The following is a 114609-nucleotide window of genomic DNA, read 5'->3' as shown; positions in this document are numbered from 1 at the left end:
GATATTGCTGTAGCCATCGACCAGCCGGCCGGTGACGACGGAGCTTGCTTCCGCGGTCTCCGCCGCAGCCCGGCGCACGCGCGGCAGGAAATAGCGGGCGATCAGGCTGAACACCGCGAGCCAGACGACGACGATCGTCGCCAGCCGCCAGTCAAGGTCGCCGATCAGCGCGATGGTGGTGATGCTGTAGACGATGCAGATCCAGATGGCCTGCAGAAGCGTCATCATGAAATCGCCAACCGCCTGCCCCGTCGCCCAGACCTTGGTGACGATGCGGCCGGAAAAGTCATTCTGGAAGAAGGCAAGGCTCTGGCGATAGGTGTGCAGATGCGCCTGCCAGCGCACCAGATTGAAGAAACCAGGTACAACCGTCTGTTCCTCGACCAGCGCCGACAGCGTCAGGATGATCGTCCGGGCGATGAGGACACCCGCCAGCATCAGAAGAAGCGGCGTGCCGTGATCCTGCATCAGGCCTTGCCAGCCCTTTGCCGGGTTGACCGATGCCAGGATATCGACGAGCCCGCCGAGAAACCAGAACAGGCCCGCTTCCGTCAGCGCCACCAGCCCGCCCAGCACCAGCACCGCGAAAAACGCGGCCTTGGCCTGCCGGACATAGAACCAGATGAACGGAAACGGCCGCGACGGGACATGATCCGCCGGCGGTGCAGCGTAGGGATCGATCCAGCTTTCGAACAGACGGAAGAGATTTCTCATGCGGTGCAGAAGCCTTTCTGGGTCAGACGTGCAGCGCGCGACTGAAAAGATACTTTTGAGTGAGTCCTCCTGCCCGTCAAATTAAAGTTCGTTCAGATATTCTCCGGCAAAGAAAACGCCCCCCGGCCGAACCGGGAGGCGCCATGTCTGAAACAGGGTAAAAGCCGGTTATTCCGCCGCTTCCTGCTCGTCATCCAGCCCGAGGAAGCCGCCGGATTGCCGCGCCCAGAGGTTGGCGTAGATGCCGTCGGCGGCAATCAGTTCCTCATGGCTGCCGCTTTCCACGATCCTGCCCTTGTCCATCACGACGAGACGGTCAAGCGCCGCAATGGTGGACAGGCGGTGTGCGATGGCAATGACCGTCTTTCCCTGCATCAGCCGGTAAAGATTGTCCTGGATCGCCGCTTCCACTTCCGAATCAAGCGCGGAGGTCGCCTCATCCATGATGAGAATCGGCGCATCCTTGAGCATGACCCGGGCAATGGCGATACGCTGGCGCTGGCCGCCCGAGAGCTTGACGCCCCGTTCGCCCACATGCGCGTCGAACCCGCGCCGTCCCTTGGGATCGGATGCCGCTTCGATGAACGCCTCCGCCTGTGCATTCTGCACGGCCTGGCGCATCAGCTCTTCCGAGGCATCGGGCTTGCCGTACAGCACGTTGTCGCGGATAGAGCGGTGCAGCAGCGAAGTATCCTGCGTGATCATGCCGATATGTTCGCGCAGCGAGTCCTGCTTCACCTTGGCGATGTCCTGGCCATCGATGGTGATGCGGCCGCTCTCCAGATCGTAGAACCGCAGCAGCAGGTTGACGAGCGTCGACTTGCCCGCCCCTGACCGTCCGACCAGCCCGATCTTTTCGCCCGGCCGGATATCGAGGGACAGCTTGTCGATGACGCCCGCACCCTTGCCATAGTGGAAACCGATGGCTTCGAAGCGGATGGCACCGGCGCTGACGGCCAGTTCCGGCGCGTGGGGAACATCGGTGACAAGGCGCGGCAGCGAGATGGAGGTAATGCCGTCTTCCACTGTTCCGATATTCTCGAACAGCGCCGACATTTCCCACATGATCCACTGCGACATGCCGTTGAGACGCAGCACAAGGCCGATGCCCACGGCCACCGCGCCAACGGAGATGGCCGAACCCAGCCACAGCCAGATCGCAATGCTGCTCACCGAGAACAGCAGAAGGCAGTTCATCGCATAGAGCATGACATGGAATCCCGTCACCATGCGCATCTGCGTATAGGCTGTGGACAGGAACTCCTCCATTCCCTCGCGGGCATAGTTTTCTTCCCGCTTGGAATGGGAGAAAAGCTTGACCGTGGCAATGTTGGTGTAGCTGTCGACGATGCGGCCGGTCATGGATGAGCGCGAATCCGCCTGCGCCTTGGATGCCACCTGCAGCTTCGGAATGAAGTACCACATCAACCCGATATAAGCGGCAAGCCAGATGAGGAACGGCACCATGAGACGCAAATCCGCAGCGGCGGCGATGATGAGCGTGCCGCTGAAATAGACAATCACATAGTTCAAGACGTCGAGCAGCTTCATCACCGCCTCGCGCACGGCGAGCGATGTCTGCATCAGCTTGGTGGAAATCCGCCCGGCAAACTCGTCCTGGAAGAACGTCATGGACTGGCGGACGACATAGCGATGCACCATCCAGCGGATACGCATGGGGTAGTTGCTCAAAAGGGTCTGGTGAATGACCAGCGAATCGAGCAGCACGATGCCGGGCATGACGATCAGCACGACGCCTGCCAGCAGTGCGAGCTTCCAGCCCTCCTGCGCGATGAAGGTTTCACGCGACTGGTTGGACAGCCAGTCGACGACATTGCCCATGAAGGCATACATCGATACTTCAAGGACGGCGATCGACGCCGTGCACACCGCCATAACAGCGAGCCACGGCCAGACGCCGCGCGTATAGTGCATGCAGAATGCAACGAGTGTCTTGGGTGGCTCACTGGGCTCGGCGGATGGAAACGCCTCAAGCCTTTTTTCAAACCAGCGAAACATTATCTAACCTCTTTCGGGCGACGGTCTCGGCATGACATGCGAGACGAGAATGATTCCGGCGCAGAGTGGCGGTTACTGCGCTTAGGTTGCCGGAGCATGATGGAAACAGAAGGAAACAAACATGCAAACGCCAACCATGGGACGATTGCGACTTGTGTCAGGGAAGAAAAACTACGCGGAAAAAACAGACACAAGACCGCCAACGACACCGGCCACGGCTTCTTCAGGAGAAGCCATCCGGTTTGGAAGAAGTCGGAAAAATTCAGTCATCGACACCTCCAAAGTTAGCGTTGCGGTCGAAACCCTATACCTATTATGAACGGAAAAAGCGAGAGCCTATTCTCATGAAATACGCCTGCATGAGTAAAATATTGCCAATGGAGCATGCCGCCTGTGACTGAAGTCAAAACCGACCTGCGCATCGCGCTTTATCAGCCGGATATTCCGGGCAATACCGGTACGATCCTGCGCATGGCTGCCTGTTTTGGAATCGGCGTCGACCTCATCGAGCCCGCGGGCTTTGATGTTTCCGACCGCTCGCTTAAACGCGCCGGGATGGATTATCTCGAGCAGGCCGCACTCACCCGCCATGCCGACTGGCAGCACTTCCAGAACTGGCGGCAGGGCGAACGGCGCCGCCTGCTGCTGTTTTCGACCAAGGCAGCCGTGCCCTACACGCAGTTTGCCTTCCTGCGAGGCGATATCCTGCTGCTTGGACGCGAATCATCAGGCGTACCGGATGAGGTGCACCAGTCGGCCGATGCCAGGCTGATCATTCCCATGGTGCCGGGCGCGCGGTCGCTCAATCTGGCGCTGTCGGCGGCCATCGCAACCGGTGAAGCCTTGCGGCAGTTCTCGCTGCCCGCATGAAAAACGCCGGCCATGTCTGACCGGCGTCCTCATTCAACTGACAGGAAGCTTACTTGACTTCAGCTGCCTTGCCGTCTTCCCACTTGTAGAGAACGAAGGTCGGCGTCGTCAGGTCGCCTGTTTTCGCGTAGGTCAGGTCGCCGACAACGGTAGAAACGGCCGCACCGGAGTGCAGGGCCGCAGCCACGGCTGCCGGATCGGCGGAACCAGCCTTTTCAATGCCGGCCTTGATGACCTGCAGCGCCGCATAGGCATTGAGCGTGAAAGCTTCAGCCGGAATGTTCTTGGCCTTCAGCGCTTCCATGATCTTTGCGGCAGACGGGTTCTTTGTCGGATCGGCGCTGTTGGTGAACAGCGTACCGGCAGCTGCAGCGCCGCCAATGGCCCAATATTCCGTGTTCGACAGGCCTTCGGCACCGATGATCTGGGCCTTGATGCCCTGGTCAGCCAGCTGGCGGGCAATCAGGCCGCCTTCCGGATGATAGCCGCCGAAATAGATGACTTCGGCCTTTTCGGACTTCAGGCGGGTAATGAGCGCGCTGTAATCCTTTTCACCGGCATTGATGCCCTGATCGACAACTTCCTTGACGCCGCCCTTGTTGAGCGTTGCCTTCAGATTGTTGGCAAGGCCCGTGCCATAGGTGTTCTTGTCATAGACAACCGCGACGCGCTTGTCCTTGTAATGCTTGAGAATGTACTGGGCAGCAACCTCGGCCTGCTGGTCATCGCGGCCGCAGGTGCGGAACACGGTGTCCAGGCCGCGTGTCGTCAGATCAGGAGTGGTGGAGGTTGGGGTGATCATCAGGATGCCGTTTTCAGCCAGCACGTCGGAAACCGGCATCGAAACGCCTGACGTGACCGGGCCAACCACAAACTTGATGCCTTCGCCGACCACCTGGTTGGCAACCGATACACCCTGCTTCGGCTCGCCGGCATCATCGAAAAGCTTGATGACGATCTTCTCGCCCTTGATGCCGCCTTCGGCATTGATGGCTTCCGCAGCCGCTGCAACACCGTTCTTCACCTGCATGCCATAGGCAGCCACAGGGCCGGTTACAGGCGCGATGTTGCCGATGACGATGTCAGCACGGGCGAATGAAGTCATCGCCATGACAGCCGTCAACGCCACGCCAGAGATCAACGATAAGCGCATAGTGTCCTCCTTGAATTTTTTATTGCGCGGCCGGAAGATTCTCCGGCGCTGAAAAAAGTTCTACTGTCTTTATGGCAGGCTGTCAGCCACGATTCATGACAATCCTGAATCCATCATTGAAATAATTTGATGCCATTTATGAAGAAAAGTGTTCGATTGCTGACAATTCGCGTCAATTTTTCCTGCAATTCTGAAAATTTCACACTTTCAGCAGTCTTTCCAGTCGACTTTAGTCGGCATTGGGCAAACGGCGCATAGTGAATTCGATGATATCGCCAGGCCGTTCGTACCAGCTTTCGATTTCCGTCCAGTAGGCCGCTTTCGGGTATTGCTCGAACCACTCCTTCGCCTTCTCGCGGGCGGCAAGACGCGGCAGGCGAAAGCTCTCGCGGATGAATGCGCCGCGCTGCCGGGTGGCTTCGCCCCGGCTTTCCTTCAACTGCTTTCGCAAGCCGTCGAGCGGCGGCTTGGGAAAGTGTGTCCTGGGTACTTTGGAGACCATTTTGCATCCCTGCCTGAACCCTGTATGGGGCAGAGTAGATCAAACCCCGCCCCGAAAACGAGTCATTTTTTTGGGATAGCCCAAAGACCACCTTCCTTTGCCGCGCCCCGGATGTGATAAAGTGCACAGCAAGAAGGAATCGCTCATATGGACCGCCCGGATATTCCCGCCATCCTGCCTGAGGCACTTGAAGACAAGAAGACAGCCGCCACTGCGTGGTTTGCCGAATTGCGCGACAAGATCTGCGCCAGTTTCGAGCAGCTCGAGGATGATCTGGAAGGCCCCCTCTCCGACCGGCCGGCGGGCCGCTTCGTCCAGACGCCCTGGCAGCGCGAGGAAGGCAAAGGCGGCGGCGGGATCATGTCGATCATGCATGGCCGGGTCTTCGAGAAGGTCGGGGTTCACACATCCACCGTCTATGGCGAATTTTCACCGGAATTCCGCAAGCAGATACCCGGTGCGGATGAAGATCCGCGCTTCTGGGCCTCGGGTATTTCGCTGATTGCCCATCCGCAGAACCCGTTCGTCCCGGCAGTGCACATGAACACGCGCATGGTTGTCACCACCCGCCAGTGGTTTGGCGGCGGCGCCGACCTGACGCCGGTTCTCGACCGCAAGCGGACGCAGGAAGACGCGGACACCGCCGCCTTCCACAAGGCGATGAAATTCGTCTGCGACAAGCATGCGGCAGTCGCCAGCCACCAGAAGTTCAAGGACTGGTGCGACGAGTATTTTTATCTGCCGCACCGCAAGGAGCCGCGCGGTACGGGCGGCATTTTCTATGACTGGCTGCATTCCTCCGACGAGAATGGCGGCTGGGATGCCGACTTCGCCTTCACCCGCGACGTCGGCCGGGCCTTTTCGGTGGTCTACCCCTATCTCGTCCGGCAGAATTTCAACCGGGACTGGAGTTCCGAAGACCGGCAGGAACAACTGGTCCGGCGCGGACGTTACGTCGAATTCAACCTGCTCTATGATCGCGGCACCATCTTCGGCCTGAAGACCGGCGGCAACGTGGATTCGATCCTGTCGTCCATGCCGCCAACGGTCAAATGGCCGTGAACTGATTTTTTCAGGGATCAATCCGGGCTTTCATGCGTTATGGTGCTGCCGGTACGGTATCTAGCCGTATCTCGATGGAGAGGGCTCGCGTCACACCGGGCCCACAACAGGGAGAAAAGGCCATGAAAGAACTTCATTGCATCGTTCCCGGTTGCCAGTGGCATACCCGTCACGACACCGAAGCCGAGATCATCCGCCGCGCCACCGAGCACCTTCGCGAAACCCACGGCGAAACAGCCATTCGCGAAGCCATGCTCGAAACGATCAAGGCCAATATCCAGCCTGAAAAGGGCAAGGCAGCCTAGGCTTTCCCGATAAATTCGGGAATTGTGGCGAGCAGCGCATCGCGGTCGAGCGTGAAGCCCGAGTCAATCCAGGCATCCTCGAGCGCGCGTTGCAGCTTGCCCACATCGGGGCCCTTTTCCAGACCGGCCGCAATGAGATCGCCGCCGGTAACGGGGAATTTGGGTTTCTCGTACGTCCCGGCAAATTCCAGAAGTTTTGACAGATGGCCGGCACGCATCATGGCGGCATTGTCATTGAGCGCCTCCATGCGCGCTGAAACCAGCGCAAGGCGCAGGCGGTCCATCATGCCCTGCTTCTCGCTGCGGTAAAGCCGCTTGGCAAACCCGCCCTCGGAAATTTCGGCATTGGGCAACACGGCACGAGCCCATGCCTCCAGCCGCTCGCGTTCCTGATTGGAAAGCTTGAGGCGCACCGCCATGGCGTGAATGCGCTCGGCATTGGGCGGGATCATGCTGGCAAGGCGCAGCAGTGGATCAGCAGGCCAGCCCAGCTCGTTCCCGGTCTTGACGAGACCATGGATCGCATCGATGCCCCATTTCTCGCTCTCAGGCAAAACGGCCGTCAGCACGCCCGCCTGACGCATCCACAACAGCGCGCGCGAAGGATCCGGCGCCGCCAGCATTTTCTTCAGCTCCGACCAGATACGCTCCGCCGACAGCTGCGCCAGCCCATCCTTCAGGCGGGCGCAGGCCTTCAGGCCTTCGCTCTCGGGACGGCCATGGCCATACCAGGCAAAAAACCGGAAGAAGCGCAGGATGCGCAGATAGTCCTCGCGGATGCGCTGCTCCGCATCGCCGATGAAGCGCAGGGTCCGGCTTTCAATATCGGCAAGACCGCCGACCAGATCGACGATCGTGCCATCCGCCTCGACATAGAGCGCGTTGATGGTGAAATCGCGCCGGTTCGCATCGACCTGCCAGTCCCGGCCAAAGGCCACGGCGGCATGGCGCCCGTCGGTCTCGACATCGGCGCGCAACGTCGTCACCTCGAATGGCCGTTTGCCGGCGACAACGGTCACCGTGCCGTGGCTGATACCGGTCGGCACGGCCTTGAACCCCGCCGCCTGTGCCCGGTGAATCGTTTCATCCGGCACACAGGTGGTCGCGATATCGAGATCGGACACCTCCTGCCCGAGAAGCGCATTGCGCACTGCACCGCCAACGACGCGTGCGCCCTCGCCATTGGCGGAAAGGGCAGCAAGCAATCTTTGCAGGGCCTCGTCCTTCAACCATGGGGCCTTGCCGGCAATCGAAACTGTCATGCTCAAGAATAGAGCCTTTCATAAAGTGTACGGATGATGCCCGCCGTGACGCCCCAGATGAAGCGGTCGCCAAACGGCATCGTATAATAGAAACGTTCCTTGTCCTGCCATATCCGGCTTTCCCTGCGGTGGTTGGCAGGATTCATCAGAAAGGACAATGGCACTTCGAAGACATCGGCCACTTCATCCGGGTTGGGCGTCAGGTCGAATGGCGGATGGACGAGCCCGAGCACCGGGGTAATGGAATAACCCGTCGTGGTGAGATAGCGCGGCAGGCGGCCGAGAAGTTCGACATGCCGCCCTTCCAGCCCGATCTCCTCATGCGCCTCGCGCAGCGCCGCCTTTTCCGGCTGGAAATCATCTTCCGGATCGATGGCGCCGCCGGGAAAGGCCACCTGGCCCGAATGCTTGCGCATGTTGGCATTGCGCAGGGTGAGAATGACACCCGCTTCATCCCCGTGATCGACGATGGGGATCAGCACCGCCGCCTCACGCAGTTTTGTCGCCGCGATCAGGGCATCGAGGTCCGGATTGAGCAGGTGGTCGCCATGATCGACACTCAGCGTCTCATGGCCCTTCGCCGCAACGCGCTGCGCAAAGGCCCGGGCGGAAAAGCCGTCATCCCTCAATATTGTCTGGTTCATAGACTTTGCTCTTCCAGTTCGCCCGACGGCATGATCGGGAAGACCGTACCGCCGGAACGCACGGCAAACATGGATTTGCCGCCAACGACGATATCTTCGCCATGGCTGACCAGTTCATACATGACCGGGCGGGCCAGCAGCGCTTCCAGCCGTCCGCGCACCAGCACATAGGGCTTGAGGCCGCCATTGGCCGGGTCGATGACAAAGCGCAGGGGATTGCCGGCATTTGCCTCGACAATATCGCCGACATTGGTGCGGAAGGTCATGACCTGATCGCCGCCCTCGCCCGATACATTAAGCTCAACGCCAAGGAAGGGCGCATCCTCGACGCGGATGCCGACTTTCTCGACGGGCGTGACCAGATAGGTCTTGCCATCGGCATCCCGGCGTAGAACCGTGGAGAACAGCCGGACCAGCGGTGCGCGGCCGATAGGTGTTCCCATGTAGAACCAGGTGCCATCCGCCTTGATCTCCATATCGAGATCACCGCAGAAATCCGGGTTCCACTTTTCCACCGGCGGCAGGCCCTTGCCTTGTGCCGCGGCGCGCGAAATCAGCGCTTCAAGCCCTGCCGCATCGCGCAACGTGCCTTCTGACTGTGCCATACCAAGACCTTTTTGTTCATTCGTCACGAAATAGTCACCGTTAAACCGCTTGTCTGCATGTCATAGTGATTTAGACTCATTTAAGTGTGAAGCTGACCATAAACCAGCTCCGCAGGCCAGAGACGAGGTAAACCATGACAATCATCAAAACCGGGGAACCATCGGATCCGAAGGCCATGATAGCAGAGGCGGAAAAGGCTCTGGCCGATATCTCCAGGGTACGCGCTGCCGTTGGCACTGTCATCTTCGGCCAGGAAAGCGTGATCGAACGCACGCTCGTCGCGCTACTGGCAGGCGGCCATGCCCTTCTCGTCGGCGTTCCCGGCCTTGCCAAGACCAAGCTCGTTGAAACCCTCGGTACCGTGCTTGGCCTCGATGAGCGCCGTGTGCAGTTCACGCCCGACCTGATGCCGTCGGACATTATCGGCTCGGAAGTCATGGAGCAGGACGACCATGGCAAGCGCTCGTTCCGCTATGTCAAAGGCCCGATCTTCGCCCAGCTGCTGATGGCTGACGAAATCAACCGCGCCTCGCCGCGCACCCAGTCAGCCCTGCTGCAATCCATGCAGGAATATCATGTGACCGTTGCCGGTGAACGGCACGACCTGCCGGCGCCGTTCCATGTGCTGGCGACGCAAAACCCGCTGGAACAGGAAGGCACCTATCCCCTGCCCGAGGCGCAGCTTGACCGCTTCCTCATGCAGATCGACATCCTTTATCCGGAACTCGACGCAGAGCGCCGCGTCCTTCTCGAAACCACCGGCACGTCCGAAGCCCGCGCGGCCAAGACCATCACTGCCGAGCGTCTGCGCGACATGCAGCAGCTGATCCGCCGGATTCCCGTGGCGGAAGGCGTTGTCGAAGCCATCCTCAAGCTCGTGCGTTCGGCCCGCCCCGGTGCGGATAACGATATCGCGCAAAAATTCATCGCCTGGGGCCCCGGCCCGCGCGCCAGCCAGGCGCTGATGCTGTGCGCGCGCGCCCGCGCGCTCTATGACGGGCGTCTCGCGCCGTCGATTGACGATGTCAGAGCGCTGGCCGAACCAGTTCTGCAGCACCGCATGGCACTGACCTTCGCAGCCCGCGCCGACGGCATGAATGTGCGTGAGGTCATCGCCAATCTGACCAAGGCCGCACTCTGATGGCAGCCATCGGCGCGCAGGTCGAGAAGACCGCGACACGCGAGGCGCTGGCGCGTGCACGCCAGCGCGCCGCGCTGTTGCCCGATCTTCTGGTCGAAGCCCGCCGCATCGCCAACACCACGAATACCGGCTGGCATGGCCGCCGCAAGAGCGGCGTCGGCGAGACGTTCTGGCAGTTCCGGCCCTACACGGACGGCGAAGCCATCGCGCGCATCGACTGGCGCCGGTCGGCGCGCGATGACCGCACCTATGTCCGGGATCAGGAATGGGAAGCCGCCCATACGGTCTGGCTGTGGGCTGATTCCTCGGCCTCCATGCTCTACAAATCGGATATGGCGCAGGTATCGAAGGAATCGCGCGCGCTCGTGCTCATCCTGGCGCTGGCCGAGCTTTTGTCGCGCAGCGGCGAGCGCATCGCCTTTCCCGGCGTCACCGATCCGGCCTCCGCCGCCAATGGCGCGGAGCGGTTGGCGGTTGCATTGTCGCATGTCATCGATCTGCCGAAGCAACCGGATTTCAGCAAGGTCCGGCGCTTTTCCGATGTGGTGCTGGTCAGCGATTTTCTCGAGCCGGTCAGCGAAACGCTTGCCCTGCTCGAGCAGATTGCGCAGCGCGGCGCTCGCGCGCATCTGGTCGAAATCTACGATCCGGCCGAAGCGGATTTCCCCTACAAGCGGCGCACGGAATTCGTCGATCCGGAATCCGGCGCTGTTCTGACCGTCGGACGGGCGCAGGACTATGCCGAGGAATACAAACGCCTGTTCCTTGCCCGGCGTGAAACGCTCAGCGCCTATTGCCGCCGCATCGGCTGGAGCTACACCGCCAACCGCACCGACCGCCTCGCCTCCGAAGCACTGGTTTCCGTGCATCTGAACATGACCGCCGATGCCGGCTATCAGAGGACGGGCCTATGATGGGTGCCTTTCCTCTTGCCCTCGGTGCACCGGCAATCCTTTTCGGTCTTCTGGCCCTGCCTGTCATCTGGTGGCTGCTGCGGGCAACGCCGCCGCGGCCGGTCCGGGAATCCTTCCCCCCGCTGAAAATTCTGGCCCAGATCCTCAAGAAGGAGGAAACGCCGGACCGCAGCCCCTGGTGGCTAACGCTGCTGCGGCTTGTGCTCGCCGCGCTCGTCATTCTGGCGCTCGCCGAACCCGTATGGAATCCGCGCGCCGAGACTTTGAGCGGCAAGGAACCGGTTGCCATCGTGCTCGACAATGGCTGGTCGTCCAATGAGGAATGGGCCGCGCGCAAGGAAACGGCGGAACGGCTCATTGCCGATGCCAATGCCTCCGGCGCGCTGATCTACATCCTGGGTACGGCCGAGAAGCTGAATGCCGACGTCGGCCCGTTCGATGCCGCAACCGCGCTTGAGCGGCTACGCGCGCTGAATGTCCGGCCGATTCCCGTCAACCGCAGCGCAGCCTTCGACCGGCTGAAGGCCGCCCTTGCCAATGTCAATGGCGTGCGCGTTGCCTATCTCAACGACGGGGTCGATACCCCGCAGGCGGCGACAGCCGTCAAATCCATGGAGGGGAGCGGGATCGCCTCGGTGATCTGGTATCAGCCGTCGATCGCAGCTCTTTCTGCCATCCGGCAGGTGGAGAACAATGCAAATGGACTGACCGTCCACGCCGTGCGTTCCGATGACAGCCGCGCCTCGGGCGGCATCACCATCGGCGCCTATGATGAAAAGGGCCGCCGCATCGCCGAAACCGGACTGGTTTTCCGGGCCAATGAAGCGGCCGGGGAGGCCGTCATCACCGCGCCCTATGAACTGCGCAACGACTTTCACAGCCTGCGCATCGACAACGCCCCGCATGCGGGCGCCACCTTCCTTGTCGACGACAACAACAAGCGCCGCCGCGTCGCCCTGCTGTCCGGTTCTGAAGCCGACCTGTCACAGCCGCTGCTGTCGCCGCTCTATTACATCTCGCGCGCGCTTGAGCCCTTCGCCGATCTCCTGCGGCCACGCAATGCGGAACTGATCAAGGCCATCCCCGAACTCCTGGAGCAGAAGCCGTCCGTCATCATCATGGCTGATATCGGCAAGCTGCCCGGCGAGACCGAACAGGCCATGGTGGACTGGGTGGCCAAGGGCGGGACACTCATCCGCTTTGCCGGTCCGCGCCTTGCGGGCAACAGCGAACACGACCCGCTTCTGCCGGTCAATTTGCGCAAGGGGGAACGTTCCCTGGGCGGTGCCCTGTCGTGGAAGGAATCCCAGCCGGTTGCCGCGTTCCCGGATACGGGTCCGTTTGCCGGGCTGCCGACGCCGCAGGACGTCACGGTCAATCGCCAGGTTCTGGCAGAGCCCGCCATCGACCTTTTCGAGAAGAGCTGGGCCAATCTTGCCGACGGCACGCCGCTGGTGACGGGCGAGACCCGCGGGCGCGGTCAGATCGTTCTCTTCCACGTCACGCCGGAAGCCACGTGGTCGAACCTGCCGATCAGCGGCAGTTTTGTCGACATGCTGCACCGCATCGTCACCCTGTCGCGCAACACTGGACCATCGCCGCAGGAAAATGGCGCGGGGGCTTCCCGCGCCTTTCCGCCCTATCTGACATTGAACGCCGAAGGGGCTTTGACCCCTCCCGGCGCGGATGCCAAGCCGCTTATCCTCAAGCCGGGCGAAACCGGCACGGTGAGCTTTGACAATCCGCCCGGCTTTTACGGCGTCGAGGATTCCATGAGCGCCCTCAACCTCTTCAAGCCGGACAGCGGCATCAAGCCTCTGGTCCGTCCCGAGCTTGCCATTCCCGTGACCACGGCACGCTATGCCGTCGATGAATCGGTGCCGCTGCGCGGTCCGCTCTTCGGGCTCGCCGCCCTGCTGCTGGCGCTCGATGCGCTTGCCATTCTCTGGCTCGGCGGGCATTTGCGCCGCCGCTTCAAGACAGCCGCAGCCGCCTCCTTCGCAATCCTCATCATTCCCGCCATCCTGGCATTCGGACCCTCTCCGGCCCATGCCCAGCAGAACGACAGCAAACCGGGCGACCAGACCATACTGGACGCGGTCAATGCCACGCATCTCGCCTATATCATCACCGGGGACCGTGCCATTGACGACATCAGCAAGGCAGGCCTTTTCGGGCTTTCCAGGGCGCTTGCCGACAGCACGGCTCTGGAGCCCGGCGATCCCATAGGCGTCAACCCCGAAACCGACGAACTTGCCTTCTTTCCGCTCATCTACTGGCCCGTCGACGCCGCGGCCAAAATGCCGTCGCGGGACGCCATTGCCAAGATCGACGCCTATATGCAGCAGGGCGGAACCGTTCTGTTCGACACACGCGATCAGGATGCCGCCGCCATCAGCTTCGACAACAGTTCGACCCCGGCCAATGCGCGCCTGCGCGACATTCTTTCCGGCATGAACATACCGGCGCTGGAACCGGTTCCAAACGACCATGTGCTGACCAAGGCCTTCTATATCCTGCAGGATTTTCCCGGCCGGTTCCGCGGCAGCCAGCTATGGGTACAGGCCTCGCAGGCACCCGAAGCCAACAAGGACCGTCCCGTGCGGGTCGGCGACGGCGTTTCCCCTATCATGATAACCGGCAATGATCTCGCCGGCGCCTGGGCTGTCAATGCCAGCGGTGCTCCCCTGCTCCCGACGATCCCGAACGATCCGGATCAGCGGGTTCTCGCCTATCGTGCGGGCATCAACATCGTCATGTACATGCTGACCGGCAACTACAAATCCGATCAGGTGCACGTGCCCGATCTCCTGAAGCGGCTGGCGAACTGACATGTATCTCTCCCTCGATTTCCAGCCCCTGCTGTCGACCCCACTGCTGGCATTGCTGCTCCTGCCTTTGCTGGCGCTTGCATTGGCGGGCCTGTACCTGCGCCAGCGCGGCGGCGTGATCCGCCTGCTCGCCGTGGCCGCGCTCGCCATGGCCCTGTTCAATCCCGTTGTCATCAACGAGGAACGCGAGCCGCTCAAAAGCGTCGTCGCCGTGATCGCCGACCGCAGCCAGAGCCAGGATATCGGCGAGCGCACCGCCGATACAACCGAGGCGCTCAAGCAGGTCCAGGCCGCGCTGGCGCGCCTGCCGCAATTCGAGGTGCGGACCGTGGAAACCAACCGCGCCAGCGAAACCGACGATGCCACGGCCACGCGGCTGTTCCAGGCCATGAACGGCGCATTCCGCGATGTTCCGCCTTCGCGCATCGGCGGCGCCATTATGATCACCGACGGACAAATCCACGATATCCCGAACAATGTCGCGGCGCTTGGTTTCAATGCACCGGTCCACGGGCTGATCACCGGCCGTCCGGGCGAGATCGACCGGCGTATCCAGTTTGTGCGGGCGCCGCGCTTTGGTATTACCGGCAAGCCGCAGCAGATGACCTACAAGGTCACGGCCGCCGGTGAACCCCAAGGCGGCCGGGCACGCGTCACCGTGCGGGTGAACGGCAATGAAGTTACGTCCCAGGATGCCATCATCGGCCAGGAAATGCCGCTTGAAGTGACGCTGCCGCGCGCCGGCGTCAACATTGTCGAGCTGGCAGTCGACGCCGTTCCCAACGAGCTGACCGAAATCAACAACCGCGCTGTCGCCATGGTCGACGGCATCCGCGAAAACCTGAAGGTGCTGCTGGTTTCCGGTGAGCCGCACAATGGCGAGCGCACCTGGCGCAACCTGCTGAAATCCGATGCGTCGGTGGATCTGGTTCATTTCACCATTCTGCGCCCGCCGGAAAAGCAGGACAGCACGCCGATCAATGAACTGTCGCTGATCGCCTTCCCGACAACCGAATTGTTCGTCAACAAGATCGATCAGTTCGATCTGATCATTTTCGATCGGTATCAGCACCGCGACGTGCTGCCGCTGCTCTATTACGATTACATCAACGACTACGTGCAGAAGGGCGGCGCATTGCTGATTGCCGCCGGTCCTGAATATGCGGGCAACGTCTCCATCGCCAACACGCCGCTCCTGACCATCCTGCCGGCAACGCCGACAGGCGATGTCACCGAGAAAGCTTTCTATCCGCGCCTGAGCGACGACGGCAAACGCCATCCCGTGACGCGCGGGCTTGAAGGCAGCACACAGGAGCCGCCGCAGTGGAGCCGCTGGTTCCGCGTCATCGATGTCAACAAGCCGGAAGGCACGGTCGTGATGAATGCCGGCGACAAGCCGTTGCTCGTGCTCAACCGTATCGGCGAAGGCAGGGTCGGCATGTTCCTGTCCGATCAGGGCTGGCTGTGGGCGCGTGGCTTTGAAGGCGGCGGCCCGCATGCGGCGCTCTACCGCCGCATTGCCCATTGGCTGATGAAGGAACCGGAACTGGAAGAGGAAGCCCTGACAGCGACCGGCAGCGGCCGCAACCTCGAAATCCGCCGCCAGACGATGAAGAAGACCGCCCAGCAGGCCAGCATCATCACGCCATCGGGCAAGAAGCAGGACATCCCGCTCACCGAGACCGAACCCGGCGTGTTCACTGCCTCGGTGCCGACAACGGAAATCGGCCTGTTTCAGGTTGCCAATGGCGATCTGACGACGCTTGCCCATGTCGGGCCGGTCGATGCACCAGAATTTGCGGACTATATATCGACGACAGCCAAGCTCGACGGTTTTGCCCGCGAAACCGGCGGCGGTGCCCGCCGCCTGCGGGCAACCGCAGACCAGGCATCGATCGAAGTGCCCAGCATCGTCGCTTCGCGCAGCTTCGCCAGCGCCAGCGGCGACAACTGGATCGGGTTGCGGCCGACGAGTGAAACCGTATTGAAGAGCGTCAACCGCCTGCCACTGTTCTCCGGCTTCCTCGGACTTGCCGCGATGATCCTTGTCCTTGGCAGCATGTGGTACCGCGAAGGCCGGTGATTACCGGCCTACTGACCGTCAATCCCCGCATGCCGTACCCGGCCCTGCACATCTTTCAGGGCGCGCGGCGTGAGTTCGCAGGCAAGGAACCGCGATGGTTCGACCGGCGCAGGCATCTCGATCTGATGCCCGACAATGGGGCGGAAGCCGAATGGCGCATAATAGGGCTCGTCCCCCACCAGAATGACCAGCTTGTGCCCGGCAAGCCGGGCGGCTTCCATGGACATGCGCATGAGCGCCGCGCCGATGCCCTGCTTCTTCCAGGCGGGCCGGACTGCCAGCGGACCGAGCAGCATCGCGGATGTCTTGCCGATCAGGATGGGCGTCAGCCGCACCGACCCCACCACATGCTCGCCGTTCAGCGCGACAAAGGACAGGGCACGGTCATGCGGACCGCCCTCGCGGATGCGGTAGGCGGCACGGGTGAAACGGCCGGGGCCGAAAGCTTCCTTGTTGATGTCTTCGATGGCAGCGTCATGCACCGGTTCTTCCGGCGCGTAGGTCACGACATGGGTCAGCATGCTGGGTATCTTCATAAAGGAGTAGACAATGGCCTTTGGCCAACACAGGAACGTCCGCCGCGCTGTTCAAGCGCCGGTTCGGGTTTCATCGTCGGATGAAGAGGAATCCTGTCACAAAATGTCTCCTTTTTTCCCGCGTAGCATCTCAGCCGCCCGCCGTAAACCGATTTTCGTGCGCCCATGGCAAAAAGTGACACTCTGTTCACCTGAGCCGGGGTGGTTTGAACGGCATTTGTGTCTAGGGTCAGGACCCATTAATCTGGTCGAAATGGTACGCGGCCATTTGTTTGGATACAAGGAGCGAAGGCGATGGGAATGTTTATCCATTCTCAAGTCCTTTGCGACGATGTAGCCGGGCAAATGGACCGTATCCTACGGACGCCGAAACGGCTGCAAGCTGCAGCGTCGAGCTGCTCGGTCGGGGGGAAGACCCCGCCCTTCGCATCTCTCCTCGCATCTTCTTGCCGTTTCAGGCGCCATTTCGATCATATTAATGGGTCCTGACCCTAGGTATAGGCAATCGGCAATAAGCGCAGTTACCGTTGCACGCAGGTTTGCGCGCCAAGGAGTATGAAATGGGTCTTCTGATTGACGGCAAGTGGCACGACCAGTGGTACGACACCAAGGACAGCGGCGGGCGCTTCATCCGTTCGGAATCGCAGTTCCGCAACTGGGTGACGGCGGATGGCTCTGCCGGCCCTTCCGGCAAGGGCGGCTTCAAGGCCGAGGCCGGACGCTATCACCTCTATGTTTCCTATGCCTGTCCCTGGGCGCACCGCACGCTGATCTTTCGCGCATTGAAGAAGCTCGAGGATGTCATTTCCGTATCGGTGGTCGATCATTTCATGGGTGCGGAAGGCTGGACCTTCCATGCCGTGGACGGTGCCACGCCGGATCACCTCTTCGGTTCGAAACGGCTCCACGAAATCTACACGCGCGCTGATCCTTCCTATTCCGGCCGCGTGACGGTGCCTGTTCTGTGGGACAAGCAGCAGAACACCATTGTTTCGAACGAGTCCTCCGAAATCATCCGCATGCTCAACACGGCGTTCGATGCCTTTGGCGATGCATCGCAGGATTTCTACCCCGACGCCCTGCGCAGCGAGATCGACGCCGTCAATGCCCTCGTCTATCCCAATATCAACAATGGCGTATACCGCGCAGGCTTTGCCACCACGCAGGAAGCCTACGGGGAAGCGTTCGACCAGCTGTTTGCCACACTCGATCAGCTGGAGGAGCGTCTCGGCAGGCAGCGCTATCTCGCGGGCAATCGGGTTACCGAGGCGGACTGGCGGCTGTTCACCACCCTGCTGCGCTTCGATCCGGTTTATGTCGGGCATTTCAAATGCAACCGCCAGCGCATCGCCGACTATCCGAACCTGTCCAATTACACCCGCGATCTCTACCAGGTGCCTGATGTGGCCGGGACCGTGAACATGCTGCACATCAAGGCGCATTATTACGGTAGCCACAAAACCATCAACCCGACAGGTATCATCCCCAAAGGGCCGCAGGTGGATTTTGCCGCGCCGCATGACCGGAACCGGTTCTGAAACTCACCAGGTGAGCGATATCTCGGCGCCATCGAGAATTTCGGCAAGCCGCCGCCGCGTCGCGGCGGTGGTGCCTTCCGGCAGGGCATCGAGCCGGAAAAATCCGGCTTCGGCGATTTCGCGGTCCGGCAGCCGTGGTGCGGTCTGCCGGAACGAACGGCAGACATAGAGCGCGACATGATCGCGCTTCGAGGCATGCGCATTGTGATAGATGGCAAAAAGCTGCGGCCTGGCCGTCAACTCGATATTGCCTTCTTCCATCAACTCCTTTGCCAGCGTGTGTTCGACCGTATGGCCGGTTTCCACGCCGCCGCCGGGAAACTGCCAGCCGGGCACATAGGTATGCCTGATGAGAAAGACCGACCGGGCCGCTTCGTCAAGGATCACGCCGCGCGCGCCCAATGTCATCGGGCGCCGCAGGAGAAAGTAGGTGTGAAACAGGCGATGCCGCCATTTCACGTTTTTGTCAGCCATTTCACCGGTCCTAAATGGGAACCCTGCTGCAGAGCAAAGGTTCTAACACTGGATTCCTACACCAGAGTCTCTTAAAGCTGGCATAATGTTTCGTCTCGCACATATCTCCGACATCCACCTGTCGCCCCTGCCCGCGCCAAGTCTGCGCGAGCTCGTGTCAAAACGCATCACCGGCTATATCAACTGGCGGTCCAACCGCAAGGGCTCGATGACCGGCGGTACGCTCGATACCCTGATTGCCGATCTGAAGACGCAGGCGCCGGACCATCTGGCGGTGACGGGCGATCTCGTCAACCTTGCGCTGGACGAGGAACTGGAGACCGCCGAGCGCTGGCTCAAAACCCTGGGCAATCCGCATGACGTGTCGGTTGTCCCCGGCAATCACGATGCCTATGTGCCCGGTGCTTTGAAAAAGACCCGGCGTTACTGGGCGCCATGGATGCTGGGCGACCGCGAGGCCGCCGAACACCGTCCGGTTGAGTTCCCTTACCTGCGGGTCCGCGGCGACGTCGCCCTGATCGGTGTGTCATCGGCCCGTGCCACCGCACCGTTCATGGCAACCGGCGATCTGCGCGACCGGCAGGCACGCCGCCTCGGCGAAATCCTTGAGGAGACCGGCAAACGCGGCCTGTTCCGGGTGATCATGATCCATCACCCGCCGGTGCGCGGCGCGGCGCCGTCGCACAAGCGGCTGCTCGGCATCGGCCTGTTCCAGCGGACCGTGCGGCGGCACGGGGCGGAACTTGTCCTGCATGGCCATACGCATCTGGCGACACGCTACGAGATCGACGGCCCCGGCTGGAAGATACCCGTCGTTTGCGTCCCTTCCGCCAGCCAAAGCTTCGGCGGCCACAAGCCCCCGGCGCGCTTCAATATCTTTGCCATCGCGAAGACGGCGTCCGGCTGGTCATGCCGCATGACCGAGCGCGGCATCGTCGATGCGGCCATGACCATCGAGACGATAGCCGAGCACGAGCTTCACGTTGGCGTTGTATCTGCGCCCGCCTGAGCGTCAGAAATAGGGTGAAAGCCGGTCCCAGAAAAAGGCGAGCAGCGCACCAGCGCCGGCGAAAGCGCCGATCAGCAGCCAGATGACCGCATTGACGAAATCATGCGCCATCGAGCGGTGCTGCCGCAGCTGAACCGCCGGCGCCACCGCCGGTTGCGGTGCGGGCGCAGCCGGGCCTGGCGGCACGGCATCGGCCTCCGGACGCAGGCTGATGCGCTCGCCCTCCATCATGCGCTGCCGTTCGACGATCCGCTCGGCAATGTAGGTGGTGACCGCGTCGGAAACCGGTTTCACCTCGGGCGACTCCGCCAGAACAGTCCGGCCAAGCCTTGTATCCCTGACAAAGCGATAGGTGCGCCTGTCCCGTCCCATCATCACATGCGCGGTGGCATCGATCCACAGGCGCGGTTGCAAGCCGGTGGAAATGGCAAAATCCCACTGCTCGTCATCGGCGGGGACGTCGTCGAAGACCGGCTGCAGATCCTGTGCCAGGATTTCGATGCGGGCGAGATCGGCTTCCTTCATGTCGATGACGACATCGCCGCGGTCGGCCGCTGCCACCTGCGCGCCGCGAATGGCATCGCCAAGCCTGCGTCTGGCATCCATCGGGCTGATCTTGTCGTGCATCTCACTCATAGGCGTTTCCGGCAAGGTGGGGTTAAGGCATCATTAACAATATGCGTCCGTCGTTGCATCACAAACTTGTCGGAATTCAGCCTGTGCGCACAGTTGTCGAAATGAGACGGATGACCTCGCCCGGAATCTCCTCGACCAGCATGTGACCGGCCCCGTCAAAACGATGTATCGAGAAACGCGGCGGCAGCCCTTCCGATTGATACACCGGCAGGACATTGTCCAGCCGGCCCCATGCAACGGTGACAGGCATGGTAAAAGCCTCGATGAACGCCCTGGGAATAGTTCCCTGCAATCCGTCCTTCATCATTCGGGCGAGAATGGCACCGAGCCGTTCGATCTGTCCCGGTTTGCGGCGCAGGTCCACGTCGCGCCGGATCATCTCTTCAGGAACAGGATTGCGCCAGCCGAACATGCCCTCTAAGGCCACCTGAAGCGCGTCATATGTTCGGGCCGCCGCATAATGCTGGAGCAGCCGTCCATTGATATCCGCGCCGAAACCGCCGGGAGCCAGCAAGGTCAAAGACGCCACCTTCTCCGGGGCGAAGGCGGCAACCAGCGCGGCGGTTGCACCGCCCATGGAGTGGCCGACCAGATGAACCCTTGGAATATCGCGCCCGTTGAGGTCCTCGACAACCGCCTGCGCGAAATGGCGGGCGGTCACCGCATCGGGGTAGTCCAGCGATGCACCATGACCGGGCAGATCGAATGCAAGGGTTGGATGATCAGTGGAAATCGCCGTTTGCACGGCATGCCAGCCGGCAGCCGTTCCGCCAAACCCATGCAGGAAGACGATGGGCGTTGCCTTCCCCTCACCCATCCCGATTGCGTGCAACTGGTGCATGAAACGCTCCCAACAGAAAAAGGCCGCTTCACAGCGGCCTTTTTGAGGTGTGCGGCTTATTTGCCGATGATGCGGTTGGCCGCCGAGACAATGCCCTCAAGCGAGGCGGCAACAATGCTCTTGTTGATGCCTGCACCGAAAATCTTGCCGTTCGGATGCTCGATTTCCATGTAGCTGATAGCCGCCGCATCGGAACCATGCTGGAGCGAGTGCTCCGAATAATTGACGACCGAGAGCCTGAAACCGAGATAGTGCGACAGGGCATCAATGAAGCCGTCGACCGGACCTGTTCCCCTGCCCTCGATCCGCTTCGTCTCACCGCGGTCGGTAATCTCCGCCGAGAGGATGCGCATGCCCTTGTGCTCCGTATCGGGATAGGTGTGGTGATCCACGAATTTCAGGCGGGCATCCGGCTGATCGACATAAAGCTCGAGGAACCGCTGATAAATCTGCTTGGATGGCATCTCTTTGCCTTCCTCGTCGGTGATCTGCTGGATGTCATCGCGGAACTCCACCTGCATGCCGCGTGGCAGATTGATGCCATAGTCAGCCTGCAGGATATAGGCGAGTCCGCCCTTGCCCGACTGGGAGTTGATGCGGATGATCGCCTCGTAGCTGCGGCCGACATCCTGCGGATCGATGGGCAGGTAAGGCACTTCCCACAGGGTCTTGTTGGCCTGCTTGATCGCCTTCATGCCCTTGTTGATCGCATCCTGATGCGAGCCGGAGAACGCCGTATAAACCAGTTCGCCGACATAGGGATGGCGCTCCGGAATCACCAGCTGGTTGGAATATTCGTAGACTTCCTTCATCCGGTTGATATCGGAACAATCGATTTCCGGGTCGACGCCCTGCGTGAACATGTTCAATGCGAGCGTGACGATATCGACATTGCCCGTCCGTTCGCCATTGCCGAACAGGGTGCCTTCCACCCGGTCGGCACCGGCCATCAGGCCGAGTTCCGTCGTGGCGATGCCCGTTCCGCGGTCATTGTGCGGATGCAGGGAAATGATCAGGTTTTCGCGATTGTCGAGCTGGCGGCACATCCACTCGATGCGGTCGGCATAGACATTCGGTGTCGACATCTCGACCGTCGACGGCAGGTTGATGATCAGCTTGTTGTCTGGCGTCGGCTTGACGATTTCCGTGACGGCATTGCAGATCTCCAGCGCCACATCGAGTTCGGTGCCGGTAAAGCTTTCCGGCGAATATTCGAAACGGAAGCCGCCGCCGGCCTTGGCCGCCATGTCGGTGATCATCTTGGCCGCATCGGTGGCAATGGATTTGATGCCGCCGACATCCTTGTTGAACACAACCCGGCGCTGCAATTCACTGGTCGAGTTGTAGAAATGGATGATCGGCTTGGTGGCGCCCTGCAAGGACTCGAAGGTGCGGGTGATCAATTCCGGGCGGCACTGCACCAAGACCTGCAGGGATACGTCGTCGGAAATATTGCCAGCCTCGACACACCAGCGGGCAAAGTCGAAATCCGTCTGCGATGCCGATGGAAAGCCGATTTCGATTTCCTTGAAGCCCATGTCGAGCAACAGGGCGAACATCCGCACCTTGCGGTCATGGCCCATTGGATCGATCAATGCCTGGTTGCCATCGCGCAAGTCGACGGAACACCAGATCGGCGCCTTTTCGATACGCTTGGACGGCCATTGCCGGTCCTTCAGATCAACCAGCGGATACGGCTCATATTTCTTGCGGGCATCGGGCATGCCCATGGTGCGGGGAGCGGTCATATCGGTCATTTGCTTCTCGTTTCCGGCCGTCTGCGCATCTCTGGCGCTGATGCGGCACTTTTTCAAGCGTTGGAATGGTCTTGTAAAGGGGTAAGGAGCAAAAAGCCTGGCGGCACTTTCGACCGCCGGACGCTCCTCTCAACGAGCCCGGCGATCGCCGATAAGGTCGAGAAGAAGCGGAAGGAGATAGGCGCGGCTGGTCAAACCCGCAAAAGCGGATTTGGCAAAAGACGACATATGTGTCTGGCGCGTTTCCATGGGCCAGACAATTAACCGACTGTCCGGCCGGATGCAAGAGGCGATCGCAGGGAACTCAGTTCTTCTTTAACTGGGCGCTCGTTCCCGAAAGCCACTCGCTGACAACTTTGACATCGTCATTGCCAAGGCCATGATCTGATTTGATCGAACGCGCCTCGACCGCCGCCCCGTGCGAACGCAGCAAGGTCGCAAGCGCTGGCGCGAATGGCGCATAGGTCTGGTCGGCGACACCGGAAACCGTCAGGACCCGGGCACCGGCGAGATTGGCATCGGTATTTTCGGTCAGCACCGGCATGGAGCGCAGCAGCACCGCCTGCTTGACCATGTCGGGATAGAGCATCATCACTGCGCCAACCAGGTTGGCGCCGTTTGAATAGCCGAGGAATGTCGTGCGATTGAGATCGATCTTGTACTTCTCGGTCGCCTGCTTCAGGAAACCGGCGAAGGCCTTGGCCTCGACATGAATATCCTTCTGGTCGAAGCTGACCGGCGTCAGGCGGCGATACCACCGGCTGGTGCCATCCTGTACAACCCGGCCGCGCACGGCTAGCAGCAGGGCGTGCGGCGCGATCTTGGTGGCAAGGGAGACGAGACTTGTTTCGTCCTGACCCGAGCCATGCAGAAGAACCATCGCATCGCCATTGGGCTCATCCGGCCGGTAGAGGCGGTACTTGAACGCAAGGTCGTCGCGCAGCGCGCTCTCCCCCTGTGGAACAATCTCGCCCTTCACTGCCTTTTTCAACATGCCCGCACCGCCTGTTGCAACGATATTGATGGGCTGCACCTTCTCCGGCGCCGCCACTGCAGCCAGCGGCTTCTGCCCGCAGGCTGCAGCGCTAGTTTTAGCGGGAACCGCAAGCGGATCAACCGTGTTCGCAGGGACCTGTGTCTTCGCCGCCGCTGGCTTCTCACAGTCAATGATGATCCGCGCACTGGCGGGATAGGCCGCAGCGATCAGTGAAAGCCCGGTGAGAAGTGCGTAGAGGGTCGGTTTACCCATAAGTTAATCCTGACAGTTAAAGGTTAACCAGTCTTGTAAACAGCCGCGGTTATCCGCTCGGCGCTGCCATGCGTTCTTGGCGCTCGATTCCCTGAAGAATGGATGCTTGCCGCCAAATCCTGTGTCCCCTGACAGACGCCCCCGGCGCTGCATCATCGATGGAGAAAATGTACCGACTGACAATGGTGTCATTCAGCGGCTCTGCTATGTCAATACAATTGTAACAAAATCATGACAGCCCGAAACATTGCGTGACAAATGTTGCCACGATGCACCATTTTCATTGCGCTCCAACCCAGATTCATCAGTTCCAGAGATGAGAGACCGGCACGGCAAACATGTTGGAACCGAATGGAACAACCTTATCGCCATCATAGATGAGCATACCCGCGATAAAGCGGCCTTTTGTGGCCTCTGCGAGCTTACGCATTCCACGAAAATCCGCCGATAGCACGGTAGCGGACGCCTTGACTTCAAGCCCCACGATCCCGCCCCGATTGTCTTCAAGAACAAAATCAACCTCTTCCTGGGTCCGGGTCGTCGTCCTGAAATGATGAATGGACATTCCTCGCGCCTGCATCCATCCCACCTGTTTAACAAGCTCGCCAAAAACAAAACTTTCCAGCAAATATCCGAACACATTCCGGTCCGACTTGATTCCATCCATTGAGGCGCCGAGTACGGCAGCAAGCAGCCCGCTATCCAGAAAGTGAAGTTTTGGCGACTTGGCCAGCCGCGATATCTGATTGTTGTGCCATGGTTCCACAGAGTAAGTGATGTATAAGGCCGTGAAGATATCGAGATAGCGTTGGACGGTCTTGCGATCCATTGCCAGAGCAGCACCGATTTCACTGAAATTGACGAGTTTGGCCGAATAGTTTGCAAAGAGACGGATCAGCCGCGGCATGTCCCCAATACGAGCGATATCTGCGATGTCGCGCACGTCCCGCTGAATAATGGCGTTTATATAGTCGAGATACCATTTGGTGCGGCGCTCCGGCGTTGAGCGTGCGATTGCTTCGGGATAGCCGCCTGCCAGGACAATCTCAATCAACTCGGAGCCTGAAACGGATGTTCCTTTAACCGGTGCCACCTGGCCTTGAAACGCCAGATCAAGAAAGGCTGGCTTGTGCCCGCTGATTTCACCCCGCGCCAACGGCATCAAAGTAATCACTTCCATCCGGCCCGCCAGGGAATCGGCGACTGTTGGCAGTGTCATGATGTTGGCCGAACCAGTCAGCAGGAAGCGTCCCGGGCGCGGATCTTCGTCAACACTTTCCTTGATAGCGAGCAATAAACCAGGCGCTCGTTGAATCTCGTCAATCGTCACGCGATCCAGGTCCCTTATGAAACCTTTGGGATCAGATTTGGCAGCATTCAATATCGTTGCATCGTCGAGCGTAAAATAGCTCCTCGACACGTCTGACACAGACTTTGCCAAAGTCGATTTTCCTGCCTGACGTGGCCCTGCAATCAGCACCACTCTGCTGTCCGTCAGAGCAGACCTTACATCCTGTGCAGAAAATCTCGGATACATTTTCCAACTGCGTGAACGGTTTGCAAATCGACCCTAAGACACAAAATGGGATTCTACAAGACACAAAACGGGATTTCACCCGATACAAAATGGGAATCAAAATGACGCAAAAGAGGATGTAAATCACCAAGCTGCCCCCAACCAAGAGCCTATAGGTTGGATCGCTCAGGCAAAGGGAACAGCAGCCGTGCCGATCGGCAGCTTGGCCTCTTCCTCCGGCTCGACATGAATGACGACACTCGAATCGGGAATCTGTTCCATGAGCGCATTTTCCATCCGGTCGCAAATGACATGCGCGTCGCCAACGCTCATGCTGGCATGAACGACCAGATGAAACTCGATGAACGTCACCCGCCCGGCAATGCGCGTCTTCAGGTCATGCACCTCCAGCGCACCGCCGGCATTGGCCGAGATGATGTCGCGGATGCGCATGGTTTCCTCGGTGGGAACACCGACATCCATCAGGCCCTGCACCGAAGAGCCGATCACCGTCCAGCCCTGCCAGAGGATGTTGAGCGCCACGATCACCGCAAGCAGCGGATCAAGGAACGTCCAGCCGGTAATCACGGCGCCGACAAGACCGATGAACACGCCGGCGGATGTGACCACATCGGTCATGATATGCTTGCCGTCCGCCAGCAGGGCCGGCGATTTGTGCCGCCGGGCACGGCTGATCAGCAGCGTGGCCCACAGGGCATTCACCAGCGACGCACCGCCATTGATCGCCAGACCCAGCCATGGTTCCTCCATGACTTTGGGCGTCTCCCAGGCCGACCAGACTTCCCGCAGGATCAAGAGCGCCGCCACCACGATCAGCACGCCCTCGAGCACCGCCGAAAAATACTCGGCCTTGTGGTGCCCGAAGGGGTGATTCTGGTCGGCGGGCTTGTGGCTGACACGGATCGCCCACCAGGCGGCAAGCGCCGCCACGACATTCACGATCGATTCCAGCGCGTCGGAATACAGCGCAACCGAACCCGTGACGTGATAGGCGGCATATTTCAGTGCCAGCACGCCCATGCCGACGAAAATCGACCAGAATGCCAGTCGCTGGACGACGTTTTCACCTTCCATCAGGCAGCTCGCTCCTTGGCCTTGCGCGGCAGATGCGCCACGATGTTTTCAATCATGCGCATGCCCGCATTGTGCCCGAGCGTCATAATCGATTCCGGATGGAATTGCACCGCCGCAATCGGTTCGCTCTTATGCTCGAAGGCCATGATGACCCCATCTTCGGTCTCGGCCGTCACGACAAACTCATCCGGCAACCGCACCGGATCGGCAAAAATCGAATGATAGCGGCCAACCGTGACCTCCTTGGGCAGCCCGGAAAAAATCCTGCCCTGCTTTGTAATCCGGATACGTGACGGTTTTCCGTGCATTGGAACATGCAGTTGCCGCAGCGTGCCGCCATAGGCTTCCGCCAGCGCCTGCAAGCCGAGGCAGACACCGAAGATCGGCAGGTCGCGCTTGCGTGCGTTCTTGATCGTTGCCTTACAGTCAAAATCCTCCGGTGTGCCCGGCCCCGGCGAAAGCACCACCAGATCGGGCTTCAACCGGTCGAAGATTTCATCGGGCACCGGCGTGCGGACGGTAGTCACAGTTGCGCCCGTCTGCCGGAAATAATTGGCGAGCGTATGGACGAACGAATCCTCATGATCGACAAGGAGGATCGACAGTCCCTCGCCGACCCGCGCAACGGCGCGTTCTTCCACGGGGATATTGCTCTTGTGTGCCTCGCGCACCGCCGCGATCATTGCCGAAGCCTTGAGTTCTGTTTCCGCCTCTTCCTCTTCCGGAATGGAATCGAACAGCAGCGTGGCCCCCGCCCGTACCTGCGCGATGCCGTCCTTGATGCGGATGGTGCGCAGGGTCAGGCCGGTGTTCATGTCGCCATTGAAATTGACCATGCCGATGGCGCCGCCGTACCAGGCGCGCGGGCTGCGCTCGTTCTCTTCGATGAAGCGCATGGCCCAGAGCTTTGGCGCCCCGGTCACCGTCACGGCCCATGCATGCGACAGGAAACCGTCAAAGGCGTCCATATCCTCGCGCAGACGGCCCTCGATATGATCCACCGTGTGGATGAGGCGCGAATACATTTCGATCTGGCGGCGGCCAATCACGCGCACGGAACCCGGCTCGCACACCCGGCTCTTGTCGTTGCGGTCGACGTCCGAGCACATGGTGAGTTCGGACTCGTCCTTCTTGGAATTGAGCAGCTTGATGATCTGCTCGGCATCGGCAATCGCATCCTCGCCGCGCTTGATCGTTCCCGAAATCGGGCAGGTTTCGATGCGGCGGCCAACCAAGCGCACGAACATCTCCGGCGAAGCCCCGACGAGATATTCATTGTCGCCGAGGTTGATGTAGAAGGAATAGGGCGACGGGTTGATGGCTTTCAGACGGCGCGAAATGACCGAGGGCTTGGTCTCGCAGCGCTCGTAGAATGTCTGGCCCGGCACAACCTCGAAGAGATCGCCGCGCTTGAAGCTTTCCTTGGCTTTCTTGACAAGTTCCGCATAATCCCCGGGATTATGGTCGCCGCGCCCCGGAATCGTATCCGTCGGCTTGAATGCCCTGGCTTCGGTTTCGCGTGTCAGGCCTTCCGTGGAAGCACCTTCAAACGTGTATTCGTAACGGTCGAGCCATGCCTTGGCCGCGTGGTGATCGACGACCAGAATTTCGTCCGGGAGATAGAGCACGATATCGCGCTGGTCATCCGGCCGCTTCAGCTTGTACTGGATCGGATCGAACTGGAAAGCGAGATCATAGCCGAATGCGCCGTAAAGACCGAGATTGGCGTCCTCCTCGCTGAAGAACAGGGCGACGATGCCGCGCAACACCGTGAAAACTGAAGGAATGCGCGAGCGTTCTTCTTCGGTGAAGGCGCGGCTCGGCAGGGCGATTTCAAGATCGAGCCTGGTCGCACCTGCGGCGGATACCGACACGTCGGCGAGGGCCGAAACCGCTTTGTGGATCGGGCGCAGCAAGATTTCGCCGCGCTTGTTCAGCGCCTCGATCGTCATATGGCGGCCATTGGAGGTGATAGCGACCGGCGGATCGATGATGGCCGTATCCCAGCGTGTATAGCGGCCCGGATACTCGTAATTGGACGAGAAGACTGCCCCGCGCCGTTCATCCAGCCCGTCGACATAGCTGTCGATCGCGCTGGCATAGGCGGTCGCAATGCGTGACCGGGAAATGGTAACACCGCCCGCGGTATCGAATATTTCCACATCGCCCTCAATTTTATGCATCATCATTTCCACTCCGTTGCATTTGGCTTTGCGGGCTTCTGGCGGTCAAACAAAAAGGCCGCCCGGAAAACCCGTTGCGGCCCTGATCCCTTTACGTGCGTGCAAAAGGCTGCGTGGCCGCTATCAGCGAGCCCACCACCAGCCATTTGCAATAACAACGCACGTGTTCATGGCGGTGATTGTTAGCGTTACGCGGCGATGCTTGCAACAGCAAAAATCACCGGCCTGAAAAACGCTTCAGAACAGCCCCTCGATCAAGCCCTGTGCGTTGAGATGAATGCGTTCGGCGGAAGGCGACTTCGGCAGACCCGGCATGGTCATGATCTCACCGCAGATCGCCACGACAAAACCCGCGCCGGCCGAAAGCCGTACTTCGCGTACATGCACCACATGATTGACCGGTGCGCCGCGCAAATGCGGATCCGTCGAGAACGAATATTGCGTCTTGGCCATGCAGACGGGAAGATGGCCGTATCCTGCGGCCTCCCACTGCCGGAGCTGCTCGCGCACGCTGGCATCGGCATCCGCTTCCGCCCCGCGATAGATGCGCTTGACCACCGTCTCGATCTTGTCGAACAGGGACAATTCATCCTCGTAGAGCGGCGAGAACTGGGCCGAACCGCTCTCGGCGAGAGACACCACCTTGTGTGCCAGTTCCTCGATCCCGGCCGATCCAAGCGCCCAGTGCTTGCACAGGATGGCTTCGGCGCCGTGGGCCGCAACGAAATTTTTCACCGTTTCGATCTCGGCATCCGTATCGGCGCTGAAATGATTGATCGCCACGACCACCGGCACACCGAACTGGCGGACATTTTCCATGTGGCGGCCAAGATTGGCGCAGCCCGCCTTCACTGCCGCAACGTTCTCAAGACCGAGATCGTCCTTGGCGACACCGCCATGCATCTTCATGGCGCGCACCGTGGCGACAATGACGGCGGCGGCAGGTTGCAATCCGGCCTTGCGGCATTTGATGTTGAAGAATTTCTCTGCGCCGAGATCCGCACCGAAACCGGCTTCGGTCACCACATAATCAGCAAGCTTCAGCGCGGTTGTCGTGGCAACGACCGAATTGCAGCCATGGGCAATATTGGCAAAAGGACCGCCATGCACGAAGGCCGGGTTGTTTTCCAGCGTCTGCACCAGATTGGGCTGCATGGCATCCTTCAACAGGACAGCCATGGCCTTGTCAGCTTTAAGGTCCCTTGCATAGACCGCGGTCTTGTCAAAACGGTAGCCGATGATGATATCACCCAGCCGCCGCTCCAGATCCTGCAAATCCGTGGCAAGGCAGAGAATGGCCATGACTTCCGACGCCACCGTGATGTCAAAACCCGATTCACGCGGAAAGCCATTGGCCACGCCGCCCAGCGACGATGCGATGTCGCGCAGCGCGCGGTCGTTCATGTCCATCACCCGCCGCCAGGTCACCCGGCGCGTATCGAGATTGAGTGCGTTCCCCCAGTAAACGTGATTGTCGATCAGGGCTGCTAGCAGGTTGTGCGCCGCCGTGATGGCATGAAAATCACCGGTAAAATGCAGGTTGATGTCCTCCATCGGGATGACCTGCGCATAGCCGCCGCCGGCGGCACCGCCCTTCACGCCGAAACAGGGCCCCAGCGATGCCTCGCGGATACAGACAATCGCCTTCTTGCCGATGCGATTGAGACCATCGCCCAGACCGACGGTGGTCGTCGTCTTGCCTTCGCCGGCCGGTGTCGGGCTGACCGCCGTCACCAGAACGAGCTTGCCATCCCTTGCGCCGCGCTTTGAGCGAATGAATTGCGCCGAGAGTTTTGCCTTGTCGTGCCCATAGGGAACGAGGTGCTCCGGCGCAATGCCAATCTTTGCACCGATCTCGAAAACCGGTTTCTTGGTTGCAGCGCGGGCGATCTCAATATCGGACTTCACGACAGCCATCGGCATATCCTCCCCATTTTAGGGTTGCGCCCTATTTATCGGTTACCATTCTGAATACGCCAAATAGCATCGTAGAAGCGAATTGGGGATAGTGAGTGCCCCACTATCCCCAATCGCGCATCTGATTTCAGCCGTTTTCCCGCTTATTCGCCCATAGCGATGAGGCTGGCATTGCCCCCGGCTGCGGCGGTGTTGACCGAAACCACCTGCTCCAGCGCAAACCGGGTCAGATAGGACGGACCGCCCGCCTTGGGTCCGGTGCCGGAAAGTCCCGACCCGCCGAACGGTTGTGTCCCGACAACCGCGCCGATCGTGTTGCGGTTGACATAGACATTGCCGATGTCGAGCCGGTCGATGACCTTGGCGACCGTTGCCTCGATGCGCGTGTGCAGACCGAAGGTCAGGCCGTAACCGGTCGAGGCGATCTGGTCGAGCACGGCGTCCAAATCCTTGGCCTTCCAGCGCACCACATGCAGAACCGGCCCGAACACCTCTTTCTCCAGTGCTGCCGCACTGTTGAGTTCAACGATATGCGGCGCAAAGAACAGGCCTTCGCCCGGGGCCGTACCGGCATAGCGAACCTTCTGGCTCGTGCGCATCGCGGCAATATGGGCCGCGAGCATATCGCGCTGCGCCTGATCGATGATCGGACCGACATCAGTGGAGGCCAGCGAGGGATCGCCAAGTGTCAACTCACGTGCCGCACCCTCGATCATTTCGAGCATGTTGTCGGCGATATCTTCCTGCAGGTAGAGGATTCGCAACGCAGAACAGCGCTGACCTGCCGAACGGAACGCCGACATGACCACATCGTCGGCAACCTGTTCGGAGAGCGCGGTTGCATCGACAATCATGGCATTGAGACCGCCGGTTTCGGCAATCAGCGGTACGATCGGGCCTTTCTTGGCTGCCAGTGCGCGGTTGATGGCCCAGGCCGTATCGGTCGAGCCGGTGAAGGCAACGCCGGCAATATCCGCATGGGACGTCAGCGCCGCACCGACCGAGCCATCACCCGGGACATAGAGCACGGCATCTTTCGGCACGCCCGCCTCATGCAGAAGCCGGATGGCTTCATAGGCGATCAGCGGTGTCTGTTCCGCGGGCTTCGCCACAACGGTGTTTCCAGCAGCCAGTGCCGCGGTGACCTGCCCCAGGAAAATCGCCAGCGGGAAATTCCAGGGGCTGATGCAGACGAAGGCACCGCGTCCGCGATGGCGCAGCTTGTTGTCTTCGCCCGTCGGGCCGGGCATGGCTTTGTCGGAGGCAAACTGGCGGCGTGCCTCGGCGGCGTAGTAGCGGCAGAAATCCACCGCTTCACGAATTTCGGCAATGCCGTCATCCAGAGTCTTGCCCGCTTCACGGGAGAGAAGGTCCATCAGCAGATCGCGGTGGCTCTCGAGGAGATCCCCGGCCTTTTCCAGGGCCTTGGCGCGGGTTTCCACGGGAACGCGCGACCATGACACGAAAGCTTTTTTGGCAATGCCGACCGCCTTTGCCGCTTCGTCGGCTGTCGCAAACACAACCGTTCCGACGGTTGCGCCATTGACCGGCGAAATCACATTCTGGGCCTTGCCCGCAGCCTTCACGCCGTCGATCAGCGGAACAGCATTGACCGTTCGGGATGCCTTGGCGATGCCGCCCAAAAGGGCCGCCAGTTCCTTGCGGTCACCCAGTTCCACACCGGCCGAATTGGCACGCTTGCCGTAGATTTTGGCAGGCAGCGGGATATGCGGGTGGCGGTAACCCTTGCCGTCATTGAGTTTTTCCGCCGGGCGTACCAGCAGGTCCGCTATCGGCACATTGCTGTCACCGACAACCGACACGAAAGATGAGTTGGCACCGTTTTCAAGCAGACGGCGAACCAGATAGGCCAGAAGGTCGCGATAGCCGCCAACCGGCGCATAGATGCGGCAGGCGATTTTCTCGTCCTTTTCCGTGATCTGCTTGTACAGGCTTTCGCCCATGCCATGCAGCCGCTGGAACTCAAAGCCGGTTTTATCGTCGCCAGCCATTTCCAGGATCATGGCGACCGTCAGCGCATTGTGGGTGGCAAACTGCGGGAATATGCGCGGACGGGCGTCAAGCATGCGCTTGGCACAGGCCATATAGGACGCATCGGTTGCCGGCTTGCGGGTGAACACGGGATAATCAGGCAGACCGCGCTCCTGTGTCCGCTTCACTTCCGTGTCCCAATAGGCTCCCTTGACCAGACGCACCATCATCTTGCGGTTGTGGCGCGCCGCCAGCCGGTCAATATGGTCGATCACCTCAAGCGCACGCTTCTGATAGGCCTGAATGGCCAGGCCGAACCCGTCCCATCCATCCAGCGACGGATCGGCAAAAACCCGGTCGATCACATCCAGCGATAACTCAAGCCGGTCGGCTTCTTCAGCATCGACCGTGAAATTGAGATCGTAGGATTTTGCCTTCTGCGCCAGTGCCAGGAGATCCGGCACCAGTTCAGCCATGACCTGATCATGATGCGTGGCGAGATAACGCGGATGCAGGGCGGAGAGCTTGACGGAGATGCCCATGCGATCCGGCAGCTTCTTGTTGCCCGTGGCACGGCCGATCGCGTCGATGGCATCGGAATAGGATTTGAAATAGCCGCGCGCGTCCTTGCGCGTACGGGCTCCCTCGCCCAGCATATCAAAGGAATGGCGGTAGCCCTTGGCCTCGTTGGAGGCAGCACGTTTCAGCGCATCCTTGATGGTTTCGCCAAGAACGAAGTGGTGGCCGAGATAACGCATGGCCTGCTTGGTGGCGGTGCGGACCGTGGGAAGACCAATACGCTTGACCAGCGAGGAAATCACCCCTTCCGGCGTCTCACCCGGCTTGATCACCTTGGCGGAAAGGCCGAGCGCCCAGGCTGACGCCGATACAAACCATGTATCGCCGCTTGGCTCGTGCTCCGACCATTTGCCCTGCTTCAGCTTGTCTTCAATCAGCTTGTCCTGCGTTGCCGCATCCGGCACGCGCAGAAGGGCTTCGGCAAGAACCATCAGCGCCAGCCCTTCACGGGTGGACAAGCCATATTCGCGCAGGAAATCCTCCACACCGCCGATACCGCTCGCTTCCTTGCGAATCGTCGCAATGTATTTGCTGGCACGTGCATCGATGCGGCGGTTGACGTCTTCGGGCAGGGCGATGGTTTTCAGCAAAGATGCAACCAGTTGCTGGTCATCGACAGCATATGGCGCAGTAAAATCGTTTGAAGACGGCAGTGGTCTGGTCATCAGGCTTCCCCTTATTGATTTTTTCCATATAATCTATTCCACTTGGTTCTTCTCACCAATGAACGCTTGAGAAACAGCGTAAAAAACTAAAAATACGGGGTATTTTAGAGATGAAAAACCTGGACAGTCTTGACCGGCGCATTTTGCGCGAGCTGCAGAAGGACGGGCGGCTCTCCAACACCGAGTTATCCGAGCGTATCAGCCTCTCGCAAACAGCGACCACGGAACGGGTCAAGCGCCTGACAAGAGACGGCTATATCCTTGGCTACACGGCCAGACTGTCGCCGAAAAAGCTCGACCGCGCAATGCTGGTCTTCGTCGAAATCAAGCTGGACCGCACCACCCCGGATGTTTTTGCCACCTTTGCCGCGGCGACCCGGCGCAACCCCGACGTGATGGAATGCCACATGGTTGCCGGCGGTTTCGATTACCTGATCAAGGCGCGCGTCGCCGACATGGAACATTATCGCCGTTTTCTCTCCGATGCCCTGCTGTCATTGCCGGGCGTGCGCGAGACGCATACCTATGCCGTCATGGAAGAAGTCAAGGAAACCACGCACCTGCCGGTTTGATCGACCTGCAACCGGATACCTATTGCCACACAACTCCCCGTTCGTTGCCGAACCGGTTGAACTTCATCATCAATGGACGGGTTGAGAACAAAAGCAACAGCACCGGGCCAGCGGTGTATCGGAGGAGATAGGCTGCTCCGGCTGCGGCATCAGCCATGCTTTCAAACTTGGAGGTGGAGCGATGTGGTTTAAACCCTTCAGCATCACCCTGGAAATGAAAAAAACCCGGACTGGCTGGCAAGTCACTATCCGGGTTCTTTTCAAGTAGCCAGGAAAGAGGGTGGGCGAAAGCTCGCCCTCACTCCAAGACCAAATATAGCATTTTACCCGCCCAAGTCCACTTATTGCTGCAGAACCCGCTTGATGTCGCTCCAGTTTGATCGACCTGCAACCGGATACCTATTGCCACACAACTCCCCGTTCGTTGCCGAACCGGTCGCACTTCGTCATCAATGGACGTGTTGAAGGCAAAAGCAACAGCACCGGGCCAGCGGTGTATCGGAGGAGATGGGCTGCTCCGGCTGCGGCATCAGCCATGCTTTCAAACTTGGAGGTGGAGCGATGTGGTTTAAACCCTTCAGCATCACCCTGGAAATGAAAAGGATCCGGAATCGCTGGCAAGTGATCCTCCGGATCCGATTCATGTAACCAGGAAAGAGGGTGGGCGAAAGCTCGCCCTCACTCCAAGGCTAAATATAGCATTTTACCCGCCCAAGTCCACTTATTGCTGCAGAACCTGCTTGATATCAATCAAATTGGAACGCACGCGCAGGATATAGAAACCCATGGTTGTCAGATGGTTGGGCAACAACCAACCGCCCTCGCTGCCATTGGCGATGATCCATGGCGTTATGTTGAGCGCCGAACGGAGCTGTCCGTCCATGCCATCCCACAGGGGAGCCAGATTCTTCTGCTGCACGACCTGCTTGAAGTCGACCTTCGCCGCATTCATCAGACCGTAATAGGCGTAGAGCTGGCCATAGGCGAACCAGAACCGGTCATCCGCACGGGTATCGAACCAGCCATAATTGTTCTTCTCCGAGCGATCCTTCAGGATGGCGGAGGTAGAGCCGATATCATTGGCGATACGGTCGATGAATTGCATGAGATTGTCGGCACGAGCATCGAATACGGCACTGCAGGTTTCAAGTTTCGAATTGAACGTCCTGAGGTCTTTGACCGCCGAGCGGTAGTAGCTCGGGGTTGGGGTCTTGGGGCCAAACGGGTTGAGGCCAAAATACCATGCATCCTCGGTGAACTGCAGATTGCCGCGCGCTTTCTGCAGATCATTATCGATCTGCGATGTACCGCGGACGCGGCCAAGCGTGTCAACAAGCTCGACAGCTGTCCGCCGCACGGCGGAGTTGATACCGCGCTGGAACGCCGCCTTGTTGTCGAGGAAGGGCGTATCGTCCCACGACATGCCGAAGAAACCGAGCTTGAACAGCAGCATGGAGGAAATCCAGGCATTCTGGTTCACGTTGAAATCGGTAAGGTCAGCCGTGACTTCCACAATGGCCGACCGGGCGCAGCTCTTGGGCGCCGTCCCGACGGCTTGTGCAGCAACCGGTTCGCCGGCAGCAACGTCACGTTTGTCGAAATTATAGGCGGCGACGTAGTCCGGATTGAAATTCGTCCAGACCTGCGTGACCCAGAAGAAATAACCGTAAAGCCCGACCCAGAGAATGAGTATTGCACCCACGACTGCCTTCAGGATCCAGCCGCGCTGGGTGTACCAGCGCCCTGCCCACAGGAACGGCCACAGGAGGATACCGACCGCATAGCCGATGCCGCGTCCGATCAGATAGAAAATCCGGCTGAAGAAGTTGATGACGGGATCGAGCATTGTGCATCCTTGCTAGGAGGTGAGACCGTAGAGCCGCCTGCGCAGCCCTTCCTTGTCCTTCAAATAGGTGGTTTTGAGTATATCGACAACGTGTTCCTGATAGGCGGGGTTCCAGCGGCCGTAATCGGCGTAGAAGCCCTGCTTGTTGAAGATGTAGCGCGACAGGAAATCCCACGGGACAAAATCACTGATCAGCTGATTGACCAGCCAGGCATCGGGATGGCTTGGGAGCGCCCGCACCACCAGAAAACGGCGCGCCGGATCGATCTCGGAGAGGTTGATCTGCCCTGTCTGGGCAATTTCACGTTTCGCGGCGTTCAGGAACGGCCATGTCCCGTCATGATTGATCAGGCTGGCATTGGCGTGAATCCAGGTCTGCAGCCAGATGCGGTCAATGCCGCTCAGATTGCGTTCCGGTTCAAGCGTCTGGATGAGATGGCGGATGATCATCTCGCCGCGGTTTTCCAGATAGCCCGACTGCTCGATCCACGAGCCGCGCGGCAACTCGATACGCCCCGTCGCGGCAAGAAACTGGAACACCTGGTCGGCATCCTTGATCGAGATGTAATTGACCTGCCAGGGGCGCGAGCGGCGGAAACCGGGAGCAGCGGAATCGCCGATGACCGTTGTCGTATTGTCATCGACAAAGATATAGATGCCGCCGAAATGGCTGGTCCAGAAGGCGCTGTGGCGGAACACCACCTTGTCGGGCACCAGTGAATTCTCGCGGATATCGCCGGTGACCTTGGCAAGGTCGACCATGCGGTTGATGAGATCGTCGTCGCGCCAGGTGTTCGGCTCGTTCTGCAGCCGGTCCACCAAGAGACGCAGTTCCGCCGCCTGCCCCATGACGTTTTCAGCGGAAAGGACGCGGAACTCGACCTGATTGATCGACAGCAGATCCTCGATGTCGTTGACAATGGAAACACTGTCCTCGATCTCGCCGAAGATCACATCCTTGATGGTCAGCGCGTTGATCGCCCGCGCATTGCTGCTGAAAAACTCGTACATCAGCTGGGACGTGTTGGAGAACTGCGTGTGAACCACCGGCAGCGTCGCCTGATCCGGCGTCAGAATGATGAAGCGGCGGTTGACGCCATTGGGATCGAGATAGGACGGGTCCTTCAGCTCAGCGGCGATTTCCGGCGAGAATCCCGTCCGGTCAATATTGAACCGCGCAAGTTCGGTTGCCTTGAAGCCAAAAGCCGTCAGCGCCCGGTTGTAGCGTTCAATCAGATGCGGCTGGTCGATCGTCAGCAGACGCCCGTAGATCAGTTCGTTTTCATAGAGGAGGTCCATCAGGCGTCCCACTGCCCCCTGGCTTTCAGGGCTTCCACTTCCCTGATCGCCCGTTCGCGCAGGCGCGCATCGCGAACGATTTTCTCCACGGCGGCATCGTCGGACTTGTCGGCATAACGGAATTCCGAATCCGCATACCGGTTGGTTTCCTGCAGCACCATCTCCATGGTGAAGGGCTTGCGCAGTTCCTCAACCATTGCCTTCTTGTCGTCGTAGGGTTTGTGCATGAAGGTCTCGGGCTTTTCGAACCACTCATCCGGCAGTTCGATGTCCATGGCGCGCATCTTGATCGCATCCGTCACATTCTTGATGGCGCGGCCGGTGAAACGCGGCTCGCGCTCCTTGATCATGTGCAGATAGGTGCCGATATCGGCAAGCGTTTCCGGTTCGCCGTTCTCGGAAATGAAGCGCTCATACACCGCTTTCAGCCCGTCTTCCTGCGGCTTCGACAATTGTTCATAGGCGGCATCCACGGCGCGTTCGATCTGCTGGTCTTCGAACAGCTTGTGTTCACCCAGCGGAATCCTGTGGTTCTTGCCGGCGAGCAGCGCAAAGATATCGATGTAATCGTTGCGCGTCTGCGGCCCGTCCACCAGCCAGCGCGCCCCGGCGCGCTGGCGCAGTGCATCGTCGACATTCTCCGGATAGTTGGAGAACATGCCGAACGCGCAATTGCCGCGCACCACCGTCGATGCCCCGGCAAAAGCTTCCATCAGCACGCCGGTAATTTCCTGCTGGCCGGCAGACGCCCGGTCGTCGGAACGCCGCGCCGCAACCTGATCGATATCGTCGATGGTACCGAAGCCGATCACGCGCGGATTGAGCACGTTGTTGACGAATTGTCGGCAGTTCTGCCCGGATTTTCCCTGATAGGAGGAAATCTGGTCGACGCCGAAATTCTCGTAGTGGAAGGCATAGCCCGCCACCTGGCAGTAATCGTTGACGAGACCGGCAATCATCTGGATCAGCGTCGTCTTGCCCGTGCCGGGTGCGCCGTCGCCGATGAAGGTGAACAGAAAGCCGCCCAGCTCGACGAACGGGTTGAGCTGCCGGTCGAAATCATAGGCCATCAGCATCTTTGACAGCTTCAGCGCCTGATATTTGGCAATGTGATTACCGATGACTTCATCCGGCTTTTTGAAGGTCATCACCAAGGGCGTGCGCTTCTTGCCCGGCGCTACATCGAAACCGTCAAGCGTGAAATCGTCGCTGTCGAGACGCAGATGCGTGTCTTCAAAACTGCCAAGCCCGTCAAAACGCCCCTTGCGCTGCAGCAGGCCTTCAATGGCCGCAGCAGCATAGGCCTTCGCCCGCGCCAGCATGGTCTGTTCATCGGCGGCACCGGCAATCGCCCGGTCCAAACCGCCGACGATGGATTTCAGTGCATCCTGCGCCGTGTCGAAATTGAATTCCGCAACCGTCACATCATTGGCGGCCTGGCTATCCGCTTCGATCAGCTGGCCGAGATAGGCAGCCAGCGCAAAGGCCGAGACGTAGGCAGCGGCGGACAAGAGCTTCTTGAAATGGCTGGCATCTTCTCCCTGCAGGGGTGCCGAGGCATTGCGCGCCAAAAGGTTCTCCAGATCGCTCTGCCGGCCGAAAACATCGGCAACAGCCAATGCCACCGCCACGCCACGGCGCACCCGGAACAACAGCGTGTGCTGGGCGATGGACAGCATCTGGTCATCAGGACGGACGGCCTGGATTGTCCTGGTCAGATCCACCTCGCGCGTTGACCGCAAACCGCCGGTCGAAACGGTTGAGACAAACCGCCGCCCGGTACCGGCAAGCTCGGTCCCGGATTTCGCATCGCCCGATTCCAGCACGACAAAGCGCGTGACCATGGCCTGCGCCACCGGCAGATGCTTGGTGATGTCCTTCTCGTCGATGGTGGTCAAACCGACATCCATGATCGTGCTCCCCTAAATGTCGCTGATGACCTGGCCATTGGACAGGATATGGGTTTTGAACCCGCTGAAAATGCGGCTGGCCTCGCCCGAGGCATAGAGCGCCTGATAGGCTTCGTGCGGCACCAGCGCGTGCTGTTCGTAACTGCTGACGCCCTGCCGGGCCGCCTCCAGATCATCCGTATTGATATAGAACTCCTCGCGCGCCGGCTCCGACGACCACAGCCCCCGCTTTCCCGGCCGTTCCGCCTTGGAGAAAACCTCCTGCATGGTCCATGTCAGAAGCCAGGCATCCTCCGGCTTGCGCACGCGTTCCAGAACGTCGGCAACCGTCTGGTTATGCTCGGTAATACCCGTCGTATAGAACGGCCCGAGAACCACGCGCCGCAACTGCTTGGGGTGAAGCTCCGGAAAATCCGTATCGAGGCTTGTCGCAATCGTGACCGGCGACAGCGAATAGGCCGAATTCTTGGCGGCGAAATCGTCAAAACGCCGCGCCAGTTCCGGATTGAGCAGGCCGCCGACAGGCAGCGGAATCCGCACGCCGGGATTGAGCTTGCCATCCCTGCCCACGAGGGTTTCCACGAGGCCGTCCGACGAATCCTCGATGATCGCCATATAGATCAGCGGCAGGTTGGAAGCGCCGTCAAAGGCGCCCCAGTGCACCACGTAGAGCGGCCGCATGGTCTTTGGATTGACTGAAACGCGGATGGTCACCGGCAGGATGAAGGGCGAGAAAACCTCGCCCTGCTCGACCGCTTCCAGATAAATCCGCTCCGCCATCGATTTCTGCAGATCGCGCGGAAAGGCGCGGTGCCGCAGGATGAAATCCGCCATTTCATGGCGCAGCGCTGCCGCTGGCGGAATGGCCGCCAGCCGGGCCCTGGTGTCCCGCTTGTCATTTTCCAGTTCCAGCACATTCTGGAAAACCGGAAAGCCGCTTTCGGCGCGCGAAATCTGGAACCGGTCGGTAAAGCCGATCCGGTTGCGCCAGCATTCGAAGGAGGCTTCCAGCCGCCGCAAATATTCCGATACGGTCTGGGCGACGAGATCGTGCTTGTAGAGCGGCGACTGCTGGTTGTTGAGAAAAATATCCAGCCCGTCCAGCGCAGCGCGGATCGCACCGAAATAGCGTTCGGCGGCGGTCAGATCAGCATTCCCAGCCATTAATTCTGCACGTAGTCAGCGGAATTGTGTTTCTTCAGGACTTCCGAGAAACGGCGTGAGAATGCATCGTCGGCGAGCTTCTTGCGCCGCTGGATATCCTGGGTGCTGACCATGTTCTTCTCGTGCATCTCCAGAAGGTCGCCAATGTGTTTCTGCGCTGCGGCGCCAACACCAGCCATGGTCTCTTCCGCCGCCGTATCGACGCGGCTGCCAAGGGTATTGATCTTGTGGGCAACGTCCTGCTGGGCGGCCGTCTTCAAGGAATCTTCCAGCGCCTTGTAGAGAACGATGCGCTGTTCGGTATCGATCGACAATTTGTTGATCAGCGTGCTCTGCGCGGCGATCTGGTTGTTGAGCGAATCGACGAATGTCTGGAACATGGAGGTGTAGCGTTCCAGCGTCTGGCTTTCCGCCAGAAGCTCCTGCTCTTTCGCCTGACGCTCATTGTATTCCGTCGCCAGTTTCGAGCGGTCGCCTTCCAGCGTGGCGCGGGTGCCCTGATCGGTGGAGGCGGCAATCCGGTTTTCAATATCGAGCAGCAGCGGGTTCAGCTCTTCGATGCGCTTCTGCGTGGCTTCGAGCGTCGCCACTGTTGTCTTGCGGCGCTCGATCACATTGGCAAGGCTGGCTTCCGACGTCTTGTAGCGCGCATCGAGAATGGTCTTCTGCTCTTTGAGAATGCCAACAATGCGGTCGGACTTCGACAGCAGTTCCTGCAGATTGCCGGCCAGCGACATGTTGCGCACGCGATCCGTGCGCAGACGCTGCATCTTGTCCTTGGAGAAAACGCCGACCAGCTTTTCCCAGCCGGAATAACTTTTCATGCTTTCAAATTCGGAACCGAAGACATTGGTCGCATCTTCCAGTCCGATGATCAGGTCGGCAATATTGCCTTCCATCACTTTCTGCTGGCGCAGGACATCGTCGATGCGGGCATTTTCAATGTCGAAGTCAGGATTTCCAATCGCGGTATCCGCCTTGGCGAACTTGTCGAGCACGACGCTGGACTGGTCTATTTTCGTCCGCATCTCATTGACCATGTTCCGGGTCTTTTCGATCTCGGTATCAAAGCTCTGCAAGCTCGCCATTGGTGTCTCCCCTAGATGCCCAAGATAAAATCATAAATTTATCTGCCGCCCGAATATAGACACGGCATTTAACGAAAAAAAGCCTGTAGAAAAATGACAGGCGATATTGGGCCGGAGCCGGCTCTAAGGGTCCAAAGCAATCCGCCCGGTTTCTTCTTCCCAATGCTTGCGGCAAAGCGAGACATACACGGATTTTTCGATGGATACCTGGTCTCCTTCAGTGATCGCCTTGCCCGTCGAATCGTGCCGGACCACCATGGTCGCCTTCGAGCCGCAATGGCAGATGGTCCTGATCTCCCGCAGCGTATCGGCGATGGCCAGCAATTCGGCCGAACCGGGAAAGAGCTTGCCCTGAAAGTCTGTGCGAAGCCCGAAACACATCACGGGCAGATGCAGCCGGTCGGCAACGCGTGCCAGTTGCCAGACCTGGTCCCGGGTGAGGAACTGCGCCTCATCAACGAAAACGCAGCTCAATGCATTCTCGCCATGCGCCGATGCAATCCGGTCGAAAAGATTGTCCTCCTCGCGGTAAAGCTCGGCCGCAGCGGTCACGCCAAGACGGGAGGAAATGACGCCGGCGCCATTTTCCGCATAGTGCGCAGCCGTGAACATCATCGTCCGCATGCCGCGTTCCTGATAATTGTAGGACGCCTGCAGGAGCATGGTGGACTTGCCGGCGTTCATTGTGGAGTAGCTGAAATAGAGTTTTGCCATAGGGGCGTTTAATCAGACTCGTGGCCGCGCTTGAAGCCTCTCCGGCGCAGAGGGTGCAACTTTTGCCGGAATATCAACAACTGTCGCGAATTGACCGGATTTATGCGCGGCTATGCTTGAACCCCTGCGAAATTGGTGCTTGGTTCATGCCCTTAACAGCCGGTAGAAAACCGGAGAGGGAGAACAATCGATGAAAATGTTGACCAAACTGACCATTTCACTGGCTCTCACGCTGACCGCCGGCACCGCCTTCGCCGCGGAACCCGCGAGTTGCAAGGCCGTTCGATTCGCCGATGTCGGCTGGACCGACATTACCTCGACCACGGCAGCGGCAAGCGCCGTGCTCAAGGGGCTGGGATATTCCACCGATACGAAAGTCCTGTCGGTTCCCGTGACCTATGCGTCCCTCGGCAAGAAAGACATCGACGTATTCCTGGGCAACTGGACGCCCAGCATGGCCGCCGATCTCAAACCCTATCTCGACAACAAGACGGTTGAGGATCTCGGTGTGAATCTCACCGGCGCAAAATATACGCTGGCAGTACCGCAGTACCTTTATGACAAGGGTTTGAAAGACTTCAAGGATATCGTCACGTTCAAGGACGAGCTCGGCGGCAAGATCTATGGCATCGAGCCGGGCAATGACGGCAACCGCCTGATCCTCGACATGATCTCCAAGAATGCTTTCGGCCTAAAGGGCTTCGAGGTTGCCGAATCATCCGAGCAGGGAATGCTGGCGCAGGTTGCCAAGCAGACGAAAACCAAGGGGCCCATCGTCTTCCTCGGCTGGGCGCCGCATCCGATGAACACCAACTTCAAGATTCAGTACCTTTCCGGCGGCGATGATTTCTTCGGCCCCGACTTTGGCGGTGCAACCGTTCACACCAATGTTCGCGCCGGCTATACGACCGAATGCCCGAATGTTGGCAAACTTCTGGCCAATCTCAAATTCGACCTGAAAATGGAAAACGAGATCATGGGCAAGATTCTGGATGACGGCGAAGACGGCCCGAAGGCCGCCTCCGAATGGCTGAAGGCCAATCCTGCCATTCTCGACACCTGGCTTGCCGGTGTGACCACGGTTGACGGCAAGGACGGTCTGCCAGCCGTCAAAAAGTCTCTCGGTCTTTAAGGCCTGCCGATATTGTCGCCCGGCGCCTGCGCCGGGCGATTCTTTCGCCTGATACTGCAACCGACAGAGGAATTTTCGCTTGGACTGGCTGACACAAGACAAGATTCCGGTAGGCAAGACGGCCAAGGCCGTCGTCGACTGGCTCACGAACAATTTCGCCGGGTTTTTCGATGGGCTCGCCTTCGTCATGCAGTCGTTCATCGACGGCCTCATGTTCGTCCTGAAATATCCGCATCCGCTGATCATGGTCGCCATCTTTTCAGCGGTTGCCTATGCGCTGCGCCGTTCGATTGCGGTCACCCTGCTCACTCTCTTCGGCTTCCTGTTCATTCTCAATCAGGGCTACTGGAAGGAAACGATGGAGACACTGACGCTGGTGCTCTCCTCCTGCATCCTGTGCATGGGCATCGGTGTCCCCGTCGGCATCATCGCCGCCCACCGCCCCCGCTTCTACGCGGCCATCCGGCCCGTGCTTGATCTAATGCAGACATTGCCGACCTTCGTCTATCTCATCCCGGCCATCGTCTTCTTCGGCATCGGCATGGTGCCCGGCCTGATCGCAACGGCGATCTTCGTTCTGCCTGCTCCGATCCGGCTGACGCATCTGGGCGTGTCCTCCACCCCGCAGCATCTGGTTGAGGCAGGTGAAGCCTTTGGCGCATCGTCGCGCCAGCTTCTGTGGAAGATCGAACTGCCCTATGCCATGCCGCAAATTCTGGCGGGCCTGACCCAGACCATCATGCTGTCCCTGTCCATGGTGGTCATTGCCGCCCTGGTCGGTGCCGATGGGCTCGGCGTTCCGGTTGTCCGCGCGCTCAATTCGGTCAACACGGCATTGGGCTTCGAGGCAGGCCTTGTCATCGTGGTCGTCGCCATCGTGCTTGACCGTATCTTCCGTCCCGGCAAGGAGCCTGGTGAATGACCGCGATCACCCTTGAAAACGTCTGTATCATTTTCGGCAAGAAGACAGACGGCGCGCTGGCGCTTGCCGACCAGGGCAAGAGCCGGTCGGACATCCAGGCGGAAACCGGCCATGTGCTCGGCGTCCACAATTGCTCAATCACCATTGCCGAAGGTGAAATCCTCGTGCTCATGGGCCTGTCCGGCTCGGGCAAATCCACGCTCCTGCGCGCCATCAACCGCCTCAACCCGATTTCGCGCGGCTCCGTCGTCGTGCATCATGGCGGCCGCTCGGTCGATGTCGGCAAGGCGGACAAGAATACGCTGCGCGATTTGCGCAAGCATCTTGTCTCCATGGTCTTCCAGCAGTTCGGCCTTTTGCCCTGGCGCACGGTCGAAGAAAATGTCGGCTTCGGCCTCGAATTGTCGGGGGTGTCCAAGGAAGACCGGGCGGAAGCCGTGGAACAGCAATTGGCGCTGGTCAATCTCAAGGACTGGGCCAAGCGCAAGGTCGGCGAACTCTCCGGCGGCATGCAGCAGCGTGTCGGTCTTGCCCGCGCCTTTGCCACCGGCGCACCGATCCTGCTGATGGACGAGCCGTTTTCGGCGCTCGATCCGCTCATTCGCACCCGCCTTCAGGACGAACTGCTCAGCCTGCAGGAACGGCTGAAGAAGACCATCGTTTTCGTCAGCCACGATCTCGACGAAGCAATGAAGATCGGCAACCGCATCGCCATCATGGAGGGCGGCCGCATCATCCAGTGCGGCACGGCGCAGGATATCCTGCTCAACCCGGCCAATGATTATGTCGCTGACTTCGTGGCCAACATGAATCCGCTGGGTGTGCTGACGGCCGGCGACATCATGGTGCCGCTTGACCGCAGCCGGTCCGCCAACCGTCCCTTCGCCGCAACGGCACGGCTGGCCACCCCCGTGCGCCAGATCATGCAGGCGGTGTCGAAAAATGGCGGCGATGTCGGCATTGTCGAGAACGGCGCCATTCTCGGCATGATCTCGGCCGACGACATCGTGCGGGGACTACTAAAGCATCAGAGAAACCAGCCGTGAACATCCCTATCATGCGACGGTTCACCCCATGTTGATGGTGTGATTTACATCGTTTTTTGATGATGGTACAGTCATGGCGCAGGCAGAAAGCCTTGTTTCCCGGCGGGTCTTCGTGGGCCAGAACATATTCACGGAGATTGTGGTCTGGCGTATTCCGGCGCCATTGAAAGGCAGCAGCCACACGTACAAATATCGTTTTGCTTTGGTTGCCAACAATGTCTGCGTGTTACGGTACGACAATGAAGCTGGCAAGGGCGATCACAGGCATATTGGAGAAGCGGAAATTCCCTATGCGTTTTCGACGATAGAAGCGCTTCTGGCGGATTTCAAAGGCGATGTTGAAAGATGGCTCCATGAAAACAATCACCTTTAAGGTTCAGACACTGGCGTCCGCTCTCGATGATGTTGAGATCGCCTGGAAAACAGGTGAGGCCGAGACGACACCCCAGTTCAGTTTTGTCACCTGGGAGGTCATGCACAAAATTCTGTCGCCCAAGCGATTGGAGATCGTGACCGCAATGGCCGGAGCAGGCCCTCTGAGCATCCGCGAAATCGCACGCCGGGTCGAGCGCGATTTCAAGGGCGTTCATGCGGATGTTACGCTGCTTCTGAATGCGGGGGTGATCACCAAAACCGGGACTGGCAAGATGATCTTCCCTTACGACAAAATCCACGTCGATTTCGAGATTTCAGCGGCGGCTTGAAGCGCGGACAGGTCTACTTGTCGTCGCCGTCCTCATCGTCGTCGCCGCTTTTACCGGCCGGTTGCCATGCATGCGGCGTGACTTTCTTCTGCGTGTTTGAATCGGTGAATATCCACCAGCCCGCGTCGGTTTCATCCCACTGGCCGCCAGTTGCCTTCAGGCGGTCCAGCGACCGGTATTGCGCCAGGGATTCGTTCTCCTGCCCGTCCTCGTCCGTCCAGAAGACCTGGACCTTGCTGCCGTCCTTCGGGGCAGTTGCAATCGGCTGACGTCCGCTCATAACAGTTCCTCCTGCAAATCGTGCTGTGCGTGGTTAACCACGCACAACGGGTCTGCCATTAACGGACGAACCGCGCGCTAAAATCAAGCGGCAGCTTTTTTCTTCTCCAGACGGGCACGGATGCTGGCGACATCGGATTTCGGCGTCGCCGCAAACAAGGTCTTTGTATAGCTGTGCTGCGGGTTCGAAAATACCTCGTCCCGCGTTCCGTACTCAACCACTTCGCCGTAATACATCACCATCACCTCATCGGCGATGTAGCGCACGACCGACAGGTCATGGCTGATGAACACATAGGTCAGGTTGAATTCATCCTGAAGGTCGGCCAGCAGATTGAGGACCTGTGCCTGCACCGAAAGATCAAGCGCGGAGACCGGCTCGTCAAGGACAAGCAGGCTTGGGCTCATCATCAATGCACGGGCAATGGCGATACGCTGGCGCTGCCCGCCGGAGAACATGTGCGGATAGCGGTTGTAATGCTCTGGACCGAGGCCAACTTTCACCAGCATCTGCATGGCAAGGTCCCGCCGCTCGGCGGCGGACTTGTTGGTGTTGAGCAGCAGCGGTTCGCCGAGAACCTCGCCGATCTTCTGGCGCGGGTTGAGCGAGCCATAGGGATTCTGGAAAATGATCTGCACCTTGCGGCGCATTTCCGGCGTCACCCTATCCCTGGCAATATTGATGGGTTTGCCGTCAATCAGCAGCTCGCCTTCCGACTGCGGATCAATCAGCGTCAGGATGCGGCCGAGCGTCGACTTTCCGCATCCGCTTTCGCCGACAATGGCAAGGGTCTTGCCTTTCTCCAGCGTGAAACTGACACCCTTGACCGCACGCACTGTCTTCGGCTTGCCGAACAGGCCGCCGCTGACGTGGTAATCGCGGACGATATTGCGCCCTTCAAGAACGATCTCGCTCATGTTGCTGCTCCTGCATTGGCGGCTTCGTTCTTCATGAAGTCTGCGACAGTGGACAGGCGGTCACCCGTCGCATTTTCCGGCAAGGCCGAAAGAAGGGCACGCGTATAGGGACTCTTCGGCGTTTCAAACAGAGACAGCACGTCGGCTTCCTCCATCTTGCGGCCTTTGTACTGGACAATCACGCGATCAGCCGTTTCCGCGACGACGCCCATGTCATGGGTAATCATGATCAACCCCATGCCATGCTTGGCCTGCAGGCTGACCAGCAGATCGAGAATCTGCTTCTGAATAGTCACGTCGAGCGCCGTCGTCGGTTCGTCGGCAATCAGCAGCTTGGGATTGCAGGCAATGGCGATGGCAATCATGACGCGCTGGCACTGGCCGCCCGACATCTGGTGCGGGAACGAGTTAAGCCGTTCCTCCGGCGTGGGAATACCGACCTGCTGCAGCAATTCGATTGCCCGCGTGCGCCGGGTCCTGGCATCCATTTTCATATGGAAGCGCAAAACTTCTTCCAGCTGGAAGCCAACCGTAAAGCACGGATTGAGGCTTGCCATCGGCTCCTGAAAGATCATCGCCACGTCGCGGCCGACGATCTCCCGCCGCTGTTTGGTCGTCATCGTCAGCATGTCATGGCCATTGAAGGTCATGGTGTCGGCGGTGACGGTGGCCGTCTTCGGCAAAAGCCCCATCACTGCAAGCATGGCAACCGATTTGCCGGAGCCGGACTCACCGACAATGGCCAGCACTTCGCGCGCATCGACATGCAGGTCGATCCCCTGCACGGCCATGAACTGGCCAGAGCTCGTGTCAAATCCGACCGAGAGATTCTTGATTTCAAGCAGCGCCATGATCTCAGCTCCTCTTCAGCTTGGGATCGAGGGCATCGCGCAGACCGTCGCCGACGAGATTGATCGCAAGCACGGTAATCAGGATGGCCAGACCGGGGAAAGTCACAACCCACCAGGCACGCAGGATGAATTCGCGCGCTTCGGCAAGCATGGTGCCCCATTCCGGTGTGGGCGGCTGCGCACCCATGCCGAGGAAGCCCAGAGCCGCCGCTTCAAGAATCGCGTTCGAGAAGGACAGCGTGCCCTGAACGATCAGCGGTGCCAGACAGTTCGGCAGGATCGTCTTGAACATCAGCCGTATGTGACCCGCGCCGGCAAGCTTGGCGGCAGTCACATATTCACGGTTCTTTTCGCTCATGACCGCTGCGCGTGTCAGACGGGCGAAGTGCGGCTGCAGAACCAGCGCAATGGCGATCATCGCATTGAACAGCCCAGGTCCCAGAATGGCGACGAGCACCAGCGCCAGCAACAGCGGCGGAAAGGCGAGAATGATGTCCATGATGCGCATGATCAGCGCATCGACCCAACCGCGGAAATAGCCGGCGAGAACACCGAGAATGACGCCCGTGACCATGGAAATAGCAACGACAATCAAACCGATGAACAGCGAGAAGCGCGCGCCATAGATCAGGCGGGACAGCAGATCGCGGCCGACGGCATCCGTTCCCAGCAGGAACGACGAATTGCCGCCCTCCTGCCAGGCTGGCGGCGTCAACAGCGCTTCACGATATTGCTCATAGGGCGCATGCGGCGCAATGAACGGTCCGAGAATGGCAACAAGTACCAGAAAAATCAGAGTGGCAAGCCCGATGACAGCGCCCTTGTTGACGCTGAAATAGAACCAGAATTCCGTGAACCTGCCCATGCGGCCCGTTGACGGGGCGGCGGCGAGCGGTGCGGGAGGGGAAACTTCGTTAGTCACGGTTCCTCACTTTACGCGGATACGCGGGTTGACGACCGCATAGAGCAGATCGACAATCAAATTGACGGTCATGACGATCAGCGCGACCAGCATCAGGCCGCCTTGAACGACGACATAATCGCGCTTGGCGATGGCGTCGATCATCCACTTGCCGATGCCTGGCCAGGAGAAAATCGTCTCCGTGAGGATGGCGCCTGCCATCAGCAGGCCCATCTGCAGGCCAATGGTCGTGATGACAGGGATCATGGCATTGCGCAGGGCATGGATGCCGATGACCCGCTTGGGCGCAAGACCCTTGGCACGCGCCGTGCGCACATAATCCTCACCCAGCACTTCCAGCATGGCTGAACGTGTCTGGCGGGCGATGACCGCGAGCGGAATGGTTCCAAGCACAATCGTCGGCAGGATCAGGTGCGAGAATGCGGATTTGAACGCACCTTTCGGCCCGGAAATGAGACTGTCAATCAGCATGAAGCCGGTTGTGGGCTTGAAGAAATAGATCAGATCCATGCGGCCCGAGACCGGCGTCCAGTGCAGAATACCGGCGAACAGGATGATCAGCAGGATACCCCACCAGAAAATCGGCATGGAATAACCAACCAATGCAATTCCCATGCTCAGCTGGTCGAAGATCGAACCGCGCTTGACCGCGGCAAAAATGCCGGCGGGAATGCCAATGATGACGGCAAACAGCATGGCGCAGAGACTGAGCTCAAGCGTAGCTGGGAACAGGGAGAGGAAATCCGCAAGGACCGCGCGTTTGCTGGCGATCGACGTCCCAAAATCCCCATGGAAAATATTCCAAAGGAACGAGAAGTACTGCTCCCAGATCGGTCTGTTGAAGCCGAACTGCTCAAGCAGCATCTGGTGACGCTCCGGCGTCATGCCGCGCTCGCCTGCGAGCGCAATGACAGGATCGCCCGGCAGCAGGCGGATAAACATAAAAGCCACAAAGCTGATGCCGATAAAGGTCGGAATCAGCAGCAGCACTCGTGAAGCGATGTATCGGAACATGGTAACCCAATAAAAGGCGGTACCGGCCGAAGCCGGTACCGCGAGGAGTCAATTACTCGGTGATGTCAACATCGGCGAAGTTGTGAACACCGAACGCGCTTTGCACGTAACCGGTCACATTCTTCGTCGTCACATCGGTTACCAACGAGTGCGCCAAAGTGGCCCATGGTGCTTCACGCTTGAAGATGACCTGAGCCTGTTCGTAAAGCTTGGTGCGTTCGGCCTGATCGGCAGTCACAGCAGCCTTGTCGATGAGCGCAGTGAACTCCTTGTTGCACCATGCGGTACGGTTGGCCTGGCCAACGGCCTGACACGACAGCAGCACGGCAAGGAAGTTGTCCGGATCACCATTGTCACCGGTCCAGCCGAGGATGACCGCACCGTCATGCTTCGGATCGGAAGCGCGCTTCAGGTATTCCTGCCAGTCATAGCTGACGATCTCGACCTTCACGCCGACCTTGGCAAAGTCGGACTGCAGCAGTTCAGCCGTACGGCGGCCGTTCGGCATGTAGGGGCGCGCAACCGGCATCGCCCAGATCTTCATCGACAGATTCTTGACGCCAGCCTTTTCGAGAGCCTTCTTGGCTGCTTCAGGATTGTATTCGTCATCCTTGATTGCCTTGTCATAGGACCACATTGTCGGCGGGATCGGGTTGACCGCCGGTGTGCCCTGACCGAGATAGACGGCATCAACGATTGCCTTCTTGTCGATGGCCATATTGAGCGCCTTGCGCACTTCCGGCTTGTCGAAGGGGGCCTGGGTCGTGTTGTAACCAAGATAAGCAATATTCAGGCCTGGCTTCTGAATAACCTTCAGATTGGTATCAGCCTTGAGGCCCGCCACGTCAGCCGGATCAGGATAGATGGTGATATTGCATTCGCCCGCCTTGATCTTCTGTACGCGTACAGCAGCATCGGTCGTTATAGCGAAAATCAGGTTGTCGATCTTTACCTTGCCCTTCCAATAGCCGGGGTTGGCTTCATAACGGATGGCAGTGTTCAGCTGGTAATCAACGAACTGATATGGGCCTGATCCGACGGGCTGCTCGTTGAACTTCTGCGGTGTGCCGTCAGCCTGAAGCTTATCGGCATATTCCTTCGAGACGATCGAGGAAAAGTCCATTGCAAGACCGGCAAGCATCGGGGCGCTTGGCTTGTTCAGCACGATCTTGACCGTCAGGTCATCGACCTTCTTGACTTCCTTGATCAGCTTGGGGAAGTCCATGCTTTCAAAATATTCGTAGGTCGCGCCTTCGACATACTTGGCCCACTTGCTGCCTTCCTTCTGACGTTCGAAGGAGAAAACAACGTCATCGGCATTCAGATCGCGCGTTGGCGTGAAATAGCTGGTTGTCTGGAACTTGACGCCCGGACGAAGCTTGAATGTGTATTCAAGGCCGTCATCGGAAATCGTCCAGCTTGTTGCCAGGCTCGGCTCGACTTCGGATGTACCAAGCTTGAATTCAACAAGCTTGTTGAAAACAGCCTGTCCGGTCGCGTCAAGCGTTTCACCGCCGGTATAGAGCGCAGGGTCGAAACCGCCGGGAGCAGCTTCAGAGCAGAACACGAGAGATTTAGCCGAGGCTCCACCTGCCATCAGCCCACCCGTCAACATTGCAAGCGCTGTCGCCGCAAGGAGTTTCTTGTAGGTCTTCATTTTTCCACCTTCAGAGGTTTTTTGTGTTGCCGGCCCCCATGCCCGCAACCGAGGTTGCATGGAAGCCTTTGCAATGTCGCAATGCAAGCAGATTTATTCGCAGTCAACCTACCACCTCATGAAGAAACGAAGATTCTGGGGAAACTTTTTAACAAAGCCGTAAAAATAGCGAAATTCACTAAATGAGACGCCTCGAACTTTTGCTAAGCAGCGTTTTTAAATCGGCATAATCCGGGCCTGGACATGCTTTTCACCATCTGCGCCCGCAAATAACGACTGGATCAGCACCCAAACTCGTGCCAGAACCCATGAAAATCAACGAGGAGATGCATTGTGAACGTTCAGGGCCAAACAGCGATTGTTACGGGCGGCGGATCGGGCCTGGGCGCGGCGACGGCGCGCGCGCTGGCAGAGAAAGGCGCAAAAGTCGCCCTTTTCGACATCAATGCCGATGCGGCGCAAAAAGTTGCCGATGACATAGGCGGCCTGGCCGTCGCCTGCAACGTATCGAGCGCGGACGACGCCGAGCGGGCAGTCGCCCATGTCGCAAACAAGCTTGGCACCGCACGAATCCTGGTGAACTGCGCCGGTATCGCCAATGCCGGGCGGATTGTCGGCCGAGACGGCCCGCATGATCTGGAACTGTACCGCCGGGTCATCGAGGTCAATCTCATCGGTTCGTTCAACATGCTGCGGCTGGTCAGCGATGCGGCCGCCAAACTCGAGCCGCTGGACACGGGTGAGCGCGGCGTGATCATTTCAACCGCCTCGGTTGCCGCCTTCGATGGCCAGATCGGCCAGGCGGCCTATGCTTCATCGAAGGCAGGCATTGCCGGTCTGACACTGCCCGCCGCCCGCGAACTCGCGCGTTTCGGCATCAGGGTCATGGCCATTGCACCCGGCATATTCGGCACGCCCATGCTTCTGGCCATGCCGCAGGAGGTTCAGGATTCTCTGGCGGCCTCCATTCCGTTCCCTTCCCGCCTCGGCAAACCCGAGGAATATGCAGCCTTGGCCCTGCACATCATCGACAACCCCATGTTGAACGGCGAAACGATTCGTCTTGACGGCGCGATACGCATGGCGCCTAAATAATAACGATTGGACAGGTTTGGGCTGAAAGGCGGATACGCCAAAAGGCTGCGATGGCACCAACCATTGCAACTCTTTGCCTTTGACGACGTTCTGTTAACGTCGGTCATCTAAATTCCTTTTTGGCTCGATTCAGCTGAGAGCGCTGACACCGTCGCAATCGGAACCTGGAAAGGTGGCAGATGTCCGTTATCAATCGCCTGGTTGTTCTCTTGCCAGGCTTTGAACATATGCCGGTCGAGGCCCATCATCGGCGCTTCCTGCGGGAAGCAACCAAGACAGCGCCTGTTTACGACATGTCGTTGCAGGAAGATGGCGCGTTGAAAGTATCGTCCGCCGAGGGCGGCGTCGGCGTGGGGGAGTTTACGCTTGTAACCGCCGGTGCGAACTGGTCCGCCAGGACCGATTTTGTCCTCTATGGCCTCGGTGACATCAACCATTTCTATGCCGCACGCAATCCTGCCGTCCGCATCCTCAGCGGCATCGTTGCTCTGGTCGATTTCATCGTCAGCGGCACGTTCTTCCGCTTCTTGTCGACAAGCTGGCGCTATGCGCTTTTCTTCCTTTATCCTCTCGTCATCATGGGTGCCGTTGCCGTGCTGTCCATCGGTGCCGGACGCCTCGCCTTGGCGATGACGCAGCAGGCGGCGGTTGCCGTTGCCGTCGGCCTGGGGGCGGCCCTGGCCCTGCTTGCCGTGGCAGCGCGGAAAATGCACTTTCTCCTGATCATGGACGACTGGACATTCGCGCGCGACATGGCACGCGACAACCGTCCCGACATCACGGCGAAACTGCACCATGTCATCAGCGATGCCGCAGCCCGGATCAGCCAAGCGGCGCCCGCGACCGAGGTCGTCGTTGCCGCGCACAGCATGGGCGCGATCTGCGCCCTGCACATTCTCGATGCCGCCCTGCAGCAGAATGATTCCCGGCGCTATGGCCTGCTCACCGTGGGTTCGAGCCTGCTCAAGCTGGCATTGCATCCCGCCGCCAAAGCCCTGCGGGCAAGCGTCGAAGCCGTCGCGCGCAGCCGCGCCATTTGGATCGACGCCCAATCGCTGACCGACCCGATGAATTTCTACAAATCCAATCCCGTCCGTGATCTGAATATCGCGGATGCGGAATCGCCCGTCCTGGTCAAGGTCCGCTTCCGCAGCCAATTGTGCGACGAAACCTACAGGTCCATCCGCCGGAATTTCTTCCGTGTGCACCGGCAATTCGTCTATGGCGTCGAAAAGCGCTCGGCCTATTCCTGGCATGCGATCCTCTGCGGGCCGGAAACCTTTGCCGATGTCGCCGCACGCGGCGGGCTGCCATGCGAATGCGCCGCCCAGTCCGCCTCACCCATGAAAATAGCCGAAACTGCCACCATATGATGTCACTTGCCGTTGCCGGAAAGGCCCTGTGGGTCGTTCTTATCGTCGCCTGGTATCTCTTGCGCCGCCCGTTCGACAGGCGTGCGCGCCGCGCGAAACTGACCGTTGACCGCCGCAAGGGCGCCGACACGCTGCGGCTCGCCATATCCCTGACCGGCCTCGGCATCATTCCGGCCGTCTATGCCGCCACCAGCCAGCCGGGATTCGCCTCCTATGCGCCAAGCCCCGTCCTCTTCGCCCTGGGTATCCTGACCGGCATCGCCGCACTGCTGCTGTTCCGGCTCACGCACAAGGCCCTGGGGCAGATGTGGTCGGTCTCCCTGCAACTGAAGCAGGATCACAAACTTATTACCACGGGCATCTACAAACGCCTGCGGCATCCCATGTACACAGCCTTCTGGCTCATGGCATTGACCCAGGCCTTGCTTTTGCCCAATTATATCGCCGGTCTATCGGGTCTGGCGGGGTTCGGTTTCCTGTTCTTCTCCAGAATTGGGGCGGAAGAACAGATGATGGAAGAGGCCTTCGGGGAAGAGTATCGCCAATATCGCGCCAGGACATGGCGCGTATTGCCATTGGTCTATTGAAAGCTGTGCCGTTTTCAGCGGCAAAGCCATCACAGGATTGAAAAGAGAATTGTCTTGCTGAACACCGCTTCAAACGCATCAACCTCGTTCAAGATGTTCCTCGCACCGGCCTTTGCCCTCACCCTCGCGGCCTGCCAGTCGACACCGCCATCCAGCGTGTCCGTTGCCCCGTCGGCCTATGCTGCGGAAATGCCGGAACTGACCTGCGCCGCCCATGGCAGCGCCAGCGGATCCGCGGTCAAGCTGACGGCCAACCGGACCAAGCCCGGCGACCCCGCCTACATCGAATTCCGCCAGCGCCTGTCGCCCGGCATTCCAAGCGGCCACATGTATGTGGTTTTCGGCAGGCTCGATGCCAATGGCAATCCCCTCACGCGCCAGTATAACGGCCTCTTCCCCAAGGGCAGTCTGCTGGGCCTTTACGGCGGCGCCCTCATTCCCATGCCCGCGGAACTGAAGCCCAGTTACGCCGACTGCCATTTCGCCACAGGTGCGGCCTATCGTGTATCCTTGACGGAAACGCAGTATCAGAGCCTTCTCGGCAAGGTACGCGCCAATCTGGCCAACCCGCCGAAATGGACGATGTTCGGTTTCAACTGCAACAATTACGCGGCTTCTCTCGGCAGCGTTGCCGGTCTCGTCGAGCCGTCGAACACCGCCCTGCCGTCATTTGCCTATATCTACGCCTATATCGAAGCCAATGGCGACAAGAAACCGGTCGCCCGCAAGCAGTCGTAGAGCTTTTCATAATTTGGTCCCAATCCGGGAGACATTGGAGCCTTTCCGGCATCCGGACCCGGACCCTTGTCCTTCCGCCCATTTTCGGAGAGCGCGGCATTGATGAAATCAGTTCTGGCCATGCTTTTGGCGACGGCCGCCGTGATGGGCTCAGCCAAAGCCATGGATTCAACCGAAGCGGAAGAGCTGGAGGGATTGAGTCCCGAGACCCGGCTGGAACAGCGCTGCGATCTGGAAGCCATGGAGCGTATTCACCACGATCCGGTCAAGCTGGTGCCTGACGAACTGGTCGCCTATGCCTTCAAGGAACCGCTGGTGACCGGCGACAAAATCCAGTCGACCGGTGCCGCCTTTCGCAGCAAGGGTGAATGGTACCACCTCTCCTATACCTGCACGACGTCGCCCGATCACATGACCGTTCTGACATTTCAATACGCGATTGGACAGATGGTTCCCCACAACGAGTGGGCGCAGCACTATCTCGTGCCGTAGACGGATATTGACCAGCGCCGCCTGGGCGACGCTGGAGCCTGATCTTTTGCTTGTCTAGTTTGTGAAGCCCGGACGATCTTGCGCGAGCAGCATCTGCCCGATCGCATCGACCGATTTGCTCTTCGGTGCCTCAAAAGCAAGGACTGCCTGCTCGGCATTCTGCGGCATGGCCGCCGTCTTTGCCGGGGCGGGTGCGGGCGCCGTGAAGACCATGGCTGGTGCGGGCGGATCAACCGGCACAGCGGTATTGGCAAAAGCAAGCTGCTGCGGAGCTTCCCCACGCATCGGTTGGGCCTGCGCCACGGCAAATGGCTGATTGGTCACACGACCGGATGTCGCGGTTGTCGTCGTCGGCTGCGCGCTGGCAACCATGATGTTGCTAACCGAGGCCGGGTTCGTATTTCTCATGCTGGCAATATAGGCATTGGCAATGGCAACACTGGCCACCTTGTTGCCCAAATCCGGCGAGTTGTACCTGTCACGCTTCTCGTAAAAAGCATTGCCACCGGCAACGACCGTATAGTGCATGTTGCGGTAGGGGAAGCGCAGGCCGGCCGTGTGGAAGAACATCGCGTCCTTGACCTTGGGATGGCGCTGGCCCTTGAGCACGGCATCAGCCGCCTGCTGTACGTCGGGAAGCGCTGCCGATTGCATGGGCCGCGACAGGACGCCGGGAGCAAACTGCCCCTTCTCGCCCACCACGCCGCAGATCGTATTGGCATATTTGCCCGAATCGAGACGGTTCATCACCACGGTGCCCACCGCAAGCAGACCATCCTTGCTCGAACGGTTGGACTCGAAGAACATCGCCCGTTCCAGGCATTCCTTGTCCTTCGGCGTATAGGCATAGGTGGACGTCTTGGAGACGGTCGTATTGCTGCTTGTCAGATTTGCCTTCACCTTACCGGCATGCTGGGCATTCTGTGTGGTGCAACCACTGACGAGGCCAATGGCGGCAATAACACCCACGATCGAGGGGGTTTTCCACTTCCTTGCGCCGATCACGAAGCAATTCTCATCGCTGTTTTTCCTGCTGGTGAAGTTGCCCACAGATTGAGGTCATTTGGGGCCAAACAATGGCAGATGGAGCTAACGGGTGATCACAATTTACCATCTATTTGAAATCATGGCGTTATTTTCTTCATAAAAGAAGCAAAAAATTTCCAAAAATGGCAAAATTAAGAATTTGTTTACCGTATTTGCAGTAAGATTAATGCAACTGATCCGGCTCGAAAGACAGAATCATGCCCCACTATTCTGCAAGGTATGACACGCGTGAAGCACTGATGGAAGCGCTCGTCGAGTTGATGGCGCTCGAGGTGCCAGCCGAAGAATTTGCGCCCGTCCTGTGCACGATCGGACCGGTCGATCTCGACCTGCTTGCCGATTGCATGAACGACGTTGGCCTCAACGACAACCGGCCGATCGCTGCATAATTCCTCCCCGGTGAAAATGGCTTGCCGGGGGCCTGCCAAGCCATTATCTCTCGCCCAGCAATGCGAGGGATGAGCCGTGACCCAGAAAAAAGATGTGCTGCGCGAGACAGATGCCGAAGCCGTCAGGCTCGCCCGGACACTGATTCGCAAGGCGCGCCATGCCGTCATCGCAACGCTCGATCCCGCGACAGGCGGTCCGATCGCAACCCGCGTCGGTCTCTCCACCGACCATGATGGAACGCCGGTCATTCTGGTCTCCGCCCTTTCCGCCCATACGCCAGCCCTGCTCGCCGATCCGCGCTGCTCCCTGCTTGCCGGCGAGACCGGCAAGGGCGATCCTCTTGCCCATCCGCGCGTGACGGTGTTCGCCAGGGCAAGGGAAATTGCCCGCGATACGGCGGACCATGCCCGTATTGAATGGCGCTATATCTCGCACCAGCCCAAGGCAAAACTCTACGCCGGGTTGGGTGATTTCCGCTTCTTCCGGCTGGAACCCACGGGCGCCAGCCTCAATGGCGGTTTTGGCAAGGCCTATCAGTTGACGGCCGAGGATCTGCTCACCGGCAATCCCGCCAATGACGAGCTGGCGGCGGCGGAAAAATCCGCTGTCGAACATATGAACGCGGATCACGCCAACGCCATTTCGCTCTACGCCCGCTTCTTTGCAAAGGCACCCGCAGGCAACTGGCGCATGACCGGAATTGACGCCGATGGGTTCGATATCGCCGATGGCGACGACGTCCAGCGGATCTGGTTTCCGGCACCGCTGACGTCAGCCGGGGACATGCATAAGAGCCTCGTGCGCATGGCAGGTGAAGCGCGGGCGGGCCTGGCCGCCGCAGGCGAAACGGTCTGACACGATGCCGCGACAGGATGAAGGCTGGCTGGAACACCGCATCACGCGCATCGATGACGCAGAGGATGCGCGGCTCAGCCCCTATCGCAATGTCCGCGAGCGCGATCTGGTTGGACGGGAAGGCCGTTTCATTGCCGAGGGCAAGGTTGTGCTCAACGTGCTGCTTGCCAATGCGGCTTTCGCGGTCGAGTCGCTTCTGGTCCTGGAAAACCGGCTTGCCGGCCTTGCGGCGCAAATAGCCCTCTGTCCGCTCGACGTTCCGGTCTATTGCGTATCGCGCGCCATCATGGATGCGATTGCCGGTTTCCCCATGCATCGCGGCATACTTGCCGTCGGCCGCCGCAGCGCACCCCGTTCAGCCGGCCAGCTGATCGGTGCCCTGCCGTCCGCCTCGCTTGTCGTGGTGCTGTGCGGCATATCCAACCATGACAATATGGGATCGATCTTTCGCAATGCCGCGGCATTCGAGGCTGACTGCATCCTGATGGATGAAACCAGCTGCGATCCGCTCTACCGCAAGGCGATCCGCGTGTCCGTGGGTGCGGCACTCAAGGTTCCGTTCGCGCGCGAAGGCTCGATTGACGATCTCGTCAGCATATTGCAGCAGGCGAAATTCGATATTTACGCGCTCAGTCCGTCGGGCATGGAAAGCCTTTACACCGCACAACCGGGATCACGCACGGCGCTGCTGCTGGGAACCGAGGGCGAAGGCCTGCCGAAAGCCCTGATGCAGACGCTCAAGACGGTGAGAATTCCGATGTCCGAAGCGTTCGACAGCCTGAACGTCGCCACGGCCTCCGGCATCGCGCTGTCACGGTTTAGCCGGTTCTCCGGCATTTGACGCCACCGCGGAAGCGGCTTTTTGCAGGGCGCGGATGCGATCTGCCAAACTGGTGATCGTTTCGCCGTTTTCGTCATAGGCCACAGGGACCTCGCCGCCTGCGCTTGCCAGGAGCTTGTTCACCGGAGACGACGGGCCCTCAAGCCGGGCAACCATGGCAACCACCTGGGACGCCAGTGCGTTCATCTCTTCACGCAACCGTTTGCTTTCCTCGGCCTGCACAAGCGCCTGCTTGCCGCGTGGCGCATGGTCCGCAGCGACACCCTGCTTGCGGCCTTCGGCAATGATGGCGCGCAGGCGCTCGTTGAGACGCTCGACTTCCTTTTCCCGCCGCAAAAGCTTGGCCTCGTTGTCCGACAGTTTCGTCATCAGTTCGCTTGCCCGTGTTTCCGCACCATCGCCGCGCTTTGTTTCCTGTCCGAGCGAATGTTGCAATGCCTTGAGCTCGGTTTCCAGCTTGTGTTTCTGCTCTTCGCCGTCCCGCTTGGCCCGGCGCGCTTCCTTCAGCTCGTCCGAAAGGTTCTCGATGCGGGTGGTCTGTGCCGCCACATCGATCTGCAGGCTGTCGGCTTTCGTCTCCGTGCTGTTCAGGCGGCGATGCAGGAGTTCAAGCTCCGCGGAACGCTGCTCCAGAGTTTGCACCGTACCGGCAAGCTCTTCCGCCGATTTTTCCAGTGCCTGATCGCGTTGCGCAAGGGATGCCTGCAATTCGGCGATCGTTGCATCACGGGCGGCAACGTCGGCCGAAAGCAGGCGGACCTGCCGCTCCTTCTCGCTGAACACAGCCAGTTGCTGCGCTGATTTTTCCTTGATGCCCGCCAGGGTCATTTCCAGCTTGCGTTCGCTCACGGCGTGTTCTGCCCGCAATCCATCGCGCTGCGCCTGGATTTCATTGAGCGTCAGCGGTGTTTCCGCTTCGACGCGCCTGCGGGTCAGCAGCATGGCGCGGCGCCAGACCGGAGGCGCAAAGATCAGCGCCAACAAGACGGCACTCAAAAATCCGAGGGCAAAATAAAGTGCGGTCTGGATCACGATAAGGGTCCTGTTAGAAGGTCAGGCGGAGGATAGAACGGAATATCCCCCGCTTCAAATCTGGCACAATGCCGGTCCGCCATCAAACGGCAAAGACGCGGAACGGTTTCCGCGTCTTGCTCATGCATCAGGAAAGGCGGGCGATCAAAACGGGTTCCAGGTCGGAGACTGGGTGATCTTGAGATAACCGACATTCACGCCAAGCCGTGCGCCAACGCCGGTGCGTATGGGGACCAGCAGGACCTGATTGCGCTTGAGGACATTGAAACCGACACCGGCAAAGAGATAGGCCGAGCCCGCCACGCCGACAAAACGGCCGTAGAGATTCTGTATATCGTCAAGATTGTAGACGAGCATCATGACACGGGAACCCTGGCCGCCGAAGTCCCATCCGATGGATGGGCCCTGCCAGAAACTTTTGTGATCCCCGGCATTCTTTGTATAAAGCGTGCCCTCGCCATAGGTGAGGCCCCCGATGATGGCGCCCGATCCCTCTTCACCCAGGATATAGCCGTTCGGCAGACCATAGCTCTGGAAAATCTTCTCGACCGCCGATGCCAAACCACCGGATGTCGATCCGAAAAATCTCTGCCCCGAATTGACGATCTCATCCATCGAGAACTGGTCCTGCGCCGCATTGGCCGCATGCGGCTCTACAACAGCCAGGGACACCATCGTCAGGATCAGGAGAAAAAAACGGTTCATAGACAAGAATAGAGACGCCATCATAATTCCTTTTGGCTGTTCGCTTCTTTGTCCGACGCCAGATGCGAATCTTGTGTTCGCCTTGTAATTGAAGCACCATTTAAAGGTCTAAACCTTGTATAAAAGTTTATGAATCGATCTTGGCATTTCAATGGCTTGCCGGGGACGGGAAAAAGATAAGGAATTCAGCATCTCCCGGTATCGTCGACGTCGTTCTTGCCGATCCGGACCGAGCTATGTATCCAAATGCAACAGCAATCAGAGTGATTCGGCCTGAACATCTGATTCGGCATAACCCCAATACGCAGATTCCAATTGTCAGCCAAATCCTTAGGAGTTTCTCTCATGACATTGCCCGTTATTCTCTCGGCAACGGACCTCGGAGCCCTCCTGAGCAGCCGCATCTGCCATGATATCATTTCGCCGGTGGGTGCGATCAACAACGGGCTGGAACTTCTGGAAGAAGGCGGCGCCGACGAAGATGCGATGAACCTCATCAAATCGAGCGCGCGCAGCGCCTCTGCCCGCCTGCAGTTTGCCCGTATTGCCTTCGGCGCCGCCGGATCGGCCGGTGTCCAGATCGATACAGGCGATGCCCAGAACGTGGCCAATGAATATATGAAGGGCGAGAAAGCCGAGTTCACCTGGACCGGCAACCGCGTCCTGCTGCCCAAGAACAAGGTCAAGCTGCTGCTCAACCTGGTGCTGATCGCCAATGCGGCCCTGCCGCGCGGCGGCACGCTGAACGTTGCACTGGAGACACCGGAAACCGAACCGCGCTTCGTCCTGACATCGCGCGGACCGATGCTGCGGGTTCCGCCGAAATTCCTTGAACTGCACAGCGGCAAGACCCCGGAAGAGCCGATCGACGCCCATGCGGTGCAGCCCTATTACACCCTGTTGCTGGCGCAGGAGGCCGGAATGACCATCTCCATCCACGCCACGCCGGAAGAGATCGTGTTTTCGGCGGCGTGAGCCGGTAAAAATTTACCATCCGCCTTGGCCATTTCTTCACAATCGGCCTGATACTCTCCCTTGAAGCAGCTGCAATGTCGCAGTGATTCCGGGGGGAGTTGGCACGTGTTACGTTGTATGGTCGTTGATGGAGCGCCGGTGGTCAGGAAAGTTGCAACGCGCCTGCTCGCGAGCGACAGCGTCGTCGTGACGACGGCCGACACCGGCTTTCAGACGGTTTCCGCCTGCAGCGTGGAGATGCCTGACATCATCATCCTGGATTGCGCGCTGCCGGACATGCCGTCGGTCGATATCATCAGCCAGATCAGAGCCCTGCCCGGCGGCAAGGAAAGCCGGATTTACCTCTGCCTTGCCGAAATCGATGTGACCAAGATCATGCGGGCCAAACGGGCCGGCGCTTATGGTTATCTCCTGAAGCCCTTCAACCGGGAATCGATCTCGGAAATCCTGCCGGCGCCTTCCGTCGGGTGAAATCCTATGGTCAAGCGATCCTGATCGGGCATTCCCGGCCGATGATATCGGCGAGGAAGGTCATCACCATGCGCATCACGGGCGAACGGCCGATATCGGGATAGGCCGTCAGCCACAGATCACGCACCGGCGGCGGCTCCTTGACCGGCAATTTGACCAGCAGCGCATCATTGTCTCCCATGAAACAGGGAAGCACGGCCGCTCCCAACCCGGCACGGGCCGCTTCCTGCTGACCGAAGAGATCGCTGGCCTGAAAGATGACCGGGCGTCCGGCGAGGATTGAACGCAGCCACACCTGCTGGGCCACGTGATCCAGCGTCGCATCATACGCGATGAACGCCAGCGCTTGCCGCGGCAGGGCCGCCTGCTCGCGCGTGGCATAGAGCCCGAAACGCATGGCACCGATGCGCCGGATGAGCAAATCCTTCTCCGCCGGCTCGGCCATCCGGACGGCGAGATCGGCCTCGCTGCGATCGAGCGCCGCGTTCTGCGTCGCCCCGGCAAGCGCCAGCGTTATGTCAGGGTGTTCGCGGTGAAACTCCACCACGTGCGGCGCAATCAGCCTTGCCGCAACCGCTGGCGGCGCGCTGATACGCACCGTCGTCACCGCCGACAGCGACAAGCCTCGCGCGCGCCGTTCAATGGCATGCGTCAGCTGCGTCATGTCGTCAGCCAATTCCGCGATCGCCTTTCCCTCAGCCGTCAAAGGGGAGCGGCGCGGCAAGCGGTCGATGAGACGCAGCGCGAGCGCCTGTTCCAGCGATGCCACCCGCCGCCCGACGGTGGCATGGTCGACGCCAAGCGTGCGGGCCGCGGCGGACAGCGATCCCGTCCGCGCCAGAACCGAAAAATAGTGCAAATCCTGCCAGTCAATCATCGGTGAATTATCGCACATATAGTGAGATAAAACACGGAATTTCCTCACACAGCGCACTGTGTTCGAATGGTCTCCTTCCAAAGGAGAACATCATGGCACTGATCATCGAAATGACCGGCCCCGGCGGCCCTGACGTATTGCGGGCAAGAGACACTGTCGCCGGCGATCCGGGACCGGATGAGGTGCGCATCCGCCAAACGGCCATCGGCGTCAATTTTGTCGATATCTATTTCCGCAGCGGTCTCTATTCGCCGCCAAGCCTGCCGGCCGTGCTTGGGCTCGAGGGGGCGGGCATTGTCGACGCCATCGGGAATGGCGTCACCAATCTCAAACCCGGAGACCGGATTGCCTATGCCGGCATGCCGCTCGGCGGCTATGCCGAGGTGCGGCTGATCCCGCAATCGCGCCTGATCAAGCTGCCGGATACGGTTTCGGACCGCGTCGCCGCAAGTACATTGTTGCGTGGCCTGACGGCCTATATGCTTTTGCATGAGGTTCGCTCTGTCAGGCCGGGCGAATGGGTGCTGGTTCACGCGGCTGCAGGCGGCGTCGGCCAGCTGGTTACCCGTTGGGCAAAGCGCCTGGGGGCCAATGTCATCGGCACTGTCGGGTCTGAAGGCAAGATTGCAGTGGCAAAGGCGGCAGGCGCCGATGAGGTGCTGCTGCACACATCAGAGAATTGGGCCAGTGACGTGCGCCGTATCTCCGGCAACAAGGGTGTTCATCTCGCGATAGACGGGATTGGCGGCCCGGTCTTCATGGAAACCTTGAAGACCGTACGGCCCTTCGGCATTCTTGGCTCCATCGGCCAGCCGGCAGGCGCCGTGCCGCCGGTCCGGCTCGAAGACCTGGGCAACATCGCGGTGATGCGCCCCAGCATCATTGCCGCCGTCAACAACCCGGAGTTCTACCAGCGCGGGTCAAAAGCCCTCCTCGCTGCCCTGGAGCATGGCTTGAGCAGTCCGATAGGCGCGCAATATGCCCTGCGCGATGCGGCAAAGGCGCAGGCGGATCTGGAGGCGGGCAAAACAACGGGCAGTGTCATTCTGACCACGTAGTCATCTCCCATTGCCGGGCCGCCGCCGGACCGCTAGGCTGACAGAATGAAAGCCAGCGATCCCAGGGCAGAAGAAAATGGCGATAACCGGAATTGAACACATCCAGCTGGCCATGCCTGCGGGTGAAGAACAGGCCGCACGGGCATTTTATGACGGCCTTCTCGGCATTCCCGAAGTCCCCAAGCCGGCATCGCTTGCCGGGCGCGGCGGATGCTGGTTTGAAACCGGCAGCGTGCGCATCCATCTTGGTGTCGAGCAGAATTTTTCCCCGGCGAGAAAGGCCCACCCCGCCCTGTTGACAGACAGCCTTGTCGCCCTGGTCAGTGCATTGGAAGCGGCAGGCTATGCGATTACCGAGGACCAGCCGCTGGAAAAATATGACCGGCGCTTCGTCCACGATCCCTTCGGCAACCGCATCGAACTGATGCAGCCCCGATGAAACCGACGCCACCGGATTCAGCCGGTCCGCGTCGCAAATAGCCGAAGAATCCGGGATAATCTTTGCTATCGCGGCGGAACGCTCCCACAATGCGATTGGCCCCACACAAGCACCAGGATGACCGATTCCCCATGAAACCTCTTTCCATTTCCACGCTGACCATTTGCGGCATTGACGAATTGCCGGCCCAGAGCGGACGCACCGTCACCCACGTCCTGTCCATTCTCGATCCGAACTGGCCGGAGCTCGAGGCATTCCAGGCCTATGGTACCCATCACCGCACGACGCTGAACTTTCACGACATCATCGATGCTGACGCGGGCAAGATCCTGCCGCAGCCGCAACACGTTGCGGAAATCCTCAATTTCGGCAAGACGCTGGCTGAATCCGAAGCCGAAGACACCAAGGGCCACCTGCTGATCCATTGCCACATGGGCATATCCCGTTCGACGGCGGCCATGCTCTCCCTCCTCGCCCAATCCCATCCGGACGAATCGGAGGACCGGCTGTTCGAGCGCCTGCGGCAGATACGCCCGCAGGCCTGGCCGAATTCCCTGATGATCCAGTATGCGGATGATCTCCTCGGCCGCAACGGCAGGCTTGTCGACGAACTGCGCCGCCACTATGGCTGGCAGATCAAGCGCGAGCCCAACTATCTCGAATGGATGGCCCGCATCGGCCGCAGCCGCGAGCTGGAAATGGCCGTCTGAAATACAAAAGGCTCCGTCGATGACGGAGCCTTTTGCTTGATTGATCCTACAAAGATCAGGCGATTTCGCGCATGTCCGACGCATCCGGCTCACGCAGCACATAGCCGCGGCCCCAGACGGTCTCGATGTAGTTGACGCCATCCGAGGCGGAATCGAGCTTCTTGCGCAGCTTGCAGATGAAAACGTCGATGATCTTGAGTTCCGGCTCGTCCATACCGCCATAAAGGTGGTTGAGGAACATTTCCTTGGTGAGCGTCGTTCCCTTGCGGAGCGAAAGCAGCTCCAGCATCTGGTATTCCTTGCCAGTGAGGTGAACACGCTGGCCGCTGACTTCAACGGTCTTGGCATCGAGGTTCACGATCAGGTCGCCCGTGGTGATGACCGACTGGGCATGGCCCTTCGAACGGCGAACGATCGCATGGATGCGGGCGACCAGTTCGTCCTTGTGGAAAGGCTTGGTCATGTAGTCGTCGGCGCCGAAACCGAGGCCGCGCACCTTGTCCTCGATGCCGGCCATGCCGGAGAGGATGAGGATAGGCGTCTTGACCTTGGACAGACGCAGGGTCCTCAGGACTTCATAACCGGACATATCCGGCAGGTTGAGGTCGAGGAGGATGATATCATAGTCGTAGAGCTTGCCGAGATCGACACCCTCTTCGCCCAGATCCGTCGTATAAACATTGAAGCTTTCCGACTTGAGCATCAACTCGATGCTCTGGGCCGTCGCACTATCGTCTTCGATTAAAAGAACCCGCATATCATTCCCCTTTTCCCGCCGCTGAAATGGGTTGCCGTGCAATCCCGAAGTCAGGTCGCGAAACAAGCCGTTTCCATAACGTTAAGATTGCCACCGAATGGTTAACAAAATCTAATTCCGCTTTGCAAGTGTCTTTGACTCATAAGTTAAAAATCGCAGACACTGCGTTGATTCATAAGGTGAGTCACCCGGCAAAAAACCGTAAGCCAAAGCTTCAGGTTCTGCGCCTAAGCGATTCATTCGACTCAATAAATTTTTAGCCGGACACAGCCGACTTCGATTTACCGAGCTTTAAGTCTTAAGGCGTATGATTAATGCTGAACGTAAAGGAAAGGTTACCAGACGCGGCAACCTTTAAGTTTTTGTTTCATTTTCCCGAAGTGATTCGGGGTGAAACGCCAGCCGGATGACTCCTGTTGATGAGTCTGCGTACCGGCTTTGTGGGGGTAGTGAGTATGAAGTCGCATGAAGGTTTGGTTCGATTGAAGCTGTTTCAGGTCAAGGAAAAGCGCCGCCAGCTCGGCCAGCTTGATCTCATGATGGGCGAATTCGAACGCATGGCTGCTGAGTTGGACGCGCAGATTATGTCCGAGGAAAAGAAGGCGGGCATTACCGACACGTCGCATTTTGCCTACCCGACATTCGCCAAGGCCGCGCGCCAGCGCCGCGACAATCTGTTTGATTCGATCCGTGACCTGAAGGCTCAGAAGGACGATGCCGAGGCGGCACTGGCCGAATCAGAAGCCGAGCTGGCCAAGGCCGAGGCGCTGGAACAGCGCGACGGCAAGGTCCGCGACATCGACGACATGCCGGTCGCCGACAAACGCGCCATGATCGGCTGACCAGGAACGGCAGCCGGGTCTGTTTCAGCTCTGCCGCACCACATCGGCCCAATCCTTGTGCCGCAGGGATTGGGCGCGCATGAACGGGCACAGGGGAATGATCTTCCATCCCCCGGCCCGCGCATCATCAACCGCGTGCAGCGCCAGCGCCTGCCCCACGCCCTGGCCGCGCAGCGCATCCGGCACACCCGTGTGATCAACGATGATCAGTTCGGGATTCACCCGGGAAAACGTCATCTCCGCCTCGTGCCCCGAGACGACGGTCACATAGCGCCCGCCCTTTGCGGTTTCTTCCTTGGTAATTTTGATATCGTCTGCCATTCAACGTCTCCTTGCCGTCATCCGTGATCTGTTAGATCAGGTTTCCGGCTGGAGCGGAACAGCATGGCAGCGACGGCAATTCTGATCCCCATGAAAAGGAAAAGGCTGGTCTCAACGACCAGCCTCAGCCAAACTCAAAGGCGACATCATCTAATGACGATATTGCTGTATCCGGGTTGTTCTTAGTCCAGCCAGGCCATGATCGGAGATCGAGGACTGCCAGGACAGGAACTCTTCCACCGTCAACGTATAGCGATGGCAAGCCTCCTCAAGACTAAGAAGACCACCGCGCACAGCGGCAACCACCTCAGCCTTGCGGCGAATAACCCAGCGCCGCGTATTGGCGGGTGGAAGATCGGCGATGGTCAGCGGGCTGCCATCCGGGCCGATTACGTATTTTACTCTCGGTCGAACAAGATCGGTCATTGTACTCTCTACACTAAACTTCAAGACCTATCGCAGCTGACATTACAGGCAGGGCTTTAATAATTGCCTAAACAGCGAGTCATTCTCTGGTAACTTCTGCGAATTCCAGGAGATTGTTGAAAATCGCCATTTTGCCGGCTTTCACCCATGTCTGCGGCCGTTGCCGCAGCGACACAGCACTCACCTTTGCGTGAGAAAAATGCACCGCCTGCCACTTCCTGTTGGCAAGATCGAGTCAATTGACCTATATAAGGGCCTTGAATATCCCTGCGCCGTTATGTCGCTGCAAGAACCGGATCCGCTTATGACACTGAATAATCTCGATCTGCCGGGCAAGCCGGAAGACACACGTATCGTCGTCGCCATGTCGGGCGGCGTGGATTCTTCTGTTGTGGCGGGCATTCTCAAACGTCAGGGTTACGATGTCGTCGGCGTTACATTGCAGCTCTATGATCATGGCGCATCGACGCACCGCGCAGGCTCCTGCTGCGCCGGCCAGGATATCGAAGACGCGCGCCGCGTGTCCGAACGCCTTGGCATTCCGCATTATGTGCTGGATTACGAAGCGCGCTTCCGCGAGGCCGTGATCGATCCCTTTGCCAACAGCTATGTCAGCGGCGAAACGCCTATCCCCTGCGTCTCCTGCAACCAGACGGTCAAGTTTGCCGATCTTCTGCAGACCGCCAGGGATCTCGGCGCCGATGCACTCGCCACGGGTCACTATATCCGCAGCCACGCGAATGGCGCACACCGCGCGCTCTACCGTCCGGTCGATACGGACAAGGACCAGAGCTATTTCCTGTTCGCAACCACGCAGGAACAGATCGACTACCTGCGCTTTCCGCTGGGGTCCCTGACCAAGCCGGAAACCCGCGCCATAGCCGAAGAGCTTGGCCTGTCCGTTGCCAACAAGCAGGACAGCCAGGACATCTGCTTTGTTCCGCAGGGAAAATATTCCGACATTATTTCCAAGCTGAAGCCCGAGGCTGCCAATCCCGGCGACATCGTCCACATCGATGGACGCGTCCTTGGCCGCCACGAGGGCATCGTGCACTATACCATTGGCCAGCGCCGCGGTATTGGCGTGGCGACGGGCGACCCGCTCTACGTTGTCCATCTCGACGCGGCCAATGCACGTGTGGTCGTTGGTCCGCGCGAAGCGCTGGAAACCCGCAAGGTTTTTCTGCGCAACGTCAATTGGCTCGGTGATGACGCGCTTGCTGGCATTCCGGAAGGCGGCGTTGAAGTCTATGCCAAGGTCCGTTCGACGCGTCCGCCGCGCCCGGCTGTCCTGCATCATCGCGATGGCGAGACCTGGGTCGAGCTGGTCGATGGTGAAAGCGGCATCGCCCCCGGCCAGGCCTGCGTTCTCTATTCCGATGACAGCAACACCGCCCGTGTTTATGGCGGCGGCTTCATCGGCCGCTCCGAACGGGCTCCGCAGGCGGAAGCCATGCTCAAGCGCCTGGCACAACAGGGCCAGGCCGTCGCCTGATCACACAAATATCTGTCAGTGATGCAGCACCAAAAGCGCTTAGGCAGCGCTTTTGGTCTTGAACTCGCGAATGGTCCCGATGATGCGGTCCTGATCAGCCTCGCTCAGATAGGCATGCATCGGCAGGCACAGGATATTCTTTGGCAGCGTTTCTGATACCGCAAGGCCGCCCGGTGCGCGCATGTAATGCGCATAGGCTTCCTGCAGATGCAGCGGCTTGACATAATAGATCACCGAAGGAATGCCATTGGCCTGCAGATGTGCCTTGAGTGCGTCGCGGTTATCGGTCTCGATGGCATATTGCGCCCAGGCCGAACGGGAGCCCTCCGGCATCAGGGCGACCTTGACCACGTCCTTGAGGCCGTTGGCATAGCGCTTGGCCACGATCTGCCGCGCTTCCATCTCGTCTTCGAGAATGGCGAGCTTTTCAATGAGGACCGCCGCCTGGATCGTATCGAGGCGTGAATTCATGCCGACGCGTACATTGTCGTACTGCGTCTCGCCCTTGCCGTGGAACAGGATGGAGCGCAACAGGTCGGCAAGCGCCGCGTCATTGGTGAACATGGCACCGCCGTCGCCATAGCAGCCCAAAGGTTTTGCCGGATAGAAACTGGTCGCGCCGACATGGCCGAATGCACCGCACATCGCATTGTCGCGCTTGCCGCCGATCGACTGCGCCGCATCTTCAATCACGAACAGGCCATACCGGTCGGCAATTGCCGATACCGAGGTGTAATTGGCAGCAAGACCGAAGAGATCAACAGGGATGATGGCCTTTGGCTGCAGGCGTCCCTCGGCAAGCACAGCCTTGATCGCCGCTTCCAGCTGCTCGACATTGATGTTGTAGGTATCGGCGTCGACATCGATGAAAACCGGTTCCGCTCCGACAAGCGCCACAACTTCGGCGGTGGCAGCGAAAGTGAAGCTCGGGCAGAACACCGCATCGCCCGGGCCGATGCCGCGCGCCATCAGCGGAATCTGCAAGGCATCCGTGCCATTGGCACAGGCAACCACATGTTCGACACCGAGATATTCGCCAAGACGCTTTTCGAACTCGGCAACTTCCGGTCCGAGAATATACTTGCCTTCACGCACCACTTTGGCGATTGCCGCATCAAGCTTGCTGCTGATCCGTTCACGCTGTGCGCCGAGATCGATGAACTGCATCATTGCTCCAATATCAATTGCTCCGCGAATCCGTCGCGAAAAACGGTCAAGACAACTCTTTAGAAGGGCCGCGGGAGGTCTGCCAGACGTTGTCGTTCAAAGTTTGTCCGGTCTTGTAACAACGCTTTACACCGAGCGCAATCTTGCAGCACTTTTGGGACTGCCGGACGGATCAGCTTGCCTTGTCGTGTGCAACCGTGCCGGCGGTCAGAATCCGCAGGACGCGAATCGCTTCTTCGCCGTCGGTGACCGGCTCGGTGCGTGTGTTGATACTGTCGATGAAATTCTGGCATTCCCTGGTCAGCGGCATGCCCTGCGCGATCTTGACATAGGTCGGCTCTTCCGTCGTCGATGCCCACTGGCCGTTGTCCTGCCAGATCGAATGCTTGTAGACGGCCAGCTTCTTGTCCCACTGCTCCATGTCGTCGAAGACGGCCATGGCCTTGGTTCCCACCACCGTAAGCCTGCGCTCACGATAGGGGTTGAGCCGCGAGGCGAAAAGATGCCCGCGAATATTATTGGGAAAGCGCATGTGCAGATGGGCGAAATCGCTGAGGTGATCGAGCACCGCCGCGCCCTCGCCGCGCACTTCCAAAGGTTCGGTGCCGGTGATGGCCAGGATCATCGACAGGTCATGCGGTGCCAGGTCCCAGAGAGCATCGTTTTCCGTGTGGAATTTTCCAAGGCCGAGACGGTGGGAATGGATGTAGCGCACATCGCCGAGATCGCCAGCCTTGATCAGCTCCAGAAGCCGTTCGAATGCCGGATGAAAACGCAGGACATGTCCGACCATGAAAATGCGTCCATTGTCGCGCGCGGCCTTCACGGCGGCTTCCGCATCGGGAACGGTCAGGGCAATCGGCTTTTCGACGAGGACGTCCTTGCCATTGGTGACGGCGCGAATCGCCGCAGCCGCATGAAATTGCGGCGGCAGGGCCATGACGATGGCATCGACCTCCGGATGGGTGAAAAGATCGTCGACTTCAATATGCAGAACATTCTGCTCCGCGGCGAAGCCGGCGGCGCGATCGGTGTTCTGGTCGGAGACTGCAAACAGCGCCCCGAGACTCTTCAATGTCCGGATATGATTGCTGCCCCAATAGCCGCAACCCAGCACTGCAATCCGTGGAGCCATCTTTTCAGCCTTTTTCATATCGGCATCCATTATCCGCAGGAAGAAACGAACACAAGTCTTGGATACGGAGAAGATTGCTTGACAGGCCGTTGCTCCCCACATATATCCGCCCCGTCCCTGTCAATTGACAGCGCGTCCCCCGGTCCTCATTTGCAGGCTAGCCGTTCACGGGTCGCATGACATATGGGGCGAAGTAGCTCAGTAGGTTAGAGCAGAGGAATCATAATCCTTGTGTCGGGGGTTCGAATCCCTCCTTCGCTACCATTGTCTTTCCAAAGAAGGCGGTTTTCAGATCGGCGCTGCGCAAATTGCGGTTTGCCGCTGGCTTTCGGTTTTTTGCCGGTCAATCCAGCGGAAGGGCATAGGTTTGCTTCACAATCTGGCTCGGCACGTCGGTTTTGACGTTCTGGATGCCATTGACCCGCGTCAGATGAGAGGCCTGAAAACGCCGGTATTCGTCAAGATCGGCGACCACAACCCGCAGCAGCGCGTCGCTCTCCCCCAGCATGATGTAGCATTCCACCACCTGGGGCAGCCTCTTCATCGCATCCATGAAATGATCGATCGTTTCGGCATCCTGCGCCGTCAGCCACACCCGCGCGAACAGCGAGAGCGATAAATTGACCTTGGCCGGATTGAGCACGGCGACATAGCGGTCGATGACACCGGCCTCCTCGAGCAGCCGCACGCGGCGCAGGCAGGGCGATGGCGACAGGCCAGCCTCTCTGGCAAGCTCCACATTCTGCATGCGCCCGTCCTTCTGAAGCGCGCGAAGGATACGCTTGTCGATCTCATCCAGCATCATTGAAATTTCCTGCCAATGTTTCAGATGGAATATAATAATTATGCCAGGAAAACATCATATCGTGAAATCTTTGCAATCCCATTGCGCGCAGTGTGCGCTACAGTTCCAGTCATGGAAATACACACACTATTGCTGTTCACAGCAACCGTACTGCCGCTGATCTGTACGCCGGGGCCGGACATGCTGTTCGTTGCATCGCAGGCGATTGCAGGCGGACGCAGCGCGGGCCTGCGTGCGACAGCCGGTGTGTGCCTTGGCTACCTCGTCCACTCCACCCTTGTTGCCCTCGGCCTTGCGGCTATCGTGGCGGCATCGCCGCTGCTGTTCGAAGCGCTGCGCTGGATCGGCATCACCTATCTCCTGTACCTCGCCTGCAAGCTCATCGCGTCGGCATTGCGGGCCGGACGGATGCCCGTTGCTGCCAGGCCGGCCAAGCGGCAACTCCAGCGCGGCTTCCTCACCGCCTTTCTCAATCCCAAGGGCATGATGATCTACTTCGCGATCCTGCCCCAGTTCATCCAGCCCGGCAGCAGCATTGCGCTGCAGGCGGCGATCCTGTCGGCTGTCCTTGTCCTCTGGTGCGCCGTCGTCTACGTGATTCTCAGCTTCGCCATCGGGCAGTTGGCCGGGCGCGGCGGATTCAACGACCGGCGCCGGAGGATGGTCGAAGGGGGTGCCGGCGGGCTGCTCCTCGTTGCCGCTGGTCTGATGGCGGCAAAATGAACGCGGCGCCTCAGCCCGCTCTCGCCAGTTTTGCCGCTGCCGCCTGTTCCGGCATGTCGACAACGAGCTGGCCGAATTCGCGGGTGGCGGGTGTCTGCCCCTCTTCGCTCCAGATTAGGCTGAAAACCGCCGTCGGCAGCGATGGCAGGCCATACTGGCCGTCAAGAATCTTCATTCCCGGTTCAAGATCATCGCGGGTCATCACGGTCATTGCCAGCCCTGACAGCACAGCGGCGCGGATCCCCTGCATGCTCGCCGACGTGAAAACGACGTGCCAATCGATCGAGGTCCGGTCCAGCGCTTCGACGCCGACCTTGCGGTTGAGGCATGGAGCAGGGATAAACGCGAAAGGCAATGACGTGCCCGGCGGCACTTTGAACGTTTCAGCCGCCACCCAGACAAATTGCGTCTGCTTGAGAACTTTACCGTTGGCCGCCTCCGGCAATGTCAGCACGACGGCCAGATCGAGCTCGCTGGCTCTGACCATCGCGTGAAGATCAAGGCTCATGCTGACATTCACGTCAAGCTGGACCTCCGGATTGGTGCGGGCAAACTGGCACAGCAATGTCGGCAGCCGGTCCCCGATGAAATTTTCCGGCACGCCGAAGCGCACAATGCCCGATACGGGCGATGCCTGAAAGCGGCGGCTCAAGGCATCGAGCGAATGCAGGATCTGGCAGGCATAGCGCAGGAAATCGTCGCCATCTTCCGTCAACCTGACGCTGCGCGTGGTGCGGTAGAGCAGCGACCGGCCAACCTGCTCCTCCAGCCGCCGGATCTGATGGCTGACAGCAGATTGCGTCAGATTCAGCCGCCGGGCGGCCCGGGTAAAGTTTCCAGCTTCTTTGACAGCCACGAAGGCGCGTAACAGTGTTGGGTCCAAATCCATGTCAGTAGATTAATGACAATTGCTAATTTATTCTAGTAAATTAAATCATTTTTGTCATGATACGAACTGACCTAAAGTGGGCATTACCCGCTTCGGCGACCATCGGACCGGTCATCCCGCCGGGCCGGTGCTTTTTCGTCCTGACTTGGCCCGGAACTCACCGGCACCGCATGCGTGCCGGGGAAGGTGCGTTCTATTGCCAGGTGCAACCTTTGGAAAGAACGATCCATGTCCCTCTCCTCCTCCCGCAGGAACATGGTGGCGCTGGCCGCCATATGTTTGTCGTCCCTCATGTTCGGTCTCGAAATTTCGAGCGTGCCGGTGATTCTGCCAACCCTGGAAAAAGTTCTGCATGGCACCCTGAAGGACATGCAGTGGATCATGAACGCCTATACCATTGCCTGCACCACGGTGCTGATGGCCGTCGGCACGCTGGCCGACCGCTATGGCCGCAAGCGCATCTTCGTCATCAGTCTGGTGCTGTTTGCCATCACATCCTTCGTATGCGGCCTTGCCCAGGATGCCGCCATCCTGATCGTCAGCCGTTTTCTCCAGGGTATTGCCGCCGGTGCCATGCTGATCTGCCAGATTGCCATTCTGTCGCATCAATTTCAGGCGGGGCGTGAGCGCAGCAAGGCCTTCGGCATATGGGGTATCATCTTCGGCATCGGCCTTGGTTTCGGGCCGATTATCGGCGGCATCATCGTTGCCCTCACCAGTTGGCAATGGGTGTTCCTGGTGCACGTTCCCTTGACCATCCTGACGTTGATTCTCGTCTTCGGCAGTATCGTGGAATCCAGCGATCCCGAAGCGAAGAAACTGGATGTCCTCGGCATCACCACCCTGTCGCTGGCGGTTTTCGGCCTCACCTATTTCATCACGCAAGGCCCCGATCTCGGCTTTACCAGCGTCACCGCCTTGGTCATCATCGGCGCATCGGCGGTGAGCTTCATCGCCTTCATCGTCGCGGAAAAACGCAGCCCGCATCCCATGTTCGACTTTTCCGTCTTCCGCATCCGCAACTTTTCCGGGGCAATTCTCGGCTCGATCGGCATGAATTTCAGCTTCTGGCCGCTGATGATCTACCTGCCGATCTATTTTCAGAGCGGACTTGGCTACGACATTGTCGCGGCTGGACTGTCGCTGCTGGCCTATACGCTGCCCACCCTGGTCACCCCGCCATTGGCGGAGCGCTTATCGCTCCGCTACCGGCCCGGCATTGTTATTCCGCTCGGGCTGTTCACCATCGGCCTTGGCTTCATGCTGATGCGGTTTGGCAGCAGCGCCGACCATGCAAGCTGGCTGACCATGCTGCCCGGCTGCCTGCTGGCGGGTATCGGGCTGGGCTTGACCAACACGCCGGTCACCAACACGACCACCGGCTCGGTTTCGAGCGCCCGCGCCGGCATGGCGTCGGGCATCGACATGAGTGCCCGGCTGATTACGCTCGCCATCAACATCGCGCTGATGGGCTTTATCCTGCTGGAAGGCACCCTGTCTTATCTGAGAAGCGCCTTTGCCGGGGCGTTCGACCCATCCCGGCTGCGCCTGCTGGCGGAGAAAATCGCAGCCGGAAACTTTGCGAGCCTCCCGCAGACTTTTCCCGAACTCGCAGCTCTCGACCCGGCCGGGACGCTCGTCCATGGCGCCTTGATCCACGGCTTTGGCCTGATCATGCTTTATGGCGGGGCGGGCGTCTGGCTTCTCGCAGTGATCAGCTTTCTGATCTTCGGGCCTGGGAAACGCCTGAGCGAAGTGACCGCCGCGAACCTTTGAAGCCGGCATCGGACTGAAAGAACATCGACACTGCCGTTCTCGTGAATTTCAGCGCGCGAAAAGCCTGACCACCAGGTTTGCCAATCCCCTGTAGGGCGGCTTGACCCGGTCGGACAGCGGCATCTTCGCCTGATGCAACACCGGCATGATCTTGCTGAAGGTCAGAAAGCCCTCGCGCCCGTGATAATGGCCCATGCCGCTGGCCCCGACACCGCCAAACGGCAGATCGTTACAGACATTGTGGAACAGTGTCTCGTTCACGCAAACGCCGCCCGCCACGATGTTCGCCAGCATTTTTTCGGTTTCGGCCTTGTCATTGCTGAAGCAGTAAAATGCCAGCGGCCGGTCGTGCCCGTTAATATAAGCAATGGCCTCATCGGCACTGCCATAGGTCTTGACCGGCAGGATCGGGCCAAAAATTTCCTCCTGCATGATCTTGCTGTCATCGCCGGGATCGAGCACCAGCGCCGGCGCCAGCAGGCGCTCGGTTTCCGCCCGTGCCGCATCTTTCGGCTCGACCAGCGTCATCACATCCAGCCCGCGTTCCCGTGCATCATCAAGCAGGCCGCGCAGGCGGCGATACTGCCCCTCATTGACGATATGGGTATAGTCGGGATTGGCATCGAGCTGCGCATAGCGCGATCTGACCTCGGTCCGCACGGCCTCGACAAATTCATCGCGCCGCGCCAGCGGCACCAGCGCATAGTCCGGCGCGATGCAGGTCTGGCCGGCATTGTAGAGCTTGCCGGTAACAATGCGCGTCACCGCCTTGGCGAAAGGCGCGTCCTCACCGATGAATACGGGCGATTTTCCGCCGAGCTCCAATGTCACGGGTGTCAGGTTCAGGGCGGCCGATGCCATGACCTTGCGGCCGACGGCGGTGGAGCCGGTGAACAGCAGGTGATCGAAGGGCAAACCGGCAAACGCACCGCCCACATCGGCACCGCCGAGCGCCACGGCAACGCGGTCTTCCGGAAAGACATCGGCCAGCAGTTCCCGCAGGAATTCGCTGGTGCGCGGCGTGTGTTCGGACGGTTTCAGGTAAACATGGTTGCCCGCAGCGATGGCTGTGGCGAGCGGCGTCAGGGCGAGATTGACAGGATAGTTCCAGGGGGCAATGACCCCCACCACCCCAAGAGGCACGTACCGGACTTCCGCCCTGGCGGGCCACATGCGCCATCCGGCCGAACGGCGTTGCGGTTTCATCCAGGATTTCAGATGCGAGAGCATGTGATCGATCTCGCCAAAGACGGTCATGCCTTCGCCCAGCATGCTTTCATGGCGCGAGCGATGGCCGAAATCGGCACTGATCGCCTTGACCATCGGTTCGAGCCGGTCCTTCAACCCGGCGCGCAGGCGCTTCAGATCGTCCTGGCGCTGGGCGTAATCCGGCCGGTGTGCCAGCCAGGACGCGCGCAGACGATGGAGGGTTGGCACCAATGCATCGGCAGGTGTGGCATTCATGTCCATGGTGTTTTCCTCCGGTCTTCTCCACCTCGTGTTCTACCACGGATGGGATGGTACCCGTCAGCACTTTCAATGGAACAGCCCATTTTCGAAGGGGTGCGGCCGTGCTAGTTTTTCCCCGGCCCGTCAAAGAGCGAGGAACCCGCCTCGCCTCTGAGCGTGCTGCGCATCACCAGCGACAGCTATTGGAACTCTCCGGTTCTCCAGCCACCCCCATTTTCCACGGAAGGAATTGAGATCATGAAACTGATTGCGCGCAATCCCCGCAACGGCGTTTACCCGGCAACGCCAGACTATCTCCATGCCTTGGAAGTGCAGCAGCCGGAACGCTTCCTCTATATCAGCGGCACCATGGGCCTCGATCAGGACGGCATACCCGGCACGACCCTGGCAGAACAGCTCGATCTCGTCTGGAACAACATCCGGGCCATCCTTGCCAGCGCCGGGATGACGGTCGACAATATCGTCAGGACGACGAGTTACCTGCGCGATCCGGCCTTTGCCGAAGCCAACCAGAATGCGCGGGTGGCGGCGCTGGGCGGACGCACGATCCCCACGACAACCATTGCCGCCCAGACATTGTCGGAAGCCTGGCTTGTCGAAATCGAAGTCATCGCCGCCGCCTGACTCCAGACGAACCGCTCAGATACCCGCATACCATTCATAGCCGCGATCTTCCCAGAAGCCGCCCTTGCCGCCCCACAGGCCCCTGAAACTGTCGACCAGTTCAATCCGCATGAGATATTTGGCATGCTTGTAACCGAGCTGCCGTTCGACGCGCAGCCGCAGGGGTGCACCATGCGCCACCTCAAGGTCTTTGCCGTTCATGCTGTAGGACAGGATGGTCTGCGGATGAAAGGCGTCGATCAGATCGATGCTCTCGTAATATTGGCCGCTGCCATCGAGTGACTTCTCGTATTCGTCAGCGCAGTAGAACACCGCATAGCGGGCGCCGGGGGCAAGACCCGCCTTCTGCAGGACAAGACCGAGGGGAACGCCGGTCCATTTGCCGATGGCGCTCCACCCCTCAACGCAATCGTGCCGGGTGATCTGCGTGCGCGACGGCATCGCCTTCAGGTCGGCCAGCGACAGGCTGAGCGGCGTGCGCACCATGCCGTTGACCACCAGCCGCCAGTCGGCAAAATTGCCCTCCATCAATCGGGCGTAGTCCTCGCTGTCGGGCATCTGCGTGCCATTGGCCTTGAATGTGGGCGACAGGTCGGCTTCGGTGAATTCGCGCGCCAGCGGCGCATGCGCCTGCAGGAGACGCTGCGAGCCCATGGTCAGCGCTTCGGCCTTCTGCAGGATATCGTTGACCCCGGCATTTTCCACCAGCGCATCGCACCCGGTCAAAAGTCCGGTCGCGGCAACGCTGGAGCCGATCAGGAAACGGCGGCGGGTAAGTTCCAACTTCATTTCACTGTTTCCTTGCCGGTTTCGACCGTCAGGCCGTAATAGCCGGTGATCATCGAGCGCAGATTGTTCCAGACGCCGGATACCAGCACCATCGCCAGGTGCACGACGACAAAGGCGACAAGCAGCGATGCGGTGATGAAGTGAATGGTGCGCGCCGACTGGCGTCCGCCGAAGACATCGAGCAGCCATGGGAAAATGGCGTTGAAGCCCGGTGACATGGTGAGGCCGGTCAGCACCATCAGCGGCAGAAGGATGAAAATGACGGCCATATAAGTCAGTTTCTGCAGGCTGTTGTAGCGCCGCGCCTCTTCGCCCTTGGGAAAGCGCAGGCGGGCATGTTCGCCAATCTCATGCGCCAGATGCTGCGGCGTCAACTGATCCCTGGCCGGCACGATATCCCGGCGGAAATGCCCGGCGATCAGCCCGTAGAGCAGATAGACGAACCCGTTGATGACAAAGAACCAGGCGAAAAAGAAATGCCAGCGCCGCCCAGTTGCCAGGTCCTGATAACCCGGAATGGTGATCCAGCTTGGAAAGGCGCGCGGCGTCAGTTCGCCGCCAACCGTCGACGCGCCGAGAACACCTGTCGTCGGGATCGAGATCGAGCCGACGCGGGTGATGCCCTTGATCGTGTCGCCGTCGCTGACGGCACCGATCGAAATGAAGGAATGGTCGGCATCGGCACCGTACTGTCCCCAATAGAGATCGGGATGAGCATTGAAGATTTGCAAACCGCTCATCAGGAGAAAGCTCAGGCACAGGACATTGAGCCAATGAGTGAGCCGCACGGCAATCGAATGCCGGTAGAACAGAATTTTCCTGGGCCGTGCCGGTTCATGATCAGTTGCACTTGTCATGATGCTATCCTTGGCTGTCGGGCAATGGATCCGGTGCCGTCCCGTTCGCGGGACAGCACCGGAAGGATTGTTAGTTCTTCTTGGGCGCCATGGCGTCCGGCTTCATCGCATCTTTCTTCATGGCATCGGGCTTCATCGCATCCTTGGCCATGGCCTGCTTGTCGCATTCCTTGGTCATGGCATCCTTCTTCATGGAGTCTTTCTCCATGCCGGCCTTTTTCATGCAGTCAGCCTTTTTGCTGCTCATCTTCATAGGGTCTGCCTTCATGGCATCTTGCGCAAGGGCGCTGTTGATGCCGGCAAGACCGGAAGCGAGAACAAAGGCCGAGAGGGCAATGCGGCGTGCAAGAATGTTCATGGTGGTCTCCTCGATTTGAATAAGACACGTATCTGCGTGCCGTTGAGTTTCGGATGCCATGCGGTCATCCACACTTCCTGGGCATCGCGCTGCGTGTCTCACAGCTGTTCATGCCAGGAATTCTTTGTCCGCAGCTGCGCAATTCAGTTGGTGGCAGCAGCCAGGATCGGCCCGCCATGCGGCGCCTGTATCAGGACGGCCGTGCGCAGGCCCGGCTTGGCCGGAGCAATGTCCAGGGTCACCGCCTTGCCGTCCCAGTGTCCAAGGTTGGACAGGCTGTGGACCACATTCTTGTGCGGCAGCGTGTGGCCGGTATTTTCGCCCCGGCTGACGGGAACGTTGACGGTCTTGTCGTCATAGGTCACCAGCCAGATATCGGCACCGTTTGCGGGGGCTTTGCCCGCAGCGATGGCGAGCGAATTGTCGCTGATCACAACGGACAACGGATCGGGCTTTGGCGCGGTGGCGATCAGATGGTCGATCTCGCCGATGCGGTTGCCGACGACATCCGCGCGGCCGTTGACGACCATCTGCGGGGTGAACGGTCCGTCGCGGCCGAGCGGGGTTTCATAGGTGACCTGCCGGTCCGTATATTCAGGTGCGGCGAAGATATCCTTCCAGCCGAGCCGGTCCCAATAGGTCACGCCGAAGCTGAGGGCCAGAACATCGGGCCGCTTGCTGATCTCGATCAGATTGGCATTGGCGGGCGGGCAGGACGAGCAGCCCTGGCTGGTGAAGAGTTCAACGACAGTCAGCGGCTTGCCGTTGCCGGCAAAGGCGGCGCCAGCGCCAAGGCTGAGCAATCCTGCAATCACAGACACTGCGGACACATATCCAACTTTACTGCGCAACCCCATGATGGCCTCCTGATTTTTCTGGCGTCGACCGGAACTGTCGGCCGGTCACATCAGGCAATTCGCCGGGCAACGGAATTTGGTTACACCGATCACGGATTGGTGATCGAAAAGTTCGACTATCGGCCACTGGCATGCGGTAACCGCTGTCGATATGATCGGCACATCTGTAACCTTTTCGCCGCCGCTGCGAATAAAGGAATGAACCAGGGTGCATTCGGTCGAAGCGCGTTTGAAGGAACTGATGCTCGCAAGCCTTGCGGGTGACGCGCAGAGTTATCGTGTGCTGCTCGATGAGGTGGCCAAGCTTTTGCGCCGGTATTTTCTGCGCCGTCTGGCCGATGCCCACCGGGGTGACGCGGATGATCTGGTGCAGGAAACACTGCTCGCCCTGCACACGCGGCGGCAGACCTACGAGCCGGATCGGCCCTTCACCGCGTGGCTGCATGCGATTGCGCGCTACAAGCTGATCGATCATTTCCGGCGCAACCGCATCCGGGCAACCGTGCCGCTGGACGACGCGCAAGACCTGTTTGCACCGGACAATTCAGATGCCGCCGCAGACCGCATGGATGTGGACCGGCTGTTGCAGACCATACCGGAGAAATCACGGGATCTGATTTACCGGACCAAGATAGAAGGGCAGTCGATTGCGGAAGCGGCCCGAAGTACCGGCCTTTCCGAATCGCTTGTGAAGGTCAGCATTCACAGGGGATTGAAGGCCATAGCCGCGAAGTTGAGAGGACAGGCAGCCGATGACGACAAATGATCTGATCGAGCGTCTCGCCGGCGAATTGAAGCCGGTATCGCGCAAAGCCGTGCTGCGGCGGATCGGCATCGGCCTCGGCATCAGCTCGGTCGCCTCCGCCATTCTCATGTGGTCGTGGCTGGGCATGCGCCCGGACCTGATGACCGCGGCGGGAACCATGGCCTTCTGGGTCAAATTCACCTATACGCTCGTGCTTGCCATGGGCGGCGCCTGGGCGGTCAAACGCATTGCCTACCCGCTTGGCAGCATCCGCGTCAGCCTTGCCGTGATGGCGGTCGCCATTGCCCTCATCTGCATGCTTGCCTTCGCTCAGCTTGCCATGTCGCCGCGCGATCACTACGCCAACATGATGAAGGGGCACACGATCACGGTCTGCACCTTCAACATCGTGGTGCTGTCACTGCCGCTCCTGTTCGGCGCCTTCTGGGTGCTGCGCGGCCTGGCGCCGACGCGGCCCACGGTTGCCGGGACTGCGGCGGGCCTTGCGGCGGGATCGATTGCCGCGCTGATCTATTCTTTCCACTGCGATGAAAGCGCCATGCCCTTCATCGCCATCTGGTACACGCTGGGCGTGATTTCTTCCGGGCTGATCGGTGCGATTGCCGGCCGCTTCATTCTGCGGTGGTAGATGGTAGCGTGGAGCCTACTTCATCAGCCATTCATGCTCGGGTGCATTGTGGAATTTCCACGTGCGCTTGGGACCAGCCATGACATTGAGATAATAGAGGTCATAGCCGTGGCAGGCCGCACAGGGATGATAACCCTTGGGCACCATGACCACATCGCCATCCTCGATCGCCATGGCCTCGTCCAGTGACCGGTCATCGGTATAGACCCGCTGGAAGGCAAAACCTTGGCGCGGATTGAGCCGGTGATAATAGGTTTCTTCCAGGTAGGATTCCGCCGGCAGGTTGTCCTGGTCGTGCTTGTGCGGCGGATAGCTCGACGTGTGTCCGCCCGGCGTGATCACTTCAACCACGAGCAGGGAATCGGCTGGTTCGCTTTCCGGCAGGATGTTGGTGACATAGCGCGTATTGGTGCCCTTGCCGCGCGTTTCCTGGCCGAGATCGTCGGGCGCAATCACCCGGACCGGCAGATCGCCGCCGAGGCTTGGCGCCGAGCAGACGGCAAGTTCGACAGCCGTATCGGCCACCACCGACCAGTCGCAATTGGCGGGCATGTAGACCGACCACGGCTTGCCCTCGAATGGCGACATGCGCTCGCCCAACAAACCGAGATCGTGGCCGTTCACCTGGGCAAATCCCTTGCCCGTCACGAAAACGAGACAGACTTCCGTGTCGCCGCTGCGTCCGGCAATGGTCTGCCCCGGCGCAGCGCGATTGAGGTCGAAGCCGACATAGGTCCAGCCGGCGGTTTCCGGCGTGACATGCGCCACGCGGCCGGTGCCGGTTTTCGCCTTGAGCAACAATTTCGACATGGTCCTATTCCTCTTTCCCGTCCACATCCGCCGGCTTGGCCGGGTCGGATGCGTCAAAAGCGATGAAAAACTGCCAGATGCCATAACCGGCAAAGCCAAGCGCTATCGTCCCCCAGAACGGCGTGCCCGTGACGAACTCGAAAATGGCCCATGCCACGCAGAAGGCCACGACGGCAATACGCCGCCACAGGGGACGAAAAAACGGATGCTTGGAGTCGCTGGTCAAACCAATCCTGCCTCTTTGATGAAGCGGCTGAGATTGGCGTGGCCAAGCTTGGAATAGACGGCTGGATCAGCCTTCACAGGGTCCTGCTCTGCCTCGACAACCACCCAGCCGCTATAGCCCTGGAGTTCCTTGAGGACACGAACATAGTCGATCATGCCGTCGCCGGGAACCGTGTAAACGCCGGCAAGGACGGAATCGAGGAAGGACCAGTCTTCGCGGTTGGACTGCCACATGACGGCCTCGCGGATATCCTTGCAATGCACATGGCTGATGCGCGCCTTGTGATGGCGGGCAAGACGTGCGGGATCGCCGCCGCCCCAGGTGGCATGGCCGGTGTCGAGCAGCAGATGCACAGCATCGCCCGTCACCTGCATGAACCGGTCGATCTCGGCCTCGGTCTGCACCACGGTGCCCATATGGTGATGATAGACCACCTGCAGGCCATAGGTCTGTTTCACCGCTTCGGCGAAGGCCGTATAGCGCTTGCCGAACTCGGCCCACGCAGCCTTTTCCAGAACCGGACGGGCCGACAGCGGCACCTCCTTGTTGGAGTGGATCGCGTTTGATGTTTCGGCGGCGATGAGGACTTTGCAGCCCATCTCCTTCAAGAGGGTAGCGTGGCCGACAACAGCCTTCAGTTCGGCGTCGACATCGCGCACGAGCAGTTCGGTCGAGTACCAGCCGCTGACGAGGTCATGGCCGAACGCATCGAGGATCGGGCGCAGCTTGTCCGCCGTGCGCGGAAACTTGTTGCCCAGCTCCATGCCAGTGAACCCGGCCGCCTTCGCCTGTTCCAGACAGGTTTCCAGCGGGATGTCTCCACCGATTTCCAGCATGTCGTCATTGGACCAGCCGATTGGGTTCGCCCCGATACGGATCATTCTTGTCTTCCTTCAGTTGTTGTGTGCGTGGTTCAGCTACAAATCGTGTTAATCGCCGACGCGCTGCAGTTTCAGCTTCTCTTCATAGGCCTTGCGCGCGGCATTGACCTGCGGACGCTGGCTGACCTCGGGCACGGCCACATCCCACCAGGTGCCGCCGGCATCGGTGGAAACAAGCGGGTCGGTATCGATGACGACAACCGTGGTCCGGTCATTCTGCCTGGCGCGTGTCAGCGCGGCTTCCAGTTCGGCAATGGAGGTCGCTTTTTCCGCAATCGCCCCGAGGCTTTTTGCATGGCCGACAAAATCGACGTCGGGCAAAACCGCGTGGTACGAGTCTTTCAGGAGGTTGTTGAAGTTCGCCCCGCCCGTGCCCATCTGGAGCCGGTTGATACAACCGAATCCGCGATTGTCGAGAAGCACGATCGTGATCCTCTTGCCCAGCATCACCGAGGTGGCGATCTCCGAATTCAGCATCAGATAGGAGCCATCGCCGATCATCACGACCACCTCGTCGTCCGGCTTGGCCATTTTCGCCCCGAGCCCGCCGGCGATCTCGTAGCCCATGCAGGAAAAACCGTATTCGGCGTGATAGGAGCCCGGTGCACCTGCCTGCCACAGCTTGTGCATTTCACCCGGCAATCCGCCCGCCGCATGCAGGACTGTCGCCGCGCTGCCCATGGCCCGCTGCACGGCGCCGATCACCTGCGCATCCGATGGCAGCACCGCATTGGTCGGTCCGGTGACCTCGGCAGCGGCCTTCTGCCACTCAGCCTTGCCCTGTTTGGCATTTTCGGTCCAGCTTACCGGCGCCTTGTAACCGGCGGTTGCGGCAGCCAGCTCCAGCAACCCTTCCCGCGCATCGGCGACGAGTGGCGCCGCCCGGTGCTTGCCCGCATCGAAAGCCTGCACGTTGAGCCCGATGAACTTCTTGCCGCTATTGCGGAAAAGCGCCCAGGAACCGGTGGTGAAATCCTGCAGGCGCGTGCCGACGGCCAGAATGACATCCGCCTCTTCCGCCAGACGGTTGGCCGCCGATGTGCCGGTCACGCCGATGGCTGCCATGTTCAGGGGATGATTGTCAGGCAATGAGGACTTGCCGCCCTGCGTTTCGCAGACGGGAATACCCGCCGCTTCCACAAAAGCTTTCAGCTCGTTCGATGCCTGCGAATAGATGACACCGCCGCCGGCAATGACCAGCGGCTTTTTCGCCGATTTGAGCAGTTCGACGGCGGCAGCCAGTTCCCCGCGGTCCGGGCGCGGGCGGCGCGTTGTCCACACGCGCTCGTCGAAAAAGCTTTCCGGATAGTCATAGGCTTCCGCCTGTACATCCTGGCACAGCGCCAGCGTCACCGGACCGCACTCGGCCGGATCGGTCAGCACCGCCATGGTGCGGGCAAGCGCCGGAATGATCTGTTCGGGCCGGGTGATCCGGTCGAAGTAGCGCGAGACGGGGCGAAAACAGTCATTGGCCGAAACCGTGCCGTCGCCAAAGCTTTCCACCTGCTGCAGAACCGGATCGGGAATACGGTTGGCAAAGACATCGCCAGGCAGAAGCAGCAGCGGCAGGCGGTTGACATGGGCAAGGGCCGCAGCGGTCACCATATTGGTTGCGCCCGGCCCGACGGAACTCGTCACCGCCATCATGCGGCGGCGGAAACTGGCCTTGGCAAACGCGATGGCCGCATGCGCCATGGCCTGCTCGTTGTGGGCGCGGTAGGTCGGCAGTTCATCGCGCAGCTGATACAGCGCCTCGCCGAGACCCGCCACGTTGCCGTGGCCGAAAATCGCCCAGACACCGGCAAACACCGGCACCTTCCGGCCGTCGATCACGGTCATCTGGCTGGCAAGGAACCGCGTCAATGCCTGCGCCATCGTCAGGCGTATCGTCTTGGTCATGTCAATCTCCTCCCGGCCTGATGCTATGCCGCTTGTTGCTTGCGGCTGGCAAGCCACGCCCTGGTCAATTTTTCGAAACGATCGGCCATATCGGCAATGGCCGCCTCATCGGATATCTTCCCCGCCAGCCATTGTTCGGCGGCGTCCATGAAAATGGTGCGGCCAACGGCAAAGCCTTTGACGACAGGGGCGTTGGCGGTGGCAGCGAACGCTGCTTCCAGCTCATCCTGCGGCGCTTCCAGCCCGAGCAGGACGACACCGCGGCACCACGGATCGTTCTTTTCGATCACCGCCTCGATCTTCTTCCATGTGGCGGCAGAAGCCTGCGGCTCGAGCTTCCACCAATCGGGCTTGATGCCAAGCGCATAAAGCTCTTCTAGCGCCCGCGGAATGGTCATGTCGTCGAGCACCCCGTGCTTGCCGGCAATGATCTCGATCAGCAGTTCACGCCCGACCTTGCGCGCCGCTTCGAACAGGGTGCGCAGCTTCGCCTGCTGCTCCGCCTTCAGGTCGGCCGGATCGTCCGGGTGATAGAAGCACAGGCATTTGATGCAATGATCTACCGGCCATTCCGCCAGCTGTGACCCGATATCCTGCGAGAATTCAAAACGCAGCGGGCGCGAACCCGGCAGTTCGACCGGGCGGCCGAGCCAGTCGAAATTGTGCCGGGCAAATTCGAACATCGCCTCGCGCCCGAACTTTTCATCGAGCAGCATGCCATAACCGCTACGGCCATCCGCAACCAGCGCGGCGGCCTTGACGGCCAGTTCCTTGAATACCTGCACCCGGCCGATATCCGCGCCAAGCCTTTTGGAAAGGTCCTCAAACTGCACGCGATGGTCAATGGCAAAGGCCATCATGGAAGGGATGTCATGGCGGCGCGTGGTTGCCCAGTGCACGTGATTGATCGCCTCGTCCTTGCGCAGGGCATGCTGCGGGCTGCCGTGTTCAAGGAAGAATTGCAGCTCTTCGAATGTCGGGATTTCCGGCGAACACAGGAGACGCGATACCGCAAAGGCGCCGCAGGCATTGGCCCAGGTCGCCGCCGTGGCAAGACTTTCGCCGCCGAGCCAGCCGCGCAGGAAACCGGACATGAAGGCGTCGCCCGCGCCCAGCACATTGAACACCTCGATGGGAAATCCCTTGCCGACAATGCCGTCTTCAAGATCGTCCGATATGGCGCCCTCATAGACGATACAGCCCATCGGCCCGCGCTTGAGCACGATGGTCGCATGGGCGGAAAGCGCCCGGATGGTCTTCAAAGCGGCGAGCAGATCAGCTTCACCGGAGGCGATCAGCACTTCCTCTTCCGTGCCGACGATCAGGTCGCAGTCGGCCAGCACTGTCTTCAAATGGCTCGATACGGCATCGGAGGCGATATAGCGGCTGTCGCCGGCCCCGTGACCGGCGAGTCCCCAGAGGTTCGGCCGGTAGTCGATGTCGAACACCACCTTGCCGCCCGCTTCCTTGATCAGGCGGATCGCCTTGCGCTGGGCGGCATCGGTATTGGGTTTTGAAAAATGCGTGCCGGTGACGACCACGGCGCGGGCCGAGCGGATGAACTGCGGATCGACGTCGTCCTCGTTCAGCGCCATATCGGCGCAGTTCTCGCGGTAGAAAATCAGCGGAAAGCTCTTGTCGTTCTCAACCGACAGGATGACCAGCGCCGACAGCCGTTCCGCATCGGTGATGACACCATCGACCGCCACGCCTTCGCGCAGCATCTGCTCGCGGATGAAACGGCCCATCTGCTCGTCGCCGACGCGGCTCAAAAGCGCTGAGCGCAGCCCGAGACGAGCGGTGCCGATGGCGATATTGGCCGGGCAGCCGCCAACGGATTTGGCGAAGGATGCGATGTCCTCGAGGCGGGAGCCGATCTGCTGGCCGTAGAGATCCACCGACGAGCGGCCAATTGTGATGACATCAAGCTTTTTGCCTGTTGCAGCGCTGCCCATGACGATCCTCCCGATATGCTGATCCATCCCGCTGAAAACAGGCCGGGAATTTTTGCATATGAAATAATAATTCTATCAAATCGTCAATATGGAATGTATATTCTTTTTAGATTTCCCGTATTTCATTTGGCGCTGTTACAGGCTGCGGCGCCGTTCCGCCACGCTGACCGTCAACGCCATGGCGAGCGCCATTGTCCCGGAGAGAGACCGGAAACCGGAGAAATCTCCTTCCGCCGCCTCGAACCAGACGCTGGCCGATTGTGCCAGCGGGGAAAATGCGCTGTCGGTAATGGCAACGACAGGCACGCCGCGCGCTGCCAGCGCTGCCGCATGCTCGACTGTTGCCGAGGCATAGGGCGAAAAGCTGATGGCAATGGCCGCATCCTGCGGCCGGGCAAAGGACAGGATTTCCGGGTCGATACCGGCCGTCGATTCAATCAGCTGATTGCGGATTTTCAGTTTGCCAAAGGCATAGGCCATATAGGCGGAGATCGGATAGGACCGGCGGCGGGCGATGAGATAGATCGTGTCCGCATGCGCCAAAACCTCCACCGCCCGCTCCAGCACATCCTCCTCGGCACTGCGGGAAATGGTCTGGATGGATTGGCTGGCCGCCGTCAGGAAACCGTTGAGAATGACGCGGTTCTTGGAAAGCCCGGGCGTATCACCGCGCAGGCCTGACAGCCGTTCTTCATACGAGCCCTGGCGTTCCCGCAGGCGCTCGCGGAACACGGATTGCAGGCTGGTAAACCCGTCAAAACCCAGATGCTGGGCAAAGCGGATAAGCGTGGAGGGCTGCACGCCGGCCGACTGGGCAATGCTTGCCGCTGTGCCGAAGGCGATTTCATCGGGATTGCCGAGGGCATAGGCCGCGATCTGAGCCAGCCGCTTGGGCAGGAGCTGGCGGCGATCCAGGATCAGCGTGCGCAAAGCATCGAAGTCCTGCGGCAGAGTTGCTTCTGTGGCCGTGCTGCCCATTGCGAATCGTTCCCCTTGGTTTTGCGATACGGATGGCGAGACTACCAAAATAATCCATTCCGCAAAACGGATCAGTTATTCCATTTTCATCCGTTATAGATTACTTCAATCAACATCTGCAAGAGATGCAGACATCCTCAAATGTCGTGGGAGTGAAGACATGTCGGGTCAGGAGAATGCGCGCGCACTGGGTGTAGGGCTGATCGGAACCGGTTTCATGGGCAAATGCCATGCCCTGGCCTGGAATTCCGTCCGTGCGGTTTTCGGCGATGTGCCTCCGGTCCGTCTCGTGCATCTGGGCGAAGCCAATGCCGCGCTTGCCAGCCAGCGCGCCGCCGAGTTCGGCTTTGCCAAGGCGTCGGGCGACTGGCGCGCCGTCATCAGCGATCCCGATGTCGACATCGTCTCCATCACCACGCCCAACCAGTTTCACCCCGAGATGGCGCTGGCCGCGCTTCAGGCCGGCAAACATGTCTGGTGCGAAAAGCCCATGGCCCCGGCATTCGACGACGCCAAGGCCATGACCGCTGCGGCGAAACAGTCCGGCAAGGTTGCGGCGCTCGGTTATAATTACATCCAGGGTCCGGCCATCCGCCATATCCGCCAGCTGCTGGCGGAAAAGATCATCGGCGACGTCAATCATCTGCGCATCGAGATGGATGAGGATTTCATGGCCGATCCCGACGCGCTGTTCTACTGGAAGCATGCTGCGACATCAGGCTATGGCGCGCTCGACGACTTTGCCGTGCATCCCCTGTCGCTGCTCTGGGCGCTGTTCGGCCGGGTCAGCCGGGTCATGTGCGACATGTCAAAACCCTATGCCGAGCGCAGGACGCAGGACGGCGGCATGAAAGCGGTTGAAACCTATGACAGTGCCAGCGTGCTGCTGCATATGGAAAACGGCGTGGCCGGTACACTGCAGGTCAACCGTTCCGCCTGGGGCCGCAAGGGACGCATTGCCCTGCAGATTTTCGGCTCGAAAGGCTCGATCCTGTTCGATCAGGAACGCGCCAATGAATTCCAGCTCTACGTCACGGCGGACAGGCCGACGGAACAGGGCTACCGCACGATCCTGACCGCGCCGCATCACGATCCCTATGGCCGCTTCATCCCGGCTCCCGGCCACGGTCTCGGCTTCAACGACCTCAAGATCATCGAATGCCATGAACTGATCAAGCGCATCAATGGTGAGACGGCGCATCTGATCGGGTTTGAGGATGGTCTGGAGATCGAGCGCACCGTGCACGCCATGGCCCGGTCATTCAATGAACAGCGCTGGGTGGACGTGCGGTGAGAGGGGATTTCCCTCTTCACCCTGCATAGAACCGCCCTGCCGGTGGCCGCACCGGCAGGGCGTTTTTCATTGAAACTTAGAGATTGATCGTCTTGCCTTCCTTGACCGACCGCAGGGCAGCATCAGCCAGCGCCAGGGCGATCAGGCCATCCTTGCCGCTCGGCGCGGCCTTGGCGCCGGTCGCAATCGCATCGATGAAAGCTGCGATCTCGTTGGCATAGGCTTCCGTGTAGCGGGTCATGAAGAAATCATGCAGCGGCGGACGGGTATAACCATTGCCATTGGCGACTTCGATTGACACCGGACGCTGGTTCTCCGCCGCCACCATGCCCTTGGAGCCATGCACTTCGATGCGCTGGTCATAGCCATAGGTGGCGCGGCGCGAATTGGAGATGACGCACTGCTTGCCGGAGGCGGTCGAGAGAATGACGCTGACACTGTCATAATCGCCGAGCTCACCGATCTTCTTGTCCACCAGAACCGAAGCATGAGCGGTCACGGCCACCGGGTCCTCGCCCAGCAGGAAGCGCGCCATGTCGAAATCATGGATCGTCATGTCGCGGAAAATACCACCGGAACGGGTGATGTAGTCGGCGGGCGGCGCACCCGGATCACGCGAGGTAATGGTCACCATTTCCACCGTACCGATGGCGCCATCGTCGATCGCTTTGCGCACGGCGGCAAAATGCGGATCGAAGCGGCGGTTGAAACCGACCATCAGGGCGGCCTTGGTTTCATCGACGACGGCAAGGCATTCCTCGACGCGCTTCACATTGAGATCAATCGGCTTTTCGCAAAAAATCGCCTTGCCGGCGCGGGCAAAGCGCTCGATCAGATCCGCATGTGTATCAGTTGGCGTGCAGATGATGACCGCATCGATATCCCCGGCCTTTTCGATCTCATCGATGGTGCGGATGTCGCAGCCATAGGCGCCCGCAAGGTCCTTTGCCGCCTGTTCGAACGCGTCTGCCACCGCTACAAGTTTCGCCTGCGGGTTGGACATCACGGCCTTTGCGTGAACCTTGCCGATACGGCCCGCACCGAGCAGGCCAAAGCGTACAGTCATTTCATTACCTCTTGGAAAGAAGCCCGGATGGGTTCCGGGCATTACAGATTGGTTTCAGACTTTTCTCTTCTTCTGGCGATAGACGTCCACGACGACCGCCGCAACGATAATCACGCCCTTAATGATTTCCTGGTAATAGGCATCGACCCGCAGGAAGGTGAACCCGGAAATCATCACACCGAGAATGATGGCGCCGATCACCGTGCCGGTGATGCGCCCGACGCCGCCAGTCAGCGACGTCCCGCCGATGACGGCAGCCGCAATCGCATCCAGCTCATAGGTCACGCCCATGCCCGACTGCGCCGTCTGGGCACGCGCCGCGGTGACGATACCCGCAAGACCGGCCAGCACGCCGGCGATGGCATAGACCTTGATCAGGTGCCGTTCGACATTGATGCCGGAGACGCGCGCCGCCTGCACATTGGCGCCGATGGCATAGGTGAATTTGCCGTAGCGCGTGTACCGCAGCGCGATGTGGAAAATGAAGGCCACGACCAGGAACACCACCACCGGCCAGATGCCTGTGCCGATGAAATTGAACTGGTCGGTGAGCCCCGAAACCGGCGAGCCCTTGGTGTACCATTTGGCAACGCCGCGCGCCGACACCATCATGCCAAGCGTCGCGATGAACGGCGGAATCTTGGTCTGCGCGATCAGCGCGCCATTGACGATACCGGCAAGCAGGCCGATTCCGAGACCGATGGCCAATGGAACGATGAAAGGCAGGTCCGTCAGGCCGGGATAAACGGGCCTCGCCCAGGTCGAGGCCTGCGCGAAACTCGCGGCGATCATCGCCGTCATGCCGACGACGGAGCCCGATGACAGATCGATGCCGCCTGTGATGATGACCTGCGTCACGCCGACGGCGATAATGCCGATGACCGATACCTGCAGGATGATGATGGTCAGGCGCTGCTGGTTCATCAGAAAGCTCTGCCCGACGAAAATCCAGCCGAGCACTTCATAGATCAGGGCGATGCCGATCAGGACCAGGAGGATGCTGACCTCGGGCGGCAGCCGCCGCCCCTGCTTCGAGATCGCCGGTGCGGCTGCCTTCGCGGTTGCTTGTTCGCTTGTCATTGTTGTTCCTCCCCGTCCGGCAGCGGCTTCACTTGGAAGCCAGCTCCATGACTTTTACCTGGGTTGCCTCTTCCCGATCCAGGAAACCGGTGACGCGGCCCTCATGCATCACCATGATGCGGTCGCTCATGCCGAGAACCTCGGGCATTTCCGACGAGATCATGATGACGGCAACGCCCTGCTTGGCGAGTTCGGAAACGAGGCGGTGGATTTCCGCCTTGGCGCCAACATCGATGCCGCGCGTCGGTTCATCGAGAATGAGAATTTTCGGATTGGTCAAAAGCCAGCGGCCGATCAGCACCTTCTGCTGGTTGCCGCCGGAAAGATTTTCGACCCGCTCCTGCAGATTGGGCGTCTTCACCCGCAGCTTGTCGCTCATCACCTTGCAGGCCGCGGCAATACCCTTTTCCGAAACAAAGCCGAATGTGACGAACCGGTCCTGCAGCACGGCGATCTGCATGTTCTCCAGAACGTCGAGAATGAGCAGGCAGCCGGTTTCCTTGCGGTCTTCCGTGATGAAGGCCATGCCATGCTGGATCGCCTGGTTCGGCGAAGCGATGGCAACCGGCTTGCCGTTGACGGCAATCGAACCCGTCGTGGCGGGTGTCACGCCGAATATGGTTTCGGCAACATTGGAACGTCCCGACCCGACCAGCCCGGCAATACCGAGAATTTCGCCCGCCCGCACATCGAAGGAAACACCGCTGAACACATTCTTCAGCGCAAGGTCTTTCACCGAGAGCACGACCTCGCCGATCGGCACTGTCTCCTTCGGGAACATCTGGGTGATCTCGCGCCCGACCATCATCTTGATGATGTCGTCGCGCGTCACGTCGGTGGATGCATGCGTGCCGATATAACGGCCATCGCGGAAAACGGAGAATTCGTCGGCGATCTCGAACAGCTCGTTCATCTTGTGGGTGATGTAGACGATGCCGATGCCCTGGCTGCGCAGGCTGCGGATGATCTCGAACAGATGCGCCACCTCGCGCTCGGTCAGCGCCGAGGTCGGCTCATCCATGATCAGCACATCGGATTCGTAGGAGACCGCCTTGGCGATCTCCACCATCTGCCGGTTGGCGACGCTGAGATCCCGCACCTGCGCTTCCGGATCAAGCGCGATGTTCAGCCGCTTGAACAGCTCGGCCGTCATTGCAAACATCTTGCCGTGATCGACAAAGCCGAACATGTTTTTCGGCTCGCGCCGGATCCAGATATTCTCGGCCACCGTCATGAAAGGCATCAGGTTCAGCTCCTGATGGATCATGGCAATGCCGTTTTCCAGCGCATCGAGCGGCGATTTCAGCCGGATCGGCAGCCCCTTCAGGAAAACCTCGCCCTGATCTGGAACATATATTCCAGCCAGGATCTTCATCAGCGTGGATTTGCCGGCACCGTTTTCGCCCATCAGCGCATGCACTGTCCCGCGCTTCAGGCGAAACGACACATCGTCCAGCGCCAGGACGCCGGGAAACTCCTTGCGGATACCTTCAACATTCAAGAGATATTCGGCCTTCGGCACCGCACCACTGGCGCGAACCGCAGCCATCGTTGTTGGGCTGACTGCCATAGTCGTCTCCTCCCGAGACATTGAGCAAAGGCCGGAACGCGCCCAAAAGCGCGGTCCGGTGCAAGGCGCGGCGCCTTAGTTCTTGGACTGGTACTTCGACAGATTGTCCGGCGTCACCAACTCGAAAGGAATATAGACCTTGGTCTCAACCTTTTCGCCCTTCGACAGCTTCAGAGCGGCATCGACCGCACCCTTGCCCTGACCGGCGGCATTCTGGAACACGGTCACGTCGAGATCACCGGCGGCCATGGCAGCAAGCGCATCCTGTGTGGCGTCAACGCCGGCCACGACAACCGTATCCATCTTGCGTCCGGCAGCCTTGAGGGCCTGGATCGCGCCGATGGCCATTTCGTCATTGTTGGAAATGACGGCATCGAATTCCAGACCGGCGGAGAGCCAGTTCGTCATGAGGTCGGCACCCTGGGTGCGCGACCAGTTGGCGGTCTGCTCCTCGACGATGGTAAGGCCCTTGCATTCATCCGTGGCGATCACGTCATGAATGTCCTTCGTCCGCTGGCGTGCTGCCTGGTTGGACAATTCACCCATCATGACGACGATTTTGCCCTTGCCCTTCAGAAGCTTGCAGACTTCCTTGGTTTCCAGCGTGCCGGACTCGACTTCGTTGGATGCAACAAAGGCCTGTTTTGCCGGCAGTTCGTTGACGTTGACCGGTTCACGGTTGACATAGACCAGCGGAATGCCCGCAGCCGTCGCCAGCTTCGACATGGCGGCTGTCGCGTCCGTATCCACCGCGTTGACGATGATGGCATCGACCTTCGAGGCGATAAAGTTCTGGATCTGGCTCTGCTGCTTGGCAACGTCGTTCTGCGCGTCTTCCACCTGCAGCTTCACGCCATCCAGCGTCTTGGCATAGTCCTGCATGCCATTGCGCAGGACCGTCAGGAAGTTGTCGTCGAACTGCGCCATCGACACGCCAATATTGGCGGCCAATGCCGACGTGCTCATCAAGGCTGCAACAGCCACGCTCAATATCAGTTTTTTCATTTCGTCTCCTCCACATGGTGCCCGGCCACACCGTCCTGATCCGGAAGCTCCGCAAACATCGGCATCGTGGCCATGCAACCCCTGCTGCCAGCGATGCCTCTGCCCCTAGAGTGCGCGAAACGCCGCGCAAACTTTTCTGGACTTGTCATACGGAATATAAAAACCGTCGCATCCAGTTTCTGAAATATTTATTCCATTTTCTCAAGAGGGCGTCAAGCAAGATTCCAACCGCGGGGATCACAAAAGCGGCCCGTATGCGGAAGTTTCCCGCCGATCAAGCCACAACGGCATCGCCACGAATAGAGCGGGCACAAACTGCACTGCTGTGCATCCGTTTGGTGCGCATACGATATTCCCATCGTCCGGCAGAATCGCAGCTGGAGACAGGAAACAACAAATCACCGGCAGACGGGATTTCTCCCGGCCGCCGGTGTCTGGAACCATTCGATCTGTCAGGCCAGCTGGGATTTGATCAGCGCAATACTCTGCGACAAAGCCCCTGCCGGATCGTCGTGCTGCTGCACTTCCTCGGCGAAGGGTTCAAACGAAAACACACCGGCATAACCACCGGCAAGCAAGGCCCGGATCTGCGCTGTATTGCCGAGGCGATCCTGCCCATCGACGAGGACACGATGCGAATCGCGCATGTCGCTTAACGAGACAGCGGCATCGGTGACACCAGAGATGTGCACCAGCCCGGTCCATTGCGGAAAGAGCGCCGGTTCCCCGGCGAGATGGTGATGAAACGTATCATGGACGATGCGGAACGTGTCCTCCCCGCCAACCGCTTCGATGGCCTCCACCGCTTCGCGTTTTGAGCGCAATGAACAGATTTCGAAGCCGAGCGGTTCGACAAATCCAAAAAGCCCCCGCGCCGTCAGGATCGGCTTGAGCGCTGTCAGCGCCGCACGCAGATTGGCCTGCCGCGCACCATCCTCCTGGCCGGTCCCGTCATTGACCGGCACCAGAACGAGAGCCGCCGCTCCCGCATCCCTCGCATAATCGGCGAGTTCAATGGCTTCCTTTTCGCGCTCGGGCGTCCATTCATTGAAGCGCTGCAACGCATTGATCGTCGCGATCTTCACCCCGGCTGCCGCCGCCTGCGCGCCAATATCCGCCGCAGGCGTTCCGTCGATGATGGCGTTGCCGGTAAGATCATTGCGGATTTCCACGTCCCGCACACCGATGGCGCGCGCCAGTTCGAAAAATGCCTGCGGCCGCAATGCCGGTGTGACCATATGATTGATTGCAAAAACCGGTGCGGAACGCGTCGCGCTCATCGGAAAACCTCCAAGGAATGAAATGCCAGCACAATGCCAGCGCCGCGCGAAACATCTGTTCCATTCAGCCGCCAGTCAATCACCCCAACGCTGCAGAAACTATCATTTCTGATAGATTCGTCCCGTCAGATGTTTTCAGGCAGATAAATATCGAAGGGCAGAAAGGTTTGCCCCGGCGTGTTGGCTGCGCCGGTTTCGATGACATGGCCCATCAGCTCCACCAGTTCGCGGCAGAGACGCGGCAGCGGGGTGGCAATGGCCATCGTGACGACCTTATCGGCCAGCGCCGCGCGCGATTCCGGCGTGATTTCATTGCAGATCATCACCGGCGGTTCCGGCAGAATGCTCTCGCGCAGGGCTGCGATCGCCCCTTCCATGCCGCCGCCGGCGACATAACACCCCGCCAGATCCGGATGGTGTTTCAGAAGGTTGAGCATCGCCTCGTGCGTGATCTGCCGTGTCTCCAGATTGATCAGCGTATCAAGCACGGTAAACTCGGGCGCTTCTTCGCGGAAAAACGAGCGGAAGCCGATTTCCCGCAGCTCATGCCCCTGAAACCGGTGACTGCCGACAAAGATCGCCACCTTGCCCGGACGGCGCGCCGTTTTGGCGATCATCCATGCCGCCGTGCGCCCCGCCTTGCGGTTGTTCAGGCCGACATAGCCCTCGCGCACACCGGCGGCAAAATCGGACAACAGGGAGAAAACGGCAATGCCCCTCGCCTTCAGGTCTTCGATCACGGCGGTGATCGACGGATGATCGGGCGCGACGAGTGCGACCGACTGCGTGCGCCCGGCCAGAGACCGCAGCTTGACGATGATATCCTCCGGTGCCAGCGACGGACAGAAATCGACAACGGGCACGCCGCGGAAATGCGGCGCCGCATGCACCGCCTGATCGATTTCCCGGGCGAAATCCTGGTAGAAATGCTGGCCAGATTTCTGCAGGAGAAAACCAAGCCTGTATTCCGGCAGTTCCTGCCGCATGCGCTGGCGGATCAGCCCCGCCGCGTGATAGCCGATGCTGTTGGCGGCGTCATAGACGCGCCGCGCCGTTTCCTCGCGCACGGGCAGGCGGTTGTTGAGCACGCGGTCCACCGTCGCCACGCTGACCCCGGAAACCCGGGCAAGATCGGCAATTGTCGGTCTGTTGGCCATATCGCCTCGAATGATAGATTCTATCATGAAACCGTATCATTCAATGATGGAGATTGATAGGTTTTCATCATCGCGAATTGAGCATGGCCTCCCCCGCCGCTACACTTCCCGCATCGGCCTCAGGTGTTTGAACCGTGTGTGCCGAAGGATTGGGAGGTCCTGCCATGGACGCAGCATTGCCGGCATCACGCGATTACAGCCTCGTTGGCCGCGATTCACAGCGCGCCGTGGAGACCGGGTTGGCAGCCGCCGAATGGTATCACACCGATGTGCCGCGCAAGGCGATGAAGGAGCTGATGAAGCGCGAGGACGGGCCTGCCATACGCGACACGGCGATCTGGCTCGGCAGCATGGTTGTCCTTGCCGGGCTGGGCATTCTGCTTTGGGGCACGGTCTGGTGCATCCCCGTCTTTCTCGCCTATGGCGTGCTCTACGGCTCCGCCTCGGATTCGCGCTGGCACGAATGCGGCCACGGCACCGCCTTCAAGACCCGCTGGATGAACGATGCGGTCTATCAGATCGCCTGCTTCATGATCATGCGCAATCCGGTGACGTGGCGCTGGAGCCATGCGCGTCACCACACCGACACGGTCATTGTTGGCCGCGATCCGGAGATTGCCGTCATGCGTCCGCCTGATCTCGTCCGCCTCATCCTGAATGTCTTCGGCATTCTCGATGTCTGGCATGCGGTTGCGGATATGTTGCGCAATGCCGCCGGGTTTGTCAGCGCCGGGGAAAAGAGCTTCATTCCCGCGCAGGAGCAGCACAAGGCCGTGCGCTTCGCCCGCATCTGGCTCGCAATCTATGCCGTTGTCATCGCCCTTGCTGTTTATACCGGCTCGCTCCTGCCGCTGATGCTGGTCGGCCTGCCCCGTCTGTACGGCGCGTGGCACCATGTCCTGACCGGCTTGCTCCAGCATGGCGGGCTTGCCGACAATGTCATCGATCACCGGCTCAACAGCCGCACGGTGCTGATGAACCCTGTCAGCCGCTTCATCTACTGGAACATGAATTATCATGTCGAGCATCACATGTTCCCCATGGTGCCCTACCACGCGCTGCCGCGCCTGCACGCCATGATCAGGCATGACCTGCCCGCACCCAATCCGTCCATCCTCGACGGCTACCGCGAGATGATCCCCGCCTTTCTGCGCCAGTTGCGCAACGAAGACTATTACCTCAGGCGCGAATTGCCGCTGACGGCGAAACCCTACCGCGAGGAATTCCACGGCGAGGATGCCCGCGCCGCAGCGGAATAGAATTGGTAAGAACAGGCTTACGAATAAGACCAGTGAGCAGGGCCTGCGCAGCTCTTGCCAAAGGGAGGAAAGACCATGAGCGACTGGATTGAAGCCTGCACGGCCGATGCTATCGATGAGGAGGATGTCATGCGTTTCGATCATGAAGGCCGGACGTTTGCGATCTATCGCAGCCCCGATGACGAATTCTTCGCAACAGACGGGCTTTGCACCCACGAACATATCCATCTGGCTGACGGGCTGGTCATGGACGACATCATCGAGTGCCCCAAGCACAATGGCCGGTTCAACTACAAGACCGGCCAGGCCAAGGGTGCGCCGGTCTGCGTCAACCTGAAGACCTATCCGGTGAAAGTCGAGGCCGGCAAGGTCCTCATCCAGCTGGCTTCCTGACGATGGCCGCCGGTATGGTCATCGTCGGCGGCGGCGAATGCGGTGCCCGCGCCGCCTTCGCCTTGCGCGAGAACGGCTATGACGGGCCGGTCACGCTGATCGGTGCGGAAAAGCACCTTCCCTACGAACGTCCGCCCCTGTCCAAGGACGTGATGACGTCGCCGGAACACCCCCTTGCCAGAACCATCGCCGGGAATGACCGGTTCGCCGAGCAGGATATCCGCTTCCTTGGCGGCACGGCCGCCATTGGAATAGACCGGAAAGCCAAAGAAATCATCTTTGCAGGTGGCGATCGCCTCGCCTATGACAAGCTGCTGCTCGCGACGGGTGCCGTACCCCGCCCGCTGCCGCTGGCGGCGCAAAGCAGGCATTGCACCTATCTGCGCAGCTATGACGATGCGCTGGCCATCCGGGCGCGCCTGCAGTCGGGCGCGCGCATTGTCATTGTCGGCGGCGGCTTTATCGGGCTTGAACTGGCGGCCAGCGCGCGCCAGCGCGGCGCCGCAGTGACCGTGCTTGAAACCCAGGCGCGGATTCTGATGCGCGGCGTATCCGAGGAAATCGCCGCGGTCATCGCGGAACGTCACCGGCAGGAAGGTGTCCTCATCCGCTACGGCATTGCCATTGCAGCGATCACCGACCGGGACACCGGCGTCACCATGACGCTTGCCGGTGGTGAAAAGCTTGAGGCGGACCTCGCCGTCATCGGCATCGGCGCAATACCGGCAACGGCCCTCGCCGAGGCAGCCGGGCTTGAAACCGCCAATGGCATCCTCGTCAATGCGTATCTGCAGACGAGTGACCCGGATATTTTTGCCGCGGGCGATTGCTGCGCCTTTCCACTTGCCCTCTATGGCGGGCGGCGGGTGCGGCTGGAAGCGTGGCGCAATGCGCAGGAACAGGGCACGCTCGCCGCCCGCAACATGCTTGGGCTTTTGGAACCGCATCGCGCCGTTCCGTGGTTCTGGTCCGATCAATATGAGCTGGGATTGCAGGTGGCCGGGCTTGCCGACGAGGCGAGCCAAACCATCCGCCGCGATCTCGATGAGAGCGCGTTCATCCTGTTCCACCTCGCGGCGGACGGGCGCCTCGTTGCCGCGAGCGGCATTGGTCGCGGCAACAGCATCGCCCGGGATATGAGGCTGGCGGAAATGCTGATTGCCCGCAGTGCCTGTCCCGATCCGGCCGGTCTTGCTGCCCCGGACGTCAAACTCAAATCGCTGCTCGCAGCCTGAAACGGACGGAGACACCATGACCAGCAAACGCCCCACGGTGGCGGACATTCTCGCAATGAAGGGCCGCCGCCAGCTGACCATGCTGCGGGTCGAAACGCTTGAGGAGGCGGAAGCCGCCGAAAGGGCGCGGGTCGATATGCTGTCCGTGCCGCCGGCGCTGCTCTCGCCCGCCTTCCGCGATGCGGCGCCATCCTGCTTTGCCATTCCCGGCCTTGAATACGGCGATTTCGTCACGGCAGAGGATTACCTGCGCGCTGCCTTTGCCGCGCTGCGCGCAGGCGGCGATGCGGTCTATTGCGCCGCCAGCCTGTCAACCGTCCGGCGCATGCGCGATGAAGGCATTCCGGTCTGCGGCCATGTCGGTCTGATCCCGTCACAGGCGACCTGGACCGGCGGCTTCAAAGCTGTCGGCAAGACGGCGCAAAGCGCGCTCGATATCTGGCGCCAGACCAAGGCATTGGAAGAGGCCGGGGCCTTTGCCGCCGAAATCGAGGTGGTGCCGGTGGCGGTTGCCACGGCCATTTCCGGGCGGACGTCCCTGTTCATGATCTCCATGGGCGCTGGCGCCGGTTGCGACGCCCAATATCTTTTCGCCGAGGATATTCTTGGATCGAACCGCGGCCACTATCCGCGCCATGCCAAAACCTACCGCAACTTTTCCGCCGAATATGACCGCCTGCAGCAGGAAAGGGTCGCAGCCTTTTCCGAGTTTGTCGCAGACGTGCACGCAAAAAACTATCCGGCAGCCGAACATGTGGTTGGAATTGCGCATGACGAACTGGACCGTTTTCTCAAAGAGCTTCCTGGAGTTTGAACCGATGGATCATCAGTCCCCCACCCCGCCCGTTACCCGTCAGTCCTCCGGCTATACGCACGGCTTCGTCCTCACCCTGTCGTGCGAAGACAAGCCGGGGATCGTGGCATCGGTGACGACGGAGCTTGCGGGGCTGGATGCCAATATCGCCGAGAGCAACCAGTTCTGGGACCGCCAGACCAACCGCTTCTTCATGCGCATTGCCTTTGCCGCCTCGGAAGAAACCGCCAAGGACGATGTCGAGCGGGCCTTGAAGCCCGCCATCGAGCGCTTCGGCATGAAGACCACGCTCATCGACCAGGCCAAGAAGCCGAAGATCGTCATCATGGTGTCGAAGTTCGACCATGCGCTGTTGCACCTGATCTACCAGATCAAGGTCGGCTGGCTCGATGCCGAGGTCGCCGCCATCGTCTCCAACCACGAGGACAGCCGCCGCTTTGCCGAGCATGAGGGCATCCCCTACCATGTGCTGCCCGTGTCCAAGGACAACAAGACGGCGCAGGAGGAGGCGCTGCTGAAGATCGTCAAGGACACCGGCGCCGATCTCGTCATCCTCGCCCGCTACATGCAGGTGCTGTCGGACACCCTGTCCAAGCGGCTGTTCGGCAAGGTGATCAACATCCACCACTCCTTCCTGCCGAGCTTCAAGGGGGCAAAGCCCTATCACCAGGCGTTCGAGCGCGGGGTGAAGCTGATCGGGGCGACGGCGCATTATGTCACGCCCGATCTCGACGAGGGCCCGATCATCGAGCAGGAGACCGAGCGGGTCAGCCATGCCATGAGCGCGGAGGATTTCGTTGCCACCGGCCGCGACATCGAGAGCCGGGTGCTCGCCCGCGCCGTCAAGAAGCACCTTGAATCCCGCGTCATGCTCAACGGCCACAAGACCGTGGTGTTTTAGGCAGGGGAATTGAGCCCTGTCTATCTCCCCCCTTGCGGGGGAGAAAGCGATTTCTGGCACTTAGCCCTTGCTAAGTGCCAGAAATCGCAAGAGAGGGGGCAAGTATGATGAGGCGGATTAATCCCCTCACTTGGATTTTCTAAGGATTTAGCAAAGAGGCTAAATCCAAGAAAATCCGTTCTCTCCCTCAAGGGGAGAGATAAGTGCCAGCATGCGATCAGCCTCTCAGGCCTCGATCTCCACATTGCCGAGGGGCTTGGTGCAGCAGGCGAGCACAAATCCCTCGTCGATTTCTTCATCGAGAATACCGCCATTGTGATCCATTTCGGATTTCCCCGACAGTTTCATCACCTTGCACGTGCCGCACAGGCCGGATTCGCAGGCCGCCGCAATGCGGATACCGGCGCCGCGCGCCGCCTTGAGGATCGTATCCCCCGGCATGCAGGGCACATCCATGCCCGACATGGAAAAGGTGATCGTCGCCGATGCTTCCACGGCGTCGGTGGACATCACGTCAAATGCGGGCAGCACCGGCTCTGCAGCCGGACCGAAGCTTTCCTGATGATACCGCGCCATGTCGAAACCGCCGGCTTCGAGCATGTCGCGCACATCGCGCATGAAACCCTCCGGACCGCAGCAGAAGATCGTCCTGTCCTTGAAATCGGGCGACAGCAGCGGCAGCTTGGGCGCTTCCAGCCGCCCGCGAATGCCGGTCCACACCTGCCCCATCTCGTGTTCCTTGATCAGAAACGACAGTTTCAGGTTGGGCATGCAGCCGGTGAGGTATTCGAGTTCCCGCCGGAAGATGATGTCGCTGGGCCGGCGGGCGCAGGTGACGAAGCTGATATCGCTCTGCGGGGCGCAATCATGCATCCAGCGGGTCATCGACATCATCGGCGTGATGCCGGACCCGGCCGAGATGAACAGGTACTTTTCTCCCGGATGCCTGCGCATGGAGAAATCGCCGAGCGGACCGAAGGCTTTCAGCCGCATGCCCGGGGTCAGATGATCCAGCATCCAGCGGGTGCCGATGCTGTTCTCCTGCGCCTTGACCGTCACGGCAATGGTGAAGGGCCGTGACGGGCTGGAGGACAGCGTATAGGTGCGCAGGACGGCTTCGGGCTGCACCGGCAGCTCGAAGGTCATGAACTGGCCCGGCTCGTAGCGGAACCAGTTCTGATTGTCGGAACGGAATGTGAAGGTCTTCACATTCGGCGCTTCCTCGATGATCGACAGACACTCCAGCAGATGCAGCCGGTCATTCCACGGCTGCATCTGGTCGAGGTGCGGGTAAGACTGAGGAACGCCCATGTTCATTGTGTACCTATGCTACCTTGCTGAGCCGCGTATCGCCGCCGGAAAGACGCTCTTCCATGAACCTGCAGTACCATTCGAGGAATTGCAGCACGCCGCCTTCATGCTCGGGCGAATAGGGTCCGGGCTCATAGGCGGGCGAGCGGATGCCGAAGGCGTTTTCCTCAACGATGCGGCGGTCCTGGTCATTGGTCTCAAGCCAGACATGCGTCAGTTCTTCGATGGTGTAGTCCACACCCTCGACCGCATCCTTGTGCACCAGCCATTTGGTGGTGACCTGCGTTTCATCCGGGCTGAGCGGCAGCACGCGGAAGGAAATGGCATGGTCGCCGAGCACATGGTTCCATGTGGTCGGATAGTGGAACAGCAGCAGCGAGCCGATCTGCTTCTCGTTGACGCTGTTGCTGAGCTGACGGCCGACGGCGCGGCGCCCGCTCATCGTATAGCTTTCCGCATCACGCAGAAGCGGCACGCGGGTGGCGCGGTACTGGCCGTCATCCGACATGCGGAACGCGCTTGGGAGGCCTGCCGCTTCGCAACGCTGCCAATGGGCGGCGATTTCCGGATCGTCGGCGGCGCCCTGGACACCGCTCACGCTCGGCGCTTCCGGGAAGGTCTTGCACAGTTCAGGATGATTGGCCACGCAGTGGTAGCATTCGCGGTTGTTTTCCCAGACCAGCTTCCAGTTACCCTTCTCGACGATGGTGCTCTGAAAGGCGACCTTGGTTTCGGTGAGGTGGTGCGGTGCGAGATAGGGTTCGATCAGTGCGCGCGCCGCGCTGAAATCGACAGGATTCTGCGCCAGGCAGATGAAGATGTAACCGCCGACGCTTTCGCACGGCACCGGTTTCAAGCTGTGCTGGCTGGCGTCGAAATCATCGCCCATCTGGCGGGCGAACAGCAGGCGCCCGTCAAGCTCGTAGGTCCACTGGTGATAGGGGCAGACGAGCTTTGCCGACGTACCGCGCTCGGCCGAACAGACGCGCGAGCCGCGATGGCGGCAGGAATTGTGGAAAGCCCGGATCTGGCCCTGGCGGTCACGCACAATGACAACGGGATAGTCGCCGACCTGCACCGTGAAAAAATTGCCCGGCTTGGCGACTTCGCAATCATGGCCGATGAACAGCCAGTCGCGATAAAAGATGTTCTCCATGTCCAGCCGGAAATAATCCGGATCGGAGTAGAAGGCCTGTTCAAGGCCGTAGCCCGGTTTCCGGTTTCTCAGGTCCCGGAGCAGTTCGTTGCGTATATCCATGTCGTGTCCTCGCCTCGATGTTGCGAAAGAACTGACTGGTGGTGACGGAGGAAGAACGCCTGCGCGGCCGGCCACCGGCCGATACCCGTGCAGAATCATGCTCCTTGATCGCCCACCGCGATCAGTCGGTTTTCATGTCCCGAGGCTGGTTTCCGGGCTCTGGAGTTGCCGTATCGGCTGTCACGACGCCTTCCCGGATTGTGGCCCAGTGGCTGTTATGCCGTGTTTCACTCCACTACCGTTGCGGGGGCAGCGCCGGGTTTCCGACCGGCTTCCCAATTCTCCGCTTCCCTAGAAAAGCGGCACCTCAAGTGCCCCGATAAAAGCATCCGCCACCCAAAAAGAATAGGTGCGGAAACGACATCGCATTTACGTAAGACGACACGTAGGGTGCCTGTACACTATGTCGCAGATTGGCGATCAAACGGCCACTGGTTCAATCCAGAACCACCAGTTCCTCGAAATGATTCATATCGGCGAAACTGCAGAATGCCGGCGGATTGAGTGCAATGACCGGCGATTCACGCCGGATGAATGCTAGGCAATCATCCAGAAGTTCCTGCCAGGCCCCGAGCCTCTCATCGGGAAAACGCGCGATGGGATAGGCCAGCGTGACATGGAAGACATAGGTGTCGTGATCAGGATGCCGGTAACCGAACGGCACGGCCAGTTCGTCGCGCCAGGCGCGCATGATGCGCTCGTCATATTCGCTCGCTCCCGCCACGGTGAGGCCGGCGGGCGTCACGTCGATCACCTCGACGTTGAACGGTCCGCAGCCCTCGAAATCCTGCAGGCGATCCACGTAAAGCCGCGTCATCTCGTCGATGCTTGTCTCCAGCGGAACGTCATCGGGCCAGTAGGACGGGCGGCGGCGATATTCTATAATCCCCTGAAACAGCGTCATGTGCAGGCTGGAGACGGGGGTAAAGGCCAGCTGCCCGGCATCGGGCATTGCCAGCATCCGTTCGCGCACCGCAATGACCGAGGCTTCCGACTCAGAACCCTTCACCAGATGGCAGACCACCGTATTGCCGGGTTCCGGCTGAAAGACGCCCGCACTGTTGTAGCGCCTGCCGAGATGCACTGGCGGTTCCGTGTGCAGGCTGGCGGCAAAGCGGGCAAGCGAAGGCTTGATCAGATCGAGCATGGGAACTCCGTGACGAGAGACGACAATGCAATCGCCATAGGACAGCTCTTTGTCAGGCAGATGAAGCCCCCGCCCATTTTGCTATGGCCGGTAGAGATATTCCTCGATCGACGCCTGTTTCATTTCAATCGAGAAACCCGGCAGCGACGGCGGCATATAGGCGGCATCCCGGATGTGGCAGGGATCGACAAAATGCTCATGCAGATGATCGACATATTCGATCACCCGGCCCTCCTTCGTGCCTGACACGGCGATGTAATCGATCATCGACAGATGCTGCACATATTCGCAAAGGCCGACACCGCCCGCATGCGGCCAGACGGGCAGTTCATATTTGGCGGCAATCAGCAGCACGGCCAGCACTTCATTGAGGCCGCCCATCCGGCACGAATCGATCTGCACCACATCGATGGCGCCTTCGGCAATGAACTGCTTGAACATGATGCGGTTCTGGCACATCTCGCCGGTCGCGACCTTCACAGGCTTGATCGCCTGCCGGATCTTGCGGTGGCCCGCCACGTCATCCGGGCTGGTCGGCTCCTCGATGAAGAACGGCTTGACGAAGGCAAGCTTGTTGACCCAGTCGATGGCCTCGCCCACTTCCCAGACCTGATTGGCATCGATCATCAGGATACGGTCCGGCCCGATCACCTCGCGGGCAATGGTCAGGCGGCGGATATCGTCTTCAAGATCGCGGCCGACCTTCATCTTGATGTGATTGAAACCGGCATCGACCGCTTCCTGGCAGAGGCGGCGCAGCTTTTCATCGGAATAGCCGAGCCAGCCTGCCGAGGTGGTGTAGCAGGGATAACCTTCCGCCTGCAGTGTGGCGATCCGTTCCTTCTTGCCGCTCTCCGCCTTGCGCAGGATGGCGAGTGCGTCCTCGCGCGTCAGCACGTCAGTGAGGTAGCGGAAGTCGACGATATCGACGATTTCTTCCGGCGTCATTTCGCCAACCAGCTGCCAGACCGGCTTGCCCGCTTCCTTGGCAAGCAAGTCCCAGACCGCATTGACCACTGCGCCCGTTGCCAGATGCATCGCGCCCTTGTCCGGCCCGATCCAGCGCAACTGGCTGTCGCCGGTGATGAAGTGCCAGAAACGGCCGGGATTTTCCTTCACCCAGTCCAGTTCCAGCCCGACGACGAGATGCTTCATCGCTTCAATCGCCAGGCAGCAGATTTCATTGCCGCGGCCGATGGTGAAGGTCAGCCCATGCCCGGACAAAGCCGTGTTGTCCGTATCGAGGATGACATAGGCGGCGGAATAATCCGGGTCCGGGTTCATGGCGTCCGATCCATCCAGGCTCTGCGAGGTGGGAAAGCGGACGTCAAAGACGCGAAGATCGGTAATGCGGGTCACAATATGCCTCTTGATTGATGTTGCGGGCCAGACGCCAACTCAAATGTCGGCGCGTGCCACCTGTTTCTGGGTGCCAAGACCGTCAATGCCCAGCTCGATCACGTCGCCCGCCTTGAGGTAGCGCGGCGGCTTCATGCCCATGCCGACACCGGGCGGTGTTCCGGTCGAGATGATGTCGCCGGGATGCAGCGACATGAACTGGCTGAGATAGGAGACGAGGAAGGCAGCGCCGTAGACCATGGTTTTCGTGGAACCGTTCTGCATGGTCTCGCCATTGACCTTCAGCCACATGCCAAGATTTTGCGGGTCGGCCACCTCGTCCTTGGTCACCAGCCACGGGCCTGTCGGCCCGAACGTGTCGCAGGATTTGCCCTTGGTCCATTGCCCTGCCCGCTCCGTCTGGAAGGCGCGCTCGCTGACATCGTGCACGGTGCAGTAACCGGCGACGTAATCCAGCGCCTCGGCTTCATCAACATATTTTGCCGTGCGGCCGATGACGATGCCAAGCTCGACTTCCCAGTCGGTCTTTTCCGAACCGCGCGGAATGACCAGGTCGTCATTCGGGCCTGATATGGCCGATGTGGCTTTCATGAAAATGACCGGCTCCGGCGGCACGGCCATGCCGGATTCCGCCGCATGATCCGCATAATTCAGACCGATGCAGATGAATTTTCCGGTTCCGGCAACGCAGGGGCCGAGGCGCGGATTGCCGCCAACGGCAGGCAGGCTCTCTAAATCCAGCGCCGACAATTTTGCCAGCGCTTCCGGGTCGAGCACGGCCCCGGCAAGATCGCTCACCACGCCTGAAAGATCGCGGATGTGCCCCTTGGCATCCAGCACGCCGGGCTTTTCCTGTCCCGGTTCGCCATAACGTAGAAATTTCATCGTCTGTTCCTTCCGATTGCATGGGAGGAGGCTTCTGACAATTCATCCTGATGAGGAAGCTGGTGCGGTTTTCGAGAACCGGAGCGCAGTGGACATTTTCGTCCATGAGCACCGGAAGCGCAGAAAATCGCATCAGATGCCCATCAGGGTGGATTGGCAAAGTCTCCTAGACGGTCCAGCCGCCATCGATGTTGTAGGCCTGCCCCGTCGTGTAGGTCGCACCGGCGAGATAGACGGCAAGGTCGGCAATTTCCTCCGGCAGGCCAAGACGGCCCATCGGCTGGCGGGCAATGAAAGCCGCGCGTGCGGCCTCATAGTCGCCGCCCGCCCGCATGCGTTGTTCCAGCGACGGGCTTTCCACCGTGCCGGGGCAGATCGCGTTGCAGCGGATGCCCTGCGTGATGTATTCGGCCGCCACCGATTTGGTCAGGCCGAGCACCGCCGCCTTGGTAACTCCATAGGCGAAACGGTTCGGTACGCCCTTCACGCTGCTGGCAACCGACGACATGTTGATGATCGCGCCATCGCCGCGTTCGATCATGCCGGGCAGCACGGCGCGGATCGTCCGGATCATCGCCCGGACATTGAGATCGAGGGCGAAATCCAGATCTGCATCGGGCATTTCAAGGATCGAGCCGCCATGCACGAAACCGGCACAGTTGAAGAGCACGTCAATCGGACCGATCTCTCCGGCAACCTGATTGACCTCTTCGGTTTTCAGCACATCCAGCTTGCGTGGTTTGATCCCCGCCTCTTTCGGCAGCGCATCGAGCAATTGCTGGTTGATGTCAGTGGCATGGACGATTGCGCCTTCGCGCGCAAAAGCCAGCACCGATGCGCGGCCGATGCCCTGCCCTGCCGCTGTGATCAAAACCCGCTTGCCTGCAAGCTTACCTGTCATTTCAAACCTCCATTTGGCACATTGAGGTGCCCGTCATATCAATTTGTTCTGCGCTCGGCGATCAAGATATGGTCGGCTGCGAGCACGACTTCATCGCGTTGGTTGAGAACCTCGCAGCGCTCGACCACGCGCCCGCTTCCCGGGCGTTTCGGATCGTCTTCCTTGGCGCTGATGGTCACGCGCGTGCGGATGGTGTCGCCGATAAAAACAGGCCGCACGAAACGCAGGCGGTCATAGCCGTAGGAGAACGCCACCGGATTGATCAGGCTGGCGGTGAGGCCGACACCGATGGAAAAGATCATTGTCCCATGCGCAACCCGCTGGCCGAACGGCGTGGTCTTGGCAAATTCGACATCCATATGGTGCGGGAAGAAATCGCCGGTGTGACCCGCATGCACGACGAAATCGGTTTCGGTGATCGTGCGGCCCGTCGTGGTGCGCACGTGGCCGATGGCATAATCCTCGAAATAGATGGCCTGTTCCGACATTCACGCCTCCGGCTTTTGCGCCAGCGGCGTTGCCGGCGCCGCACTTGATTGATAGGCGGCCTCGACCAGCGCCATGGTATGCCAGGCGTCTTCGACCGAACTGACCAGCGCGGTGTCCTCGCCGCTGGCGAAGCGCTGCAGATTGGCCATGCGTCCGACAAAGGCATCGGGGAACCATGCGCCCTGCAGCGGAACATTGATCCAATCGGAGCCGCCCTTCGGATAGATCATCAATTCGTCCGGCTCCCCGCGCGGATAGTCGAGATTGACCCCGAGCTTGACATAGGCAGCGCCTTCGGTGCCGCTGATGCGGAACTCGCAGGCCTGAAACCTGCGCCCGAATTTGTGGTCATGATTGATCGACAGCGAGCAGCGCACCCGATCGCCATAGTCGAGAATGGCGCTCGTGCGTGTCTGCGCCACCGCATGGCCGGGGTGCCCCAGTGTCTTCGCGTGCACGCCCAGCGGATTGCCGAGAATCGCGCGGATCACATCGATGTAGTGGATCGAATGCATGGCGATCTCGACACGCGGCAGACCGTTGAGAAACGGCCATAGCGACCATGGCGTGTCCAGCGCCAGCCAGGCATCGAAATCGATGACCTCGCCCAGCCAGCCCTGTGCGATCGCATCTTTCAGCGCCAGCATCATCGGGGCGAACCGCAGCTGGAAATTGACGGCGGCGGTGATGTTGCGCTCCCGGCAGATCCTAAGAATTTCCGTGGCCTGGGCAAGATCGCTGCCCATCGGTTTCTGGATCAGGGCGAAGGAACCCTCCGGCAGGGCTTTCAGCACATCCGCATGGCGTGCAGGCGGCGTGGCCAGATCGTAGATGGCATTTTCCACGGCCGTGGCTTCCGCCAGCGATGCATAGGCAGCCACATTCCATTCAGCGGCGATTTTCGCCGCCTTCGCCTGATCGGGATCGAACAGACCGGCGATGGGAAAGCCGCCTTTCCGGTAGGCCGGATAATGCGCATCGCCGACGATGCTGCCCGCACCGAAGGTCACGATGGGGCGCGGCTTCGCCGGAAGCGGCCAACTCTGCTGCAGGGTGGATGGATTGAAGGGTTTTGCAGGTGTTTGCACGCTTCAGATACCCCCCTCTGTCCTGCCGGACATCTCCCCCACAAGGGGGGAGATCACATCGGCATGAACACTTTTGCACAACAGGACATGTTTCAATTTTTGCGAAGACGGCAATGCAGGCTGATCTCCCCCCTTGTGGGGGAGATGGGCGGCAGCCCAGAGGGGGGTGAAAGGAGGCTTGTTCATTTATATTCCTCAATCCAGATGGAAGACTTCATCCATCATCGCCCACCATTCGCCCGGCGCCCGCGTTGCCAGCGGCACCTGGCACGGCATGCAGACAGCCCACCATTCCTTGTTTTTGGGATCGGCAGCCATACGGGCCATGTCAGCCGCAAAATCCGTGCCGTGATATTCCCACGTGCCGAACAGGATATTCTCCGGCTCGCGCAGAAAGATCGTGTAATTGCGGATATTGCAGCTTGAGATGAGCGCCAGGATTTCCGGCCAGACGGCCGCGTGCAGGCGCTTGTATTCCGCCACCCTGTCACCGTTCAGTCCGATCATCATGCCCATGCGCTGCATCAGCCTAGCTCCGGATTTCCGTGGTGAATTCATCAATGCTGCGTGCCTTCACCGCATCCCAGTCCCAATCGATGCCGATGCCGGGTTCGGACGGCGCAATGGCATGGCCGTCTTCGATACGCATCTGTGTCTGTGTCAGATCATCCAGCTGCGGGATATATTCGACATACCTGCCGTTCTGGACCGCGCAGGTGAGGCTGACATGCAGCTCCATCAGGAAGTGCGGGCAGACCGGCATGTCAAAACTTTCCGCCGTATGCGCCACTTTCAGCCAGGGTGTGATCCCGCCGATACGGCCCACATCCACCTGCACGATGGAACAGGCGCGCTTCTGCATATATTCGCGGAAATGCCGGATCGAATAGAGCGATTCGCCGACGGCAACCGGCGTCTGCGTCGCCGCGGACAGGCGCACATGGCCGTCGATATCGTCAGCCGGCAGCGGCTCTTCCAGCCAGGCGAGGTCGATATCGCGCAGCACCTGCGAGCGCCTGATGGCCTCATCCAGCGTAAAACCCTGATTGGCATCGGTCATGATCTCGAAACCCGCACCCACCGCAGCGCGCACCGCCGACAGCCGGTCGAGGTCTTCAGAGCCGTGCGGACGGCCGATCTTCACCTTGGCACCCTTGAAACCCTTGGCTTTCGCCTGCAAGGCATCATCCACCAGCGCCTGTTTTTCAATGTGCAGCCAGCCGCCTTCGGTTGTGTAGAGCGGGCAGCGGTCTTTTGCCCCGCCCGCCAGTTTCCACAAAGGCAGGTTCTGCTTCTTCGCCCGTAGATCCCACAAAGCGATATCGATAGCGGCGAGCGCAATCGCGGTGATCGCCCCAATGGTTGTCGCGTGGGTTGCAAATTCAAGCTCGCGCCAGATCGCCTCGATCTGGTCCGCATCCCTGCCGAGCAGGCGCGGCACCAGATGATCCGACAAAAGCCGCATCACCGAGGAGCCGCCGGTGCCGATCGTATAGCTGTAGCCGGTGCCGGTAGCGCCATCGCTGTCGGTGATGGTGACAATCGGCGTTTCCTGCGAAACAAAGCTCTGGATGGCATCGGTCCGCAGCACTTTCGGCGGCAGGTCGACCATCCGCAATTCGACACGTTCGATTCTGGCCATGGTCAGCTCCGCAGGGTTTTGCCGGTTTCAGCCGAGAAGAGATGCGCCTGCGACAGGTCGAAACTCAGCTTGATGGTCTCACCCGCCGCGAGCGGGCGCGGATTGAGCATGCGCGATACCCATTCCTTTTCGCCCAGCGTGATGAACACCAGCGTCTCGTTGCCGAGCGGTTCGGTGATCGAAACCGGCAGCGACAGCTCGTGCACATCCGTCGCTTCGCCGGAACTCAGGCCATGGCCGGTCGGATAGATATCGTCGGGACGCAGGCCGAAGACGACCTTTTCGCCCGCAACCACCTTGTTGCGGAATTCGAGCGGCAAAGGCAGGCTCTGCCCGCCCTTCAGCACCAGCCTGCCGCCATCGACCGTGGCTTCATTGAGGTTCATCGGCGGCGAACCGATGAAACCCGCGACAAAGCGCGTGGCCGGACGCTTGAACACTTCTTCCGGCGTGCCGACCTGCTCGATATGACCGTCCCGCATGATGACGATACGGTCGGACAGCGTCATGGCCTCGACCTGATCGTGGGTCACGTAGATCATGGTCGCCTGCACCTTGGCGTGCAGCCGCTTGATTTCGGTGCGCACCTGCGTGCGCAGCTTGGCGTCGAGATTGGACAGCGGCTCGTCGAACAGGAACACTTCCGGCTTGCGCACGATGGCGCGGCCCATGGCCACACGCTGGCGCTGGCCGCCGGAGAGCTGGGACGGACGGCGATCCATGTATTTTTCCAGATCGAGAATGGCAGCCGCTTCATTGACGCGCTGGTCGATCTCCGCCTGCGGCACTTTGCCGATCTTCAGCGAAAAACCCATATTCTCGCGCACGGTCATATGCGGATAGAGCGCATAGGACTGGAACACCATCGAGATGTTGCGGGCGCGCGGCGGCAGGTCGTTGACCGGCTTGCCGCCGATTTCAATGACGCCGTCGCTGATGTCTTCCAGCCCGGCAATCATGCGCAGCGTCGTCGACTTGCCGCAGCCGGACGGCCCGACCAGCGCGATGAATTCGCGGTCCTTCACCTCAAGATCAATGCCGTGGACAACATCCACGCTGCCGTAGCGCTTGACCAGCTTTTTCAGGGTTACGGGTGCCATTGGGAGAGCCTTTAACCTTTCACCGCGCCGAACGTCAGTCCGGACACCAGATGCTTTTGAATGATGAATGTGAGTGTCAGCGCCGGCACGATCATGACCACGGCGAGCGCGCACATGCCGCGCCAGTCAATGGTGAATTCCGACGTGTAATCGAGCAGCCCGACAGGCAGCGTCTTCGAATTGACCGAGCGGGTGATCTGCGAGGCCAGCGCATATTCGTTCCACGAGGTCAGGAAGGCGAAAATGCCTGCCGAGGCGATACCCGGACCCGCCAGCGGAAACTCCACCTGCCAGAATGCCTGCCAGCGCGTGCAGCCGTCGATCTGCGCGGCCTCGGCCAGATCCTTCGGCACCTGGCGGAAGAACCCGTCGATCAGCCAGATGGTGAAGGGCACGTTGAGCGCCACATAGATCAGGATCATGGAAAAATGCGTATCGATGATGCCGAGCCGGGCAAAGATCATGAACAGCGGCAGCGACAGCGCGATGCCGGGAACCGCGCGCGTCAGCATGAAGCCGAGGAAGACCGCCGACTTGCCCTTGAACTTGTAGCGGGCAAAGGCGTAGCCGCCCGCCATGCCGATAATGAGCGCAATGATGGTCGAGGTGATCGAAATGATCAGCGAATTGCGGAAATACTCCCAGACCGGAATGCCGCCCTGCCCGGCGCCGCCGAACATGGCGCGGTAGGCATCGAGCGAAATATCCTGCGGAATCCACACGGGCGGCTTGGCCATGATCTCGACGGTCGGGCGGAGCGAATTGAGGACGATCCACAGGCCCGGCAGGCAGATGACCAGCATGGCCAGGAACAGGCCGACGAGATGCAGGACTTTCAGGCCGCGGCGCTTGAGACGATGTGCGTTGTTCTGATCCATCTTACCACTCCGCTCCGATCTGCTGGCGCGCCGCGGCGAGCTTTCTGAAGAAATACACGGTGAACAGGATGGAGAGCAGGATCGAAATATAGGCCATGGCATTGGCCATGCCCATGCGCGCATCACTGTAGGCGGTGCGGCCGACCAGCGTCCACAACAGTTCCGTGCGCTTGGCCGGGCCGCCATCGGTCATGATCTTGACGATGTCATAGGCGCGCGCCACGTCGAGCGAGCGGATGGTCATGGC

At 59.9% G+C, this 114609-nt stretch carries 113 protein-coding genes, 1 tRNA gene and 1 riboswitch (2 of these 115 cut by a window edge); of the genes, 42 read left to right on the top strand and 72 right to left on the bottom strand.

Translation table 11 applies throughout. The features are described from left to right. On the bottom strand, positions 1-714 hold the 5' portion of the coding sequence (locus C5750_RS01090; protein WP_105732025.1) for an ABC transporter ATP-binding protein. 1137 nt of this gene lie to the left of the window's left edge; 714 of the gene's 1851 nt are visible here — the first part of the coding sequence; the start codon lies at positions 712-714; its stop codon lies beyond the left edge, outside the window. A gap of 168 nt (positions 715-882) precedes the next feature. Further along, on the bottom strand, positions 883-2733 hold the full coding sequence (locus C5750_RS01085; RefSeq protein WP_105732024.1) for an ABC transporter ATP-binding protein: 1851 nt from the start codon (positions 2731-2733) through the stop codon (positions 883-885). A 393-nt stretch (positions 2734-3126) separates the two neighbouring features. On the opposite strand from C5750_RS01085, the gene C5750_RS01080 reads away from it, so the two are divergent. After that, positions 3127-3603, top strand: a complete 477-nt coding sequence (locus tag C5750_RS01080; protein WP_245420950.1) for a tRNA (cytidine(34)-2'-O)-methyltransferase — start codon at positions 3127-3129, stop codon at positions 3601-3603. A gap of 49 nt (positions 3604-3652) precedes the next feature. Here C5750_RS01080 and C5750_RS01075 read toward each other — a convergent pair whose 3' ends face one another. Both C5750_RS01075 and C5750_RS01070 read right to left on the bottom strand, forming a co-directional pair. Next, positions 3653-4756 (bottom strand): ABC transporter substrate-binding protein, encoded by a 1104-nt coding sequence (locus tag C5750_RS01075; RefSeq protein WP_105732022.1) that lies wholly within the window; start codon positions 4754-4756, stop codon positions 3653-3655. 229 nt (positions 4757-4985) lie between these two features. After that, positions 4986-5258: a hypothetical protein gene (locus C5750_RS01070; RefSeq protein WP_105732021.1), complete on the bottom strand. Its 273-nt coding sequence runs from the start codon at positions 5256-5258 to the stop codon at positions 4986-4988. A 147-nt stretch (positions 5259-5405) separates the two neighbouring features. On the opposite strand from C5750_RS01070, the gene hemF reads away from it, so the two are divergent. Next, positions 5406-6320: an oxygen-dependent coproporphyrinogen oxidase gene (gene hemF / locus C5750_RS01065; protein ID WP_105732020.1), complete on the top strand. Its 915-nt coding sequence runs from the start codon at positions 5406-5408 to the stop codon at positions 6318-6320. Positions 6321-6442: 122 nt separating this feature from the next. Beyond that, a complete protein-coding gene (locus C5750_RS01060) occupies positions 6443-6625 on the top strand; it encodes a DUF1059 domain-containing protein (RefSeq protein ID WP_105732019.1) in 183 nt (60 codons plus the stop codon). Here the strand turns inward: C5750_RS01060 and C5750_RS01055 are convergent. Genes C5750_RS01055 through C5750_RS01045 form a run of 3 tightly spaced genes read right to left on the bottom strand, consistent with a single transcriptional unit; the run spans position 6622 to position 9136 of the window. Further along, positions 6622-7887, bottom strand: coding sequence for a CCA tRNA nucleotidyltransferase (locus C5750_RS01055; protein ID WP_105732018.1), 1266 nt, complete (start codon positions 7885-7887; stop codon positions 6622-6624). The two genes, C5750_RS01060 and C5750_RS01055, sit on opposite strands and share 4 nt — an antisense overlap. A 2-nt stretch (positions 7888-7889) precedes the next feature. After that, positions 7890-8531 carry a CoA pyrophosphatase gene (locus C5750_RS01050; protein WP_105732017.1) on the bottom strand — a complete coding sequence of 214 codons (642 nt, stop codon included), beginning with the start codon at positions 8529-8531 and terminating at the stop codon, positions 7890-7892. Continuing rightward, positions 8528-9136: a DUF1285 domain-containing protein gene (locus tag C5750_RS01045; RefSeq protein ID WP_105732016.1), complete on the bottom strand. Its 609-nt coding sequence runs from the start codon at positions 9134-9136 to the stop codon at positions 8528-8530. The genes C5750_RS01050 and C5750_RS01045 overlap by 4 nt, the downstream gene beginning before the upstream one ends. 134 nt (positions 9137-9270) lie before the next feature. Here C5750_RS01045 and C5750_RS01040 point away from each other — a divergent pair, with 134 nt between their 5' ends. The 4 genes from C5750_RS01040 to C5750_RS01025 are packed head-to-tail and all read left to right on the top strand — an operon-like array spanning position 9271 to position 16106. Next, positions 9271-10278, top strand: coding sequence for an AAA family ATPase (locus tag C5750_RS01040; RefSeq protein ID WP_105732015.1), 1008 nt, complete (start codon positions 9271-9273; stop codon positions 10276-10278). Continuing rightward, positions 10278-11192, top strand: coding sequence for a DUF58 domain-containing protein (locus tag C5750_RS01035; protein ID WP_105732014.1), 915 nt, complete (start codon positions 10278-10280; stop codon positions 11190-11192). Before C5750_RS01040 ends, C5750_RS01035 begins: the two co-directional genes overlap by 1 nt. Continuing rightward, entirely contained in the window at positions 11192-14023 is a 2832-nt protein-coding gene (locus C5750_RS01030) for a DUF4159 domain-containing protein (RefSeq protein WP_105733048.1), read from the top strand. The genes C5750_RS01035 and C5750_RS01030 overlap by 1 nt, the downstream gene beginning before the upstream one ends. Before the next feature lies 1 nt (position 14024). Continuing rightward, positions 14025-16106 carry a hypothetical protein gene (locus C5750_RS01025; RefSeq protein WP_105732013.1) on the top strand — a complete coding sequence of 694 codons (2082 nt, stop codon included), beginning with the start codon at positions 14025-14027 and terminating at the stop codon, positions 16104-16106. Between the two features lie 8 nt (positions 16107-16114). Here the strand turns inward: C5750_RS01025 and C5750_RS01020 are convergent, their stop codons facing one another. Beyond that, positions 16115-16627, bottom strand: coding sequence for a GNAT family N-acetyltransferase (locus C5750_RS01020; protein ID WP_105732012.1), 513 nt, complete (start codon positions 16625-16627; stop codon positions 16115-16117). Between the two features lie 575 nt (positions 16628-17202). On the opposite strand from C5750_RS01020, the gene C5750_RS01015 reads away from it, so the two are divergent. Beyond that, positions 17203-18180, top strand: coding sequence for a glutathione S-transferase family protein (locus C5750_RS01015; protein ID WP_105732011.1), 978 nt, complete (start codon positions 17203-17205; stop codon positions 18178-18180). 3 nt (positions 18181-18183) lie between these two features. On the opposite strand, the gene C5750_RS01010 is transcribed toward C5750_RS01015, so the two are convergent. Next, on the bottom strand, positions 18184-18654 hold the full coding sequence (locus C5750_RS01010; protein ID WP_105732010.1) for an NUDIX domain-containing protein: 471 nt from the start codon (positions 18652-18654) through the stop codon (positions 18184-18186). An 85-nt stretch (positions 18655-18739) separates the two neighbouring features. On the opposite strand from C5750_RS01010, the gene C5750_RS01005 reads away from it, so the two are divergent. Next, complete coding sequence (locus C5750_RS01005) at positions 18740-19663, top strand: metallophosphoesterase family protein (RefSeq protein ID WP_105732009.1); 924 nt, start codon at positions 18740-18742, stop codon at positions 19661-19663. Positions 19664-19666: 3 nt separating this feature from the next. Here the strand turns inward: C5750_RS01005 and C5750_RS01000 are convergent, their stop codons facing one another. From C5750_RS01000 to putA, 9 genes are all read right to left on the bottom strand, one after another. After that, positions 19667-20299, bottom strand: a complete 633-nt coding sequence (locus C5750_RS01000; RefSeq protein ID WP_105732008.1) for a hypothetical protein — start codon at positions 20297-20299, stop codon at positions 19667-19669. Positions 20300-20375: 76 nt separating this feature from the next. Next, positions 20376-21140 (bottom strand): alpha/beta fold hydrolase, encoded by a 765-nt coding sequence (locus C5750_RS00995; protein ID WP_245420949.1) that lies wholly within the window; start codon positions 21138-21140, stop codon positions 20376-20378. A gap of 56 nt (positions 21141-21196) precedes the next feature. Continuing rightward, positions 21197-22897 (bottom strand): 2-isopropylmalate synthase, encoded by a 1701-nt coding sequence (gene leuA / locus C5750_RS00990; RefSeq protein ID WP_105732006.1) that lies wholly within the window; start codon positions 22895-22897, stop codon positions 21197-21199. Positions 22898-23201: 304 nt separating this feature from the next. Beyond that, on the bottom strand, positions 23202-24146 hold the full coding sequence (locus C5750_RS00985) for an alpha/beta hydrolase (RefSeq protein WP_105732005.1): 945 nt from the start codon (positions 24144-24146) through the stop codon (positions 23202-23204). Between the two features lie 304 nt (positions 24147-24450). Further along, positions 24451-25629, bottom strand: coding sequence for an ATP-binding protein (locus tag C5750_RS00980; RefSeq protein WP_342588446.1), 1179 nt, complete (start codon positions 25627-25629; stop codon positions 24451-24453). Positions 25630-25848: 219 nt separating this feature from the next. Beyond that, positions 25849-26757, bottom strand: coding sequence for a cation diffusion facilitator family transporter (locus C5750_RS00975; RefSeq protein WP_105732003.1), 909 nt, complete (start codon positions 26755-26757; stop codon positions 25849-25851). Then, on the bottom strand, positions 26757-28940 hold the full coding sequence (locus C5750_RS00970; protein ID WP_162800212.1) for an anthranilate synthase: 2184 nt from the start codon (positions 28938-28940) through the stop codon (positions 26757-26759). The genes C5750_RS00975 and C5750_RS00970 overlap by 1 nt, the downstream gene beginning before the upstream one ends. 237 nt (positions 28941-29177) lie before the next feature. Then, complete coding sequence (locus tag C5750_RS00965) at positions 29178-30857, bottom strand: formate--tetrahydrofolate ligase (RefSeq protein ID WP_105732001.1); 1680 nt, start codon at positions 30855-30857, stop codon at positions 29178-29180. 143 nt (positions 30858-31000) lie between these two features. Further along, complete coding sequence (gene putA / locus C5750_RS00960; RefSeq protein ID WP_105732000.1) at positions 31001-34093, bottom strand: bifunctional proline dehydrogenase/L-glutamate gamma-semialdehyde dehydrogenase PutA; 3093 nt, start codon at positions 34091-34093, stop codon at positions 31001-31003. Between the two features lie 110 nt (positions 34094-34203). Here putA and C5750_RS00955 point away from each other — a divergent pair, with 110 nt between their 5' ends. After that, positions 34204-34665: an Lrp/AsnC ligand binding domain-containing protein gene (locus C5750_RS00955; protein WP_105731999.1), complete on the top strand. Its 462-nt coding sequence runs from the start codon at positions 34204-34206 to the stop codon at positions 34663-34665. Positions 34666-34684: 19 nt separating this feature from the next. On the opposite strand, the gene C5750_RS26290 is transcribed toward C5750_RS00955, so the two are convergent. The 7 genes from C5750_RS26290 to C5750_RS00925 form a co-directional block, all read right to left on the bottom strand. Beyond that, positions 34685-34906 carry a hypothetical protein gene (locus C5750_RS26290; RefSeq protein ID WP_130502065.1) on the bottom strand — a complete coding sequence of 74 codons (222 nt, stop codon included), beginning with the start codon at positions 34904-34906 and terminating at the stop codon, positions 34685-34687. A 480-nt stretch (positions 34907-35386) separates the two neighbouring features. After that, complete coding sequence (locus C5750_RS00950) at positions 35387-36511, bottom strand: DUF2333 family protein (protein WP_105731998.1); 1125 nt, start codon at positions 36509-36511, stop codon at positions 35387-35389. A gap of 12 nt (positions 36512-36523) precedes the next feature. Beyond that, the gene (locus C5750_RS00945) at positions 36524-37810 is read right to left on the bottom strand and encodes a DUF6638 family protein (protein ID WP_105731997.1); all 1287 of its coding nucleotides are present in this window, start codon (positions 37808-37810) and stop codon (positions 36524-36526) included. Continuing rightward, positions 37810-39720, bottom strand: a complete 1911-nt coding sequence (locus tag C5750_RS00940) for an AAA family ATPase (RefSeq protein ID WP_105731996.1) — start codon at positions 39718-39720, stop codon at positions 37810-37812. Before C5750_RS00940 ends, C5750_RS00945 begins: the two co-directional genes overlap by 1 nt. Before the next feature lie 12 nt (positions 39721-39732). Then, a complete protein-coding gene (locus C5750_RS00935; RefSeq protein ID WP_105731995.1) occupies positions 39733-40884 on the bottom strand; it encodes a hypothetical protein in 1152 nt (383 codons plus the stop codon). Further along, positions 40884-41972: a hypothetical protein gene (locus C5750_RS00930; RefSeq protein WP_105731994.1), complete on the bottom strand. Its 1089-nt coding sequence runs from the start codon at positions 41970-41972 to the stop codon at positions 40884-40886. Before C5750_RS00930 ends, C5750_RS00935 begins: the two co-directional genes overlap by 1 nt. Positions 41973-42095: 123 nt before the next feature. Further along, on the bottom strand, positions 42096-42686 hold the full coding sequence (locus C5750_RS00925; RefSeq protein ID WP_105731993.1) for a thymidine kinase: 591 nt from the start codon (positions 42684-42686) through the stop codon (positions 42096-42098). 190 nt (positions 42687-42876) lie between these two features. On the opposite strand from C5750_RS00925, the gene C5750_RS00920 reads away from it, so the two are divergent. The 5 genes from C5750_RS00920 (at position 42877) to C5750_RS00900 (ending at position 46490) form a co-directional block, all read left to right on the top strand. Further along, positions 42877-43818 carry a choline ABC transporter substrate-binding protein gene (locus C5750_RS00920; RefSeq protein WP_105731992.1) on the top strand — a complete coding sequence of 314 codons (942 nt, stop codon included), beginning with the start codon at positions 42877-42879 and terminating at the stop codon, positions 43816-43818. Positions 43819-43897: 79 nt separating this feature from the next. Beyond that, positions 43898-44740: a choline ABC transporter permease subunit gene (gene choW / locus C5750_RS00915; protein WP_105731991.1), complete on the top strand. Its 843-nt coding sequence runs from the start codon at positions 43898-43900 to the stop codon at positions 44738-44740. Further along, positions 44737-45786: a choline ABC transporter ATP-binding protein gene (choV, locus tag C5750_RS00910; protein WP_105731990.1), complete on the top strand. Its 1050-nt coding sequence runs from the start codon at positions 44737-44739 to the stop codon at positions 45784-45786. The genes choW and choV overlap by 4 nt, the downstream gene beginning before the upstream one ends. A gap of 73 nt (positions 45787-45859) precedes the next feature. Next, entirely contained in the window at positions 45860-46159 is a 300-nt protein-coding gene (locus C5750_RS00905; RefSeq protein ID WP_105731989.1) for a toxin-antitoxin system TumE family protein, read from the top strand. Continuing rightward, entirely contained in the window at positions 46140-46490 is a 351-nt protein-coding gene (locus C5750_RS00900; RefSeq protein ID WP_105731988.1) for an HVO_A0114 family putative DNA-binding protein, read from the top strand. Before C5750_RS00905 ends, C5750_RS00900 begins: the two co-directional genes overlap by 20 nt. Positions 46491-46503: 13 nt before the next feature. Here the strand turns inward: C5750_RS00900 and C5750_RS00895 are convergent, their stop codons facing one another. The 6 genes from C5750_RS00895 to C5750_RS00870 form a co-directional block, all read right to left on the bottom strand. Then, on the bottom strand, positions 46504-46770 hold the full coding sequence (locus C5750_RS00895; protein WP_105731987.1) for a hypothetical protein: 267 nt from the start codon (positions 46768-46770) through the stop codon (positions 46504-46506). Between the two features lie 83 nt (positions 46771-46853). Continuing rightward, positions 46854-47687: an ABC transporter ATP-binding protein gene (locus C5750_RS00890; protein WP_105731986.1), complete on the bottom strand. Its 834-nt coding sequence runs from the start codon at positions 47685-47687 to the stop codon at positions 46854-46856. Beyond that, positions 47684-48538 (bottom strand): ABC transporter ATP-binding protein, encoded by an 855-nt coding sequence (locus tag C5750_RS00885; protein ID WP_105731985.1) that lies wholly within the window; start codon positions 48536-48538, stop codon positions 47684-47686. Before C5750_RS00885 ends, C5750_RS00890 begins: the two co-directional genes overlap by 4 nt. A gap of 4 nt (positions 48539-48542) precedes the next feature. Continuing rightward, positions 48543-49403 (bottom strand): ABC transporter permease subunit, encoded by an 861-nt coding sequence (locus C5750_RS00880; RefSeq protein WP_105731984.1) that lies wholly within the window; start codon positions 49401-49403, stop codon positions 48543-48545. 63 nt (positions 49404-49466) lie between these two features. Beyond that, on the bottom strand, positions 49467-50474 hold the full coding sequence (locus C5750_RS00875) for an ABC transporter permease subunit (RefSeq protein WP_105731983.1): 1008 nt from the start codon (positions 50472-50474) through the stop codon (positions 49467-49469). A gap of 52 nt (positions 50475-50526) precedes the next feature. After that, on the bottom strand, positions 50527-52131 hold the full coding sequence (locus C5750_RS00870) for an ABC transporter substrate-binding protein (protein ID WP_105731982.1): 1605 nt from the start codon (positions 52129-52131) through the stop codon (positions 50527-50529). Positions 52132-52464: 333 nt separating this feature from the next. Between C5750_RS00870 and C5750_RS00865 the strand changes: the two genes are divergently transcribed. From C5750_RS00865 to C5750_RS00845, 5 genes are all read left to right on the top strand, one after another. Continuing rightward, the gene (locus C5750_RS00865) at positions 52465-53226 is read left to right on the top strand and encodes a 3-hydroxyacyl-CoA dehydrogenase (protein WP_105731981.1); all 762 of its coding nucleotides are present in this window, start codon (positions 52465-52467) and stop codon (positions 53224-53226) included. Positions 53227-53405: 179 nt separating this feature from the next. Further along, complete coding sequence (locus tag C5750_RS00860) at positions 53406-54599, top strand: hypothetical protein (protein WP_105731980.1); 1194 nt, start codon at positions 53406-53408, stop codon at positions 54597-54599. Then, positions 54596-55186 (top strand): protein-S-isoprenylcysteine O-methyltransferase, encoded by a 591-nt coding sequence (locus C5750_RS00855; RefSeq protein WP_105731979.1) that lies wholly within the window; start codon positions 54596-54598, stop codon positions 55184-55186. Before C5750_RS00860 ends, C5750_RS00855 begins: the two co-directional genes overlap by 4 nt. 54 nt (positions 55187-55240) lie before the next feature. Beyond that, complete coding sequence (locus C5750_RS00850) at positions 55241-55924, top strand: hypothetical protein (protein ID WP_105731978.1); 684 nt, start codon at positions 55241-55243, stop codon at positions 55922-55924. Positions 55925-56026: 102 nt separating this feature from the next. Beyond that, positions 56027-56416, top strand: coding sequence for a DUF930 domain-containing protein (locus tag C5750_RS00845; RefSeq protein WP_105731977.1), 390 nt, complete (start codon positions 56027-56029; stop codon positions 56414-56416). Positions 56417-56470: 54 nt separating this feature from the next. Here C5750_RS00845 and C5750_RS00840 read toward each other — a convergent pair whose 3' ends face one another. Continuing rightward, positions 56471-57421, bottom strand: a complete 951-nt coding sequence (locus C5750_RS00840; RefSeq protein ID WP_105731976.1) for a cell wall hydrolase — start codon at positions 57419-57421, stop codon at positions 56471-56473. A 239-nt stretch (positions 57422-57660) separates the two neighbouring features. Here C5750_RS00840 and C5750_RS26285 point away from each other — a divergent pair, with 239 nt between their 5' ends. From C5750_RS26285 to C5750_RS00830, 3 genes are all read left to right on the top strand, one after another. Beyond that, positions 57661-57852 (top strand): hypothetical protein, encoded by a 192-nt coding sequence (locus C5750_RS26285; protein ID WP_130269732.1) that lies wholly within the window; start codon positions 57661-57663, stop codon positions 57850-57852. A gap of 76 nt (positions 57853-57928) precedes the next feature. Next, the gene (locus C5750_RS00835; RefSeq protein ID WP_105731975.1) at positions 57929-58708 is read left to right on the top strand and encodes a HugZ family pyridoxamine 5'-phosphate oxidase; all 780 of its coding nucleotides are present in this window, start codon (positions 57929-57931) and stop codon (positions 58706-58708) included. A 4-nt stretch (positions 58709-58712) separates the two neighbouring features. Next, entirely contained in the window at positions 58713-59549 is an 837-nt protein-coding gene (locus tag C5750_RS00830) for a TrmH family RNA methyltransferase (protein ID WP_105731974.1), read from the top strand. On the opposite strand, the gene C5750_RS00825 is transcribed toward C5750_RS00830, so the two are convergent. Both C5750_RS00825 and C5750_RS00820 read right to left on the bottom strand, forming a co-directional pair. Beyond that, positions 59520-60581: a coiled-coil domain-containing protein gene (locus C5750_RS00825; protein WP_105731973.1), complete on the bottom strand. Its 1062-nt coding sequence runs from the start codon at positions 60579-60581 to the stop codon at positions 59520-59522. The genes C5750_RS00830 and C5750_RS00825 overlap by 30 nt on opposite strands. A gap of 144 nt (positions 60582-60725) precedes the next feature. Then, positions 60726-61307 carry a DUF1134 domain-containing protein gene (locus tag C5750_RS00820; RefSeq protein ID WP_105731972.1) on the bottom strand — a complete coding sequence of 194 codons (582 nt, stop codon included), beginning with the start codon at positions 61305-61307 and terminating at the stop codon, positions 60726-60728. A gap of 324 nt (positions 61308-61631) precedes the next feature. Between C5750_RS00820 and chpT the strand changes: the two genes are divergently transcribed. Continuing rightward, positions 61632-62261, top strand: coding sequence for a histidine phosphotransferase ChpT (gene chpT / locus C5750_RS00815; protein ID WP_105731971.1), 630 nt, complete (start codon positions 61632-61634; stop codon positions 62259-62261). Between the two features lie 105 nt (positions 62262-62366). Further along, on the top strand, positions 62367-62732 hold the full coding sequence (locus tag C5750_RS00810) for a response regulator (protein WP_105731970.1): 366 nt from the start codon (positions 62367-62369) through the stop codon (positions 62730-62732). Positions 62733-62742: 10 nt separating this feature from the next. Here the strand turns inward: C5750_RS00810 and C5750_RS00805 are convergent, their stop codons facing one another. After that, entirely contained in the window at positions 62743-63609 is an 867-nt protein-coding gene (locus C5750_RS00805) for a LysR family transcriptional regulator (RefSeq protein ID WP_105733047.1), read from the bottom strand. A gap of 92 nt (positions 63610-63701) precedes the next feature. Here C5750_RS00805 and C5750_RS00800 point away from each other — a divergent pair, with 92 nt between their 5' ends. The 3 genes from C5750_RS00800 to C5750_RS00790 all read left to right on the top strand — a co-directional run bounded on the left by C5750_RS00800 (position 63702) and on the right by C5750_RS00790 (position 65816). Then, positions 63702-64667, top strand: coding sequence for a quinone oxidoreductase family protein (locus tag C5750_RS00800; protein ID WP_105731969.1), 966 nt, complete (start codon positions 63702-63704; stop codon positions 64665-64667). A gap of 76 nt (positions 64668-64743) precedes the next feature. Further along, positions 64744-65106: a VOC family protein gene (locus tag C5750_RS00795; protein ID WP_105731968.1), complete on the top strand. Its 363-nt coding sequence runs from the start codon at positions 64744-64746 to the stop codon at positions 65104-65106. A gap of 131 nt (positions 65107-65237) precedes the next feature. After that, positions 65238-65816 carry a tyrosine phosphatase family protein gene (locus tag C5750_RS00790; protein WP_105731967.1) on the top strand — a complete coding sequence of 193 codons (579 nt, stop codon included), beginning with the start codon at positions 65238-65240 and terminating at the stop codon, positions 65814-65816. A gap of 55 nt (positions 65817-65871) precedes the next feature. On the opposite strand, the gene ctrA is transcribed toward C5750_RS00790, so the two are convergent. Beyond that, positions 65872-66573, bottom strand: a complete 702-nt coding sequence (gene ctrA, locus C5750_RS00785) for a response regulator transcription factor CtrA (RefSeq protein WP_105731966.1) — start codon at positions 66571-66573, stop codon at positions 65872-65874. A gap of 455 nt (positions 66574-67028) precedes the next feature. Here ctrA and C5750_RS00780 point away from each other — a divergent pair, with 455 nt between their 5' ends. After that, a complete protein-coding gene (locus C5750_RS00780) occupies positions 67029-67415 on the top strand; it encodes a flagellar export protein FliJ (protein ID WP_105731965.1) in 387 nt (128 codons plus the stop codon). A gap of 24 nt (positions 67416-67439) precedes the next feature. Here the strand turns inward: C5750_RS00780 and C5750_RS00775 are convergent, their stop codons facing one another. Together C5750_RS00775 and sciP are read right to left on the bottom strand one after the other, a co-directional pair. Then, the gene (locus C5750_RS00775) at positions 67440-67736 is read right to left on the bottom strand and encodes a GNAT family N-acetyltransferase (protein ID WP_105731964.1); all 297 of its coding nucleotides are present in this window, start codon (positions 67734-67736) and stop codon (positions 67440-67442) included. A gap of 150 nt (positions 67737-67886) precedes the next feature. Further along, on the bottom strand, positions 67887-68162 hold the full coding sequence (gene sciP / locus C5750_RS00770) for a CtrA inhibitor SciP (RefSeq protein WP_091878079.1): 276 nt from the start codon (positions 68160-68162) through the stop codon (positions 67887-67889). 304 nt (positions 68163-68466) lie between these two features. Between sciP and mnmA the strand changes: the two genes are divergently transcribed. After that, the gene (mnmA, locus tag C5750_RS00765; protein ID WP_199538046.1) at positions 68467-69657 is read left to right on the top strand and encodes a tRNA 2-thiouridine(34) synthase MnmA; all 1191 of its coding nucleotides are present in this window, start codon (positions 68467-68469) and stop codon (positions 69655-69657) included. Positions 69658-69696: 39 nt separating this feature from the next. Here mnmA and C5750_RS00760 read toward each other — a convergent pair whose 3' ends face one another. Both C5750_RS00760 and C5750_RS00755 read right to left on the bottom strand, forming a co-directional pair. Then, positions 69697-70824, bottom strand: a complete 1128-nt coding sequence (locus C5750_RS00760) for a DegT/DnrJ/EryC1/StrS family aminotransferase (protein WP_105733045.1) — start codon at positions 70822-70824, stop codon at positions 69697-69699. 172 nt (positions 70825-70996) lie between these two features. Further along, positions 70997-71959 carry a Gfo/Idh/MocA family protein gene (locus C5750_RS00755; RefSeq protein WP_105733044.1) on the bottom strand — a complete coding sequence of 321 codons (963 nt, stop codon included), beginning with the start codon at positions 71957-71959 and terminating at the stop codon, positions 70997-70999. Between the two features lie 187 nt (positions 71960-72146). On the opposite strand from C5750_RS00755, the gene C5750_RS00750 reads away from it, so the two are divergent. Next, positions 72147-72223 (top strand) — tRNA-Met (locus C5750_RS00750). Positions 72224-72302: 79 nt separating this feature from the next. On the opposite strand, the gene C5750_RS00745 is transcribed toward C5750_RS00750, so the two are convergent. Further along, a complete protein-coding gene (locus C5750_RS00745; protein WP_105731963.1) occupies positions 72303-72764 on the bottom strand; it encodes an Lrp/AsnC family transcriptional regulator in 462 nt (153 codons plus the stop codon). A gap of 129 nt (positions 72765-72893) precedes the next feature. Between C5750_RS00745 and C5750_RS00740 the strand changes: the two genes are divergently transcribed. Next, positions 72894-73487 carry a LysE family translocator gene (locus tag C5750_RS00740; RefSeq protein WP_245420948.1) on the top strand — a complete coding sequence of 198 codons (594 nt, stop codon included), beginning with the start codon at positions 72894-72896 and terminating at the stop codon, positions 73485-73487. 10 nt (positions 73488-73497) lie between these two features. Here C5750_RS00740 and C5750_RS00735 read toward each other — a convergent pair whose 3' ends face one another. Then, entirely contained in the window at positions 73498-74376 is an 879-nt protein-coding gene (locus C5750_RS00735) for a LysR family transcriptional regulator (RefSeq protein ID WP_105731961.1), read from the bottom strand. A 228-nt stretch (positions 74377-74604) separates the two neighbouring features. Here C5750_RS00735 and C5750_RS00730 point away from each other — a divergent pair, with 228 nt between their 5' ends. Next, the gene (locus C5750_RS00730) at positions 74605-76152 is read left to right on the top strand and encodes an MFS transporter (protein WP_105731960.1); all 1548 of its coding nucleotides are present in this window, start codon (positions 74605-74607) and stop codon (positions 76150-76152) included. A gap of 48 nt (positions 76153-76200) precedes the next feature. Here the strand turns inward: C5750_RS00730 and C5750_RS00725 are convergent, their stop codons facing one another. Beyond that, the gene (locus tag C5750_RS00725; RefSeq protein ID WP_105731959.1) at positions 76201-77622 is read right to left on the bottom strand and encodes a coniferyl aldehyde dehydrogenase; all 1422 of its coding nucleotides are present in this window, start codon (positions 77620-77622) and stop codon (positions 76201-76203) included. A 237-nt stretch (positions 77623-77859) separates the two neighbouring features. Here C5750_RS00725 and C5750_RS00720 point away from each other — a divergent pair, with 237 nt between their 5' ends. After that, the gene (locus C5750_RS00720; RefSeq protein WP_105731958.1) at positions 77860-78246 is read left to right on the top strand and encodes a RidA family protein; all 387 of its coding nucleotides are present in this window, start codon (positions 77860-77862) and stop codon (positions 78244-78246) included. 15 nt (positions 78247-78261) lie between these two features. Here the strand turns inward: C5750_RS00720 and C5750_RS00715 are convergent, their stop codons facing one another. The 4 genes from C5750_RS00715 to C5750_RS00700 all read right to left on the bottom strand — a co-directional run bounded on the left by C5750_RS00715 (position 78262) and on the right by C5750_RS00700 (position 81107). Next, positions 78262-79035: a molybdopterin-binding protein gene (locus tag C5750_RS00715; protein ID WP_105731957.1), complete on the bottom strand. Its 774-nt coding sequence runs from the start codon at positions 79033-79035 to the stop codon at positions 78262-78264. Beyond that, a complete protein-coding gene (locus C5750_RS00710) occupies positions 79032-79892 on the bottom strand; it encodes a cytochrome b/b6 domain-containing protein (RefSeq protein ID WP_105731956.1) in 861 nt (286 codons plus the stop codon). The genes C5750_RS00715 and C5750_RS00710 overlap by 4 nt, the downstream gene beginning before the upstream one ends. A gap of 70 nt (positions 79893-79962) precedes the next feature. After that, positions 79963-80250, bottom strand: a complete 288-nt coding sequence (locus tag C5750_RS00705; protein WP_105731955.1) for a pentapeptide MXKDX repeat protein — start codon at positions 80248-80250, stop codon at positions 79963-79965. A 143-nt stretch (positions 80251-80393) separates the two neighbouring features. Beyond that, the gene (locus C5750_RS00700) at positions 80394-81107 is read right to left on the bottom strand and encodes a DUF1223 domain-containing protein (protein WP_105731954.1); all 714 of its coding nucleotides are present in this window, start codon (positions 81105-81107) and stop codon (positions 80394-80396) included. A 208-nt stretch (positions 81108-81315) separates the two neighbouring features. Between C5750_RS00700 and C5750_RS00695 the strand changes: the two genes are divergently transcribed. Next, complete coding sequence (locus tag C5750_RS00695) at positions 81316-81873, top strand: sigma-70 family RNA polymerase sigma factor (RefSeq protein WP_105731953.1); 558 nt, start codon at positions 81316-81318, stop codon at positions 81871-81873. Then, positions 81860-82501 (top strand): NrsF family protein, encoded by a 642-nt coding sequence (locus C5750_RS00690; protein WP_105731952.1) that lies wholly within the window; start codon positions 81860-81862, stop codon positions 82499-82501. The genes C5750_RS00695 and C5750_RS00690 overlap by 14 nt, the downstream gene beginning before the upstream one ends. Positions 82502-82516: 15 nt before the next feature. On the opposite strand, the gene iolB is transcribed toward C5750_RS00690, so the two are convergent. The 6 genes from iolB to C5750_RS00660 all read right to left on the bottom strand — a co-directional run bounded on the left by iolB (position 82517) and on the right by C5750_RS00660 (position 89250). Beyond that, positions 82517-83311, bottom strand: coding sequence for a 5-deoxy-glucuronate isomerase (gene iolB / locus C5750_RS00685; RefSeq protein WP_105731951.1), 795 nt, complete (start codon positions 83309-83311; stop codon positions 82517-82519). A gap of 4 nt (positions 83312-83315) precedes the next feature. Further along, positions 83316-83537 (bottom strand): hypothetical protein, encoded by a 222-nt coding sequence (locus tag C5750_RS00680; RefSeq protein ID WP_105731950.1) that lies wholly within the window; start codon positions 83535-83537, stop codon positions 83316-83318. Next, complete coding sequence (iolE, locus tag C5750_RS00675; protein WP_105731949.1) at positions 83534-84418, bottom strand: myo-inosose-2 dehydratase; 885 nt, start codon at positions 84416-84418, stop codon at positions 83534-83536. The genes C5750_RS00680 and iolE overlap by 4 nt, the downstream gene beginning before the upstream one ends. Before the next feature lie 48 nt (positions 84419-84466). Next, positions 84467-86317: a 3D-(3,5/4)-trihydroxycyclohexane-1,2-dione acylhydrolase (decyclizing) gene (iolD, locus tag C5750_RS00670; RefSeq protein WP_105731948.1), complete on the bottom strand. Its 1851-nt coding sequence runs from the start codon at positions 86315-86317 to the stop codon at positions 84467-84469. Positions 86318-86340: 23 nt separating this feature from the next. Continuing rightward, complete coding sequence (locus tag C5750_RS00665; protein ID WP_105733043.1) at positions 86341-88272, bottom strand: bifunctional 5-dehydro-2-deoxygluconokinase/5-dehydro-2-deoxyphosphogluconate aldolase; 1932 nt, start codon at positions 88270-88272, stop codon at positions 86341-86343. Positions 88273-88407: 135 nt separating this feature from the next. Continuing rightward, positions 88408-89250, bottom strand: coding sequence for a MurR/RpiR family transcriptional regulator (locus C5750_RS00660; RefSeq protein ID WP_105731947.1), 843 nt, complete (start codon positions 89248-89250; stop codon positions 88408-88410). Between the two features lie 160 nt (positions 89251-89410). Here C5750_RS00660 and C5750_RS00655 point away from each other — a divergent pair, with 160 nt between their 5' ends. Further along, positions 89411-90544: a Gfo/Idh/MocA family protein gene (locus C5750_RS00655; RefSeq protein WP_105731946.1), complete on the top strand. Its 1134-nt coding sequence runs from the start codon at positions 89411-89413 to the stop codon at positions 90542-90544. A 76-nt stretch (positions 90545-90620) separates the two neighbouring features. Here C5750_RS00655 and iolG read toward each other — a convergent pair whose 3' ends face one another. The 6 genes from iolG to C5750_RS00625 form a co-directional block, all read right to left on the bottom strand. After that, a complete protein-coding gene (gene iolG / locus C5750_RS00650; RefSeq protein WP_105731945.1) occupies positions 90621-91610 on the bottom strand; it encodes an inositol 2-dehydrogenase in 990 nt (329 codons plus the stop codon). 54 nt (positions 91611-91664) lie between these two features. After that, positions 91665-92690, bottom strand: coding sequence for an ABC transporter permease (locus tag C5750_RS00645; protein WP_105731944.1), 1026 nt, complete (start codon positions 92688-92690; stop codon positions 91665-91667). Positions 92691-92718: 28 nt separating this feature from the next. After that, complete coding sequence (locus tag C5750_RS00640; protein WP_105731943.1) at positions 92719-94260, bottom strand: sugar ABC transporter ATP-binding protein; 1542 nt, start codon at positions 94258-94260, stop codon at positions 92719-92721. 75 nt (positions 94261-94335) lie between these two features. Beyond that, a complete protein-coding gene (locus tag C5750_RS00635; RefSeq protein ID WP_105731942.1) occupies positions 94336-95265 on the bottom strand; it encodes a sugar ABC transporter substrate-binding protein in 930 nt (309 codons plus the stop codon). 452 nt (positions 95266-95717) lie between these two features. Beyond that, entirely contained in the window at positions 95718-96545 is an 828-nt protein-coding gene (locus tag C5750_RS00630) for a TIM barrel protein (protein WP_105731941.1), read from the bottom strand. Positions 96546-96670: 125 nt separating this feature from the next. Continuing rightward, a complete protein-coding gene (locus C5750_RS00625; protein ID WP_105731940.1) occupies positions 96671-97702 on the bottom strand; it encodes a LacI family DNA-binding transcriptional regulator in 1032 nt (343 codons plus the stop codon). A gap of 164 nt (positions 97703-97866) precedes the next feature. On the opposite strand from C5750_RS00625, the gene C5750_RS00620 reads away from it, so the two are divergent. The 5 genes from C5750_RS00620 to purU all read left to right on the top strand — a co-directional run bounded on the left by C5750_RS00620 (position 97867) and on the right by purU (position 102304). Then, on the top strand, positions 97867-98961 hold the full coding sequence (locus C5750_RS00620; protein WP_105731939.1) for a fatty acid desaturase family protein: 1095 nt from the start codon (positions 97867-97869) through the stop codon (positions 98959-98961). 75 nt (positions 98962-99036) lie between these two features. Further along, positions 99037-99354: a MocE family 2Fe-2S type ferredoxin gene (locus C5750_RS00615; RefSeq protein WP_105731938.1), complete on the top strand. Its 318-nt coding sequence runs from the start codon at positions 99037-99039 to the stop codon at positions 99352-99354. Positions 99355-99356: 2 nt separating this feature from the next. Then, complete coding sequence (locus tag C5750_RS00610; RefSeq protein WP_105731937.1) at positions 99357-100589, top strand: NAD(P)/FAD-dependent oxidoreductase; 1233 nt, start codon at positions 99357-99359, stop codon at positions 100587-100589. Positions 100590-100605: 16 nt separating this feature from the next. Continuing rightward, on the top strand, positions 100606-101403 hold the full coding sequence (locus C5750_RS00605) for a 3-methyl-2-oxobutanoate hydroxymethyltransferase (RefSeq protein WP_105731936.1): 798 nt from the start codon (positions 100606-100608) through the stop codon (positions 101401-101403). A gap of 4 nt (positions 101404-101407) precedes the next feature. Continuing rightward, positions 101408-102304, top strand: a complete 897-nt coding sequence (purU, locus tag C5750_RS00600; RefSeq protein WP_105731935.1) for a formyltetrahydrofolate deformylase — start codon at positions 101408-101410, stop codon at positions 102302-102304. Positions 102305-102529: 225 nt separating this feature from the next. On the opposite strand, the gene C5750_RS00595 is transcribed toward purU, so the two are convergent. The 13 genes from C5750_RS00595 to C5750_RS00530 form a co-directional block, all read right to left on the bottom strand. Beyond that, positions 102530-103621: an FAD-binding oxidoreductase gene (locus C5750_RS00595; protein ID WP_162800216.1), complete on the bottom strand. Its 1092-nt coding sequence runs from the start codon at positions 103619-103621 to the stop codon at positions 102530-102532. Between the two features lie 7 nt (positions 103622-103628). Continuing rightward, entirely contained in the window at positions 103629-104873 is a 1245-nt protein-coding gene (locus C5750_RS00590) for an aromatic ring-hydroxylating oxygenase subunit alpha (protein WP_105731934.1), read from the bottom strand. A 126-nt stretch (positions 104874-104999) separates the two neighbouring features. Then, positions 105000-105198: riboswitch (cobalamin riboswitch) on the bottom strand. Between the two features lie 111 nt (positions 105199-105309). Beyond that, a complete protein-coding gene (locus C5750_RS00585) occupies positions 105310-106020 on the bottom strand; it encodes a DUF1868 domain-containing protein (RefSeq protein WP_105731933.1) in 711 nt (236 codons plus the stop codon). 81 nt (positions 106021-106101) lie between these two features. Next, positions 106102-107379 (bottom strand): L-fuconate dehydratase, encoded by a 1278-nt coding sequence (locus tag C5750_RS00580; protein ID WP_105731932.1) that lies wholly within the window; start codon positions 107377-107379, stop codon positions 106102-106104. Between the two features lie 39 nt (positions 107380-107418). Beyond that, complete coding sequence (locus tag C5750_RS00575) at positions 107419-108264, bottom strand: fumarylacetoacetate hydrolase family protein (protein ID WP_105731931.1); 846 nt, start codon at positions 108262-108264, stop codon at positions 107419-107421. A gap of 166 nt (positions 108265-108430) precedes the next feature. Further along, complete coding sequence (locus C5750_RS00570; protein ID WP_105731930.1) at positions 108431-109165, bottom strand: SDR family oxidoreductase; 735 nt, start codon at positions 109163-109165, stop codon at positions 108431-108433. A 38-nt stretch (positions 109166-109203) separates the two neighbouring features. After that, the gene (locus tag C5750_RS00565) at positions 109204-109653 is read right to left on the bottom strand and encodes a MaoC family dehydratase (RefSeq protein WP_105731929.1); all 450 of its coding nucleotides are present in this window, start codon (positions 109651-109653) and stop codon (positions 109204-109206) included. Continuing rightward, positions 109654-110742 carry a Gfo/Idh/MocA family protein gene (locus C5750_RS00560; RefSeq protein WP_105731928.1) on the bottom strand — a complete coding sequence of 363 codons (1089 nt, stop codon included), beginning with the start codon at positions 110740-110742 and terminating at the stop codon, positions 109654-109656. Between the two features lie 195 nt (positions 110743-110937). Beyond that, a complete protein-coding gene (locus C5750_RS00550) occupies positions 110938-111267 on the bottom strand; it encodes an L-rhamnose mutarotase (RefSeq protein WP_105731927.1) in 330 nt (109 codons plus the stop codon). A 4-nt stretch (positions 111268-111271) separates the two neighbouring features. Further along, positions 111272-112384, bottom strand: coding sequence for a mandelate racemase/muconate lactonizing enzyme family protein (locus tag C5750_RS00545; RefSeq protein WP_105731926.1), 1113 nt, complete (start codon positions 112382-112384; stop codon positions 111272-111274). Positions 112385-112386: 2 nt separating this feature from the next. Then, complete coding sequence (locus tag C5750_RS00540; RefSeq protein ID WP_105731925.1) at positions 112387-113484, bottom strand: ABC transporter ATP-binding protein; 1098 nt, start codon at positions 113482-113484, stop codon at positions 112387-112389. An 11-nt stretch (positions 113485-113495) separates the two neighbouring features. After that, positions 113496-114362, bottom strand: coding sequence for a carbohydrate ABC transporter permease (locus C5750_RS00535; RefSeq protein WP_105731924.1), 867 nt, complete (start codon positions 114360-114362; stop codon positions 113496-113498). 1 nt (position 114363) lies between these two features. Beyond that, positions 114364-114609, bottom strand: the 3' end of a protein-coding gene (locus C5750_RS00530; protein ID WP_105731923.1) for a carbohydrate ABC transporter permease. 651 nt of this gene lie beyond the right edge of the window; the window shows 246 of its 897 coding nt (coding positions 652-897); its start codon lies beyond the right edge, outside the window; the stop codon is at positions 114364-114366.

Origin of the sequence: Phyllobacterium myrsinacearum (assembly GCF_002980555.1) — a bacterium.
GTDB lineage: Bacteria > Pseudomonadota > Alphaproteobacteria > Rhizobiales > Rhizobiaceae > Phyllobacterium > Phyllobacterium myrsinacearum.
This window is presented reverse-complemented; position numbering and strand designations above follow the sequence as displayed.

Coding starts and splice junctions, on each gene's coding strand:
- C5750_RS01085 (WP_105732024.1), bottom strand. CDS start 2,733: ATGTTTCGCTGGTTTGAAAAAAGGCTTGAGGCGTTTCCATCCGCCGAG.
- C5750_RS01075 (WP_105732022.1), bottom strand. CDS start 4,756: ATGCGCTTATCGTTGATCTCTGGCGTGGCGTTGACGGCTGTCATGGCG.
- C5750_RS01070 (WP_105732021.1), bottom strand. CDS start 5,258: ATGGTCTCCAAAGTACCCAGGACACACTTTCCCAAGCCGCCGCTCGAC.
- hemF (WP_105732020.1), top strand. CDS start 5,406: ATGGACCGCCCGGATATTCCCGCCATCCTGCCTGAGGCACTTGAAGAC.
- C5750_RS01060 (WP_105732019.1), top strand. CDS start 6,443: ATGAAAGAACTTCATTGCATCGTTCCCGGTTGCCAGTGGCATACCCGT.
- C5750_RS01055 (WP_105732018.1), bottom strand. CDS start 7,887: ATGACAGTTTCGATTGCCGGCAAGGCCCCATGGTTGAAGGACGAGGCC.
- C5750_RS01050 (WP_105732017.1), bottom strand. CDS start 8,531: ATGAACCAGACAATATTGAGGGATGACGGCTTTTCCGCCCGGGCCTTT.
- C5750_RS01045 (WP_105732016.1), bottom strand. CDS start 9,136: ATGGCACAGTCAGAAGGCACGTTGCGCGATGCGGCAGGGCTTGAAGCG.
- C5750_RS01040 (WP_105732015.1), top strand. CDS start 9,271: ATGACAATCATCAAAACCGGGGAACCATCGGATCCGAAGGCCATGATA.
- C5750_RS01035 (WP_105732014.1), top strand. CDS start 10,278: ATGGCAGCCATCGGCGCGCAGGTCGAGAAGACCGCGACACGCGAGGCG.
- C5750_RS01030 (WP_105733048.1), top strand. CDS start 11,192: ATGGGTGCCTTTCCTCTTGCCCTCGGTGCACCGGCAATCCTTTTCGGT.
- C5750_RS01025 (WP_105732013.1), top strand. CDS start 14,025: ATGTATCTCTCCCTCGATTTCCAGCCCCTGCTGTCGACCCCACTGCTG.
- C5750_RS01020 (WP_105732012.1), bottom strand. CDS start 16,627: ATGCTGACCCATGTCGTGACCTACGCGCCGGAAGAACCGGTGCATGAC.
- C5750_RS01015 (WP_105732011.1), top strand. CDS start 17,203: ATGGGTCTTCTGATTGACGGCAAGTGGCACGACCAGTGGTACGACACC.
- C5750_RS01010 (WP_105732010.1), bottom strand. CDS start 18,654: ATGGCTGACAAAAACGTGAAATGGCGGCATCGCCTGTTTCACACCTAC.
- C5750_RS01005 (WP_105732009.1), top strand. CDS start 18,740: ATGTTTCGTCTCGCACATATCTCCGACATCCACCTGTCGCCCCTGCCC.
- C5750_RS01000 (WP_105732008.1), bottom strand. CDS start 20,299: ATGAGTGAGATGCACGACAAGATCAGCCCGATGGATGCCAGACGCAGG.
- C5750_RS00995 (WP_245420949.1), bottom strand. CDS start 21,140: ATGCACCAGTTGCACGCAATCGGGATGGGTGAGGGGAAGGCAACGCCC.
- leuA (WP_105732006.1), bottom strand. CDS start 22,897: ATGACCGATATGACCGCTCCCCGCACCATGGGCATGCCCGATGCCCGC.
- C5750_RS00985 (WP_105732005.1), bottom strand. CDS start 24,146: ATGGGTAAACCGACCCTCTACGCACTTCTCACCGGGCTTTCACTGATC.
- C5750_RS00975 (WP_105732003.1), bottom strand. CDS start 26,757: ATGGAAGGTGAAAACGTCGTCCAGCGACTGGCATTCTGGTCGATTTTC.
- C5750_RS00970 (WP_162800212.1), bottom strand. CDS start 28,940: ATGCATAAAATTGAGGGCGATGTGGAAATATTCGATACCGCGGGCGGT.
- C5750_RS00965 (WP_105732001.1), bottom strand. CDS start 30,857: ATGGCTGTCGTGAAGTCCGATATTGAGATCGCCCGCGCTGCAACCAAG.
- putA (WP_105732000.1), bottom strand. CDS start 34,093: ATGACCAGACCACTGCCGTCTTCAAACGATTTTACTGCGCCATATGCT.
- C5750_RS00955 (WP_105731999.1), top strand. CDS start 34,204: ATGAAAAACCTGGACAGTCTTGACCGGCGCATTTTGCGCGAGCTGCAG.
- C5750_RS00950 (WP_105731998.1), bottom strand. CDS start 36,511: ATGCTCGATCCCGTCATCAACTTCTTCAGCCGGATTTTCTATCTGATC.
- C5750_RS00945 (WP_105731997.1), bottom strand. CDS start 37,810: ATGGACCTCCTCTATGAAAACGAACTGATCTACGGGCGTCTGCTGACG.
- C5750_RS00940 (WP_105731996.1), bottom strand. CDS start 39,720: ATGGATGTCGGTTTGACCACCATCGACGAGAAGGACATCACCAAGCAT.
- C5750_RS00935 (WP_105731995.1), bottom strand. CDS start 40,884: ATGGCTGGGAATGCTGATCTGACCGCCGCCGAACGCTATTTCGGTGCG.
- C5750_RS00930 (WP_105731994.1), bottom strand. CDS start 41,972: ATGGCGAGCTTGCAGAGCTTTGATACCGAGATCGAAAAGACCCGGAAC.
- C5750_RS00925 (WP_105731993.1), bottom strand. CDS start 42,686: ATGGCAAAACTCTATTTCAGCTACTCCACAATGAACGCCGGCAAGTCC.
- C5750_RS00920 (WP_105731992.1), top strand. CDS start 42,877: ATGAAAATGTTGACCAAACTGACCATTTCACTGGCTCTCACGCTGACC.
- choV (WP_105731990.1), top strand. CDS start 44,737: ATGACCGCGATCACCCTTGAAAACGTCTGTATCATTTTCGGCAAGAAG.
- C5750_RS00905 (WP_105731989.1), top strand. CDS start 45,860: ATGGCGCAGGCAGAAAGCCTTGTTTCCCGGCGGGTCTTCGTGGGCCAG.
- C5750_RS00900 (WP_105731988.1), top strand. CDS start 46,140: ATGAAAACAATCACCTTTAAGGTTCAGACACTGGCGTCCGCTCTCGAT.
- C5750_RS00895 (WP_105731987.1), bottom strand. CDS start 46,770: ATGAGCGGACGTCAGCCGATTGCAACTGCCCCGAAGGACGGCAGCAAG.
- C5750_RS00890 (WP_105731986.1), bottom strand. CDS start 47,687: ATGAGCGAGATCGTTCTTGAAGGGCGCAATATCGTCCGCGATTACCAC.
- C5750_RS00885 (WP_105731985.1), bottom strand. CDS start 48,538: ATGGCGCTGCTTGAAATCAAGAATCTCTCGGTCGGATTTGACACGAGC.
- C5750_RS00880 (WP_105731984.1), bottom strand. CDS start 49,403: ATGGGCAGGTTCACGGAATTCTGGTTCTATTTCAGCGTCAACAAGGGC.
- C5750_RS00875 (WP_105731983.1), bottom strand. CDS start 50,474: ATGTTCCGATACATCGCTTCACGAGTGCTGCTGCTGATTCCGACCTTT.
- C5750_RS00870 (WP_105731982.1), bottom strand. CDS start 52,131: ATGAAGACCTACAAGAAACTCCTTGCGGCGACAGCGCTTGCAATGTTG.
- C5750_RS00860 (WP_105731980.1), top strand. CDS start 53,406: ATGTCCGTTATCAATCGCCTGGTTGTTCTCTTGCCAGGCTTTGAACAT.
- C5750_RS00855 (WP_105731979.1), top strand. CDS start 54,596: ATGATGTCACTTGCCGTTGCCGGAAAGGCCCTGTGGGTCGTTCTTATC.
- C5750_RS00845 (WP_105731977.1), top strand. CDS start 56,027: ATGAAATCAGTTCTGGCCATGCTTTTGGCGACGGCCGCCGTGATGGGC.
- C5750_RS26285 (WP_130269732.1), top strand. CDS start 57,661: ATGCCCCACTATTCTGCAAGGTATGACACGCGTGAAGCACTGATGGAA.
- C5750_RS00830 (WP_105731974.1), top strand. CDS start 58,713: ATGCCGCGACAGGATGAAGGCTGGCTGGAACACCGCATCACGCGCATC.
- C5750_RS00820 (WP_105731972.1), bottom strand. CDS start 61,307: ATGGCGTCTCTATTCTTGTCTATGAACCGTTTTTTTCTCCTGATCCTG.
- chpT (WP_105731971.1), top strand. CDS start 61,632: ATGACATTGCCCGTTATTCTCTCGGCAACGGACCTCGGAGCCCTCCTG.
- C5750_RS00805 (WP_105733047.1), bottom strand. CDS start 63,609: ATGATTGACTGGCAGGATTTGCACTATTTTTCGGTTCTGGCGCGGACG.
- C5750_RS00800 (WP_105731969.1), top strand. CDS start 63,702: ATGGCACTGATCATCGAAATGACCGGCCCCGGCGGCCCTGACGTATTG.
- C5750_RS00795 (WP_105731968.1), top strand. CDS start 64,744: ATGGCGATAACCGGAATTGAACACATCCAGCTGGCCATGCCTGCGGGT.
- C5750_RS00790 (WP_105731967.1), top strand. CDS start 65,238: ATGAAACCTCTTTCCATTTCCACGCTGACCATTTGCGGCATTGACGAA.
- ctrA (WP_105731966.1), bottom strand. CDS start 66,573: ATGCGGGTTCTTTTAATCGAAGACGATAGTGCGACGGCCCAGAGCATC.
- C5750_RS00780 (WP_105731965.1), top strand. CDS start 67,029: ATGAAGTCGCATGAAGGTTTGGTTCGATTGAAGCTGTTTCAGGTCAAG.
- C5750_RS00775 (WP_105731964.1), bottom strand. CDS start 67,736: ATGGCAGACGATATCAAAATTACCAAGGAAGAAACCGCAAAGGGCGGG.
- sciP (WP_091878079.1), bottom strand. CDS start 68,162: ATGACCGATCTTGTTCGACCGAGAGTAAAATACGTAATCGGCCCGGAT.
- mnmA (WP_199538046.1), top strand. CDS start 68,467: ATGACACTGAATAATCTCGATCTGCCGGGCAAGCCGGAAGACACACGT.
- C5750_RS00760 (WP_105733045.1), bottom strand. CDS start 70,824: ATGCAGTTCATCGATCTCGGCGCACAGCGTGAACGGATCAGCAGCAAG.
- C5750_RS00755 (WP_105733044.1), bottom strand. CDS start 71,959: ATGGCTCCACGGATTGCAGTGCTGGGTTGCGGCTATTGGGGCAGCAAT.
- C5750_RS00745 (WP_105731963.1), bottom strand. CDS start 72,764: ATGATGCTGGATGAGATCGACAAGCGTATCCTTCGCGCGCTTCAGAAG.
- C5750_RS00735 (WP_105731961.1), bottom strand. CDS start 74,376: ATGGATTTGGACCCAACACTGTTACGCGCCTTCGTGGCTGTCAAAGAA.
- C5750_RS00730 (WP_105731960.1), top strand. CDS start 74,605: ATGTCCCTCTCCTCCTCCCGCAGGAACATGGTGGCGCTGGCCGCCATA.
- C5750_RS00725 (WP_105731959.1), bottom strand. CDS start 77,622: ATGGACATGAATGCCACACCTGCCGATGCATTGGTGCCAACCCTCCAT.
- C5750_RS00720 (WP_105731958.1), top strand. CDS start 77,860: ATGAAACTGATTGCGCGCAATCCCCGCAACGGCGTTTACCCGGCAACG.
- C5750_RS00715 (WP_105731957.1), bottom strand. CDS start 79,035: ATGAAGTTGGAACTTACCCGCCGCCGTTTCCTGATCGGCTCCAGCGTT.
- C5750_RS00710 (WP_105731956.1), bottom strand. CDS start 79,892: ATGACAAGTGCAACTGATCATGAACCGGCACGGCCCAGGAAAATTCTG.
- C5750_RS00705 (WP_105731955.1), bottom strand. CDS start 80,250: ATGAACATTCTTGCACGCCGCATTGCCCTCTCGGCCTTTGTTCTCGCT.
- C5750_RS00700 (WP_105731954.1), bottom strand. CDS start 81,107: ATGGGGTTGCGCAGTAAAGTTGGATATGTGTCCGCAGTGTCTGTGATT.
- C5750_RS00690 (WP_105731952.1), top strand. CDS start 81,860: ATGACGACAAATGATCTGATCGAGCGTCTCGCCGGCGAATTGAAGCCG.
- iolB (WP_105731951.1), bottom strand. CDS start 83,311: ATGTCGAAATTGTTGCTCAAGGCGAAAACCGGCACCGGCCGCGTGGCG.
- iolE (WP_105731949.1), bottom strand. CDS start 84,418: ATGATCCGTATCGGGGCGAACCCAATCGGCTGGTCCAATGACGACATG.
- iolD (WP_105731948.1), bottom strand. CDS start 86,317: ATGACCAAGACGATACGCCTGACGATGGCGCAGGCATTGACGCGGTTC.
- C5750_RS00665 (WP_105733043.1), bottom strand. CDS start 88,272: ATGGGCAGCGCTGCAACAGGCAAAAAGCTTGATGTCATCACAATTGGC.
- C5750_RS00660 (WP_105731947.1), bottom strand. CDS start 89,250: ATGGGCAGCACGGCCACAGAAGCAACTCTGCCGCAGGACTTCGATGCT.
- C5750_RS00655 (WP_105731946.1), top strand. CDS start 89,411: ATGTCGGGTCAGGAGAATGCGCGCGCACTGGGTGTAGGGCTGATCGGA.
- iolG (WP_105731945.1), bottom strand. CDS start 91,610: ATGACTGTACGCTTTGGCCTGCTCGGTGCGGGCCGTATCGGCAAGGTT.
- C5750_RS00645 (WP_105731944.1), bottom strand. CDS start 92,690: ATGACAAGCGAACAAGCAACCGCGAAGGCAGCCGCACCGGCGATCTCG.
- C5750_RS00640 (WP_105731943.1), bottom strand. CDS start 94,260: ATGGCAGTCAGCCCAACAACGATGGCTGCGGTTCGCGCCAGTGGTGCG.
- C5750_RS00635 (WP_105731942.1), bottom strand. CDS start 95,265: ATGAAAAAACTGATATTGAGCGTGGCTGTTGCAGCCTTGATGAGCACG.
- C5750_RS00630 (WP_105731941.1), bottom strand. CDS start 96,545: ATGAGCGCGACGCGTTCCGCACCGGTTTTTGCAATCAATCATATGGTC.
- C5750_RS00625 (WP_105731940.1), bottom strand. CDS start 97,702: ATGGCCAACAGACCGACAATTGCCGATCTTGCCCGGGTTTCCGGGGTC.
- C5750_RS00620 (WP_105731939.1), top strand. CDS start 97,867: ATGGACGCAGCATTGCCGGCATCACGCGATTACAGCCTCGTTGGCCGC.
- C5750_RS00615 (WP_105731938.1), top strand. CDS start 99,037: ATGAGCGACTGGATTGAAGCCTGCACGGCCGATGCTATCGATGAGGAG.
- C5750_RS00610 (WP_105731937.1), top strand. CDS start 99,357: ATGGCCGCCGGTATGGTCATCGTCGGCGGCGGCGAATGCGGTGCCCGC.
- C5750_RS00605 (WP_105731936.1), top strand. CDS start 100,606: ATGACCAGCAAACGCCCCACGGTGGCGGACATTCTCGCAATGAAGGGC.
- purU (WP_105731935.1), top strand. CDS start 101,408: ATGGATCATCAGTCCCCCACCCCGCCCGTTACCCGTCAGTCCTCCGGC.
- C5750_RS00595 (WP_162800216.1), bottom strand. CDS start 103,621: ATGAACATGGGCGTTCCTCAGTCTTACCCGCACCTCGACCAGATGCAG.
- C5750_RS00590 (WP_105731934.1), bottom strand. CDS start 104,873: ATGGATATACGCAACGAACTGCTCCGGGACCTGAGAAACCGGAAACCG.
- C5750_RS00585 (WP_105731933.1), bottom strand. CDS start 106,020: ATGCTCGATCTGATCAAGCCTTCGCTTGCCCGCTTTGCCGCCAGCCTG.
- C5750_RS00575 (WP_105731931.1), bottom strand. CDS start 108,264: ATGAAATTTCTACGTTATGGCGAACCGGGACAGGAAAAGCCCGGCGTG.
- C5750_RS00570 (WP_105731930.1), bottom strand. CDS start 109,165: ATGACAGGTAAGCTTGCAGGCAAGCGGGTTTTGATCACAGCGGCAGGG.
- C5750_RS00565 (WP_105731929.1), bottom strand. CDS start 109,653: ATGTCGGAACAGGCCATCTATTTCGAGGATTATGCCATCGGCCACGTG.
- C5750_RS00550 (WP_105731927.1), bottom strand. CDS start 111,267: ATGCAGCGCATGGGCATGATGATCGGACTGAACGGTGACAGGGTGGCG.
- C5750_RS00545 (WP_105731926.1), bottom strand. CDS start 112,384: ATGGCCAGAATCGAACGTGTCGAATTGCGGATGGTCGACCTGCCGCCG.
- C5750_RS00540 (WP_105731925.1), bottom strand. CDS start 113,484: ATGGCACCCGTAACCCTGAAAAAGCTGGTCAAGCGCTACGGCAGCGTG.
- C5750_RS00535 (WP_105731924.1), bottom strand. CDS start 114,362: ATGGATCAGAACAACGCACATCGTCTCAAGCGCCGCGGCCTGAAAGTC.